Source organism: Arthrobacter sp. StoSoilB22 (assembly GCF_019977315.1).
GTDB lineage: Bacteria > Actinomycetota > Actinomycetes > Actinomycetales > Micrococcaceae > Arthrobacter.
Genome location: NZ_AP024652.1, coordinates 3,779,386 through 3,892,701, shown reverse-complemented (window position 1 = coordinate 3,892,701; position 113,316 = coordinate 3,779,386). Strand labels below are relative to the sequence as shown.

The 113,316-nt window shown below is 62.3% G+C and carries 109 protein-coding genes, 1 pseudogene and 1 riboswitch (2 of these 111 cut by a window edge); of the genes and pseudogenes, 54 read left to right on the top strand and 56 right to left on the bottom strand.

Going from position 1 to position 113,316, the window contains the following annotated elements; translation table 11 throughout:
* The 3 genes from LDN70_RS18040 to LDN70_RS18030 form a co-directional block, all read left to right on the top strand.
* Window positions 1-599: the 3' portion of a LacI family DNA-binding transcriptional regulator gene (locus LDN70_RS18040; RefSeq protein ID WP_223941005.1), read on the top strand. Its footprint begins 553 nt before the window's first position; only the last 599 of its 1,152 coding nucleotides appear in the window; the start codon falls outside the window, past its left edge; its stop codon occupies window positions 597-599.
* Window positions 599-2,482 carry a DUF2264 domain-containing protein gene (locus LDN70_RS18035; protein ID WP_223941004.1) on the top strand — a complete coding sequence of 628 codons (1,884 nt, stop codon included), beginning with the start codon at window positions 599-601 and terminating at the stop codon, window positions 2,480-2,482. The genes LDN70_RS18040 and LDN70_RS18035 overlap by 1 nt, the downstream gene beginning before the upstream one ends.
* Before the next feature lie 82 nt (window positions 2,483-2,564).
* On the top strand, window positions 2,565-3,365 hold the full coding sequence (locus tag LDN70_RS18030) for a GNAT family N-acetyltransferase (protein WP_223941003.1): 801 nt from the start codon (window positions 2,565-2,567) through the stop codon (window positions 3,363-3,365).
* 4 nt (window positions 3,366-3,369) lie between these two features.
* On the opposite strand, the gene LDN70_RS18025 is transcribed toward LDN70_RS18030, so the two are convergent.
* Complete coding sequence (locus tag LDN70_RS18025) at window positions 3,370-4,404, bottom strand: Fic family protein (protein ID WP_223941002.1); 1,035 nt, start codon at window positions 4,402-4,404, stop codon at window positions 3,370-3,372.
* Between the two features lie 318 nt (window positions 4,405-4,722).
* A complete protein-coding gene (locus LDN70_RS18020) occupies window positions 4,723-8,241 on the bottom strand; it encodes an Ig-like domain-containing protein (RefSeq protein ID WP_223941001.1) in 3,519 nt (1,172 codons plus the stop codon).
* Between the two features lie 216 nt (window positions 8,242-8,457).
* Here LDN70_RS18020 and LDN70_RS18015 point away from each other — a divergent pair, with 216 nt between their 5' ends.
* The gene (locus LDN70_RS18015) at window positions 8,458-9,123 is read left to right on the top strand and encodes a GntR family transcriptional regulator (RefSeq protein WP_166842256.1); all 666 of its coding nucleotides are present in this window, start codon (window positions 8,458-8,460) and stop codon (window positions 9,121-9,123) included.
* Window positions 9,124-9,133: 10 nt separating this feature from the next.
* Window positions 9,134-10,306: an MFS transporter gene (locus tag LDN70_RS18010; RefSeq protein WP_223941000.1), complete on the top strand. Its 1,173-nt coding sequence runs from the start codon at window positions 9,134-9,136 to the stop codon at window positions 10,304-10,306.
* A gap of 73 nt (window positions 10,307-10,379) precedes the next feature.
* On the opposite strand, the gene LDN70_RS18005 is transcribed toward LDN70_RS18010, so the two are convergent.
* Window positions 10,380-13,835 carry a DEAD/DEAH box helicase gene (locus tag LDN70_RS18005; protein ID WP_223940999.1) on the bottom strand — a complete coding sequence of 1,152 codons (3,456 nt, stop codon included), beginning with the start codon at window positions 13,833-13,835 and terminating at the stop codon, window positions 10,380-10,382.
* Between the two features lie 165 nt (window positions 13,836-14,000).
* Here LDN70_RS18005 and LDN70_RS18000 point away from each other — a divergent pair, with 165 nt between their 5' ends.
* Window positions 14,001-14,849, top strand: a complete 849-nt coding sequence (locus LDN70_RS18000) for a DMP19 family protein (RefSeq protein ID WP_223940998.1) — start codon at window positions 14,001-14,003, stop codon at window positions 14,847-14,849.
* 87 nt (window positions 14,850-14,936) lie between these two features.
* On the opposite strand, the gene LDN70_RS17995 is transcribed toward LDN70_RS18000, so the two are convergent.
* Window positions 14,937-15,140 carry a hypothetical protein gene (locus LDN70_RS17995; RefSeq protein ID WP_142937856.1) on the bottom strand — a complete coding sequence of 68 codons (204 nt, stop codon included), beginning with the start codon at window positions 15,138-15,140 and terminating at the stop codon, window positions 14,937-14,939.
* Window positions 15,141-15,335: 195 nt separating this feature from the next.
* Here LDN70_RS17995 and LDN70_RS17990 point away from each other — a divergent pair, with 195 nt between their 5' ends.
* The 3 genes from LDN70_RS17990 to LDN70_RS17980 all read left to right on the top strand — a co-directional run bounded on the left by LDN70_RS17990 (window position 15,336) and on the right by LDN70_RS17980 (window position 17,658).
* Window positions 15,336-16,286, top strand: coding sequence for a hypothetical protein (locus LDN70_RS17990; RefSeq protein ID WP_223940997.1), 951 nt, complete (start codon window positions 15,336-15,338; stop codon window positions 16,284-16,286).
* A gap of 203 nt (window positions 16,287-16,489) precedes the next feature.
* Window positions 16,490-16,987, top strand: coding sequence for a sigma-70 family RNA polymerase sigma factor (locus LDN70_RS17985; protein ID WP_142937857.1), 498 nt, complete (start codon window positions 16,490-16,492; stop codon window positions 16,985-16,987).
* Window positions 16,984-17,658, top strand: a complete 675-nt coding sequence (locus LDN70_RS17980) for an anti-sigma factor family protein (protein ID WP_166842260.1) — start codon at window positions 16,984-16,986, stop codon at window positions 17,656-17,658. Before LDN70_RS17985 ends, LDN70_RS17980 begins: the two co-directional genes overlap by 4 nt.
* 3 nt (window positions 17,659-17,661) lie before the next feature.
* Here the strand turns inward: LDN70_RS17980 and LDN70_RS17975 are convergent, their stop codons facing one another.
* From LDN70_RS17975 to trmB, 3 genes are read right to left on the bottom strand one after another with little or no spacing between them, the layout of a single operon-like run.
* On the bottom strand, window positions 17,662-18,156 hold the full coding sequence (locus LDN70_RS17975; protein WP_166842261.1) for a type II toxin-antitoxin system RatA family toxin: 495 nt from the start codon (window positions 18,154-18,156) through the stop codon (window positions 17,662-17,664).
* Entirely contained in the window at window positions 18,157-18,549 is a 393-nt protein-coding gene (locus tag LDN70_RS17970; protein ID WP_142937860.1) for a hypothetical protein, read from the bottom strand.
* Between the two features lie 21 nt (window positions 18,550-18,570).
* Window positions 18,571-19,476 (bottom strand): tRNA (guanosine(46)-N7)-methyltransferase TrmB, encoded by a 906-nt coding sequence (gene trmB / locus LDN70_RS17965; protein WP_166842262.1) that lies wholly within the window; start codon window positions 19,474-19,476, stop codon window positions 18,571-18,573.
* A gap of 116 nt (window positions 19,477-19,592) precedes the next feature.
* On the opposite strand from trmB, the gene LDN70_RS17960 reads away from it, so the two are divergent.
* From LDN70_RS17960 to LDN70_RS17950, 3 genes are all read left to right on the top strand, one after another.
* Window positions 19,593-19,832, top strand: a complete 240-nt coding sequence (locus tag LDN70_RS17960; protein ID WP_142937862.1) for a DUF1272 domain-containing protein — start codon at window positions 19,593-19,595, stop codon at window positions 19,830-19,832.
* On the top strand, window positions 19,829-20,389 hold the full coding sequence (locus LDN70_RS17955) for a pyridoxamine 5'-phosphate oxidase family protein (protein WP_223940996.1): 561 nt from the start codon (window positions 19,829-19,831) through the stop codon (window positions 20,387-20,389). The genes LDN70_RS17960 and LDN70_RS17955 overlap by 4 nt, the downstream gene beginning before the upstream one ends.
* Window positions 20,390-20,460: 71 nt before the next feature.
* Window positions 20,461-21,738, top strand: a complete 1,278-nt coding sequence (locus LDN70_RS17950) for a CynX/NimT family MFS transporter (protein ID WP_223940995.1) — start codon at window positions 20,461-20,463, stop codon at window positions 21,736-21,738.
* Window positions 21,739-21,814: 76 nt separating this feature from the next.
* Here the strand turns inward: LDN70_RS17950 and LDN70_RS17945 are convergent, their stop codons facing one another.
* The gene (locus tag LDN70_RS17945) at window positions 21,815-23,107 is read right to left on the bottom strand and encodes an MFS transporter (RefSeq protein WP_223940994.1); all 1,293 of its coding nucleotides are present in this window, start codon (window positions 23,105-23,107) and stop codon (window positions 21,815-21,817) included.
* A gap of 30 nt (window positions 23,108-23,137) precedes the next feature.
* Window positions 23,138-24,355: a M20 metallopeptidase family protein gene (locus tag LDN70_RS17940; RefSeq protein WP_223940993.1), complete on the bottom strand. Its 1,218-nt coding sequence runs from the start codon at window positions 24,353-24,355 to the stop codon at window positions 23,138-23,140.
* Between the two features lie 140 nt (window positions 24,356-24,495).
* Here LDN70_RS17940 and LDN70_RS17935 point away from each other — a divergent pair, with 140 nt between their 5' ends.
* Window positions 24,496-25,527: an Lrp/AsnC family transcriptional regulator gene (locus LDN70_RS17935; RefSeq protein ID WP_223940992.1), complete on the top strand. Its 1,032-nt coding sequence runs from the start codon at window positions 24,496-24,498 to the stop codon at window positions 25,525-25,527.
* 12 nt (window positions 25,528-25,539) lie between these two features.
* Here the strand turns inward: LDN70_RS17935 and LDN70_RS17930 are convergent, their stop codons facing one another.
* Both LDN70_RS17930 and soxR read right to left on the bottom strand, forming a co-directional pair.
* On the bottom strand, window positions 25,540-26,274 hold the full coding sequence (locus LDN70_RS17930) for an SAM-dependent methyltransferase (protein ID WP_502773749.1): 735 nt from the start codon (window positions 26,272-26,274) through the stop codon (window positions 25,540-25,542).
* A 45-nt stretch (window positions 26,275-26,319) separates the two neighbouring features.
* Complete coding sequence (gene soxR / locus LDN70_RS17925; protein WP_142937869.1) at window positions 26,320-26,775, bottom strand: redox-sensitive transcriptional activator SoxR; 456 nt, start codon at window positions 26,773-26,775, stop codon at window positions 26,320-26,322.
* Window positions 26,776-26,841: 66 nt separating this feature from the next.
* Here soxR and LDN70_RS17920 point away from each other — a divergent pair, with 66 nt between their 5' ends.
* Together LDN70_RS17920 and LDN70_RS17915 are read left to right on the top strand one after the other, a co-directional pair.
* Entirely contained in the window at window positions 26,842-28,233 is a 1,392-nt protein-coding gene (locus tag LDN70_RS17920; RefSeq protein WP_223940990.1) for an MFS transporter, read from the top strand.
* 570 nt (window positions 28,234-28,803) lie between these two features.
* Window positions 28,804-30,525: a DEAD/DEAH box helicase gene (locus LDN70_RS17915; RefSeq protein ID WP_223940989.1), complete on the top strand. Its 1,722-nt coding sequence runs from the start codon at window positions 28,804-28,806 to the stop codon at window positions 30,523-30,525.
* Between the two features lie 142 nt (window positions 30,526-30,667).
* Here the strand turns inward: LDN70_RS17915 and LDN70_RS17910 are convergent, their stop codons facing one another.
* The 5 genes from LDN70_RS17910 to LDN70_RS17890 form a co-directional block, all read right to left on the bottom strand.
* Window positions 30,668-31,318 (bottom strand): MBL fold metallo-hydrolase, encoded by a 651-nt coding sequence (locus LDN70_RS17910; RefSeq protein ID WP_223940988.1) that lies wholly within the window; start codon window positions 31,316-31,318, stop codon window positions 30,668-30,670.
* Between the two features lie 4 nt (window positions 31,319-31,322).
* Window positions 31,323-32,327 (bottom strand): aldo/keto reductase, encoded by a 1,005-nt coding sequence (locus LDN70_RS17905; RefSeq protein ID WP_166842272.1) that lies wholly within the window; start codon window positions 32,325-32,327, stop codon window positions 31,323-31,325.
* Between the two features lie 259 nt (window positions 32,328-32,586).
* The gene (locus LDN70_RS17900) at window positions 32,587-32,970 is read right to left on the bottom strand and encodes a DMT family transporter (protein ID WP_223940987.1); all 384 of its coding nucleotides are present in this window, start codon (window positions 32,968-32,970) and stop codon (window positions 32,587-32,589) included.
* Window positions 32,971-32,972: 2 nt separating this feature from the next.
* Complete coding sequence (locus LDN70_RS17895; protein ID WP_024818198.1) at window positions 32,973-33,287, bottom strand: DMT family transporter; 315 nt, start codon at window positions 33,285-33,287, stop codon at window positions 32,973-32,975.
* A gap of 10 nt (window positions 33,288-33,297) precedes the next feature.
* Window positions 33,298-33,363, bottom strand: a riboswitch (guanidine-III (ykkC-III) riboswitch).
* 57 nt (window positions 33,364-33,420) lie between these two features.
* Window positions 33,421-34,068, bottom strand: a complete 648-nt coding sequence (locus LDN70_RS17890) for a HutD/Ves family protein (RefSeq protein ID WP_223940986.1) — start codon at window positions 34,066-34,068, stop codon at window positions 33,421-33,423.
* 97 nt (window positions 34,069-34,165) lie between these two features.
* On the opposite strand from LDN70_RS17890, the gene LDN70_RS17885 reads away from it, so the two are divergent.
* The 3 genes from LDN70_RS17885 (at window position 34,166) to LDN70_RS17875 (ending at window position 35,996) form a co-directional block, all read left to right on the top strand.
* On the top strand, window positions 34,166-34,762 hold the full coding sequence (locus LDN70_RS17885; protein WP_223942682.1) for a phosphoribosylanthranilate isomerase: 597 nt from the start codon (window positions 34,166-34,168) through the stop codon (window positions 34,760-34,762).
* 260 nt (window positions 34,763-35,022) lie between these two features.
* Window positions 35,023-35,475 carry an SRPBCC family protein gene (locus LDN70_RS17880; protein WP_223940985.1) on the top strand — a complete coding sequence of 151 codons (453 nt, stop codon included), beginning with the start codon at window positions 35,023-35,025 and terminating at the stop codon, window positions 35,473-35,475.
* A gap of 119 nt (window positions 35,476-35,594) precedes the next feature.
* Window positions 35,595-35,996: a YccF domain-containing protein gene (locus LDN70_RS17875; protein WP_062068115.1), complete on the top strand. Its 402-nt coding sequence runs from the start codon at window positions 35,595-35,597 to the stop codon at window positions 35,994-35,996.
* A gap of 13 nt (window positions 35,997-36,009) precedes the next feature.
* On the opposite strand, the gene LDN70_RS17870 is transcribed toward LDN70_RS17875, so the two are convergent.
* Complete coding sequence (locus LDN70_RS17870) at window positions 36,010-37,671, bottom strand: sialidase family protein (protein WP_223940984.1); 1,662 nt, start codon at window positions 37,669-37,671, stop codon at window positions 36,010-36,012.
* Between the two features lie 60 nt (window positions 37,672-37,731).
* On the opposite strand from LDN70_RS17870, the gene LDN70_RS17865 reads away from it, so the two are divergent.
* Window positions 37,732-38,238, top strand: a complete 507-nt coding sequence (locus tag LDN70_RS17865; protein WP_142937879.1) for a hypothetical protein — start codon at window positions 37,732-37,734, stop codon at window positions 38,236-38,238.
* A 35-nt stretch (window positions 38,239-38,273) separates the two neighbouring features.
* On the opposite strand, the gene LDN70_RS17860 is transcribed toward LDN70_RS17865, so the two are convergent.
* On the bottom strand, window positions 38,274-39,143 hold the full coding sequence (locus LDN70_RS17860) for a DUF4031 domain-containing protein (protein WP_223940983.1): 870 nt from the start codon (window positions 39,141-39,143) through the stop codon (window positions 38,274-38,276).
* A 132-nt stretch (window positions 39,144-39,275) separates the two neighbouring features.
* A complete protein-coding gene (locus tag LDN70_RS17855) occupies window positions 39,276-40,610 on the bottom strand; it encodes an FAD-binding oxidoreductase (protein WP_223940982.1) in 1,335 nt (444 codons plus the stop codon).
* 285 nt (window positions 40,611-40,895) lie between these two features.
* Here LDN70_RS17855 and LDN70_RS17850 point away from each other — a divergent pair, with 285 nt between their 5' ends.
* From LDN70_RS17850 to LDN70_RS17835, 4 genes are read left to right on the top strand one after another with little or no spacing between them, the layout of a single operon-like run.
* The gene (locus tag LDN70_RS17850) at window positions 40,896-41,306 is read left to right on the top strand and encodes a TOBE domain-containing protein (RefSeq protein ID WP_142937882.1); all 411 of its coding nucleotides are present in this window, start codon (window positions 40,896-40,898) and stop codon (window positions 41,304-41,306) included.
* Complete coding sequence (gene modA, locus LDN70_RS17845; RefSeq protein WP_223940981.1) at window positions 41,303-42,103, top strand: molybdate ABC transporter substrate-binding protein; 801 nt, start codon at window positions 41,303-41,305, stop codon at window positions 42,101-42,103. The genes LDN70_RS17850 and modA overlap by 4 nt, the downstream gene beginning before the upstream one ends.
* 15 nt (window positions 42,104-42,118) lie before the next feature.
* Window positions 42,119-42,931, top strand: coding sequence for an ABC transporter permease (locus LDN70_RS17840; RefSeq protein WP_223940980.1), 813 nt, complete (start codon window positions 42,119-42,121; stop codon window positions 42,929-42,931).
* Entirely contained in the window at window positions 42,928-44,001 is a 1,074-nt protein-coding gene (locus tag LDN70_RS17835; protein WP_223940979.1) for a sulfate/molybdate ABC transporter ATP-binding protein, read from the top strand. Before LDN70_RS17840 ends, LDN70_RS17835 begins: the two co-directional genes overlap by 4 nt.
* 9 nt (window positions 44,002-44,010) lie before the next feature.
* Here LDN70_RS17835 and LDN70_RS17830 read toward each other — a convergent pair whose 3' ends face one another.
* Window positions 44,011-44,628, bottom strand: coding sequence for a pyridoxamine 5'-phosphate oxidase family protein (locus LDN70_RS17830; protein WP_223940978.1), 618 nt, complete (start codon window positions 44,626-44,628; stop codon window positions 44,011-44,013).
* 147 nt (window positions 44,629-44,775) lie between these two features.
* Here LDN70_RS17830 and clpB point away from each other — a divergent pair, with 147 nt between their 5' ends.
* A complete protein-coding gene (gene clpB / locus LDN70_RS17825) occupies window positions 44,776-47,439 on the top strand; it encodes an ATP-dependent chaperone ClpB (RefSeq protein WP_166842299.1) in 2,664 nt (887 codons plus the stop codon).
* Between the two features lie 4 nt (window positions 47,440-47,443).
* Here the strand turns inward: clpB and LDN70_RS17820 are convergent, their stop codons facing one another.
* Window positions 47,444-48,373, bottom strand: coding sequence for a septum formation family protein (locus LDN70_RS17820; protein ID WP_223940977.1), 930 nt, complete (start codon window positions 48,371-48,373; stop codon window positions 47,444-47,446).
* Window positions 48,374-48,616: 243 nt separating this feature from the next.
* Between LDN70_RS17820 and LDN70_RS17815 the strand changes: the two genes are divergently transcribed.
* From LDN70_RS17815 to LDN70_RS17805, 3 genes are all read left to right on the top strand, one after another.
* Window positions 48,617-48,841 carry a DUF3073 domain-containing protein gene (locus tag LDN70_RS17815; RefSeq protein WP_011776148.1) on the top strand — a complete coding sequence of 75 codons (225 nt, stop codon included), beginning with the start codon at window positions 48,617-48,619 and terminating at the stop codon, window positions 48,839-48,841.
* 184 nt (window positions 48,842-49,025) lie between these two features.
* Window positions 49,026-49,808, top strand: coding sequence for a VOC family protein (locus LDN70_RS17810; protein WP_223940976.1), 783 nt, complete (start codon window positions 49,026-49,028; stop codon window positions 49,806-49,808).
* Window positions 49,805-50,575, top strand: coding sequence for a VOC family protein (locus LDN70_RS17805; protein WP_223940975.1), 771 nt, complete (start codon window positions 49,805-49,807; stop codon window positions 50,573-50,575). The genes LDN70_RS17810 and LDN70_RS17805 overlap by 4 nt, the downstream gene beginning before the upstream one ends.
* A gap of 60 nt (window positions 50,576-50,635) precedes the next feature.
* Here the strand turns inward: LDN70_RS17805 and purM are convergent, their stop codons facing one another.
* The 6 genes from purM to LDN70_RS17775 form a co-directional block, all read right to left on the bottom strand.
* Window positions 50,636-51,784: a phosphoribosylformylglycinamidine cyclo-ligase gene (gene purM, locus LDN70_RS17800; protein WP_223940974.1), complete on the bottom strand. Its 1,149-nt coding sequence runs from the start codon at window positions 51,782-51,784 to the stop codon at window positions 50,636-50,638.
* Window positions 51,781-53,412 (bottom strand): amidophosphoribosyltransferase, encoded by a 1,632-nt coding sequence (gene purF / locus LDN70_RS17795; protein ID WP_223940973.1) that lies wholly within the window; start codon window positions 53,410-53,412, stop codon window positions 51,781-51,783. Before purF ends, purM begins: the two co-directional genes overlap by 4 nt.
* A gap of 136 nt (window positions 53,413-53,548) precedes the next feature.
* On the bottom strand, window positions 53,549-53,881 hold the full coding sequence (locus LDN70_RS17790; RefSeq protein ID WP_142937893.1) for a hypothetical protein: 333 nt from the start codon (window positions 53,879-53,881) through the stop codon (window positions 53,549-53,551).
* An 89-nt stretch (window positions 53,882-53,970) separates the two neighbouring features.
* Window positions 53,971-54,312 carry a hydroxyisourate hydrolase gene (gene uraH, locus LDN70_RS17785; protein ID WP_017199951.1) on the bottom strand — a complete coding sequence of 114 codons (342 nt, stop codon included), beginning with the start codon at window positions 54,310-54,312 and terminating at the stop codon, window positions 53,971-53,973.
* Window positions 54,309-54,818 (bottom strand): 2-oxo-4-hydroxy-4-carboxy-5-ureidoimidazoline decarboxylase, encoded by a 510-nt coding sequence (gene uraD / locus LDN70_RS17780; RefSeq protein WP_223940972.1) that lies wholly within the window; start codon window positions 54,816-54,818, stop codon window positions 54,309-54,311. Before uraD ends, uraH begins: the two co-directional genes overlap by 4 nt.
* 155 nt (window positions 54,819-54,973) lie before the next feature.
* Window positions 54,974-55,816, bottom strand: a complete 843-nt coding sequence (locus LDN70_RS17775) for a phosphatase PAP2 family protein (protein ID WP_223940971.1) — start codon at window positions 55,814-55,816, stop codon at window positions 54,974-54,976.
* A gap of 193 nt (window positions 55,817-56,009) precedes the next feature.
* Between LDN70_RS17775 and LDN70_RS17770 the strand changes: the two genes are divergently transcribed.
* On the top strand, window positions 56,010-57,104 hold the full coding sequence (locus LDN70_RS17770; protein WP_223940970.1) for a pyridoxal-phosphate-dependent aminotransferase family protein: 1,095 nt from the start codon (window positions 56,010-56,012) through the stop codon (window positions 57,102-57,104).
* Between the two features lie 140 nt (window positions 57,105-57,244).
* Window positions 57,245-58,461, top strand: a protein-coding gene (locus LDN70_RS17765) for an IS3 family transposase (RefSeq protein ID WP_142937384.1) whose coding sequence is annotated in 2 segments (ribosomal slippage) — window positions 57,245-57,509 and window positions 57,509-58,461 — 1,218 coding nt in all. Because the reading frame shifts where the segments join, the coding sequence is not laid out codon by codon here.
* A gap of 81 nt (window positions 58,462-58,542) precedes the next feature.
* On the opposite strand, the gene LDN70_RS17760 is transcribed toward LDN70_RS17765, so the two are convergent.
* The 14 genes and pseudogenes from LDN70_RS17760 to LDN70_RS17695 all read right to left on the bottom strand — a co-directional run bounded on the left by LDN70_RS17760 (window position 58,543) and on the right by LDN70_RS17695 (window position 72,321).
* Window positions 58,543-58,815 carry a hypothetical protein gene (locus LDN70_RS17760; protein ID WP_223940969.1) on the bottom strand — a complete coding sequence of 91 codons (273 nt, stop codon included), beginning with the start codon at window positions 58,813-58,815 and terminating at the stop codon, window positions 58,543-58,545.
* 8 nt (window positions 58,816-58,823) lie between these two features.
* Window positions 58,824-59,909, bottom strand: a complete 1,086-nt coding sequence (locus tag LDN70_RS17755; RefSeq protein ID WP_223940968.1) for a C2 family cysteine protease — start codon at window positions 59,907-59,909, stop codon at window positions 58,824-58,826.
* A complete protein-coding gene (locus LDN70_RS17750; RefSeq protein WP_223940967.1) occupies window positions 59,910-60,521 on the bottom strand; it encodes a hypothetical protein in 612 nt (203 codons plus the stop codon).
* A gap of 160 nt (window positions 60,522-60,681) precedes the next feature.
* Window positions 60,682-61,101 (bottom strand): ATP-binding protein, encoded by a 420-nt coding sequence (locus LDN70_RS17745; RefSeq protein ID WP_142937900.1) that lies wholly within the window; start codon window positions 61,099-61,101, stop codon window positions 60,682-60,684.
* A complete protein-coding gene (locus LDN70_RS17740) occupies window positions 61,094-61,426 on the bottom strand; it encodes an STAS domain-containing protein (RefSeq protein ID WP_142938005.1) in 333 nt (110 codons plus the stop codon). The genes LDN70_RS17745 and LDN70_RS17740 overlap by 8 nt, the downstream gene beginning before the upstream one ends.
* Window positions 61,416-63,392, bottom strand: coding sequence for a glycosyltransferase family 2 protein (locus LDN70_RS17735; RefSeq protein ID WP_223940966.1), 1,977 nt, complete (start codon window positions 63,390-63,392; stop codon window positions 61,416-61,418). Before LDN70_RS17735 ends, LDN70_RS17740 begins: the two co-directional genes overlap by 11 nt.
* 19 nt (window positions 63,393-63,411) lie before the next feature.
* The gene (locus LDN70_RS17730) at window positions 63,412-64,530 is read right to left on the bottom strand and encodes a PP2C family protein-serine/threonine phosphatase (RefSeq protein WP_223940965.1); all 1,119 of its coding nucleotides are present in this window, start codon (window positions 64,528-64,530) and stop codon (window positions 63,412-63,414) included.
* Window positions 64,531-64,676: 146 nt separating this feature from the next.
* The gene (gene bcp / locus LDN70_RS17725) at window positions 64,677-65,144 is read right to left on the bottom strand and encodes a thioredoxin-dependent thiol peroxidase (protein WP_223940964.1); all 468 of its coding nucleotides are present in this window, start codon (window positions 65,142-65,144) and stop codon (window positions 64,677-64,679) included.
* 81 nt (window positions 65,145-65,225) lie between these two features.
* The gene (locus LDN70_RS17720) at window positions 65,226-66,080 is read right to left on the bottom strand and encodes a winged helix-turn-helix domain-containing protein (RefSeq protein WP_223940963.1); all 855 of its coding nucleotides are present in this window, start codon (window positions 66,078-66,080) and stop codon (window positions 65,226-65,228) included.
* Between the two features lie 10 nt (window positions 66,081-66,090).
* Window positions 66,091-67,440 carry an allantoinase AllB gene (gene allB, locus LDN70_RS17715; protein ID WP_223940962.1) on the bottom strand — a complete coding sequence of 450 codons (1,350 nt, stop codon included), beginning with the start codon at window positions 67,438-67,440 and terminating at the stop codon, window positions 66,091-66,093.
* Complete coding sequence (locus LDN70_RS17710; RefSeq protein WP_223940961.1) at window positions 67,433-68,599, bottom strand: glycerate kinase; 1,167 nt, start codon at window positions 68,597-68,599, stop codon at window positions 67,433-67,435. The genes allB and LDN70_RS17710 overlap by 8 nt, the downstream gene beginning before the upstream one ends.
* 37 nt (window positions 68,600-68,636) lie before the next feature.
* Window positions 68,637-70,424, bottom strand: a complete 1,788-nt coding sequence (gcl, locus tag LDN70_RS17705) for a glyoxylate carboligase (RefSeq protein ID WP_223940960.1) — start codon at window positions 70,422-70,424, stop codon at window positions 68,637-68,639.
* A 130-nt stretch (window positions 70,425-70,554) separates the two neighbouring features.
* Window positions 70,555-71,439, bottom strand: a pseudogene (locus tag LDN70_RS17700) (2-hydroxy-3-oxopropionate reductase); the annotation flags it as partial.
* Between the two features lie 78 nt (window positions 71,440-71,517).
* Window positions 71,518-72,321 (bottom strand): hydroxypyruvate isomerase family protein, encoded by an 804-nt coding sequence (locus LDN70_RS17695; protein WP_089596273.1) that lies wholly within the window; start codon window positions 72,319-72,321, stop codon window positions 71,518-71,520.
* A gap of 671 nt (window positions 72,322-72,992) precedes the next feature.
* Here LDN70_RS17695 and LDN70_RS17690 point away from each other — a divergent pair.
* The 10 genes from LDN70_RS17690 to LDN70_RS21270 all read left to right on the top strand — a co-directional run bounded on the left by LDN70_RS17690 (window position 72,993) and on the right by LDN70_RS21270 (window position 84,037).
* Window positions 72,993-75,017 carry an ATP-dependent nuclease gene (locus LDN70_RS17690; RefSeq protein WP_223940959.1) on the top strand — a complete coding sequence of 675 codons (2,025 nt, stop codon included), beginning with the start codon at window positions 72,993-72,995 and terminating at the stop codon, window positions 75,015-75,017.
* Window positions 75,017-76,672, top strand: coding sequence for a UvrD-helicase domain-containing protein (locus LDN70_RS17685; RefSeq protein ID WP_223942681.1), 1,656 nt, complete (start codon window positions 75,017-75,019; stop codon window positions 76,670-76,672). The genes LDN70_RS17690 and LDN70_RS17685 overlap by 1 nt, the downstream gene beginning before the upstream one ends.
* A 217-nt stretch (window positions 76,673-76,889) precedes the next feature.
* On the top strand, window positions 76,890-77,885 hold the full coding sequence (locus LDN70_RS17680) for a LacI family DNA-binding transcriptional regulator (RefSeq protein ID WP_223940958.1): 996 nt from the start codon (window positions 76,890-76,892) through the stop codon (window positions 77,883-77,885).
* 200 nt (window positions 77,886-78,085) lie between these two features.
* Window positions 78,086-79,399, top strand: a complete 1,314-nt coding sequence (locus tag LDN70_RS17675) for an ABC transporter substrate-binding protein (RefSeq protein ID WP_223940957.1) — start codon at window positions 78,086-78,088, stop codon at window positions 79,397-79,399.
* A 2-nt stretch (window positions 79,400-79,401) separates the two neighbouring features.
* Complete coding sequence (locus LDN70_RS17670) at window positions 79,402-80,343, top strand: carbohydrate ABC transporter permease (RefSeq protein ID WP_011776119.1); 942 nt, start codon at window positions 79,402-79,404, stop codon at window positions 80,341-80,343.
* Window positions 80,340-81,239 carry a carbohydrate ABC transporter permease gene (locus LDN70_RS17665; protein WP_011776118.1) on the top strand — a complete coding sequence of 300 codons (900 nt, stop codon included), beginning with the start codon at window positions 80,340-80,342 and terminating at the stop codon, window positions 81,237-81,239. The genes LDN70_RS17670 and LDN70_RS17665 overlap by 4 nt, the downstream gene beginning before the upstream one ends.
* Before the next feature lie 37 nt (window positions 81,240-81,276).
* Window positions 81,277-82,380 (top strand): Gfo/Idh/MocA family protein, encoded by a 1,104-nt coding sequence (locus LDN70_RS17660; RefSeq protein WP_223940956.1) that lies wholly within the window; start codon window positions 81,277-81,279, stop codon window positions 82,378-82,380.
* A gap of 1 nt (window position 82,381) precedes the next feature.
* A complete protein-coding gene (locus LDN70_RS17655; RefSeq protein ID WP_223940955.1) occupies window positions 82,382-83,131 on the top strand; it encodes a ThuA domain-containing protein in 750 nt (249 codons plus the stop codon).
* A gap of 96 nt (window positions 83,132-83,227) precedes the next feature.
* The gene (locus tag LDN70_RS17650) at window positions 83,228-83,638 is read left to right on the top strand and encodes a hypothetical protein (protein WP_223940954.1); all 411 of its coding nucleotides are present in this window, start codon (window positions 83,228-83,230) and stop codon (window positions 83,636-83,638) included.
* Window positions 83,639-83,806: 168 nt separating this feature from the next.
* Entirely contained in the window at window positions 83,807-84,037 is a 231-nt protein-coding gene (locus tag LDN70_RS21270; protein ID WP_353618940.1) for a PadR family transcriptional regulator, read from the top strand.
* 145 nt (window positions 84,038-84,182) lie between these two features.
* On the opposite strand, the gene LDN70_RS17640 is transcribed toward LDN70_RS21270, so the two are convergent.
* Window positions 84,183-84,893 (bottom strand): EamA family transporter, encoded by a 711-nt coding sequence (locus LDN70_RS17640; protein ID WP_223940952.1) that lies wholly within the window; start codon window positions 84,891-84,893, stop codon window positions 84,183-84,185.
* A gap of 518 nt (window positions 84,894-85,411) precedes the next feature.
* Entirely contained in the window at window positions 85,412-86,497 is a 1,086-nt protein-coding gene (locus LDN70_RS17635) for a hypothetical protein (RefSeq protein ID WP_223940951.1), read from the bottom strand.
* Window positions 86,498-86,766: 269 nt separating this feature from the next.
* On the opposite strand from LDN70_RS17635, the gene mpaB reads away from it, so the two are divergent.
* From mpaB to LDN70_RS17575, 13 genes are all read left to right on the top strand, one after another.
* A complete protein-coding gene (mpaB, locus tag LDN70_RS17630; protein ID WP_223940950.1) occupies window positions 86,767-87,792 on the top strand; it encodes a daptide biosynthesis RiPP recognition protein in 1,026 nt (341 codons plus the stop codon).
* Window positions 87,789-89,078 (top strand): daptide-type RiPP biosynthesis aminotransferase, encoded by a 1,290-nt coding sequence (gene mpaD / locus LDN70_RS17625; RefSeq protein ID WP_223940949.1) that lies wholly within the window; start codon window positions 87,789-87,791, stop codon window positions 89,076-89,078. The genes mpaB and mpaD overlap by 4 nt, the downstream gene beginning before the upstream one ends.
* Window positions 89,075-90,259, top strand: a complete 1,185-nt coding sequence (gene mpaC, locus LDN70_RS17620) for a daptide-type RiPP biosynthesis dehydogenase (RefSeq protein ID WP_223940948.1) — start codon at window positions 89,075-89,077, stop codon at window positions 90,257-90,259. Before mpaD ends, mpaC begins: the two co-directional genes overlap by 4 nt.
* 32 nt (window positions 90,260-90,291) lie before the next feature.
* Window positions 90,292-90,432, top strand: coding sequence for a daptide-type RiPP (locus tag LDN70_RS17615; RefSeq protein ID WP_160147628.1), 141 nt, complete (start codon window positions 90,292-90,294; stop codon window positions 90,430-90,432).
* 45 nt (window positions 90,433-90,477) lie between these two features.
* Window positions 90,478-90,603 carry a daptide-type RiPP gene (locus LDN70_RS21175; RefSeq protein WP_274595832.1) on the top strand — a complete coding sequence of 42 codons (126 nt, stop codon included), beginning with the start codon at window positions 90,478-90,480 and terminating at the stop codon, window positions 90,601-90,603.
* Between the two features lie 59 nt (window positions 90,604-90,662).
* On the top strand, window positions 90,663-90,800 hold the full coding sequence (locus LDN70_RS17610; protein ID WP_160147629.1) for a daptide-type RiPP: 138 nt from the start codon (window positions 90,663-90,665) through the stop codon (window positions 90,798-90,800).
* 83 nt (window positions 90,801-90,883) lie between these two features.
* The gene (gene mpaM, locus LDN70_RS17605) at window positions 90,884-91,702 is read left to right on the top strand and encodes a daptide-type RiPP biosynthesis methyltransferase (protein ID WP_223940947.1); all 819 of its coding nucleotides are present in this window, start codon (window positions 90,884-90,886) and stop codon (window positions 91,700-91,702) included.
* Window positions 91,699-92,946: a YcaO-like family protein gene (locus LDN70_RS17600; protein WP_223940946.1), complete on the top strand. Its 1,248-nt coding sequence runs from the start codon at window positions 91,699-91,701 to the stop codon at window positions 92,944-92,946. The genes mpaM and LDN70_RS17600 overlap by 4 nt, the downstream gene beginning before the upstream one ends.
* Window positions 92,943-94,616 carry a daptide biosynthesis intramembrane metalloprotease gene (gene mpaP, locus LDN70_RS17595; RefSeq protein ID WP_223940945.1) on the top strand — a complete coding sequence of 558 codons (1,674 nt, stop codon included), beginning with the start codon at window positions 92,943-92,945 and terminating at the stop codon, window positions 94,614-94,616. The genes LDN70_RS17600 and mpaP overlap by 4 nt, the downstream gene beginning before the upstream one ends.
* Window positions 94,613-95,323 carry an ABC transporter ATP-binding protein gene (locus LDN70_RS17590; protein ID WP_142937927.1) on the top strand — a complete coding sequence of 237 codons (711 nt, stop codon included), beginning with the start codon at window positions 94,613-94,615 and terminating at the stop codon, window positions 95,321-95,323. Before mpaP ends, LDN70_RS17590 begins: the two co-directional genes overlap by 4 nt.
* A 20-nt stretch (window positions 95,324-95,343) precedes the next feature.
* Complete coding sequence (locus LDN70_RS17585; protein WP_223940944.1) at window positions 95,344-96,069, top strand: hypothetical protein; 726 nt, start codon at window positions 95,344-95,346, stop codon at window positions 96,067-96,069.
* On the top strand, window positions 96,070-96,762 hold the full coding sequence (locus LDN70_RS17580; protein ID WP_223940943.1) for a hypothetical protein: 693 nt from the start codon (window positions 96,070-96,072) through the stop codon (window positions 96,760-96,762).
* A 31-nt stretch (window positions 96,763-96,793) separates the two neighbouring features.
* Entirely contained in the window at window positions 96,794-96,979 is a 186-nt protein-coding gene (locus tag LDN70_RS17575) for a SoxR reducing system RseC family protein (RefSeq protein WP_142937930.1), read from the top strand.
* Window positions 96,980-97,000: 21 nt separating this feature from the next.
* On the opposite strand, the gene ggt is transcribed toward LDN70_RS17575, so the two are convergent.
* From ggt to LDN70_RS17530, 9 genes are all read right to left on the bottom strand, one after another.
* Window positions 97,001-98,842, bottom strand: coding sequence for a gamma-glutamyltransferase (gene ggt / locus LDN70_RS17570; protein WP_223940942.1), 1,842 nt, complete (start codon window positions 98,840-98,842; stop codon window positions 97,001-97,003).
* A gap of 225 nt (window positions 98,843-99,067) precedes the next feature.
* Window positions 99,068-99,823, bottom strand: coding sequence for a hypothetical protein (locus LDN70_RS17565; protein ID WP_223940941.1), 756 nt, complete (start codon window positions 99,821-99,823; stop codon window positions 99,068-99,070).
* Window positions 99,824-100,140: 317 nt separating this feature from the next.
* Complete coding sequence (locus LDN70_RS17560) at window positions 100,141-101,229, bottom strand: type I restriction endonuclease (RefSeq protein ID WP_223940940.1); 1,089 nt, start codon at window positions 101,227-101,229, stop codon at window positions 100,141-100,143.
* 95 nt (window positions 101,230-101,324) lie between these two features.
* Entirely contained in the window at window positions 101,325-102,470 is a 1,146-nt protein-coding gene (locus LDN70_RS17555) for a glycerate kinase (protein ID WP_223940939.1), read from the bottom strand.
* A 1-nt stretch (window position 102,471) separates the two neighbouring features.
* The gene (gene dctA / locus LDN70_RS17550) at window positions 102,472-103,986 is read right to left on the bottom strand and encodes a C4-dicarboxylate transporter DctA (protein ID WP_223940938.1); all 1,515 of its coding nucleotides are present in this window, start codon (window positions 103,984-103,986) and stop codon (window positions 102,472-102,474) included.
* 95 nt (window positions 103,987-104,081) lie between these two features.
* On the bottom strand, window positions 104,082-105,179 hold the full coding sequence (locus tag LDN70_RS17545) for a tartrate dehydrogenase (RefSeq protein ID WP_142937937.1): 1,098 nt from the start codon (window positions 105,177-105,179) through the stop codon (window positions 104,082-104,084).
* A gap of 126 nt (window positions 105,180-105,305) precedes the next feature.
* Window positions 105,306-106,220 (bottom strand): LysR family transcriptional regulator, encoded by a 915-nt coding sequence (locus tag LDN70_RS17540; protein WP_223940937.1) that lies wholly within the window; start codon window positions 106,218-106,220, stop codon window positions 105,306-105,308.
* Window positions 106,221-106,289: 69 nt separating this feature from the next.
* On the bottom strand, window positions 106,290-107,192 hold the full coding sequence (locus LDN70_RS17535) for a diacylglycerol kinase catalytic domain-containing protein (protein ID WP_223940936.1): 903 nt from the start codon (window positions 107,190-107,192) through the stop codon (window positions 106,290-106,292).
* A 9-nt stretch (window positions 107,193-107,201) separates the two neighbouring features.
* On the bottom strand, window positions 107,202-108,221 hold the full coding sequence (locus LDN70_RS17530) for an SPFH domain-containing protein (protein WP_223940935.1): 1,020 nt from the start codon (window positions 108,219-108,221) through the stop codon (window positions 107,202-107,204).
* 104 nt (window positions 108,222-108,325) lie between these two features.
* Here LDN70_RS17530 and LDN70_RS17525 point away from each other — a divergent pair, with 104 nt between their 5' ends.
* Window positions 108,326-109,060, top strand: coding sequence for an NUDIX hydrolase (locus LDN70_RS17525; RefSeq protein ID WP_223940934.1), 735 nt, complete (start codon window positions 108,326-108,328; stop codon window positions 109,058-109,060).
* A gap of 58 nt (window positions 109,061-109,118) precedes the next feature.
* On the opposite strand, the gene LDN70_RS17520 is transcribed toward LDN70_RS17525, so the two are convergent.
* From LDN70_RS17520 to LDN70_RS17505, 4 genes are all read right to left on the bottom strand, one after another.
* A complete protein-coding gene (locus LDN70_RS17520; protein ID WP_142937942.1) occupies window positions 109,119-109,574 on the bottom strand; it encodes a hypothetical protein in 456 nt (151 codons plus the stop codon).
* Between the two features lie 164 nt (window positions 109,575-109,738).
* Window positions 109,739-110,332 carry an AAA family ATPase gene (locus LDN70_RS17515; protein ID WP_223940933.1) on the bottom strand — a complete coding sequence of 198 codons (594 nt, stop codon included), beginning with the start codon at window positions 110,330-110,332 and terminating at the stop codon, window positions 109,739-109,741.
* 96 nt (window positions 110,333-110,428) lie between these two features.
* Complete coding sequence (locus LDN70_RS17510) at window positions 110,429-111,229, bottom strand: enoyl-CoA hydratase/isomerase family protein (protein WP_223940932.1); 801 nt, start codon at window positions 111,227-111,229, stop codon at window positions 110,429-110,431.
* On the bottom strand, window positions 111,226-112,443 hold the full coding sequence (locus LDN70_RS17505; RefSeq protein ID WP_223940931.1) for a CaiB/BaiF CoA transferase family protein: 1,218 nt from the start codon (window positions 112,441-112,443) through the stop codon (window positions 111,226-111,228). The genes LDN70_RS17510 and LDN70_RS17505 overlap by 4 nt, the downstream gene beginning before the upstream one ends.
* A 128-nt stretch (window positions 112,444-112,571) precedes the next feature.
* On the opposite strand from LDN70_RS17505, the gene LDN70_RS17500 reads away from it, so the two are divergent.
* Window positions 112,572-113,316 carry the 5' portion of an IclR family transcriptional regulator gene (locus tag LDN70_RS17500; protein ID WP_223940930.1) on the top strand. 20 nt of this gene lie beyond the right edge of the window, so only the first 745 of its 765 coding nucleotides appear in the window; the start codon lies at window positions 112,572-112,574; its stop codon lies off the right edge, out of view.

Below are 113,316 nucleotides of genomic sequence, written 5' to 3'. Positions count from 1 at the left end.
CCTCACACCGCCTCGAGTGGGTCGCGACGGATCACTCCTTCGGTGCGGGCATGGCCGTGCGGCACTTGTGGCAGGAGGGCCACCGGATGATCGGCTGCCTCACTGATTCCACGAGCCCCACCAGTCCCCACGTGGTCCGCGGGTGGAAGCAGGCCTTGGCTGCCCTAAAGATTCCGCTGGAAAAGTCCATCCATGAGGACTCGGCCAAGCTGGACAACGGTGACCGGGCCAAGCACTTTGATCGGGTCTTGGAGCTCTGCCGATCCACGGGAACAACGGCCATGCTGGTGCACTCGGATACCCAGGCCGTGGCGTTCGTGCAGCACTGCGTGGACCGCGGCGTGGATGTGCCCGGCAGCATGGCGATCGTGGGATACGACGACGAAGTTGCCTACCTTGCCGAGCCCGCGATCTCCGCGGTTCGGCCACCCAAGAGCTTTGTCGGCAAGGTGGCAGTGCAGCTCATGGCTGCCCGGCTGGCCGAAGGAAGGATGCGCCCTGTGCATCGTATTGATTTGAATCCCGAGCTGATTGTGCGCGATTCGTCGTTGGGGGCGCCACGAGGGCTCGCAGGAGTTGCGCTGGAGGACTCGCTCTGATGCTGTTGCCGCCCTTGGACCACAAGCTTTCTCCTTTCACCGGCCTGACCCGTGAGCACTGGTGCGCGTACGCGGATCACCTCCTGCGCTCCGCCCATCATTTTGGGACGGAGGACCACGCCAACATCCACCTGCCCGGGGCCAACAGCCGATACGGCCCGCGGAGTGATTCGCTGGAAGCCTTCGCTCGGACGTTCCTGCTGGCCTCGTTCCGGATTGCCGGGGACCCGGGCAACACGGGCTGGATCGCCGAGTGGTATGCCGCCGGCCTCGACGCCGGGACCAACCCAGCGAACCCTGACCGCTGGCCGACGCCAAGTGAGCTGGGGCAGGCGAAGGTTGAAGCGGCGTCGTTGGCTGTTGGCTTGGCGCTGACCCGCGACGTCCTGTGGGACAAATTGCCGGAGCGCGTACAGGAACAGCTCATTGCCTGGTTCGAGACCGTGATCGGTGAGGAGTATCCGCCTATCAATTGGGTGTGGTTCCAGATTGTGGTGGAGACCTTCCTGGCTTCGGTTGGTGGCCGGTATTCGGACGAGGACATCGACGCCGGACTCGCCATCCACGATTCGCTGTACCGGGGCGGTGGCTGGTTCGCGGACGGGCCAGAGCGCGCCTACGACCATTACGTCGGCTGGGCCTTTCAGGTGTATCCGCAGCTCTGGGCGTTGATGGCGCCTTCTGATCCCCGGGTTACCGCGCGGAAAACGCTCGACGGCGACCGGCTGGCTGACTTCCTGGACGACGCCGCCTACCTTGTTGGCGCCAACGGAGCACCGCTCATCCAGGGCCGGAGCTTGATCTACCGGTTCGCTGCCGCGGCGCCTTTCTGGGTAGGGGAGTTGTCGGGGCACACGCGTTTGGCTCCGGGTGTTTCCCGGCGAGCTGCTTCAGGAATGCTCGACTACTTTGCCCGGCATGGATCGATCACCGAGGACGGGCTTCTGTCCATTGGTTGGCACGGGGAATTCGCTGGGATGAAGCAGGCCTACTCCGGATTTGGCTCGCCGTATTGGGCGGCGAAGGGGATGCTCGGATTGGCAATGCCCGCCGATCACCGGGTGTGGACTTTCGTTGAAGAGCCCTTGCCCGTTGAAGTTGCTGACACTCAGCGGCTGATCGCGGCTCCGGGCTGGCAGGTTGATGGAACTCGTGCCGACGGTGTGGTCCGGATCCGGAACCATGCCACGGATCACGCTGTTGTTGGGGCCGTGGTGGCTGATTCGCCCCTCTACGCACGGCTTGGCTATTCGACGCACACGTTCCCTGACTTGGTACCGGAGTCCGTGGACAATGCGGTGGCGTTTGTTGATTCCTCTGGCCGGCTGACGCATCGGACGGGTTTTGAGCACCTCGGCTCGTTCTCCGAGGACGGCTTCCAGGTGGGGGCGTCCCGGTTCACGGCTCATTGGATTGAACCCGATCCCGACGCCGGCCCGGATCACGGCAGCGGCGTCGCCGGCACTGCGACTCCTGGGCCGTCGGTGACGGTGGTTTCGGTGACGCGCGGGGCCGTTGAGCTTCGCCTGGTACGTGTTTCCGGTGCTGGGGATTCGGGTGGCTCCCTCCGGATAGGCGGCTGGCCGGTGGATGCTGCTTCGTCCGTGGTCAGCTCGGTGCTTCCCGCGCCGGGCTTCGGCATGGCGTTGGATTCGTCCGGGACGTTTGCCCGCTCCGGCGCCCACCCCATGGGTTCGGAACTCACCATTCCATGGGTGGGCACGTCGGGAACCGCGCACGACGGCGACTACGCCGCCGTCGTGATCGTCGCCGGCGAACGAGGTGCTTCGCCGGATGCAAGTGTCACGTATGCCGATGGACACTTCGAATTCCCGGACGGCACGCGCCTCACTGGTGATCTGCTTGCCCGATTCGATGCCTAGCTGCCGAACGTGCCGTGCGCACGGCACAGTGCGCAGCAAGCCATCGAATTGGGTTCCTCCCCGGCTGCAGTAGGCTCGCGGGATGACGGATTCCGACACCAAAGCACGGCTTCTCGCTGCCTACGATCAGCAACTGCGCACCGACGCCGAGACTCCAAGCGCTGTGGCGGTCAAAGAACTTGGCCCGCTCCGCTTGGTGAAGTTCTTGGGCGGCCGTGGTTTCATCACCTACCAGGACCTGGCCGGCGCGGATGAGCAGGGTATCCGCGGCCTTGTGGAAGCGGCGGTTTCCCACTTCGAGGGCCAGCCGGACATCACCAAGGTGGAGTGGAAGACCCGCGGGCATGACCACGCACCCGGCCTCCACGAAGCCCTCATCGCCAACGGCTTCACGGAGGATGAGCCGGAATCCATCATGATCGGCGAGGCCCGGGCTTTGAGCACAGCTGTGGCACTTCCCCACGGTGTGGCCCTCCGGGAGGTGACGGATGAAGCCGACGTTCGGGCCATGAGCGCCATGCAGGACGAGGTCTTCGGCGAGCCGGTCTCAGACGAGATGGCGGATGCCCTGCTGCGCCGGCTCTCGCAGGATGACGGGATGCAGTTGTGGGTGGCGGAGGCTGACGATCAGATCGTCAGCGCAGGCCGCTTGGAGCCAGTGCCCGGCACAGCCTTCGCCGGGATCTGGGGTGGTGCCACAAGAGCAGAGTGGCGCGGCAAGGGGATCTACCGGGCATTGACGGCCCGCCGCGCTCAGGCCGCACTGGAGATGGAAAAGACCCTCATCCACAGCGACTCCACGGAATTCTCTCGACCAATCCTCGAGCGTTCGGGACTGCTCAAGGTCTCGACGACGACGCCGTACCGCTGCGCGCGGAGCTGAAAGCTTAGACGGCTTTGGCGGCCAACCGCCTGTTCAGTCGATCTACCTCATCCAAGACTTCCATCGCTGCCCAAGCGCGATTCCGCTGCGATTGCGAGACGAGGGACAGTACACCGGCTTCGGTCATTCGGTTCAGGGTTTTGTATATGGACGTTTCCTCAACACCAGCGATGTATGCTGCCCGGTGCGCTTCGAAAACGGGCTGTTCCAGCAGCCAAGGGATGAGCTTTGCTTCCGCAGAGTTTTTCCTGGGGCGGAGCAAGTCGGTCCACAATGCCGGGAGCTCATCGAGAGCCGCGACCGATTCACTGGCGGCTTGGGAAGCACGCATCGCTGACTTTGCCAGATAGAGGACGAATGGATCCACGTCACCGTTGCGGTAATTGTTGAGTAAGGAAAAGTAGGTCTCCACGTCCGCTACCATCGCAGAGGCTATGGGAGTGACCGTGTTCTTGGTCAGTCTTCTACGACGTGAAATTGAACCGATCAGAGCACGTCCTATGCGGCCATTACCGTCGGTAAAAGGGTGGATGGACTCGAAGTGGGCATGGGCAATGGCCGCCTGCGCCACGATGGGGATGTCCTTCCGGGCACAGAATGCCATGAGGTCGTCCATGAGTTCGGGTACCAGCGCCGGGGGAGGGGGAACGTGGATGGCTCCTCGAGGTGAATAGTCACTTCCGCCGATCCAATTTTGCACATCCCGGAATGAACCAGCGTTGTGCCCGTCCATTGGGTCATCTTTCATCAGGGCCTTGTGGGCCTTAAGCAGAGCCTCCACACGGACCTCGCCAGTGTCCCCCGCATCGCTGATCATGCTCTGCACGGCCTCCGCTGCTGCGACCATGGATCTCGCTTGATCGGTGGCCTTCAGCCCGATCATGGCACGGGCGTAGTCGTTTCGATTGGCGTCGACGTGTTCGATCTTTGAAGAGGAGACCGCTTCGCTTCGCAGCAGAAAGCCGCTGATGGCAGCCATGCGAGAACCCGCCGACACGTCCAACGATGCGACGGCAACAGCGGCCTCTTCGAGTGCCACGATCGTTTCCCGGCTGGGTTCGAACCAAAGCCCCGCAATTTTGGGGGGAAGTGAAACTTCGACTTCGGTGAACAAGCGGTCCTCCCGTGGGGGACGACCTGACGATTTCCAGGGCATGACCTTGTTTCCATGCGCCGGCCAAGCTGCCAAGAGGTGCTCCAAAGCCTAGTAGGGTGTCCTTTACTATTATTTTAGCCTTTAAATAACAGTAAAGGACACGTAGCTGTTCATTTGCCCGTCTGCATCCCACTTGTGTGAAGGCACAGTGAGGCCCCTCAGGATCAGAATCCCAAGGGGCCTCACTAGCTCAGAATTTTCTTATTTCCCTGCCGCGAAGCTGCTCACGCACTGCCCCTGATTGGCGAACACGGGCTGAGGGCTCGTCTTCCAGCCGTCGCTCTTGCACGCGTCCTTCCCCGTGGAGACCGTCACGCGGTAGACCTTCGTGGTGCCGTCCGGCGCCGTCACGGTGACTACCGCCGTCGGGTTCTCAGCGGTGGGCTGCTGGACCGTCACCTTGGCGTTCGTGTCCAGCGGGTAGCCGACGACGGCGGGAGTCGCCGACGTCGTCAGCGCCCGGTAGTCGGTGGTCGCCGGGGCGAACCCCACAACTGAGGACTGGTTCACGAGGAGTCGGCCAAGATCGGCAAGCCCGGCGTGGGCCAAGCGGGTACCGGCGATAGCTACTTCAGCGATCTTCGTATAAGACGCCGTGGTCACGAACGAAACCCTGATCCCGCGTGTGGTGACGGGATCGAAACGGACGGTAGTCGGTGAAGAGATGGAGAGTCCTGTGATGGTTCCCGCGGAGGTGTCCTTCCAAGCTCCAGAGGCGTCCTGGTACTGGACCTTGAGGCTCTGTGCTGCCTTTTCCGCGGACGTCACGGTCACTGAGGAAACGGTGTAGTCGCGGCTGAAGGAGTAGCTCAGGCTGTCACCGGCACGGCCACCGCTCACCCAGTTGGACCACCGCGTGGAGCCGTTGGCATCGCAGGTGTTCTTGGCGATGTAGGAGCCTTCGGTGTAGCTTGCGGTGGCCGTGGTGGTGGGGTCGTCCTTGCAGATGTTGGCTACTGGAACACGGTCCACCACAATGATGGTCAGCATGGCCGGGAGGCCGTTGGCGGTTCCGGGTACCGTAACGGTTCCCGGATTTTGCAATGAGGAATCGGAGACTGAGGACCAGTCCCAGGTCACCGCGAGCGGGTTCCGGGCGGGACCATCGGCGATCTGTCCGGGAACGCTGGCCGGAGCCAAGGCCTGTATGGAAGCCACCGATGATCCGGTTCCCACGGTCACGGAAACAGGGTCCGTGGCGATGTAGGAGCCCACCGTGACCGTGAGAACGGCTTCGAAGGTTTGACCGTACGGGTCAACCCCTGAACCGTAGACCGTTACTTTGCCGGCTTTCTGCCATGAGGAAGGATCCACCGGTGCCCAGGTGACGGCCAACTGCTTGCCGGGGCCTGCCTCGTAAACGGGCGTGACCGTGGCTGGCAGGACCGGCGCAATCCCTACAGGTGTGCTCAGCTCAACAGGGGAGACACCCAGGAGCTTGAGATCTGCGATGTCCGTGAAAGCCCACGACTGATGAGGGCTGGCCAGGGCTGTTGCAGTGCTGCCGGTGGAGGATGCCAAGGCCACGGACGTACCCGCCGCTGTCTGGTTGCCCGAAACCTGCAGGGAAATCGCGGCACCAGCGTTGACCAGGGACCACTGCTTGCCGTTCTCTGTGGTCACTATCCACTGTGCGGAAGGAGTGGCCTTGGCCTGGTCCACCGTCAGTGAAGCCAGCGAAGCCGTTCCGCTTTGGCTCCCGTTCAGCACACCGCCGTTGCCCGTCAGGACGCGCCCGTCCTTGTTGGTCAGAACCCAGCGGCGATCGTTCGCGAACTCGTCGTCAGGGTTCACGGCGTTGAACGTCCACATCTGCGGTGCCACGCCGGCAGCGTCCATACCCAGCTCGTCGATCGTGGCAGTTCCGTTGGCACGTCCTGTCAGGTACTTGCCACTCGCTTCACCGCTGAGGTGATAGCGGTGGCCGTCCTGCACAGGCGCGGCATCCTCTGAAACTCCACTGACGCCGTCGACGACGAACGTCACCACTGATGCGGCAGGAACCTCGAGCGTGGCGGACTTAGCCGCGGTGTCCACGGCCACCGGCGTACCCTTCACCAGGGCGTTCTTCTCGATGTCATCCAGCGGCGACTTGGTGGTCACCACGGGAGTGACCTTTGCACCGGGTGCGATTGCACCGAAGCGGCTGAGGTCTATGGTGACCTTTTCCGGCATCGGGGTGTCATTGAAGTGGACCAGTGTGGCGCCGTTGCCGTCGGCGCGGAGGGCGCTGGCGGTCTTGGCGTTGTCATTCTGGATGAGGAAGTCGCCGGGCCGGATGTAGTGCGTGAAGTTCCGGGTGGTGTTGTACTTCTGGTTGGTCAATACCTTGCATTTGGCGTTGTCCAGGGTGGCGCCATCGTTGATGCGGCGGTTGGAGAATCCTTCGCGGCCCTCGTAGTTGCAGTCGAAGTCCACGTAGATAGAGCCCCAGCCTTTGTCGGCCTTCTCTTGCTTGTACGTGTCCTCCACGGGCTGCCAGAACACCCAGGCGTCGGGCTCGAGTTCGCGGAGGTCGTTGACCATGCGGCCTGCGATGCCCAATCCGTTGGTGATGTTGGAGCGGTCCCAGCCGCTGGTGGAATCGCCCAGCGCCGGGTTTCCCGTCCAGAAGCCACCCACCTCACTCATCCACAGTGGCTTGTCCGTGGAGCTGGCGAGGTCCCGGACCCGGCGGCGATCATTGGTGCCGTAGGTGTGGACGTTGAGCTGCGCAACGGCGTCCTTGGCCTCCTGGCTGTAACCGTTCCAGTTGGTCATGAACTTGCTGGGATCCGTCTCGTCCATCGCGGAGATCACGGCGTCCGTGGTGCCTTTTTCGAGCTCGGCTGCCAGCAGTTTGGTCACGCGGTCCTGGGCAGCAGGGTAGATCAGCGCCCCCTCTTGCTTTTGCGTGTAGGTGGTGGGCGGCTTGCCGGTGGCGGCGTTGATGTCCGTGCCCCAGTAGCCGGAGTTTGGCTCATTGAATGGATCGATGGTGTCCACGGTGATGCCGCTGCCTTTTTCGAGGAGCTCGACGGCGTTCCTCATGTAGGCGGCGAACTTGGCCTCCGCTTCGGGCAGCAGATTCTCGCCCTTGGCGGTGTTCACCTGGCCGGACACGTAGCCGCTCTTGGTCATGAACCAGGGCGGGGAGTTGCTGAAGGCTTCCCAGTGGGTGATTTGCTGGTCTGCGGCGAGGCGCTCCACCCACCAGCGCTGGTTTTGATCGGCGTCGGGGTTGTAGGAAGCGGGATCGTCCGGGTTCCAGGCATTGAGGAAGGCGAGCTTGTTGGCTTGCGTTGCGTCCACGCTGCCGTCAGGTTTGTAGAGGTTCGACGCCGGCTGGCCGGGTTGCGCTTGGGTCACCGGCTTCCACCATCCCTCCACAGCGCTGCCGTCGTTGAGGTAATCCTTGACGTCCGATGCGTTGCCGCCGCCCACGTTATAGCGGGCAATGTTGAGGTTCAGGCCGTCCTCGCCGAAGACCTTTTGGTACAACTCCTCACGCAACTCCGGGGAGTATCCCGCCGTCGCGTTCGCGAACCACACCAGGCTGGTGCCCCAACCTTCGAAGGCCTCGCTACGGCTTGCCGGGTTGGGAGTGATGGTGACGGCGGTTGCGTCGGCTGCGTGTGCTTGCGGTGCAGTTGCCGGGCTGAGCGCAAGGCCGGCCGCTGCAGTAACGGCTGCCGCCAGCACTGCCACAGGCCTTCGGATTCTTCGAGCGGTAAACGCCATGGGTGGACCTCATCTTTGGGGTTTCAACGGGTGCTGCCCGGCTTGCGGGAAGCCCGGGCAAGCCGAGACTATGAGGCTCTTGGGGCCACAACAAGGCATTCGAACAGGCTCGTTCGTGGTCAGTCAGAAGTGGTCGCAGGTGTAACCCTTTGCGTGGTCCTCCAAGCTGGGTGTATAGATGTATACAAGTACACTTCCGAGCCGAGGCAGCGATATATGGCGGATCCACAACCACGAAACACAGGGGCACACGTCGTCTACGGCGAGCTGAAACGCCAGATCCTCAGTTTGGAACTCAAACCTGGTGCGCGAATCTACGAGCCCGCCATGGCCGCGGCCCTCCAAGTCAGCCGAACGCCACTGCGGGAAGCCATCCGGCGGCTTATTTCTGAGAGCCTGCTCGAGCAGCAGGCCACCGGGGGAGTTGTTGTTCCGACGCTGGAAAGGAGGGCGATTTCCGAGCTGTACGACGTCCGTGCCGCCCTGGAGTCGCTGATGGCTCGGGAAGCGTGCGCCAACGCCAGTGCCGCGGACCTTGAAGAGCTTCGGGGAATCGTGGCCCGCAATGCCGCGATGGTGGAGTTCGCCGATGAAGCCATGAAGTACGGGGTGGCCCTCCACGCAGCCATCGCCAGGATCGCCGGAAACTCCTGGGCCCAGCGCTTCCATGGGCAGATCAGCAGTCAGGTTGAACGCTACAGATACTTCACCAACAACGCTCCCGAACGCCGCGATGAAGCTCTCGCCAATCACCGGCTCCTGGTCGAGGCCATTGCATCCAAGGATCCGGAAAAGGCCGCAAAGATTGCCTTCGATCACGTGATCGGCGCACGTGATGAGACTTTGCGCGTCATCTCAAGCACCGGCCTGGTGGTCGAATGATCGGCGTCGAATGATCGGCGAACTTGGACGGCGTTCCTCCACGGCACTCCTCTTCCACTCCGCGCTCATCCAGGCCGTGACGTTCCTGGTCCGGCCCGCCACCACGTACCGCGCGCTTGAGTTGGACGTTCCAGGGTTCGCTTTGGGTCTTCTTGCTGCGAGCTACGCGGTGTTTCCCCTGCTGCTTGCCTTGCCCATCGGCGGACTGGTGGACCGCCTCGGTGAGCGCAGGCTCATGGCCATCGGGGCCGCCGTCGTGCTGGGCTGTTCTGCGTTTCTGTTGTTCTGGGGGTCCTCGGTTCCGGCGCTCGTGGCCGGGACAGCGCTTCTGGGTGCGGGGCAACTGGCCTGCGTGGTGGGGCAGCAAGCGGTGGTGGCGAACAACGCTGCGTCCTCGCGCCTGGACTCTGCCTTCGGATATCTGACCTTCGCCGCATCGCTGGGCCAGGCATTGGGGCCGTTGGCCATTTCCGTGGTGGGCGGCGCGTCCGTTCGGCCGAATACGCAGGCCATCTTCGTGCTCGCCACGGCCATGAGCTCGGTGCTGTTCCTGACTACGTTCGTGATTTCGTCAAACGTCAGCAAAGGGAGGCGCACCGCCAAGGGCGGACCAAAGGGCAGTGCGGTCGCACTTCTCAGGACTCCCGGCGTCGTCCGTGCTCTGGCAACCAGCGCCACTGTCCTGGCAGTAGTGGATCTGACCGTTGTCTATCTGCCGGCACTCGGTGCTGAACGGGGCCTGACCGCAGCAACCGTGGGCCTCATGCTGACTGTTCGCGCCCTGTTTTCCATGGTTTCCCGGCTGGGTCTGGGCAGCATGTCCCGCAAACTGGGCCGGATGAAGCTGCTGGTCCTGAGCCTGGCCATCTCCACCGTTGCCCTGGGTGTCGCAGCCATTCCGATGCCGGAGTGGTTGCTGTTCATCGTCATGGCATTCCTCGGCTTAGGGCTCGGAATCGGGCAGCCACTGACCATGTCCTGGCTCTCGGCCCAAGCGCCCGAAGGCCAACGCGGGCGGGCGCTAGCCCTGCGGTTGGCTGGAAACAGGATTGGACAAGTGGTGCTGCCCAGCGCAATCGGCGTGGTGGCGGTAGGCCTCGGTGCGGCGGGCGTGTTCCTGGCATCCGCCGTTGCCGTGGGCGGAACCATGCTCCTGCTGCGGGGTGTGAGGCTGGACGACTGAACCCCTGCTGAGTTTTTGTACAGATAACGCGCTTATGGGGTGGCCTTAGGGGCATCAACTGTACAAAAACCAACTACTCCGCGAACAGCGCCGCGAGGTCGTCCGCCGTCAACGAGCCACCGGCCAAGGCATCGCCTTCCATCACGTCCGCGAACAGTTGTGATTTCTTGGCCTTCAGCGCCATGACCTTCTCCTCGATGGTGTCCTTCGCCACCAGCCGGTAGACCATTACGTTCCTGGCCTGCCCAATGCGGTGGGTGCGGTCCACGGCTTGGGCTTCGGACGCCGGGTTCCACCAGGGGTCCAGCAGGAACACGTAGTCTGCCTCGGTCAGGTTGAGCCCGAATCCACCGGCCTTCAGCGATATCAGGAACACCGGAGCGGCACCGTTCTTGAACTCGCTGACAACATCACCACGGTTGCGGGTGGAGCCGTCGAGGTAGCAGTACTCCACGCCTTCGGCATCCAAGCGCTCCCGGACCTTGCCCAGGAACCCGGTGAACTGGCTGAAAATCAGGGCGCGGTGACCCTCGGAAATGAGGTCTTCCAGCTGCTCGAACAGCACGTCCAGCTTGGAAGAGCGCACTCCGGATAGCGAGGAATCCACCAATGAGGCATCCAAGCTCAGCTGCCGTAGCAACGTCAGCGACTGGAAGATGGTGAACCGGTTCTTGTTCACATCATCGATCAAGCCCAGGATCTTCTGCCGTTCGCGCTGCAGGTGCGTCTGGTAAACCTTTTGGTGCCGCGGGTTCAGCACCACTTCAAGGATCTGCTCCTGCTTGGGCGGCAGGTCCTTGATGACTTGCTCTTTGGTGCGGCGCATCATGAGCGGACGCACACGACGCCGGAGCTTGCCCAGCTGGGCGGAGTCGCCGTTCTTTTCCACCGGCTTTTGGTAGTTCTCCGCGAACCGTTTGGGGCTCGGGAACAGTCCCGGCGCCACAATGGAGGTCAGCGCCCAGAACTCCATGAGGTTGTTCTCCAGGGGCGTGCCCGTTATCGCCAGCTTGAACCGCGCCGGCAGCTTGCGAGCGCACTGGTAGGCCTTGGACTGATGGTTCTTCACGAACTGCGCTTCGTCCAGCATCAGCCCGGCCCACTGGAAGGACGCGTAGGCATCGTAATCAATGCGGAACAGTGCGTACGAGGTAATGACGACGTCGGCACCTGCCAACGCTTCGGCCGGCGACAACCCGCTCTTGGCGAAGGTTTCACCGACGGTCCGCACTACCAATCCCGGGGCAAAACGTTGTGCTTCAGCCGCCCAGTTACTCACCACACTGGTTGGCGCGACCACCAGGAACGGGGCCCGGGGAGTCACCTCAACAGAGTCACCCTGAGCGACGGCAGCAGTTTCCGCGGCCAAGTCCTTCGCCGCGCAGATCAGAGCAATGGCCTGCACGGTCTTACCCAGGCCCATGTCGTCAGCCAGCACGCCGCCCAGGCTGTGCTTGTACAGGAAGCTGAGCCAGTTGAATCCTTCAAGCTGATACGGACGAAGATCGGCGTTAAGGCCAGCCGGGAGCGGAAGCCCGGTCACGCCGTCGTCGAGCAATCCACCAACGGCCTCACGCCAGGCTGCGGCCTGCTCATCCACAATGCCGAGCTGCGCCAGCTCGTCCCAGAGGCCTGCCTGGAAGCGGCTGATCTGCAGAGTGCCGTCCTTGTTGTCCGGGTTGTCCTGCAGGGACCGGGCTTCGTCAATCAGCGCCCGGAGTTGGTGCAACTCGGGAAGGTCCAGGGAGAAGTAGGCGCCGCTGGGCAGCAGCATGCGGCTCATTCCGGCGGCGAGCGCGGAGAACACGGCGGCGAAGGAGACGGGTTCGCCTTCTAGGGTGATCACGATTCCGAGGTCGAACCAGTCGCCGCTTGCCGTTTCCTTGGTGGAAATGGACACCACGGGCGCTTCGGCGGCCTCACGGTAGTCGGCGATGTCGCCGGAGGTTTCCACCACGACGTCCGGCAGGTCCTTGAGCGCTGGCAGCACCTCTTCGGTGAACGCCAGTGTGTCCAGGCCACTGAGCTCAGCCGAGGCAGCTATTCGGGGCGCACCCCAGCCGCCTGTTGCCGATTCTGCGAGCGCGGGCACCACGTCCCACGGCCTCCCCAGCGACTCCAGAATCCGGGCTTCTTCAAGGTCATCACGGTAGCCGCGATCGTCCGGGTGCCGCCACAACGGCTGGGCGGTGACGAGGGTGCCCGATTTGTAGTGCCATTCCCAGTGCAGCCGGACCTTGTGGTCCGTGCCGTAGTTGGCCAGCAGGGACAGGGTGGGCACAGCCAGCGTGGGCAGCTCCACCGATTCATCCGCAGCCTGCACGGGCGTGGACTGCCGCAGCTTCGGGTAGAACGAGGTCAGGAACCGGCTTTCGTCCTCCGCCGGGATCTGAAGTGTGTCGCCGTCCATGACGAATTCCAGCAACTCATCACTGATGCCACCCTCGATGGGCGCAAGGGTGATGAGGTTCTTCTGCTGGGGCACGCCCGGCAGGGTTTCCCCGGCGTGCGTGAAGAAGATTCCGTTGGCCGGCTTGCCGAGGAAACCCACGGATCCGGGATCCACGGCTTCCCCACCCAGGGTGACTGACGGCGCAAGCTGCAGGCCGCCGTCGGGCGCGTCGTGCTGTGCGGTGTCCGAATCGGTGGCCAGGCGGGCCAAACTGAGGCCGACGACGGCGGGTTGCGTCTCCACGCGGACAGGCTCGCTACCAGCGGAGTGGATGAGAGGGATGCCGGCCTTGTTGGCATCGGCCAGGAGGGTCCACAGGTTCTTGGCAGCGAAATCGTTCAGGCTCAACCACATGGCACCGGATGGTTGCTGCCGGCCGTTGCTGGAACCGTGCGCAGCCAGGAAAGTCTGAAGCCATTCGACGTGGACCTCGTTGAACTCACGCCGGAAACTGACGTAGCTCAGGTTGTTCCAGGAGACGTCGCCGCGGATCCATTTGCCCTTGGCGCCCATCATCACCGGGCGGGCCTTGAGCTGGCGGACACTGCGCATGGGATCGCGTCGGCCCGTGTAGGAGAAGTGGGCCGCCGGCTCCTCAATCTCGAACTGAAGTGCCAACTGGATACCCGCCGCGCTGGGCGCTGTGCCGGGCTTGGTGATCAGCCTGTTGAGGGCTTGTTCCCAAGCAGGACGTGCCGACCCGCCCTGCTGGCCCGAGCCAACCCGTGAGGTTTGAATGCCGGGGGCCTGGGAGAGAAGCTGGGCGCGGATGGTGGGGTGGTCCTCCGCCGTGAAGAGCAATGCGGCCACATGCTTGCAGTCCTTACGGACCGGGCAGCTGCAAATACCCACAGTGCAGCTCCAGCCGCTGGGCTTGCGAACCAGTTTTGCCGACGTCGAATACGGCTGCGGACCGGTACCGCGAACCTTGCCCATCAGGAGGCCTGTGGCCGCGTCGAAAGAAATCCCGTTCACGCGGCTGCCCATGGCATAGGCCAGTCCGGCCGCGAGCGAGCGGTCCGTGATGGCAGGAGTCTGAATGGCCAGTTCCCAGTTTTCGTCTGTGTGGGACGGCATGCGCAGGGCTACTTTCGGCAGGAGGATATCTGTTCAATCTTAGTCAGCAGAAAACGGCTCCCAAACTTCGCCCTCCGTTAACCTCATCCTCGATTGCCGCGCCGCTCCCGCGAGTACGTTGAAAGTGTCCGGAGCACCATCAGCTTTCAGCAGTGAGGATTTCCCTTGACTACCAACGAGTACCCCGTTGTCCTGAACAAGACCAGCTTCGAAGCCGGCAACGCGGATGTGGTGGATTCCAATGTCAACGTGGTGAACCACATGTACCAAGAGCTCCTCAACAGCGACGAAATCGCCGCCGCAGCGCTCAACAGCTACTTCGTGGATTTCTACCTCACCCAAGCTTTGTCGGGCGGCTTCGCTCAGTACGTCTTCACCGCGCCGGAGCGTGAAGAAGTTGATTCTTTTGTGCGGGCAGGGCTTGTGGGAATGGGCGCCGTCCGCCACCTTGATCTGTTCAACCGCACCGCGTCGGCGTTTGACGCTTTGAGCGACGACGAAGCCGAGGCCTACCTCGACGGCGAACTGGACGAGTCCGAGACCCCGCCGGCTTCCGTGGTTGCCTTGGACGAGCTCGACGGCGAGTTTGAAGCGCTGTTGGAAGAAGAGGACATCATCGAACTCAGTGCCGCATACCTGCGCGATCAATCCGCCCTGCTGGTGCTCTCCGACGAAGAAATCGAAGAGCACATCGCCCAGCGCGTGGCCCTGATCCCGGACCTCGCAGAGCGCCAAGCCGAAGCAGACGAAGAGGCCCTCGCCAACGCCCCCGAGTTCGAGGTCATCATCCGCGAACTGTGTGACGTTGCCGGCTACGCCCTGGAAAAGATCACCATGGGCGACCCCAACTACGAGCACGACGGCGTCAAGACCCTCGCCTGGCACTTCGCCACCGACCACGGCGACTACCTCATGATCGAGGACGACGACGAGGCCTTCATGATCCACCCGGAGACCAAGGAAATCATCGCGGCCGTAGAGTTCGAAGAGTCCGAGGAATTCGCCGACGCCTAAGCCATTGCCGCCTCGAGACCGCCGGAACGCTGCGAGAACTCCGTAGCGTTCCGGTGGTCTCGACGCGTTTCCGGCGAATTCGGCGCTCTAGCGTGGTCTGGCTTGGCGGAACTTAAGGAAGCCCCACACAATGGATGCCTGCCAGCAGACCAACAGGCCCACCCAGATCCAGTCCAGGCCACGCTCAGTGGCATTGATGATCATGGCCACGAGCCCCAAAGTCCACGCGAGTTCCTGCACCCCCAGGAACGTCAAGGTTGGCGTCTTTTTGCTGCTGATGTCCTGTGTCATGTCCTCTCCCCACTGAGTAGCCTGCAGTCTAGCGGACCCATTTGTGGGCATGGACCTCAGAGTTCGCGGGAAGCTCGCGTCTTCGTGCGGAGGCCTCCAGCGAATTCACCGCATTCCCGGAGTTTCGGCGCGGCGCTTTCCACATAGCCGGAAATGCCCGTTCCGGCCACGGTCCGCGGTGGCCAAGCTGAACCGATGAACACACCTTCAACGCGCAAAGGCGACACCCCGGCGGCCTCGGCACTACCTTCGCGGGGCCACATGTGGAGAACAGACGAGTTACTCCGTTTCGGTCTCAACAGTCGAAATATCAAGGCCTTGGTGGACTCCGGCGAACTGCTTCGCTTGAGATATGGCTGCTACATCCTGAGTGACACATGGAAAGCCTTGGGCCCCAGACGGCAGGCTTTGGAGCGCATCCTGGCACATGCTCATGGAACGCTGACAACCTCGACAGGTGGTTTCGTCTATAGCCATTTGTCGGCGGCACGACTCCACGGCCTGTTCGTCTGGGGTGTTGATGACAGGGTTCATTTCATCCACCCGTCCAGGCCTTCCTCTGACCGTTGGGGCAAGGATGTCTGCGGACATACGGAGAACTTCACTGAGGACGATGTTGTGGTGGTTCAGGGTTTGCGGGTGACTACGCTTGAGCGCACGATGTCTGACTGCGCCAGGATGCTGAGTTATCCGAAAGCGCTGGTGATCATGGACCATGGATTGCGTGTGGGCGCAGACCGCAGGGTACTTTCCCAGCTGGCGGCAGTTTCGGCCGGAAAACGCGGTGTCCGCACGCTGCGCAAGGCCTTGGACAACGCGGATCCGCGCGCCGAGTCTGCAGGAGAAACGCTGACCCGTGAGTTGATGCAGAGGCTGCGCATCAGGCCTCCACAGCCGCAGTTTGAGGTGCAGTCCCGCCTGGGTCGTCATCGCATGGATTTCGCTTGGGAAGAGGAGAAACTAGCTCTGGAGTTTGACGGGCGGACAAAGTACTTCGACTTCGCACCCACCAACGAGGTCATCTTCCAAGAGCGGCGTCGGGAAAAGGCGCTCGTCGAGGAGGGGTGGCGGTTTATCCGGGTCGAGTGGAAGGACTTGTTTCAAGAGCGTGCTTTCAAAGATCGCATCCTTCGTGCACTCGGGTGATGGGCCGTACCACCAGTTCGCGGGAATCCTGCGTGTTCACACGGAACCTTCCGGTGACGTGGCAGGCTTCCCGCGACCTCGCGTCCCACGGTAGCCCTGGCCGGTTACGACGCCGGTGGGGGAAGAATGGTTCATGAAGCTGAACCTTTTCCTTGCATGCATCGTCGTATAAGCGAAGGGGCAGCGGAGAGAAGGAGGTGGCTATGCCGTTGGACGAGGATGTGGTGGCTGCGATCTACCGCGAGCACGGCACCGCCCTCAAACGCTTCGTACTGAGTTGCACCTCGGACACCCACCAGGCCGATGACGTCGTGCAGGAAACCATCCTCAAGGTGTGGCAGCATGCCCCGCAGATCACGGGGAGTTTGCGCAGCTACCTGTTCCGGACGGCGCGCAACGTGATCATCGACAACTACAGGAAGGCGCAGCGCCGGCCCTCCGAGGCAGGCGAACAAGACCTCCCGGACCATCCTGCGACGGAACGCGTTGATGAACTCCTGAACAGGGTCCTCATGGAGGAGGCGCTGATCCGGCTCAGCCACGAACACCGCCAGGTTTTGGTGGCCCTGCACTACCAGCGGTTCACCGTCACCGAGGCAGCATTGCAGCTGAACATCCCGGCTGGAACCGTGAAATCCCGGGCTTTCTACGCCGTGAAAGCTCTCCGAACAATCCTTGATGAGATGGGGGTGGAACGATGAACGGCAACTCCGTCCACCACTTGCTGGGTGCCTACCTGCTGGGTGGCCTCGAGCCACAGGAGGCGCGCTTGTTTGAAGACCACCTCGCCGCATGCGCTCAATGCCGCCAGGAGTTGGAGCAACTGGAGAGCGTGCCCGCATTGCTTGACGCCGTTCCCGCAGCCGACGCTGTGGCCCTGACTGTCGCCGGTGGCGCGAACGCACTCTCGCCATTGGAACCGAAACCCGAGGTGCTTCCAGAGAAGGTCCTGGTTGACTTGTCGGTCCGCAGACGCAAATCACGACGCCGGTGGGCGGCTCTGGTGGGCGCCGTTGCCGCTGCCTGCCTTGCGGTTGGTTTTCTCGCCGGGCCGCTGCTGAATCAGCCGCCGAAACCGGACGCCAGCTATTCGGTTCAGTCAGACGACGGGCTGCAGTTGACCGTGGGCATGGTGAAGAAGAACTGGGGGACCGAGCTCGAGGTGGAGGGCCGGTCCATGCCGCTGGAGGGCACTCTCTACCTGTGGGTGAAGGGCCGGGACGGTGCCGAGGAACGTACCTGCGGATGGACGGCCACAGCCAGCGGCCGGATCAAGATCACAGGTGCCACACCGGTGCAGTTGGCTGGCATCGCCGGTGTTGAGCTTCGCGACGAAGCCCAGAAAACGGTGGCCTCGATTTCGGTGCCGTGAGCCTTACCGGTCCGTAACCTCGTTGGCCTGGGTGCGGAGCTCGGCCACCAAAGTTTGGTCTTCGCAGGCCCGGGCGAATGCCTCGATCCGACGCTCAATTTCCCGGCCGAGCACCCAGCTGCCGATCCTCTCGGCTACGGGCTTCAGGAATGCGGGGCGGCAGGAAAAGGTGTACTTCCAGACTGCCCGTGTGCCGTCGCCGTCCGGGGTGAACCGCCAACCGCCTCCGAAGTTCTCAAAGAACCAAGGCCCGGAAACCATGGTCATACCAACATTCCGTGGAGGTGTGTAAGAGACGTATTCGCTGACCATTTTCAGGCCCATGCGCGAGACGGTCCGCGTCCGGACGCCTTTACCGGCTGCCGTGGCTCCGTCCAGAAAAGCCTGGGCTGAGATGAACGGATCCCATTTGAGCCTGAACTCACCGGTGGTCTGGGACAGTGCGAAGGCCATTTCCGGATCCAACCGAATGAACCGCTCGGCGCGTACCTGCGGCATTTAGAACCCCTGACCTGAGCCGAGCACCAGGAACACCATGAGGACAATGCCAAAGATGTTGACCGCCATGATGGCCAATCCGATGATGCCCGTGATGCGTCCTGCGTTCATGCGGCCGGCACGAAAGACGGCGATCAGCCCGGTCACCACAGCAACCAGGGCCAGTAGGACCGCGACACCCGCCAGGATGAGCGCACCAAACCACCAAGCGTCGTTGCCTTGGTTGTATCGGCTAATTGATGAAGCAATGGCTGCAATGCCCAACGGAATGCTGACTACTGCCGCGATCGGCGAGAGCACGGCTGCGACGATGCTCGTGATCCCGGCGCCCAGCCCCCGGTTCCCGGAACGTTGCGGTTGCTGGTAGTACTCGATCGGTGGCTGATAGCTCATGATTCCCCCAAAGTCCTGCGGTTAGATTTTGCGGTAGGTGAGGTCAAAGATCATGCGCCCGGCCTCGTGGGCTTTGTTCTCGAAGCTTGTCCGGATCCGGCCATCGAACCGGGGAGCCCAGCCGCCTTCAACATCCACGCCCTCGTTCGGTCCGGTGTGCTCGGTGCTAACGGGCGCGCGACCTTCCCTGACCGGTGCACCGCCCACCACAGATTCGACGCCGGATTGCCACACCTGCGTCAACGGGCTCTCTTCGCCGCTGCGCTCGCCTTCGTGCATATTCTCGAACTCTGTGGACCCTGCCAGCACTTCGCGAACGTGGACTGCGTAGTTGGACCAGTCGGTAGCGATGCGCCAGTAGCCGCCCGTGACCAGTGCCTTGGCAGCTACGGAAGCGAAAGCAGGCTGGATGAGCCGGCGCTTGTGGTGCCGGGCCTTGTGCCACGGATCCGGGAAGAACACCCAAAGCTCGCTGACCGACCCCTCCGGGAGCATCGACTCCAGGACCTCGGGAGCGTTGGCTTCCACCACGCGCACGTTGGTCAGCCCGCGGCTGTTGATCTTGATGATGGTGTTGGCCAGCCCCGGCGTGTAGACCTCTACGGCAAGGAAGTCCTTGTCCGGGTTCTGCTCCGCGGCGTGAACCACGGCGTCACCCAGGCCGGACCCGATCTCCACGATCAGGGGTGCCTTGCGTCCAAAGACTGCCTCGGCGTCGAAGGTGTAATCAGGGTGGACGGACGTATTGGCTACGTGGCGCGGCACCTGAATGGCCCAGCGCTCGGCGTGCTCTTCCCACGCGGCCTGCCTGCGGCCCTGCAAACGGGTGCCACGGCGCACGAAGCTGACCGGGCGGCCACCGTAGGTTCCGAAGGAGGCCTGGGTGCCGGGCGTGACGGGTCGCGGGGAATCTGGGGTTTCACTCATCACTTCCAGAATACTTGGGTTCGGATGCGAGGATCCTCTGCGTTCCGGATCAGACGATCAGCGCCGGTCCACGGCCGTGGCAGGGAGAGTTGTGACCCTGTGGGTAGAGTTGCCTGATGCTTGAGATCCGCCCGAACTGTGAATGCTGCAACCGTGACATCCCGCCCTCTGGAGAGGCCTACATTTGTACGTTTGAGTGCACGTGGTGCCCGGACTGTGTTGACCGGTTCCCTCATCGGTCTTGCCCGAACTGCGGTGGAAACCTTCAGCTACGCCCTGTCCGGCCCGCTGCCGCCTTGGTCAACAATCCTGCCAGCACCACGCGGGTTGTTTCTCCCGGCTGTCTCGGGCAATGAATACAAGCGAGGAGACGCTGGAGCGGGTTCTGGGATCTCTGGTGGCGGCCACCAAAGGGCGCACCCCTTTTACGCTCGGTTTCCTGGGCACCACGGGAACGGACGGAGGAGCGCGGGTCCGTGCGGTCATCATCCGGGAGGTGGACCGCGCCGCTTACCGGGTCAAGGTGGCCACCAACTCCTTGTCCCGTAAGGTCTCGGAGATTGGCCACCAGCCACGGGTGGCACTGACCTTGTACGACGACGAGCGCGGGGTTCAGCTGCGAATCAGAGGTGACGCTGCGGTGGTCGACGATGAGAAGGAACGACGCCGGGCATGGGAGCGGTTCAGCCCGAACAGCCGGCACCTTTATGCGTCCCGGCTGGTTCCGGGGACTCCCTGCCCGGATGAGCGTGTTGATGGCCCGGGTGATGTTGAGACGGCCATGGAGCGTTTTGCCTGGATCAGAATCGACATGACGGATCTGGACTGGTTGGACCTGTCGGGCGATGCCCACATCCGCTGGCAGTTCACTCGCGAAGACGACGGCTGGCACGGACAGGAAATTGTTGCCTGAGATCCGGTCACATCCCGGGCAATGACTGCCAGCTGGGGGCTTAGGAATCACTGGCTGACAGAATAGGGCGGGTGACCTCCTCCAAGACCCCCGGCTACCCAGAGAAGTCTGTCCTCCCTGAGATCGCGGTGGACGCGGAGATCGACGAAGAGCCGGCACCCGATCCCACCCAGCTCCGAGGCAAGAGGGGCCTGATTTACCTCGGTATCTGCCTGGTCCTTATCGGCCTGAACCTTCGGACCGTCTTCTCGAGCTTCTCTGCGGTCCTGCCGGAAATAACCTCCGACGCCGGTCTGCCGGGCTGGTCGCTGGTGGTCCTCACCACCGTGCCGGTGACGTTGCTGGGCGTCTTCGCCCCGCTCGCCCCCATTCTGGCCCGCAGGTTCGGCGCAGAACGGGTGCTCCTCGGGGCCATGGCTGTGCTTACCGCGGGGCTGGTGATCAGGCCCCTGGAGATCCCCGGCGCCGGACACCTCCCCGCACTCCTCGCCGGAACCGCCGCCTGCGGTGCTGCAATCGCCTTGTGCAATGTCCTTCTTCCCGGCGTCGTCAAAAGGGATTTCCCACACCGGCTTGGCCTGATGGGCGGCCTCTACACCACTGCGATCTGTGCGTCGGCTGCCCTTGGCGCGGGCTTCACGTATCCGGTCTTTACGGCAACCGGCCACTGGACTTCGGCGCTGTGGTTCTGGGCGGTGCCTGCCGCCGTCGTGCTTTTGCTCTTTCTGCCGCCGGCAATCCGGCAACCTTCCGTGAAGCACCAGGCAGTCCACGGCGGCGTGAACGTGTGGCGGTCAGCCGTGGCGTGGCAGGTGACGCTGTTCATGGTGCTGCAGGCCATGATGTCCTTCAGCGTGTTCGCGTGGATGGCGCCGATCCTGCGCGACCGGGGGATCGACGGGGGAACGGCGGGGCTGATCGTGTCGGTGTCGATTGTGCTTCAGATGCTGGGCTCACTGTTTGCCCCTGCGCTGGCTACGCGTTTCAAGGACCAGCGGATCATCAACATGGTGGTGGCTCTGATGACGGGTGGCGGTTTTGCGCTCACGATCTTTGGCCCCACGGAACTCATCTGGGTGTGGACCGGACTCAATGGGCTGGGCCAGGGGTCGTTGACCGCGGTGGCCCTCACTATGATCATGGTCCGCACCCGCGACGCCCACACTGCCGCGCACCTGTCCGGAATGATGCAGGGCGTCGGCTACGGAGTGGGTTCCCTTGGCACGTTGATGGTGGGCCAGCTGCACCAAGCCACAGGAGGGTTCGCGGCCGCCGGAATCCTGTTCCTGGTGGTCGGTTCCCTGGCGGCCTTCTTCGGATACCGGGCCGGCCGCGACCGCTTCGTTTAACGTTGTGAGGCCCACTCTGCATCCCAAAAGCCCAGGGAAGAGCGCAGAGCGGGCCTCGCAACGAAAGCCGGAGTAGCTAGACGGTGAGGTCCTTGCCCTTGGTCTCCAGGATGGAGAAGGCAAACGCGATGCCCACCAGAAGCAGGATCACTGCGTACACGTTGAACAGTTGAGCTTGCCCGATGGTGCCGAGCCACGTCTGCAGGTACGGAGCCGTGCCACCGAACACGGCGACGCAGATGGAGTACGGGACGCCGACGCCGATGGTGCGGATGTGAGTGGGGAAGAGCTCTGCGTAGACGGCCGGGACGATCGCAGCGCTGCCGGCGATGAAGAACAGCATCACGGACATGGACACTGCCAGCTGCCAGGGTGAGTCTTTGAGGAGCCACGTCATGGGGAAGTGCATGAGCGCGGCACCTGCGGAGGAAGCGATGATCACCGGTTTACGGCCGATGCGATCGGACAGTTTGCCCCAGAACGGCAGGGCGGCAATGAACACCACGTTGGCGATCACACCTGCCCAGAGCGCCTCTCCGCGGTCCATCTTCAGGGAGGTTGCAGCGTAGCTCGGTGCCACCACGCCCCAGATGTAGTACACAACGGTCAGGCCAACAGTGAGGCCGATGACCTGCATCGCCTGCTTGCGGTACTTCACGATCTGCGGCCAGATGGGCAAGCGCTTCTCGTTGGGAGTCTCAGCCTCAAAAGCCTCGGTTTCCTTCATCTTGGCCCGCATGAACAGGGCATAGATGCCCAGTGCGCCACCGATCAGGAACGGGATACGCCAACCCCAGGCGCTCATATCGTCCTTGCTGAGGGTCGCGGTGAGGATAGCGCCCAGCAGCGTTCCGGCGAGGATGCCGGCAGTGCCGGAGGTGTAGATGAGGGTGGCCCAGAAGCCGCGGTGTTCCTTGGGCGCCATCTCGGACAAATACGTTTGCGACGACGGCAACTCGCCGCCGTGCGCCAGGCCCTGGATGAGCCGGGCCACCAGAAGCGTCACCGAAGCGAAGGCTCCAACAGCAGCGAACGTTGGGGCGATGCCGATGAGGAGGCTGCCCGCCGCGCCCAATGCCACAGCCACAGTCATGGATGTCTTGCGGCCAATCCTGTCGCCGATCCAGCCGAACACGAACCCACCGAACGGACGGGCAACGAACCCGACGGCGAAGATCGCCAAGGTGGACAGCACGGCTGAGGTGGGGTCGGCTTGGCTGAAGAGAGCACTCGCGATGAACGGCGAGAACGTGGCGTAGATTGCCCAGTCGTACCATTCAACGGCGTTGCCGATGCCGGTGCCAACCAGCGTGCGCATGTGGGATTTGTGGACCTTGACGTCGGGGGACGTTCCTACGGTGGTGCTCATGTGGTTCTCCAAGATCAGGCGGGCAGGGAGTTAGTTGCCGGCGAGGGCAGCGATGCGGGATACGGCAAGTTCGGCATACAGCGCCGCGCCGTCGGTGAGGACGCCGTCGTCGAACAGTGCGTACGGCGAGTGGTTGAACGGCGACGTCGTGTGGTCGGCGCCGGGGGCAACGGCGCTGAGCCCCACAAAGGTGCCCGGGACTTCGGCGAGGACGCGGGAGAAGTCCTCGGAACCGCTCAGGGGAGTTGCCATGCGGGTGTGGCGGGATTCGCCGAACATTCCGGCGATGACCTTCTCCGCGGTGGTGGTTTGGTCCTCGTCGTTGATGGTGAGGGGGTATTCCTCTTGGTAGTGCACGTCTGCCTCCAAACCGTGGGCTGCCGCGATGCCATGCAGAAGCCTGGGTACTGCTTCCATCATCTTGCGGCGGGACTCTTCGGAGAAGGTCCTGATGGTGGCTTCGATGCGGGCGGTCTCGGGGATGACGTTGCGCTTGGTTCCTGCATGCAGGACGCCGACGGTCAGGACTACGGGATCGAACATGTTGAACTGGCGCGTGACCATGACCTGGAGTGCGGTGACCATCTCGGCAGCGGCGGTGACGGGGTCCTTGGCGGAGTGGGGGGCGGAGCCGTGGCCGCCCGCGCCAAGCACGGTGACAACGAGTCCGTCGGAGGAGCTGAGCATGACGCCGGGCTTGGTGACGAACTGGCCATGCGGTTCGAGCGCGGAGAACACGTGCATTCCGTAGGCGGTGTCGGCGCGACGACCGGCAGCATCCAAAACGCCTTCCTTGATCATGTAGCTCGCACCGTCAAAGCCTTCTTCGCCGGGCTGGAACATGAGGATGACGTCGCCGGCCAGCTGATCGCGACCCTCCGCGAGCAGGGTGGCCGCGCCGGCAAGCATTGAGGTGTGAAGATCATGGCCGCAAGCGTGCATCGCGTTGTCCACACGGGAGGTGTAGTCCACGCCGGTCCTCTCCTGCACAGGGAGTCCATCCATGTCTGCGCGCAACAGCACCACCGGCTTCTCGGCTGAAGCGTGAGCTGCACCGCCGCGCAGAACCGCAGTGACCGACGTCGTCTCCTTGCCGAGGGTGATCTCATACGGAAGTCCGTCCAGCGCCTTGAGTACCTTCTCCTGCGTGCGGGGGAGCTGCAGCCCAATCTCCGGTTCGCGGTGGAGGTCGTGGCGGAGGCGGACGATGTCGTCCCGCAGTTCCTTGGCTTCGGAAGCAATGGTCATGAGTTCTCCTGTGGTGCTCGGGGATAGGTTCCTTATGCCATTCTGGGGTGATGTGATTCACATGCTGTGAAACATCTGGAAATATGCATATTCTCTACCCAAGCCGCAGGATTCATGCAGACATCTGGGACAATTAGCTCATGGAGCTCAGTGAAGAAGATCTTCGACTCATCAACGCCCTACAGATCTCACCCAGGATCAGCTGGTCCGACGCCGGCCAGGTCCTGGGCGTCCACGCCACCACGCTGGCGTCCCGATGGGAGCGCCTCCGCGCTGCCGGGGCGGCGTGGACCACCGCACACCTCATGGGAGACCCCAAGGACATGTGCCTGGCCATGGTGGACATCGACTGCGAAATGCACCTCAGGCCGGACGTTACCTCGGCCGTCGCTCAGCTTCCCGAGGTGATCACCGTGGAAGAAGCTGCCAGCAACCGTGACCTCATGCTGACGGTGATCACCCAGGACCTGGGGCAATTCAGCACTCAGGTAGTGCCCAGGCTCAAGGAAATTCGAGGACTCACCAAGTACCACACAGCTCTCTGTACGCGGATTCATACCAGCGGCTACGCGTGGCGGCTCAACGTCCTCAGCAAAGCGGAACAACAAGCGCTCAAGGCGCTCGCCGGACCCGAATCAGCAAACCCGTACGACGCCACGGTGGCCCCACTCCCGGACACCCACTTGGCTCTCATCCCGTTCCTGGCTCGCGACGGACGGGCCACGGCAGCAGAAATCGCCCGTGCCCTGAACAGAAACCCCGCCACCGTCCAGCGGCAACTGGGCAGGGTCCTGAGCAGCCGGATGCTGTCCTTCCGCTGCGAAATTGCTCAGCAGTTCTCCGGCTTCCCCATCACGGTCCAGTGGTTCGCGAACGTGCCCGCAGGCGAGCACGAGGCCGCCGCCACGGAACTCAGGGCCATCCGGAACATCCGCTTCTCCGCGTCCACCACGGGCCGCACCAACTTCACCATGATCATGTGGCTGCGATCCCTGGCTGACGTCATGGAAATGGAGCTCACCATCCAGCAACGGATCCCGGGGATCGAACTGGTGGAGAGTGTGGTCATGCTGAACACGGCCAAGCGCGTCGGCTGGATGCTGAACCCGGACTCCACCGCCACCGGAACAGTGGTGCCGCCCTACGGTGAGTTGCTGCCGTCCGGTATTTAGACGCGCCGGTGTTTAGGCGTGCTTCCTCGCTCTCAGGACCGTGTCCAACGTGGTGCCGGACTCACCGTTAGGTCCTTCAATAGTCCGCGCCCTGTCCGTGAGGACCTCAACAAACCACGGCTCGCGATCCAGTCTCAGGGCACCTGCCAATTGCTCCGGTGTGAAGAACATGCCGGACTCGTGGTGGTGGCTCCACGGGGGGAGTCCGTGGGGGTGGTGCCCCACGATCAACAAGGTGCCACCGGGTGCGACGGCGGCCGCCGCTTTTGACGCCGAGTCCCGCCACGGCAACAGCGGGGAGTGGAGGAACTGTGCCGAGACCAAATCAAACACCGGCTCCGGCTCCCACTCGGTGAGGTCCTGCTGCTGCCACGTGATCCGGTCCGCGTGATCGGTCTCCGCTGCATGGGCTGCTGCCCGTTCAAGCGCGACGGCGGACACGTCCAACGCGGTGACAGTCCAGCCCTGCTGTGCCAACCAGATAGCGTCGCCGCCTTCCCCGGAGCCCAGATCCAGCGCCTTCCCCGGCTTCAGTCCAGTGACCTCGGCAACCAGCTGCGGGTTGGGGTTCCCGCTCCAAATCTTGGCGCGCTCCCGGTACATGCCGTCCCACATGTCCACGGCATTGTCAGCGTCCTCGTGGAGGTTCAGGCCGCTCTGCTGAGAGCCATCATGGGTGTGCTGCGCCCCTTCATGGGTGTGCTGACCGTGGTGGTGAGTGCCGGCGTCGTGCGTTTGTTCAGTCATAACCCAAGCGTGCCGCGACGCTGCGCTCAAAGGCAATGCCTGTTGCTATTCCGGCAAAGTCCAACGCTGCGCGCCCGCACCGGAGGCTCCGAGCTCGTCCGACGGATTCTGCAGCGTGCACGACTTCAGGCTCAAGCAGCCGCAGCCGATGCACCCGTCCAGGTCATTGCGAAGGTGCTGGAGGGCTGCGATGCGCTGGTCCAGTTCCTCGCGCCACCGCTGGGAGAGCCTGGCCCAGTCGCGTTTGGTGGGTGTCCGGCCGTCAGGCAGGGAATCCAGCGCCTCGCGGATGTCCTTCAGGGGCAGGCCCACCCGTTGGGAGGTCTTGATGAACGCGACCCGCCGCAGCGTTTCGCGGCGGTAGCGCCGTTGGTTGCCGGCCGTCCGGTCTGCTTCGATGAGCCCGTTCCGCTCGTAAAAATGAAGGGCCGACGCCGACACTCCACTTCGCTCGGACAACTCACCGATAGTGAGGGGCCGGTGCGTTGTGGCTTGTTGCATGGTTTCGCTTTCTTGGCGGGGCGGTGGATTGACCTCAACATTAGTTGAGGTTCTAGGCTGGCGTCCATGACCTCTGACACCTCAACGGCCGGGATACTGCGCCGCCCATACCTGCTGGCCACCGTGGGGGCGTGCGCACTCGTGTTCCTGAGCGCGTTCGAGTCCCTCGCGGTGACCACCATCATGCCGCTCGTCAGCCGCGACCTGGACGGAGCCAGCCTGTACGCGCTGGCCTTCGCAGGCCCGCTTGCTACGGGCGTGATGGGCATGGTGGCCGCGGGTAACTGGTCGGATCGTCGTGGTCCGGCGGCGCCGCTGTACACCTCCGTAGCATTGTTCGTGGCTGGCCTGTTGATCGCCGGAATGGCCGGAACCATGGAAATGCTGGTGCTCGGACGCTTGGTCCAGGGGCTTGGTGGCGGCGCAATGACCGTGGCCCTCTACGTCCTGGTGGCCCGCGTATACCCGCCTGTACTGCACCCTAAAATCTTTGCCGCCTTCGCCGCCTCCTGGGTGGTACCGTCCCTGATTGGTCCCTTTGCCGCGGGTGTGGTGGCCCAGCTCAGCAGTTGGCACTGGGTGTTCCTCGGGGTTGTGGGGCTGGTTGTCCCGGCATTGCTGATGGTGGTGCCGGCCGTGCGCGGGATGGATACGCGGCCTCCCGAGGAGCCTGTCCCCTGGGCCTTCGGCCGGATGGGGTGGGCGGCGCTCGCAGCCGCCGCCGTCCTCGGACTGAACCTGTCCGCAGAGGTTCCGGGCGTGGGTGGGGCGATTGCCGTCGTCGCTCTTGTCCTTGCTCTGGTGGCTGTCCGCCCGTTGGTTCCGCGGGGGACCCTCACTGCCCGGCGCGGCCTGCCCAGTGTGATCCTGGTGCGCGGTTTGGCATCGGCGGCGTTCTTCGGGGCCGAGGTGTATTTGCCGTATTTGCTGACTGAGCGCTACGCGTTCACCCCCACCTTCGCCGGGCTGACGCTGACTGGTGCCGCGTTGGTATGGGCCGGGGCGTCGGCCATTCAGGGGCGGCTCGGTGCCCGGCTGGCGGATGCCCTCGCCGCCAAGATCGGAGCTCTCTTGGTACTGATAGCCATCATTTCGACACTGGTGACTGCGGCGTTTGCCCTGCCCGCGGCTGTGGCCATTGCCGGGTGGATCCTGGCCGGTGGCGGCATGGGGCTGATGTACCCGCGGCTCTCGGTGATGACGTTGGCACTGTCCACAGAGGAAAACCAGGGCTTCAACAGCGCAGCCATGTCCATCTCCGATTCGCTCGGTGGCGCACTGTCACTGGCTGCAACCGGGCTCGTGTTCGCAGCCCTTACTGCCAGCCCGTTCGCTGCTGTTTTCGCGCTGACGGCCGTGATCGCCGTCGTCGGGGTAGTCATCGCACCCAGGGTTGCCGCCCGCTCCGCAGCACCCGTGCCTCGTGACGCCGAACCGGAGCTCACTCGCCACTCCTGACCCGTTGTGAGGCCCGCTCTGCGTGCATTGGCGGCCTGGAGGGGCGTAAAGCGGGCCCCGCAACGGGAGGGCGTGTGTTGTGAGGCCTGCTCTGCATGGTTTGGGGGCCGTGAGCCATGCAAAGCGGGCCTCGCAACGCGGGGGGCGTGTGTTGTGAGGCCTGCTCTGCGCACTATGCGAGCCGTGAAGGGTGCAAAGCGGGCCTCGCAACGGGAGGGTATGTGTTGTGAGGCCTACTCTGCGCACTATGCGAGCCCGGAAGGGTGCAAAGCGGGCCCCGCAACGCGAGCCTGAACAGCCCCGATGCGGGCCCGCCGTGGAATCACTGCTAAGCTAGGAACACTTGATGTGCGGTGACGCCCTGAAGCAGGTGGCCTGAAAGGCTGCGCGGCGGGGCATTTTTCATGTGAGAGGCACATCCTGCGTCGATGAACGCGTTCTATTTGGTCCCGGCCACCGCTGTTGAAGCGAATCGGTAGACCACCTGACTTTTCCTCGGCGAACCCCTGGCCCAACCGGCGTCGGGGGCCGATGTCCGCACCTGGACACCGCCCGAAAGACATGAAGTTTATGACTACTTTTGCTGCCCTTGGCACGCCCAAGCCCATTGCTGAATCCCTCGCCGCAGATGGCATCGAAGAGGCATTCCCCATCCAGGTCAAGACCCTCCCGGATACGCTCGCAGGCCGCGACGTCCTGGGCCGTGGCCGCACCGGTTCCGGTAAGACCATTGCCTTCGCCATCCCGCTCGTGGCCCGCTTGGCCGAGCGCGAAGCAAAGCACTTCCGCAAGCCCGGCCGCCCCATGGGCCTCGTCCTTGCACCGACCCGCGAACTGGCAACCCAGATCAACGCCACCATTGAGCCGCTGGCCAAGGCCATGGGCCTGAACACCACGGTCATCTACGGCGGCATCTCCCAGGCACGCCAGGAAAAGGCGCTGCGCGCCGGCGTCGACATCGTCATCGCCTGCCCGGGCCGCCTCGAAGACCTGATCCGCCAGCGCATCCTGACCCTCGAAGCTGTTGAGGTCACCGTGCTGGACGAGGCAGACCACATGGCTGACCTCGGCTTCCTCCCGGTAGTCAAGAAGCTCATGGACATGACCCCCACCCAGGGTCAGCGCCTGCTCTTCTCCGCGACGTTGGACAACGGTGTTGACAAGCTGGTCAACCGTTACCTCTCCAACCCGCTGACGCACTCCGTGGACGATCCCCAGGCCGCTGTCACCACCATGGAACACCACGTCCTGGTGGTCAACGATCAGACCGTCAAGAAGCAGCTCATTGTTGAACTGGCCTCCGGCGCCGGCCGCCGCGTCCTCTTCATGCGGACCAAGCACCACGCCCGCAAGCTCGCAAAGACCCTCACGGATGCCGGCATCCCCGCCGTCGACCTTCACGGCAACCTGTCGCAGAACGCCCGCGACCGTAACCTTGCCGAGTTCTCCAACGGTGACGTCCGCGTCCTGGTGGCCACCGACGTCGCAGCCCGCGGCGTGCACGTTGACGACGTCGAACTCGTCATCCACGTGGACCCGCCCACAGAGCACAAGGCTTACCTGCACCGCTCCGGCCGTACGGCCCGCGCCGGTTCCGATGGCACTGTGGTCACTCTGACGCTCCCCGAGCAGCAGAGCGACGTCAAGAAGCTCATGAAGGCTGCCGGCGTTGACGTTAGCTTCGAGCGCGTCACGGCGAACTCACCGCTGGTTTCCAAGCTCGTGGGCGACATCGCTGACAAGGTTGATCCCCGCACCCGTGCGGCCCTCCTTGCTGCGAAAACCCAGCAGGGTGGGGGCACCTCCACCGGCGCCAACGCCCAGCGCAAGCGCGCACGCCGCTCCACGCAGGCGGCTCCCACCGCTGGTGGCCGCGGCGGTCGCAACGGTCGCGGCAAGGTTGGGGCTGAGCCGGTTCGTACGGACACCAACCGTGCAGATCGTCGCGCAGCAATGAACGACGACGTCGCACGCAGCCCCCGCGGTCGCGGCAAGGCCGGCGCTACTCACCGCAATGACGTTCCCGGCTCGCAGGGCCAGAACGGCCGCAGCGGACGTCCGGCTACCGGACAGCGCTCAGCTTCGGCTCCGCGCACGGCATCCACCACGAGCACCCGTACCGGCGGAAACAAGGCCGTTTGGTCTTCCGCAACGGGCGCTACGTCCGGCGGATCCTACGGTTCAGGTGCTTCCGGCAACTCCGGTCGCGGTGGCTCGGGCGCAGGTCGTCCGGCACGCAGCGGCCCGCGTCGTGCATCGGCTCCCGCGTCCAACGAGCGTCGCGGCCGCTAAGTCTCGCGTTGTGAGGCCCGCTCTGCGCTCTATTCCTTGGGTTTAGGACGCAGAGCAGGCCCCACAAGTTAAGGCCGCCGCGTTGTGAGGCCCGCTCTGCGCGCTATTCCTTGGGTTTAGGACGCAGAGCAGGCCCCACAAGTTACCAGCCTCGGGCGCGCCACTCCTCAAGGTGTGGCCGCTCGGCACCCAGTGTCGTGGGCAATCCATGGCCCGGATGAACCAGGGTTTCGTCCGGATAAGCGTCGAACAGTCGCTCCTGCACGTCGTTCAACAGAGAAGTGAAGCGTGCGGAATCGTTCTGTGTGTTGCCGACGCCACCCGGAAACAACGAGTCGCCACTGAAAATGTGGGCCGGCCCGTCCGGATCCTGGTACACGAAAGCGATCGAGCCCGGGGTGTGTCCACGCAGGTGGACCGCCGTGAGCTCAACATCGTCAAACCGCTCAACGTCGCCGTGACCAAGGCGGACATCCACCGGAACCGGCAACGCATCGGCGTCGTCTGCTCCAGCTGAGGTGCTTGCGCTGGTGACGGCGACCAACTCAGGCAGCGCACGGACGTGGTCCCAGTGCTGGTGGGTGGTGGCAATCCTGGCCAGTTTGGGCTGCGCGGCCGTGTCAGCGGCACTGTCCATCAGAAGCTGCTGAATGGCAGGGAGGTCGTCGGCGGCATCGATCAGCACCTGCGTACCCGTGGACTTGGAAGTCAACAGATACACGTTGTTGTTCATCTCGCTGACAGAAATGCGGCGGATAGTGACGTCACGCAGTGAGTGAATAAGTGAATCCATTCGTTCAGCCTACGTTCTTGGCTTCGCGGCCCTGTGACACCCAGTTGGGGTCGGCGGATCGTGAACCCACGACGGCGGCCGCTGCTTGGTCGAGTACCTCAAGATGTGCTGTCCCCAGTTGCAGGGACAGTGCCCCCAGGTTCTCGTCGATCCGGTGCGTCTTGCGCGTGCCGGGGATGGGAACCACCGAAATCCCGAGGCGCTGACCTTGGGTGAACAGCCAAGCCAGGGCTACCTGGGCCGGAGTTGCATCCAGCCCGCTGGCTACCTCGCGAACCGCGGCCACGACGGCCTGGTTCGCATCAAGTGCCTCATCACCAAAACGGGGGATCTTATGGCGGAAGTCATTCTCCCCAAGGTCGCTCGCGCTAACGGTTCCCGTAAGGAAACCGCGGCCAAGCGGCGAATAAGGCACGAACCCAACGCCAAGTTCCTTGGCTGCAGGAACAACGTTGAGCTCAACATCCCTGCTCCAGATTGACCATTCACTCTGGACCGCGGCAATGGGATGGACGGCGTTGGCCTGCCTGAGCTCCTCGGCTGTCACTTCAGACAAACCGAGGTGCCGGACCTTGCCCTCACGGACCAGCTCCGCCATGGCCTCCACGGTTTCCACTATCGGAACGCGGAGGTCACGGCGGTGCATGTAGTAGAGGTCAATCACGTCAGTGCCCAGACGGCGGAGGCTCGCTTCCGCCGCCTGCCTGATGTAAGGCGCATCCCCGCGGACTCCCGTGTACCCGTCCGCGGGGTTGCCCTCAATTCCAAACTTTGTGGCCACCTGGATCTCGTCGCGGCGCTCCTTCAAGAGCCTGCCTACGAGTTCCTCGTTGCTGCCCGCGCCGTAAACATCTGCGGTGTCGATGAACGTAATGCCGGCGTCCACCGCGTGCCGCAGCGTTTTGAGCCCTTCATCAGGCTCGATTCCGCCGTACACCGGGGTCAGGGCCATTCCGCCGAAGCCGAGTTGGCTTGCAGTGAGGCCATCGCCGAGTTGAACTGCCGTCATGAACTTCTCCAATACGCGTAGGTGTTCCAGAGTGCCCTTTGATGGCGTGAACCCGGCTACGGGCGCGGGTATTCCTGCTGGGGTCCGACCCTGCGCACCTCCTTGCCGGCCATTTCGGGGGTTCCCTGCTAGAAGTGCCGGGCGCACGGCACATTTCGCAGGGAACCATCGAAATGGAGGGCCCGGGCTAGAGAGGGCATGCGGCAGAAGGCATGCGGCAGCGGGGGCATGCGGGGGAAGGAACGCGGGGGAGTGCTTGCTACTCGGCCTTGGCTACAGGCTTCTCCGCGGGCAAGGCCTTCAGCCCGGCAGCACAGCCCACGATTCCCGCGATGAACAGGAGCTTCAACGGACTCGCGGTTTCCACACCTGTGATCATGGCCCAACCGACGGTCAAGGCAGCTCCGATACCAACCCACACCGCGTAGGCAGTGCCGAGGGGGATTCGTTTCACGGCGATACCCAGGCCGAGCATGCTCAGCACGGCGGTGATGGTAAAAACCACAGTGGGCATGAGCTGCGTAAATCCGTTGGACAAGCCCAGAGCCGTTGCCCATACGGCTTCCAGCAGCGCTGAAGCCAGGAGGATGATCCAGTAGAGGCCGTTGCCGGTGCTCTTGATGTTTCCAGTGTTCTTAGTCATGGCTATGCCACCACCTTCAGGCCAATGACACATGCGCCGATGCCCGCAAGCAAAAGCAGCCGGGCCGTCGTCGCACGTTCAACTTTGGTAACCATGGCGTACGTGGCTGTCAGTACCACGCCGACACCAACCCACACTGCGTAGGCCGTGCCGGTGGGAATGGATTGCATCGCAATAGCGAGTCCGGCCATGCTGGCCACGACAGATACGAGGAAGACAACTGTGGGGACGGGTTTACGGAAGCCCTTGGAGCGATGGAGAGCTGCTGCCCAGACGGCTTCGAGTGCCCCGGAAAGAATGAGAATTAACCACGACATGACATTTTCCTTTGGCCAGTCTTGTCGCATGCCGGGTACTGAACCGTCGTCCGGAGGTTCCAGAGGGGAACCTTCATTTCAGGCTAGCAATTCCCCTGCGGGGTGGCCACCTCTGGTGGTTAACGTCACCAGCTCAGGCGTGCGACGGGTCCTCATGATCGATCGAGATGACTGCCACGAAACCCCGGCCTGAGATTTCAGGGCTGCGGGTATCCGAGCCAACCACGGCGTCGTATCGGGAGAGCTCGACTGGTTCACTGACGCTGGGTGCCCCGCCGTCGTCGTCGGACTTTCCCTCCACAGCGATGTGTTCCTCCACAGCCGCGCCGGGCGCCACCGTGGCCTTACCTTCAAGCAGGACGGCCAGCTGGCCCTCGAAGACCGGGTGCGCGCGTTTCTTGGAGATCTCCACAATGGAGGTGTAGCCCTTGAAAGCACCTTCGCGTGCGATGACGTTCAAATCCCGGATGTCGCCGGTCGGAAGGGTGGCCGAGGATGCAGCCTCGCCCGAGAAACGGTACGGACGGTACTTCTCCAACGGATGCTCCGAGCCGTCCACCGTGAGGAGCAGTAGTTCGCCGTCGATGATGGTGATGACCCGCTCCATGCCCGGAAACACAGAAAATTCCCCAGCCTTGGAAACGTCCGCGATGCTGACGCGCCAATCCCAGGTGCCATCCTGTGCGGAGGCGGCCTTCGGATGGCTGGCGAGTTCGCGCGTCACCCCGCCCCCGTTGCGCCAAGGTTCGGGACGGACGTCGGCAAAGCGGATAATCTCCATTCGACCAGCCTAGTGGTGGACGCCGCTTCTGCGTTGGCAATGCGGCTTGATAACGTCATATGTGGAAAACGTTCTGATGACGGCTGGAGGCACGGGAATGTTCGTCAAAGTGTGCGGTTTGAGCACGCCCGAATCCGTGCGTGAAGCGGTGGACTCCGGTGCGGACGCGGTTGGTTTCGTTCTCACGGGCAGCCCCCGCGAAGTCAGCTCGGATCAGGTGCGCATTTTGCTGCCGCTGGTGCCGGAAGGTGTTCATGCTGTGGGTGTTTTCCGGCACGAGGACGCCGCTGATGCGGTGGCGACGGCACGCGCCGCCGGCCTCGACTGGGTGCAACTGCACGGTCACCGGACAGCCGACGACGTTACAACGGTGCACGACGCCGGGATGCGCCTCATCCGGGCCGTCACCATGAGTGCCTCGCAGGATGAGTTCGCTGATCTGGGCGAGGACATTTTCTTGATCGATGCCGCTGTTCCCGGCTCAGGGGAGTCGTGGGACTACGCCTCCGTGCGCGCAAAAGAGCTCGATGGGCGCGAGTGGCTCCTTGCCGGCGGTCTCGAATCCGGAAACGTAGCTTTCGCCGCCGCAGCAGCCGGCGCATGGGGAGTGGACGTGTCTTCCGGCGTCGAGGAATCCCGCGGTGTGAAGGACCTGGCCAAGATCCGCGCTTTCGTCGAAGCAGCCAAGGCCTGACGCTCTCTCACTTCTCGTTGGCTTTTCGCGGACGTTCTCGCACTTCCCGTTGGCTTTTCGCTGACGCTCTCGCAGTTCCCGTTCTTCCTGGTGGTGATGTGAGAAGGATCGGTGGAAACCCGCGATTTAGTGAGAGAGGATCGGTGGAAACCCGCGATTTAGTGAGAGAGGGTCTGCCTGTCGCGGGCACCCCCTAGACTCACTTCCAAGAGCACGATTAACCTCGAAACTTCGAACCCACGGAAGCCAGGAGTCACGCAATGAGCACCGAACACCACACCTTGACCATGAGCCGCGAATTCGATGCTCCGCGCGAGAAGGTTTTTGAAGCCTGGATGGAGCCGGACAAACTCACCCAGTGGTTCGGGCCCGTGGAAGTGGAGGCTCCCCGCGATCAGATCATCGTTGAGCCCCGGGTTGGCGGCGTTTGGCAGGTAGTCATGGTGTGGTCGGATGAGGACGGCGAGCAATCGGCGCCCATCGAGGCCACCATCACCGAGCTCAACAGTCCGGCTCTCTTGGTGGCGCAGGCCAAAGCTGCTCCCGACGCTGATCACGAGTACGAGGAAATGCACCTCGAATTCGAGGACCTCAACGGACGCACCCGGATGAATCTCACTCAGGGGCCGTTTGCGTCCGAGGAGTGGGTAGAGATGACCCGCGACGGCTGGGGTACCTCGTTCGACAAGTTGGACGGCGTCCTGGCCGGCTGAGTCGATGCCCTGTGGCGTGACACAGGAGTACGCGCACCACTGGGCGCCGCTGGAAGTCAGGGAAGATTCAGGGCAGACCCCTAGGCTTTTTGTCGGGCCTGCAGGGGAGAATGAAGACTATGAAAACGCTCCTTAACATCATCTGGCTTGTCTTCGGTGGGTTCTGGCTGGCCTTGGGTTACTTCGCGGCAGGCATCATTTGCTGCGTGCTCATCGTCACTATCCCGTGGGGCATCGCTTCGTTCCGGATCGGTGCTTACTGCCTGTGGCCCTTCGGCCAAATGGTGGTTGAGAAGCCGGGCGGTTCCGGGGTGTTTGCGCTCTTGGGCAACGTGATTTGGCTTCTGGTTGCAGGTATCTGGATTGCGATCGGTCACGTGGTCACGGCAGTTGCCATGGCCATCACCATCATCGGAATCCCGCTAGCCATCGCCAACCTGAAACTGATCCCGGTATCGCTGATGCCCCTCGGTAAGCAGATTGTGCCCACCAGCCAGCCGTTCGTCAGCACTTACCGCTAAGCAGCACTTACCGCTAAGACGCAACCACTGCGCCGGTGAGTAGGTCGAACCGGAAGGTGCGCTCCGAACGCACCCTTCCGGCGTCGGTCTCTGCCGTGAAAGTGAGGTCCAGCGTTTTCCGGGCCAGATCGGTCTCCGTGATGGTGTACGTCGGGGTGAAGTACAGCGCGTGTTCGCCGGGTTGCAGGTCCGTTGGCGGGAAATTGTCGGGGTTGTTGTGCGGTCCGAGAAGCACGACGCCGGCAGCCGGCTCGGTGCCGCGGTTGCTGATGCGTCCGGTGAAAGCCAAGATGTCCCCGGCCTTGTAGCCAGCGATGATGGGGCCGTAGTTGAGGTCTTGGGCTTCGCGGGTGCCAAGGACCTGGTTACCGGCGTAGCCTTGGCCGATTTCCTTCCAGGTCTGCACATCCCATTCGCCGTCGCTGTTGGCCGGAATCACGTGGTAGTCACCCGCGTTTTGCCATTCCGCGGGCCTGCCCGGAGTGATGGACCGCAGCTCCATGTCGAAGACGAGCCCCGCAGTGTCCGAAGAGTCCTGAACCGCTGCAGCTCGGTGAAGCTGCCCCGTCAGTTGCCGGGCAGGGATCGACGCGAACACGATCTCGCGGTAGCCGTGCCGCTCGTACAGCACCCCGATGTTTCCATTTGGCAGCCGCGTAACCGTCGAGTAAGCGGAACTGTCCTCGCACAGCAACAGCTTGGCCGGCCAGGTGGCGCCGTTGTCGGGGGAGAGGCTCAGGACCGTGTTCCGACGAAGATGAGGGTCCTGATTGTTGCTGGCGATCAGCCACTTGGAGGTCGCAGGTGTCGCGTAGGGATCAACGCTGGGAAGGCCGTCGAAGCGCGCCACGGAGCCGTTGTCACTGGGGTCGGGTAGTTCCGGGATGGCCTGCAGCGGGCTCCATGTTTGACCGCCGTCCTCGGACACAGCAGACAACCTGCACGGCGTTGCCCGCGAATGCAGGAGCAGCCGGCCATCGTCCAAGCACACAACCTTGTTTTCGTTGGGCCCAATGCCGCCGGGACCGGTTCCGATCATGTCTCCGAGGGACCAGGTCCCGCCGTGGTCGTCGCTGTATGCGGACGCAGCCATGATGGCTCCGTCTGCCAACAGCACATACTGTTGCACCAGCCGGCCTGCAAAAGGGCCGGTGTGTATCTGGATTCCCTGACCAGCCGCGGCGAACAGTCCAGTGACGGCACCGTGCTTGAGCTGTCCGGTGAGCCGGCGGTGTTGCCAGGTGTCGCCGTCGTCGTCTGAGAAGCTGACGTCCGCATGCTGCACCTCGTCCTCGGGCTCCAAGCCGGTGACGGCTTCGAAGAAGCCCGCATGCGTGCCTGCGGCGTGGAACATGAAAATCCGCCCGGTTTCCGTGTCAACCAGCAAGCTTGGATCGCCGAAGCCGTGGAGCCCCGAGCCCGTGCGCACAAGCTGCTGAGGCTCCCAGGTAACTCCGTTGTCGTAGCTGCGACGCAGGAGAAGATCTATGGGATTGGGGAGGTCGTCCAAGTTGGGTCGGCCGTCGTAGGCAGCCAGCACAGTTCCCCGAGTACTGATGGCGAGGGCCGGGATGCGGTACTGGCGGTAGCCGCCCACGCCGCGGACGGCCAGGACGTGCTCGACGTCGGGTACAGCCAGCGGGAGTTTGGGGGAATCCAGGAGGTAGGAGGTCACACCTCCATGGTAGCCCCGGCTGCAAAGACCACCAGAAACGTTGACGAGTAATCTTGGCGGGTGACCACCAAAGCCCAGCCCAGCGCCCAGCACCGAGCCGAAGCACTCAAGGAGCGGGTCTATGTGACCTTCACCGGGCTGGCGGTTGTCCTCGCCCTGCAGTCGCACGCGGAGACACTCACTCCAGGGGAAGCCGCTTCGACGCTGGCCATCACAGTGGTGGGAACATTGCTGGCGGTGTTCGTGGCCGACTTCGTCTCGCACCTGGCCGTGCATGCGAAGACCCCCAGCCGTTCTGAGCTGGCGCATATGGCGCGGACCAGCTTCGGCGCCTTCGGGGCGATTGTTCTCCCATTGATCTTTATCGCGGTGGCCGCCATGGGCCGGTGGAGCGTCGAAACCTCATTGCGCGCATCAACGGTCGCCCTGATTACTGCCCTGGTCCTCATCGGCTATCTGGCGGTTCGCCGGGTGAAGATGTCTTGGTGGAAGAAGGTGATTGTGCTCGGTGCGGAGTTCCTCCTGGGCTTGGCGGTGGTAGGACTGGAACTCCTCGCGCACGGCTGAAGCGCGGAACTCGCGCGGGGCGTCGAGCGAACCGCTCACCCGAGTTCGCCGGTGAGGTTCCGTCGCGCGGCCGTCAACCAGAGTGCCTTGGCGCGTTCGCTGTGGAACAGGGGATCCAGCCTCAGGAGGTCACGTACGACGGCGGCGCGCCCCTTCGCGAAGTCATCGTCGCTGACGTGGGCGTAGTCTTCGCGGACGGCGGCAAGGTAGCGGGCATAGGACTGCTGGTCGCTGCCGAGCACCGAGAGGTCTGCGTCGCACAACATTGCACCCGCGTAGTCGCCTGTCTTTGGACTGTGTGTGGCGGTGAGTCGGACCAAGCGTGCCACCTCGGCCACCTCGTGCGGAGCCAAACCAGTGGACGTTAGCCGGTCCTCTGCCAAGCGTGCGGACTCTTCTTCGTCCTGCCCTGCGACCCCTTCATAGACGGCATCGTGGAACCACGCTGCCAGCAAGACGGTCCGGGCAGGCTGGTCCGGTTGGGCCAGTACATCCAAGGCCTCAAGGACTGCCAGGAGATGTGTCCGGCTGTGGTAATTCCTGCGGTCCTCTCCCCAGCGTTCCAGCAACTCAAGGCCCAGCTCCTCGTGGCCGGGATAGGTGCTGTTCCATCGTTCCATTAAAGGTATTGTCAAGGCCTTGCTCCGTTCACGAGCGGGGATGCGGAGTCCGCTGGCTATGAGTTTGCGGACCAGGATGCGGGCCTCCACAGGGATGGCGCCCGCGGATACGAGGTCGTCGTATCGTCGTTCGGGGACGTCGTAGTGGTCTCCGTCGAAGGCTCGTTCGGGAACGCCGGCGGAGGCTGCGAACGAGTGCAGCTCTTCCAGCGACGTGTCCGAAACCAGGTGTGAAAAAACGGTTCCATGCGCTGGCCACAAGGGCGGATCCACGTAGATGGCCATGGCCAAAGTGTAGTCCCGGACGATCCTTCCCAGTTGCCGGCCATCGGGACGTCTACCGCCGTGCTACCGTCCCGGAAGTACAGGCTTCACTGCCCGCGCTGATCACGGCAACTGGGAAGGAGTGCAGGAAACTCAGCGCTCGGCCGGCAGGATGTTCTGGTTGCCGCGGAACACGTTGTCGGGGTCGAACTCGCCCTTCACCAAGGACAGCCGGCGGTAGTTCTGTTCGCCGTAGGCCGCCATGATCCGGTCTTGACCCTCGTCACCAATGAAGTTCAGCCATACGCCGCCCGTGGTGTGGGGAGCGATGTCCTGCCGGAACTGTTTGACCCAAGCCTTGGCTTCCTGCCCGCCCTCACGGGTCTCGGACAGGCCGAACGGGTGGCTGACCCACGAGGCTCCGCGGTGTTGCAATGGTGTGTTCGCGGCAGCCGGTCCGCCCACGGCTCCGCCCCAACGAGCCACCAGCTGCTGCGAGTGCGGGCCTGGAAGGCGCTGTGCCGAGTCCACCAGGAGGTCCAGGGCAGCATCGGACAGTTCGTCGTGGTAGTCGGCGCTCCAGTAGTTGTAGAGGTCCGGAGGGTCATCGATCATGCATTGGAAGTCCGCGTATCCCATGGGTGAAACCAGGTCCACCGAGGGGCCGAGGTCCTTGAACGGCTTTGCATGCTCCTCGCCGGCCTCAAGATCGCCCGCGTAGATGTATGCCATCCCGACGGCGAGCTTGCCCACCATCTCTTCGGGGACGAACTCTTCCGGCGGGGCGGTGAGGTACACCAGTGCTGTCCCCACGGCGTCGGGTGCCTCCAAAGCAATCTGCCTGTAGGCGCGCGACAGATCCGGTGCGTCGTCCCCGGGGAACAGCATGAGGCCGGCCACCACCGAAGGTCCGAGGTCGTGGAGTTGGAACGTCAAGGACGTAGCTACGCCAAAGTTTCCGCCGCCTCCGTGGAGGGCCCAGAACAGCTCCGGATTCTCGTCCCTGCTGGCGGTCACGCGATCGCCGGAGGCTGTGACGAGGTCTACCGAGAGCAGGTTGTCGCACGCGAATCCGTATGAGCGCTCCAGCCATCCGGAACCACCGCCAAGTGTGAAGCCCGAGACTCCCGTGGTAGAGGCGCGTCCGCCCGTCACGGCCAGCCCGTATTGCTGGGTTGCGCGGTCGAACTCGCCCCATGTGAGTCCGGCGCCGGCCGTGGCGGTCTTGGAATCGGGGTCCACGCTGATGGACTTCATGGGGCGGACGTCGATGACCAATCCGTTGTCGTTGGTAGACATGCCGGCCACCGAGTGCCCGCCCGAGCGCACGGCAACATCCAGATTGTGGTTGTGCGCATAGCGCAGCGCCTCGGCAACCTCGCCGGGATCTGAGCATTTGGCGATGACAGCCGGCCTGCGGTCGATCATCGCGTTGAAGAGTTTTCGGGCGTCGTCGTAGTCCGGGCTGTCCGGCCGAATCCATTCCATGGGACGTTCCTTTGAATATGAAACTCTCCCCTAGAACAGGGTACGGCGGCCGGTCCCCGTGGACCATGGGTAACGCAAAGAAGTACGACGACGGCGCGCACCACTTTCCGCCATGCGCACCAGAGGTTACGGGAGCGTCGGGCGGCATCGGGCGCGCCAAGAATGCAAAAGGGTGCGGGCGACGGAAAAGGGTGCAGCCAACGGGCGGCCCGCTGTCCGCGGTCATCTTTTGTTTGCGGATCAACAGGTGCCTCAGATCCGCAAATACGGCACTATGATGCATTTATGCCGCACATACGAATTTCCGAAGCCGCGCGTTTCCTAGGTGTCAGCGACGACACCGTGAGGCGCTGGACGGAAAATGGAACTCTCACTGCGCTCAAGGACTCAGCCGGGCGGCTCGCGGTGGATGGACTGGAACTGGCCACCCTTGCCCGCGGGCAGTCCCATCTCCCTGATGATCCCTCCCGCGCGGCAAGCTCAGCACGAAACCGCTTCGTGGGCCTGGTCACCGGCATCACCGCGGACAAGGTGATGGCCCAGGTTGAGCTTCAATGTGGCCCGTTCCGCGTGGTGTCGCTGATGAGCAGCGAAGCCGTCCGCGAGCTCGGCCTTGAACTTGGCTCGGTGGCCACGGCCGTGGTGAAGGCCACCACAGTCATCATCGAAACACCGCAGGGAAAGAGCGTCATATGAGCATCCTCCGCAAGCCTCTTGCCGCACTAATGGTTGCAGGTGCGGTCGCGGCAAGCTTGGCGGCCTGCGCCTCGGGCACCACACGTCCGTCCACAGGCTCGGACAACCCGGGGTCGTCCATGTCCGGGGAGATTACGGTGTTTGCTGCGGCATCCCTGAAAACCACCTTCACCCAGTTGGCCAAGGACTTCGAAGTTCAGCACCCGGGCACCAAAGTGACTCTCAGCTTTGCGGGCTCCTCAGATCTGGTCACGCAGATTACCCAAGGCGCTCCCGCGGATATTTTCGCTTCGGCCGATACCAGGAACATGAACAAGCTCGCCGACCAGGACCTCGTGGACGGCACCGCAACCAACTTCGCCACCAACGTCCTGGAGATCGCCGTCCCGGCCGTCAATCCGGCGTCGATCTCTTCTTTTGCGGACCTTGCCAAGCCTGGCGTCAAAGTGGTGACCTGCGCCAGCCAGGTTCCCTGCGGCGCTGCAACGGAGGCCGTTGAAAAGGCCGCGGGAACTGCGCTGCAGCCGGTGAGCGAGGAATCGTCAGTGACCGATGTCCTTGGCAAAGTCACCTCGGGCGAGGCTGACGCAGGCTTGGTGTATGTCACAGACGTCAGGAGCGCCGGCGACAAGGTCAAGGGCATAGCATTCCCGGAATCGGACAAGGCCGTCAACACTTACCCGATTGCCACGGTTGGCACTAGTAAGAACAAGGAACTCGCAGCCGCCTTCATCGCAAACATCACCAGTGAAGCAGGCAAGAAGGTCCTCAGGGATGCCGGCTTCGGAACGCCGTAGCGGAGGCCACGGGGAATGATCAGGCATAGCGGCTACCACGGCGTCCCGCGCTGGATTTATGTGGTCGCGGCCGGGGGCGGACTTTTGATGGTGCTTCCCTTGGCGGCGATGGTGTTGCGGGTGAACTGGCCACAGTTCATCCCGCTCATTACCTCCGAGTCCTCGCTGGCCGCGCTTGGCCTGAGCCTGCGGACCTCGGCAGCCAGCACCGTTCTGTGCATCGTGCTGGGTGTACCTTTGGCGTTGGTCCTGGCGCGTGGCGATTTTCCGGGCCAGCGGTTACTGAGGGCGTTCGTCCTCTTGCCGCTGGTACTGCCACCGGTGGTGGGGGGCATTGCGCTCCTGTACACCTTCGGCCGGCAGGGTCTCCTCGGCAAATCCCTGGAGCTGGTGGGAATCCAGATCGCGTTCACTACTACCGCAGTTGTTCTGGCTCAGACGTTCGTGGCCTTGCCGTTCCTTGTGGTGAGCCTGGAAGGCGCGCTCCGTTCAGCTGGAAGTAAGTACGAGGCCGTCGCGGCTACCTTGGGCGCACGGCCCACCACCGTTCTTCGTCGGGTTACGCTGCCGCTGGTTTTGCCCGGGCTTGCGTCCGGAGCAGTGTTGTCATTCGCTCGCAGTTTGGGCGAGTTCGGCGCTACCTTGACCTTCGCCGGCAGCCTCGAAGGGATTACCCGCACCTTGCCGTTGGAAATCTACTTGCAGCGCGAGACCGACGCCGATGCCGCCGTCGCACTTTCCTTGGTGCTGGTGGCGGTGGCAGTGGCGGTGGTTGGGCTGAGCTACGGTCGCCGCCGCAGCGCCCAGCCCGCGGAGGTTCGGCCATGAGCTTCGAGCTGCAGGCCAGCATGCCTGGCAGGAACTTCCACATGTCCTTCAGCCTCCGCGAGGGCGAGACGGTGGCCGTCCTGGGACCCAACGGCGCGGGCAAGTCGACGCTGCTGGGGGTCATTGCCGGATTGCTGCGGCCGGACACCGGTTCGGCACGCATCGGGGATAGGGAGCTCTTCAGGCTCGACGGCGGAACCCGCCTGTGGAGCCCGCCGCACCTTCGCGGGACTGCGCTTTTGGCCCAGGAAGCGTTGCTGTTTCCGCATTTGACCGCCCTGGACAACGTGGCTTTTGGGCCGCGCAGCTCCGGCATTTCGAAGGCAGCGGCCAGGGAAACTGCGCGCCACTGGCTTGCTGAGGTGGACGCCCTCCCGTTGGCTGACCGCAAGCCTGCCCAGCTGTCTGGTGGGCAGGCTCAGCGGGTGGCGGTTGCCCGGGCCTTGGCCGCCGATCCCGAACTCCTGCTGCTTGACGAACCGATGGCCGCGCTGGACATCCATGCTGCCCCGTTGCTGCGCCGTGTGCTCAAGCGGGTCCTCAGGGATCGCAAGGCCATTGTTGTCACGCACGATGTCCTGGACGCCTACATGCTGGCCGACCGCGTGGTGGTGGTGGAGGGTGGCTGCATCACCGAAGAAGGGCCCACGCGCCAAGTGCTTGAACGGCCACGAAGCCACTTCGCCGCCGGACTCGCAGGGCTGAACCTCGTCACCGGGATCATCACCGAGGAAGGAATCACGACGCCGGATGGCCGGGTTTTCGCTGGCCAGCACGATCCTGACTGGTTACCTCTGCCCGGCCAGGCAGGCGTGGCCGCGTTCCCGCCGTCGAGTGTTTCCGTCTTTTTGGGTGAGGTGCACGGAAGCCCGCGCAACTCTTTTCCCGTGGTCATCTCTGACCTTGAACCGCATGGTGATCAGATCCGGGTTCGCGCGAGGACCGGAGATCCCGTCCCGGCTTTGTCCGCCGACATCACTCCGGCAGCGTCCGCTGACCTGGGCCTTGCGCCGGGCATGGAGGTGCGGTTCGTGGTGAAGTCCGCGCTGGTGTCCGTCTACCCGGCCTAAGCCCAAGGATTATTCCCGGTACATCCTCTCGGCGTAGGACGGCCCGTAGTAGGTCTCGAGCTCTTCCAAGGGAGTTTCGGGCTGGGTGTAAGTCTTTGCGAGCGCCGCGATGCTCGGCAGGCCGTCGGCATCCCAGGTTTCGGGCTGCCACAGGCCACTGCGCATGAACGCCTTGCCGCAGTGCGTGAACACTTCCTCCACCGAAACTACGACGGCGGCGCGCGGCCGGTGCCCTTTGACCACCATGAGATCGAAGAAGTCGGCATCGCGGACAATCTGTGCGGTCCCGTTGATCCGGAGGGTGTCGGTGCGGCCCGGGACGACGGAAAGGATGCCGACGTTCGGGTTCTCAAGGATGTTGTGGAAGCCGAACACCAGCTTGTTGCCGGGCCGCTCCGGGATGGCGATGGTGTGCTCGTCCAGGACCTGAATGAAGCCCGCGGGATCGCCCTTGGGTGAGGCGTCCACGCGACCCTGCGCGTCCGTCGTCGAGATCACGCAGAAGGGGCTGGCTGCCAGCCATTGGCGGTCGAAATCGCTGAGGACTGTGCGCACCTTTTGGCGCACGCGATCGAGAGGCAATCCGATGAGTTCTTCAAGTTCGGCCGCGGTTGAAATGGTCTCCATGGCCCCAGCCTACCCACACGATTCCCGCGGACTCTGGACACTGGTTTCGCCGTGGGCAAACATGGAACACAGTGGGCCAAAATTAAAGTTGAGCGTAGTAGACTCAACTTTGAAAGTATTGGTTCAACTCCAGAAAGGGAGCACTCTTTGGACGTCAAATTCACCACCAAAAGCCAGGAGGCCCTTTCTGCGGCCGCCATGAACGCCTCGACTGCGGGCAACCCGCAGCTCGAGCCCGCCCACCTGCTGAAGGCCCTCATGGACCAGCGCGAGGGCGTCGCTGTGGCACTGCTGCGTGCTACCGGTGCAGACCCTGATGCAGTGAGCGTACAGGCCAGCTCGGCCATCAAAGCGCTTCCCTCCTCCTCGGGTAGTTCGGTCCAGCAGGCGCAGTTGTCCCGCCAGTCCATGCAGGCCATCCAGGCGGCCCAAGCCGAGGCCGACAAACTCGGTGACTCCTTCGTGTCCACCGAGCACTTACTGCTGGGGCTCTCGGCCGGAAGCGACGCCGTCGGGAAGTTAATGCGCGACGCCGGTGCCTCCCATGAGGCGCTGCTCGCCGCCCTGCCGGGTGTCCGGGGCGACAGGAATGTGAACTCGCCCGATCCGGAGAACACCTTCCAGGCCTTGGAGAAGTTCGGCACGGACCTCACTGCTGTGGCCCGTTCCGGCAAGCTGGATCCCGTCATCGGGCGTGACAGCGAGATCCGACGCGTCGTCCAGGTCTTGAGCCGCCGCACCAAGAACAACCCCGTGCTGATTGGTGAGCCGGGCGTTGGCAAGACGGCCGTCGTCGAAGGACTAGCCCAGCGCATGGTGGCCGGAGACGTGCCGGAAAGCCTGCGTGGCAAGACCCTCATCGCCTTGGACCTCGCCTCCATGGTGGCCGGCGCCAAATACCGTGGCGAGTTCGAGGAACGACTCAAGGCTGTCCTTGAGGAAATCAAGAACTCCAACGGTCAGATCGTCACGTTCATTGATGAGATCCACACGGTGGTGGGGGCTGGCGCCACAGGTGAGAGCGCCATGGATGCCGGCAACATGCTCAAGCCCATGCTGGCCCGCGGTGAGCTGCGCCTCATCGGTGCCACTACTTTGGACGAGTACCGCGAGAACATCGAGAAGGACCCTGCGCTGGAGCGCCGCTTCCAGCAGGTCTATGTTGGCGAGCCCAGTGTTGAGGACACCATCGGTATCCTCCGCGGCCTGAAGGAACGCTACGAGGCACACCACAAGGTAGCTATTGCTGACTCCGCCCTTGTGGCCGCGGCGACTCTGTCCAACCGGTACATCTCCGGCCGCCAGCTTCCGGACAAAGCAATTGACCTCGTTGATGAGGCCGCGTCCAGGCTCCGCATGGAGATTGACTCCGCGCCGGAAGAAATCGACCAACTCCGCCGTGCCGTGGACCGTTTGACCATGGAAGAGCTGGCCCTCCAAGGTGAGACGGACCCTGCCTCGGTGGAACGGTTGGCAGCGCTCCGTGCGGACAAGGCCGATAAGAACGAAGAACTGAGTGCCTTGAACGCGCGCTGGGAAGCCGAGAAAGCCGGGCTCAACCGGGTTGGCGATCTCAAAGCGAAGATCGACGAACTGCGTTCTGTCGCAGATAAGGCCCAACGCGAGGGCGACCTCGAGTCGGCGTCGCGGATCCTTTATGGCGAGCTGCCCGCCTTGGAGCGGGAGCTGAGCGCCGCTGCTGAGGAGGAGTCGGCACGGAGCGATTCAAAACCGGAACTGATGGTTGCCGAGGACGTGACGGCGGACGACATCGCTGAAGTCATTTCGGCGTGGACCGGGATCCCGGCCGGTCGCATGCTCCAAGGTGAGTCGCAGAAACTGCTGCACATGGAAGAGGAACTCGGCAAGCGGCTCATCGGACAGACCAAAGCCGTCCAAGCTGTGTCCGACGCCGTGCGCCGTGCCCGTGCCGGCATCAGCGACCCCAACCGTCCCACAGGTTCTTTCCTGTTCCTTGGGCCCACCGGTGTGGGTAAGACCGAGCTGGCCAAGGCACTCGCGGACTTCCTCTTTGACGACGAACGCGCCATGATCCGGATCGACATGTCCGAGTACAGCGAGAAGCACTCGGTGGCCCGCCTGGTGGGTGCCCCTCCGGGATATGTCGGCTACGAGGAGGGTGGCCAGCTGACCGAGGCTGTCCGCCGCAGGCCGTACTCCGTAGTGCTGCTGGACGAGGTGGAAAAGGCCCACCCGGAGGTCTTCGACATCCTCCTGCAGGTTCTCGACGACGGACGCCTCACCGACGGCCAAGGCCGCACCGTGGACTTCCGCAACACCATCCTGGTGCTGACGTCCAACTCCGGCAGCCAGTTCCTCGTGGACCCGACCATGGATGCCAAAGCAAAGCGTGAGGCTGTCATGGCGGTAGTGCAGGCATCGTTCAAGCCCGAGTTCCTGAACCGCCTGGACGAGATCGTGCTGTTTGATCCGCTGTCCGTGGAGGAACTGGCCCGGATTGTGGAACTGCATGTGGCCGAGTTGGGCAACCGGCTCCGTGAGCGCCGCCTCAGCCTTGAAGTCTCCGACGGCGCACGGGCGTGGCTGGCCATGTCCGGCTTCGATCCCGCCTACGGTGCACGCCCACTGCGCAGGCTGGTTCAACGGGAGATCGGCGACCGCCTCGCCAAGGAGATCCTTGCAGGCGAAATCAGCGACGGCGACACCGTGCTGGTGGACACAGCCGCTGACCTGAACGAACTCACCGTTGAAGGCTTTGAAGCGCTGACAGGTCCCGACGGCGGCACTCCCGCCGGTACGGGCCTCACGGTCCGCAGGAAGCAGGGATAGCGGGCTACTTCTTGAGGAGATCTTCCTTGATGGTGTTGCCTGAATCCACCACGATGAAGCAATCAACGCGGCGGTCGCCCCGATCCCAACTAGTGGTGCTCGGGTAGACGTTCTGCTGGAGCAGTACGTAGTTGTCGGCCGCCTCGTTGAGCTTCACGTCTTTGCAAACCTCGCGTCCCTTGTCCCTCAGGGCGTTGGTTCCCGGGAAGGACTCATCAGCCGCATAGCTAAAGACGGCACCCAGTTGGGCGGAGTGCTCCGTGTCGCAGGCAACGGTTCTGGCCTTTGAAGAGTTGGCATCAAAGTCTGAGAAGCAGTCGCCCACTTGGAAGTCCTTGGCCTCCGCGTCGCGGGGGAGCGGCCCGGCTGTGGGGGCCGCGCTGGGCGTAGACACGGCCGCTTCAGGGCGCGTCCCCAGCAGGTTCAGCAAAACCCAGATGACAACACCAATAAGTATGAGAACGCCCACGACGATCCCGCCGATCACCAAACGTTGACGCTTGATGGGGTCTCCGTGAGGTTCCGGCTGACCATCCGGGGCCGGCCATTGTTGTCCTGGATAAGGTTGCTCGCTGGTGTACGGCTGTTGGCCTGAATAGGACGGCTGTGCGTACGGCTGCTGGCCCTGGTAAGGCTGTGAGCCCGGCTGCTGGCCCTGGTAAGGCTGTGAGCCCGCGTAAATGGGTGCGGCGCCGTCTTTGCCTGAGTCTGCATCCGCGGGTGGCAGCGCGGGGTCGGGCTGCTCTGCCGGGTTGGGCACAAAATCCGGGTCAAGCTCAGGGGCGGGATCCGGTTGAAGGCCTGACGGCGGCGCCCAAGGAGCTGCTGGCGGTTGTTGGCCTGGTGACGGCGGCGTTTGGGGCGCGGAAGGTACTCCATCCTCGCCTTGATCGCGTGGTGAACCATCGCGGGGTGAAGTGTTGTCCTGGCTCATATTCCGGGGTGTGCCTTCCTGCTGTGGAGCCGCATTGAGGCCGACTCTACCCAATTTTCGCCTCTCTTGGAGGTGCATCGGCGTGGTTTCGACTGTAGTCGGCCCGGGCGCGGGCTCCCGGTGGCGCGCAGGCACCCTCGAAAGCATGTAATCTAGACATACGACAAATTGACCAAACATTCCGGGGCCTCACCGATAGCCAAGGTGACCACCTCCGGTCCAAGTACAAAAGGGGGTCACGCCATGGGGCGCGGCCGTCAAAAGGCAAAAGCTACCAAGCAGGCTCGGGATATTAAGTACTACTCCCCGAACACTGACTATTCGGCACTTGAGCGGGAGCTCACGGGTCCGTCCAGTCGTGTAAAGAGCCACTTCCCCGACGATCCCCCGGAGCCGGACTATTCGGCCTACGAGGATAAGTACGCGGAAGATGACGACGACGAGGTAGACACCCGTCGGATCGGATAGCTGTCGCAACCAACAGGTGCCTTTGGCGCTGAGTTGCGGACCGCCGTCGTACATTACGGTCATCGCGCATTTTTGAATGCCGTATTTCTTTTAAAAAAGGCCCTCAGGCCGCGCCGATCATTGGCGTATCCTGGGGGTCCTTTTTTGCGTAGGCTGGAGTCCGGGCGCGTTGAAAGGGTAATCCATGCCGGAGGTCCAGAGTTATCAGCAGGGAACACCGTGTTGGGTGGACCTGTCCTCCACCGACATTGATGTTTCCAAGAAGTTTTACAGCGACCTCTTCGGATGGGAGCTGGACGCCATGGATGCTGGAAATGGCATGACTTATTACATGGCCAAACTCCACGGCCGCTACGTGGCCGGGATGATGCAGCACCAGCCTGATGCACCCGAGGGAATGCCCTCCTATTGGGCAAATTACCTTGCTGTTGATTCCGCGGACGAGGCAGCCCGGAGAGTAGAGGCAGCTGGCGGCACCCTTCTTTCTCCTCCGGATTCGGTTCCTAACGGCAGCGGCCGTATGTTCTTCGCCACAGATCCCACCGGTGCCCAGATCGGTTTCTGGGAGGCGGGCAGCCATCCCGGGTCGGGTCTGGTCAATGAGCCGGGAGCCATGATTTGGAATGAACTGCAGACAAATGATGTCCCCAAAGCCGTAGCCTTCTATGAAGCTGTGACCGGGTGCAGCAGCGAAACCGGGCCAGCCGGTGAGCTGCAGGAGTACACCAGCCTGCTGGTGAGTGGGAGACGTATTGCCGGTGCGCTCAAGCTGCCCATTGAGGGGCTGTCACCGTTCTGGATGACGTACTTCAACGTGGTGGATATTGACTCCTCGGTGGAGCAGGCCGTTGAGTTGGGGAGCCACGTGATCGCCCCGGCCTTTGACGTAGCGGGAGTTGGACGAATGGCAGTTCTCATGGACCCTGCGGGCGCAGCGTTCAGCATCATGACAGGTTTGACGGCATGAGCTCCCGCAAGCATTACGCCAGTGGTGAGCCGTGCTGGGCCGACCTTCAGACGAGGGACGTCGCGGCAGCCAAGACCTTCTACGGGCAGGTGTTTGGCTGGACCTTCAAGGACCTGCCCACCCCGGACGGCCGCAGCTATGCGCAGGCGTTCGTCAAGGATCAGCTGGTGGCCGTCATTGCGCCGCAAAATCCGAGGCAGGAGGCCGCTGGCACGCATGGCCAGTGGAACATCTATTTATCGGCCACTGACACCGACGAGATTGCCGGGGACGCGGTCCACGCTGGTGGCAAGCTTCAGTTCGGTCCCGAGCCCGTTGCGGACACGGGAGTCCTGGCGTTCATTGAACCTCCGGGCGGTGGGACCACCGGGATCTGGCAAGCCGGAACCCACACAGGTAGTCATTTGTTCAACGAGCCAGGGGCGTTGGCGTGGGCTGAACTATTGACGCCTGAGCCGCAGGCCGCCGTCGCGTTTTTCCAGCAGCTTTTCAGGCACGAAGTCACTGAATATCCCCAGGACGACGGCGGCAGCTACAGCACGTTGATGGTCAACGGTGACGAAGTGGCCGGCGTTGTTCCTGCCGATGAGGGTGATGACGCCGGCTGGCAAATTTACTTTGGCGTAGCGGATGTGCGCACAGCAGCTGAGGCGGCCGTGGAAGCCGGGGGAGAGCTTCTGGTGGAGCCGGAAGACAAGCCTGAGACGGGCTCCCTCGCTACCATCCGGGATCCGCAAGGCGGGGTACTGAGCCTGATTCAGGTCTAGGAAGAGCAAAAGAGCGGCCGGGCACTGCCCGGCCGCTCTCTTTACAAGGCCATAACGCGCTTAGGCGTAGGCGTTCACCAAACGGACAGCGCCGCCGTCGACGCCCTTGGCACCCTGGACGTAGTCCGGACCGGTCTTGTCGCTCGAGTCAGAGTCCGCGGAAACGGTGCCCATCACCCAGGACGGCAGGCCGCGGTCGTTGAGGCGGGCCACTGCGGCGTCTGCTGCTTCGGCCGAAACAATGGCAACCATGCCCACGCCAAGGTTCAGCGTGCGCTCCAGGTCGGCCAGCGGAACGTTGCCCAGCTCGGAAACCAGTTTGAAGATGGCGGGCAGTTCCCAGGTGTTGCGGTCAACCGTGGCCACCAGGCCCTGCGGGAGGACGCGTGCGAGGTTGGCTGCCAGGCCGCCGCCGGTGACGTGGCTGAAGCCGTGAACCGCGTTGGCCGAGTGCACCGGGAAGGTGCGGGCCAGGTCCAGGCAGTCGGCTGCGTAAACGCGGGTGGGCTCCAGAAGTTCCTCGCCCAAGGTGCGTCCGAGTTCGGACACCTGGCGGTCCAGGGCCCAACCGGCGTGGTTGATGACGCGGCGGACCAGGGAGTAACCGTTGGAGTGCAGGCCGGAGGAGGCCATGCCGATCACGACGTCGCCGGCGCGGACGCGGTCCGGGCCCAGCAGGGCGTCGGCCTCGACGATGCCGGTGGCGGCACCTGCCACATCGTATTCGTGCTCGCCCAGAAGGCCGGGGTGCTCGGCGGTTTCGCCGCCAACCAGTGCGGTGCCGGCAACGGAGCAAGCCGCTGCGATACCGCGCACAATGTCAGCGATGCGCTCCGGGACAACCTTGCCGCAGGCGATGTAGTCGGTCATGTAGAGCGGCTCAGCACCCACCACAACGATGTCGTCCACCACCATGCCCACCAGGTCGAAACCGATGGTGTCGTGGATGTCCATGGCCTGGGCAATGGCCACCTTGGTGCCAACACCGTCCGTGGAGGTTGCCAGCAGCGGCTTCTTGTAGGTCAGCAGCTTTGAGACGTCGTACAGGCCAGCGAAACCGCCGACGCCGCCAATCACCGAGGTGTTGTGGGTCGCCTTGATGGCGCCCTTCATGAGTTCGACGGCGCGGTCTCCCGCTTCGACGTCGACACCCGCGGAGGCGTAGGTGATACCGGAATTGTTCTCAGCGGCGGGTGTTGCGGAGCTCATACAGACTCTTTCTTGTCGGCGTCGGTCAAACGATCAGCGTCGGTAAGCAGGTTTTCGAATTCAGCGTCAGGTCCGGGATCGCAACCCGTGGCACCCGGCTTGTCGGCAGGGTCCTCGGTATCGTCCACGGACTCGGTCTGGGCGGCCGGTTCCAGGCCACCAAGATCGGTGCGCTCCAGCAGGTTCTTGCCCAACTTGTCCGCGTGCGGCAGCTCGATGGGGTATTTGCCGGTGAAACAGGCCGTGCAGAGGCGCTCGCGCGGCTGCTGGGTAGCGCCGATCATGCCGTCCTCGGAGATGTAGGCCAGCGAGTCAGCGCCGATAGCCTGGGAGATCTCCTCGATGGTGGCGCCGTTGGCGATGAGTTCCGCGCGGGACGCGAAGTCGATGCCGTAGAAGCAAGGCCACTGAACCGGGGGTGAGGAAATCTTGACGTGCACTGCTGCGGCACCGGCTTCGCGGAGCATCCGAACAATGGCACGCTGCGTGTTGCCGCGGACGATCGAGTCATCAACTACAACAATGCGCTTGCCACGGATCACGGATTCCAAGGCGTTGAGCTTGAGCCGGATACCCAGCTGGCGCAGCGTCTGCGAGGGCTGGATGAAGGTGCGGCCCACGTACGCGTTCTTGACGAAGCCGTGCGCGAACGGGATGCCGGACTGCTCAGCGTAACCAACAGCCGCGGGGGTACCGGACTCGGGAACCGGAATGACGAGGTCTGCCTCATGCGTGTTTTCGCGGGCCAACTGGCGGCCCATCTCAACACGGGCCTCGTACACGGAGCGGCCGGCAATGGCAGCATCCGGGCGGGCGAGGTAAACGTACTCGAAGACACAGCCGGCGGGAGTTGCCTCGGCGAAGCGCTGCGAACGGACGCCGTCCTCGTCGATGGCAATGAATTCGCCGGGCTCGATCTCACGGATGAAGCTGGCGCCAACAGTAGCCAAGCCGGCTTGCTCAGAGGCGACAACCCAGCCGCGCTCCAGGCGGCCCAGACACAGCGGGCGGATGCCGTACGTATCGCGGGCTGCGTAGAGGGTTCCTTCATCCATGAAGACGAAGCAGAAGCCACCCTTGATCTTGGGCAGCAGCTCCAGTGCGGTCTGCTCCAGGGTCTTTCGCTCTTCGCCCTCAAGGAGAGCGGTCACCAGTGCGGTGTCCGAGGTGTTGCCCTGCTTCATTTCACCAGTCAGCTGGCCGTCGTTGCGCTCCAGGATCATTTCCCGGAGTTCAGCGGTGTTGGTCAGGTTGCCGTTGTGGGCCAGGGCAACAGTGCCTGTTGCGGTAGCGCCCAGGGTGGGCTGCGCATTGGCCCAGTGGCTTGCACCGGTGGTGGAGTACCGGCAGTGGCCAACGGCCAGGTGCCCGGTAAGGGTGTTCAGGGTTGTCTCATCGAAGACCTGGGACACAAGGCCCATGTCCTTATAGACATTGATGCGCTTGCCGTCACTGGTAGCAATACCAGCCGATTCTTGTCCGCGGTGCTGCAGCGCATACAGCCCGTAATAGGTGAGTTTTGCTACTTCTTCACCGGGAGCCCAAACCCCAAAGACGCCACAAGCGTCCTGAGGGCCTTTTTCGCCGGGGAGAAGATCATGAGAAAGTTTTCCGTCGCCACGTGCCACTGGTCGATTGTCTCATGATGTAGGCGTGGTACGTTCCCCCGCGGGCTATGTGACCCCGCGAACTGGCGTGTTCCCAAGAAAATGCGGTGTGTCTCACATCCGACGAGCCTCCGAAGAGGCGGGTCAAGCGCCTGACTCAGCGGCCGTCGTCGTGCTCTGGCCCTTCATCCGGAACCGAGTCCGGAACGGGCTCAACCACGGCGCGCTGGGTGCGCTTGACGCTGATGCGGTCCAGGATCAAGGCGAGAATCGAGAACAGGATGACGCCGCCGCCCGCGCAGACGATCAGGAAGAAGCCGAACACTGTGCCGGCGTCGAAAGCGGGATCGGCCTGGCGGCCATAGGCGATAATTGCGGCCACGATCGCACCAACCACGGCCCCCAAAATCATGAAGGGTACAAACTTGGGTGCCCGGCGAACCGTGATCTCGCGTCGGGCGGAGTTGGGGGTGGTGTCCTCTGAAGCCATGCCTTCAAGCGTACCGTTCCGCGTTTGTGTACAGATAATGCCCCTAAGGAGACTCCTTAGGGGCATTATCTGTACACAAACTCCTGGAGTTAGCTGCCGCGGTACGTCGAGAACGCGAACGGGCTCAGCAGCAGGGGTACGTGGTAGTGCTCGCCGGCGTCGGAGACTGTGAAGTTCAAGTCCACTTCCGGGAAGAATGTTTCGGTGCCCAGGCCTTCGTAGTAAGCACCCGTGGCGAAGTTCAGGCGGTAGGCACCGCCCGGAATCCGTTCCGGTCCGAGCGTTTTGATGCGGCCGTCGGCGTCGGTTTCGCCCTTCGCCACCAGGGTCCAGTCGTCACCTTCGCGGACGTAGAGTACGACGGCGACACCCGCCGCCGGGCGTCCGGAACCGGTGTCGAGAATATGGGTTGTTACTTGTGAAACGCTCATGCGTTGGCTCCTTCGCTGATCAGTCCGGAGAGGCGCAGCAGTGCGATCTCCCGCAACTGGCCAGCCACGATCGTGTCTTCTTCTTCAGGGGTGTGGGTGATGCGCTCCTGCAGGGTGCTGAGGATTTCCTCGGCGCTGCGACCGGCAGCACGAATCAGGAAGACCCTGCCGAACTTCTCCTCGTACGCCCGGTTGCCCTCGGCGAGTGCGGCTGTTGTGTGATTGTCGCCGGGATCAACTCCTGCCTGCTCCGAACGCGACATGGCCGCCTCGGTGGTCTGGGCTTTGGGGCGTTCGCCGATTCGGGGGTGGTGCGCCATAGCGGACTCCACCTCGGCCGCTGTGAATGGCTTGGCGGCACGCTGGGCCTGCCCCAGCAGTTCGTCGACGCTGGCGTAGGGGCGCGCGTCCACGATGGTCTCCACCCAGCGGCTGATATCCAGGCAGGGGGTGAGGGTCCTGATGGCCTGGTCCCGGTCAACACTGTTGAATACTGCAAGCTCCATGCTTGTGTCATCCTCATGCAAAATGCTGGCATCCATGGTGTGGGCTATGCGGAACCCCTGCTGGTGCAGGAGGAAGCCCGTGCTTCAAGCTTCCGCATCATGGAACTGTTATTTCAGCATACGTAATTCAGTTAAGCCGAGTTGGCGGGTCGGTGTCAAGAGGCTACCGCGCTGTGACGGCGCGTTCGCGCCGTGAGGTAGAGGCGATGCGCCGTGATGACCAACGCCAGCCAAGCGATGCCAATAGCCCACGCCGCCAAGACATCCGTCAGCCAGTGGTGGCCAAGGTAAACCCGACTCAGGCCCATGGTGAAGGCGAACACCGACGCGACCAGCACGGTGATAACCCTCGCTTTGGTGGTCTTGAGCCTCAGGATGATCAAGTAAGCCACGATTCCGGCAATCACAATCGAGTTGAGCGAATGGCCGCTGGGGAATGATGCCGAGTGTTCGTAGGGTGGAATTGCGTCGGCGATGTCCGGGCGGCTGCGGCCGAAGATGGGCTTGCCCAGGAGGGTGATGACCAGAGAACCCAGCCCCGCTGCGAGCATCAGGATCACAGGAGTCCAAGACCTCCGTTTGGTGGCGAGGAATATCATGATGCCCACGGCGATGAGGGGCATGCCTACCGTTCCGCCAATGTTCGTATATGCCGTGGCAGCCACGTCCAAGGCGGGGGAGCGCACGCTCTTGGCTGCTGCCAGCACGGGATCATCCAGCCCGGCGACGCCGTCCGCCTCCGTCACGGACTCATAGACCTCACCAAACACCAATGCCAGGGACAAGGCAACGGCAAGCCCAGCAACAAGGGTGATGATCAGTGCTGCGTAGGGGCCCAGCAGGGAGGTGACCTTCTCAGCGCCTCCGGCCAATATCCGTCCAGCAGGGGATTTCCAGCGCGTCAGGTCCTGGCCGGCGACGAACCGGTCCTGGCTGACTTCGCCCGTGACGCCTTGCTCGGGCGCCCCGTTGCCTTCGGTTTTTCCTTCAGTCGTCACTCTCGTCCCCTATCCGTGGCGGCCTCAGTATTGGTGAGTAACCTTAGCAGTTAGGCCTTGGAGGATCCTGGGTGATCGGCCCGGAACGTTGCGAGGCCCACTCTGCGCGCTATGGGGGCGTTTTAGCGTGCAGAGCGGGCCCCGCAACGTTGGGTGGGGCAGAATGACCTCAAGCAACTGAAGGAGTTCGCACATGCCCGAGATTCTGACGTCCAGGTTCCTGTTTGGTCCCGGCCCGAGCAATTGCTACCCCGAAGCCATGGCCGCCCTGGCCTACCCCGTGCTGGGCCACCTCGATCCCGTGTTCATCGAGCGGCTGGACCGCACCTGCGAGGGCCTCCGCACCGTCTGGGGTACGGCCAACGCGCGGACGCTTCCGTTGAGCGCCACCGGTTCCGGCGGCATGGAAGCGGCCTTCGTGAACACAGTGTCCGACGGCGACGTGGCAGTGATCGCTGTCAACGGACTTTTTGGGGTGCGGATGTGCGAAGTTGCGCGACGCTGTGGAGCCACAGTGGTCCGGGTTGATCACGAATGGGGCCAGCCCGTGGATGCCGAGCGGGTACTCGCAGCGCACCCTAATCCAAAGGTGATCGCTGCCGTCCATGCCGAGACGTCGGTGGGGGTGCTCTCTGACATCGCCGCATTGGGTGCTGGCAAGGGGGATGCCCTGCTGATCACCGATGCCGTCACCTCCATAGGCGGACTTGAGCTCCGGGCAGACGACTGGGGGATCGACGTCGGATATGCCGGCACCCAGAAGTGTTTGGGTGTGCCGCCGGGCTTGTCTCCCTTTACGGTGTCTGACCTTGCTCTCGACCGTCGCATCAAGGACCCGCGCTCCTGGTACTTGGACATTGGGCTGCTCGGCGGGTACGTCGGCGCGGCCAGCGGCGCACGGACCTACCACCACACCGCTCCGGTCACCATGATCGCCGGGCTCGAAGCCGCGCTGGACCGCATCCTCGCCGAGGGGCTGGATGTTGTTCAGGCCCGGCACCGGGCGGCTGGTACTGCTTTGCAGGATGGGCTGCAGGACATGGGGCTGGAACTGTTCGCCGCCGAGGGTTCCCGGTTGCCGAGCCTCACCACCGTCAAAGTGCCCGACGGCGTCAACTCGGCTGCCGTCCGTGCCTACCTTCTGGAGAACTTCAGTATGGAAATCGGCTCGGGCGTCGGAGAGTTCGCGGACACGGTGTGGCGCATCGGCATGATGGGCCCGAACGCCAACCCCGCTTCCGTAACCCTGGTGCTCGGCGCGCTGAAAGAGGCCCTCGCCAAAGCCTGATCCTCTCTCACATCCCGGGCGTTTAACCGGATCGCTCTCTCACCTTCCGGGCGTTTAATCGGATCGCTCTCTCACATCCCGGGCGTTTAACTGCGGCCGTATGGTTTTCTGAGACAGGTTGATGGGAGATCGACTTCAGAATGACTGGTCCTAGAAGAAAATATGATGCGGCTTTCCGTGAGGAAGCTGTGCAGCTGGTGTTGTCCTCGGATCGTTCAGTGAAGCAAGTCGCTGACGAGCTCGGGGTGAAGGAGAGCACGTTGGGGAACTGGCTTCATCGGCACCGGGGAAAACATCAGGACGGTCCTGCTCTAGAGCCTGTGGACCCGGGCCCGGTGTCCTGGGATGAACACCGGAAGGCCTTGGCTGAGAACGAGAGATTGAAGGCCGAGGTCGAGTTCTTGGGAAAAGTCAGCGCCTTCTTTGCCGCGAAGCAAAAGTAGAGGACTTCTACGAGTTCATCGAAGCGGAGAAGGCCAACCATTCCGTGGCCTGGCTATGCCGGGCGTTGAAGGTTTCCAGGGCCTCGTTCTACCGATGGCGCAACCCGGCCGGGCCATCCCCGCGGGCAGTACGGCATCAGGATCTCGCCGCCGCGGTTACCGAGCTGTATAAGGAGGAGAAGGGCCGTGCCGGCCGGGACCAACTGACCCTGCTTTTGAACGAGAAGGGAGTGCGGGTCTCGGCCCCCACTGTCGGGGCGATCATGCGTGAGCACGGGCTGCGGGCCGTCCGCACCCAGGCCTGGAAGGCAACTACCGTCCAGGATCCGCAGGCCAAAACAGCCCACATCGAGAACCACATGCTCGATGCAGAGGGCAAGCGGGACTTCACCTCAACAGTGCCCGGAACCCGCCTGGTCGGTGACATCACCTACCTGCGCACGGGTGAGGGCTGGCTCTACCTGGCTACGGTGATCGATCTTTTCTCCGGCATGGTCATCGGCTGGTCCATGGCCGGGCACATGCGCGCGAGCCTGTGCACCGCGGCGCTGCAAATGGCCCGCAACCACGGCCACCTGACCGGGGCCTCGGTGGTGTTCCATTCGGACCGGGGCACCCAATACACCTCGGATGAATTCCAGAAATGGTGCGGCGATAACTCGGTGACGCAGTCCATGGGGAAAGTCGGGGTCTGCTGGGACAACGCCGTCGCGGAGAACTTCTTCTCCCACCTCAAAACCGAGTTCTACCACCACCAACGCTACGGCTCCCGACTCGCCGCCCGAACCGGTGTCATGGAATACATCGAGGGCTGGTACAACCGCCGCCGGCCCAACCGCCGAGCCGGCGGCATACCACCAGCCAAAGCCCACACCAACTACCAAACCCGCGCCCAGCAACCCCTGGCCGCCTAACCAAAAACAACAACGAGACCTGTCTCAAAAACTTGACGACCGCAAACCGGGTCGCTCTCTCACCCCGTCCGGCGCCGACGCTCAATCGGTGACGTTACCGGCGTCGTACGTTAAGGTCGCCGATGCGGCGGTGCTGCCTTCCGCGGGTTGGATCGACGTGACCGTCAGGAGGCCAGCGCCCGGGAGGGTGATCGACTGGCCCTCCCGGAAGGCCTGCTTGCGCTGCTGTTCGGCGGTCCGGATCCAAAACTGGATAGCAGGAGCACCGTCAGCTACCCCGATCTTGACTACTCCCACTTTGACGCCGTCGAAGGTGGGCTGCATGCCTTGCTTGACTGTTACCAGCTGTTCCACGGCCATCCTTACTTCACGTCCACGGAGTACACGGAGTCAAAGTTTTCCTTGTACTCATCCTCGGTCAGTTCCAGGGTGCCGGACTTGAGGTCGTCGTCGCCTTCCATGTAACCGCCGGAGGGTCCCCACGGGTTGGCCAAGACGATCACTTTTTCGCCGTCGTCGTTGGTTTTCACATCAACCACAACGTACGCATGGTTGGGCACGACGTCGGTTCGGTTGACTTCGTCGGACTCCCAGACCCAGTCGAAGTCGTCGTCCTTGACGTCCTCGGTGCCAACTGAGATGGCCTGGCCGTCCGCGAGTTTGTCCTCAATGTCATCGAAGTTCAGCTCACCGTCCTTGTCGGCGGACTGTCCGGTCATCAACTCCATGGCTTCGTTGCTGAAGCCGCCGTCGATGTCGTCATAGGACCCGCCGCGGTGCTCGGCTGCCGCGCGTTCGTAGATGGAGAGCCAGTTGGGTTCGCCGTCGGCGCCGCGGACTCCGCCGTCAACCGACTTGGCCTCCACAGTGACCTCCACGGGTTCGCCGTCCTCGTAGAGGGTGACCACCCAGTGTGTGGGCGGGTCGCCCACTGGACGCATGTGTTCTTCGAGGAATTCGTCGAGTTTGCCTTCGCGCTCCAGCACCTGGGCCACCGAACCGATTCCTGCCAACAGCCAGCAGTCGCCAATCTGTCCTTGATTGATATCGCTGGGATCGCCGGCATCAGGGTCATTGCGCACATCGCCGGGCACATCGACGTCGGGTTTGTCCGGGTCCAGCGGGCCGGGGTCGCCGGGAGGGTTCGAATCTCCCCGCCCGGAGTGATCCGCACCTGAGGACCCCGAGCTGGATTTGTCCTGCTCGTCGGCGTTGCGCGTCAGTTCAGTGGCTTGATTCTGCAACTCGCTGGAGATTTTCCTCAGCATGGGACGGTGCTCGGAGTCCCAAGCGGTGCGGAACATCACGGCGTCGCGACCATCCCACGGCGCGTTGCTGATGAGGTTGCCCAGTTCCATGGACAGCGAGGTCATCCGTTCGGACTGCCTCGACATCGTTTTGGCGAGTGCCCGCAATTGGGCAATATCAGCACCGTAGAATCCCGCCATTTATCTGTCCCCCTGAGGAATTTCGTTGGAATCGCAGTTCTCGGACTGAACCGGAACCGATATTCGCAGGTACGCCGGGCTCTTGGATTCGATGGTCACCGTGGCCCCGGAGCCATTCGTGCTGCGCGTGACCACCCAGCCGCCGGGTACTGGATCTGTGCCGTCAAAGGCAGGGAATCCGTGCTTTTCCAGGACGGGATCGGCTGCGGCGAAGACGTCCTCAAAGTTCTTGGAGGGCTCCACGATGTCTGCGCTGCTTTTCATGCTTCGCGGCGAGAGCATGCACCTGCTGTCTTGGGTGCGGCTCATCCTTGCCGGATCATCCACGGTCCAGGTGATGGCCGGCATTTTCGCTTCCAGGGCGGCAATAAGGTCAGCGGTCAGTGCGTTGTATTTGGCGGCGCTTTCGGCCACGGGCTCGGGCTCCACAGTTACGGCCGGAGCCCTGCTGGGTTCCCGTTTTGGGTCGTTAGGGGTGTTGCTGCAGCCAGCAGTAACGGTCACCACCGCCAGGGCAGCAACCAGCGCCCAAGGTTTGCAGTGAATGCGGCGGTTCATTTCTTCCCCGGTTTCAATAAGTGCTCGACGGCGGATCTCACCGAATGCTGTCACGCTGCGTTGCGCTTGGCTATGGGTAGAACAACCCGTTGCCCTTCAGGGTTCGGCTCAAGCGGGTGGGATGTGAGAGAGCGTGCGGTTATGGCCGGTGGGATGTGAGAGAGCGTGCGGTTATGACCGGTGGGATGTGAGAGAGCGTGCGGTTAAGAGAGGGTTAGGTGTTGCGGGTGAGGATCCAGGTGTTGGTGCCATCCTGGCGTTCGAAGGTCACCGTGGTCACCAAGGCCTCGATGAGCGCCAACCCACGCCCGGACTCCGCCTCCGCATCCGGCATGGACGCCTGCATGTCATCCGCGAAGGGCTCCCGGGCGTTGTGGGCGCTGACCCGGGCAATCAGCCGGGAGGGCTGGACGCTGATGTCGACGTCGATCTCTACGGGCTTCTCCGCCACAGGCTCCGCATGCTGCACGATGTTTGCGGCGGCCTCGATCACGGCCGTAGCGAACGTCATCCGGTCCATGTCCGGCACGAAGGAGGCGTCGTCCCAGAGGGCATCAAGCTCGTTGTGGATGGCTTCGATTGCTTCCTCATTGGACGGCCCGTGGAATCCCCGGCGGGCAATGACCTCAGTCATCGCCGAACGCCTCCTCGGCTGAAGGGTAGGCCGTGAGTACCCTGTCCATGTTGGTCAGTTCCAGGACCATCTTGACCTGTGGCTGAACGCCGGCGATCCGGAGGTCCCCGCCGGCTTGTCGGGCGGCTTTAAGGCAGCCGATCAGGGCGCCGAGCCCGGAGGAATCCATGAAGTCGGTTTCTGCCAGGTTCACCACAACACGGCTGGACCCACCGGCCACCACCTCGTTCACTACCTCGCGCAGCTTGGGGGCAGCAACCATGTTCAGCCGGCCCACGCTCTTCACCTCCGCGTAGGAGTCTTTGACCTCGTAGCTAAACTGCATCTGCATTCCTCTCCTCGGGGCGCTCCGGCCCAACATCTTCAGGCTCAAAACCCTTGTACAAAACTGCCTTGACCAGAACGCTCAGGACCACAAGGTCGAACGCAACCCATGCCACGTTTACCAGTGTGCCCAAGGGCTCGGACATTCCGGCAAGAAGCCGGATAAGGCCAACAACCAGCGCTATGGCAAGCAGCACCGCCACAATGATCTGGGGACGGATGAGGCTCCAACTGGGTCCACCGCTCTGGCGGGCCTTGGGGGTGACCGCGAACCCGAGGGGACGCCCGAACCAAACGTTCCGTGCCGCCGTCGTGCAGGCCTTGATCCATGTGGGGAACAGCGCGAGGCTGTACTGCTGCCCGCGCCAAGTGGGAATCCCGTGCCCGGCCACAAGGAACAAGAGTTGGTTCACCACCATGAACGGGATGAAGCGGATGAAGAAGTCGTAGCTGAGGCTGCTCACCGGGAGGATGCCGAGCGTCAGGTAGATGATAGGCGCGGCGAAGTAGACGACGGCCGCGAATCCGCTCAGGTAGCTCCACATGGTGGAGAAGTACATCAGCCTCTGGCCCCACGTGAGCCGGCGTTGCACCAGCGGATTCTCGCGGAGCAGCACCTGCATGGTGCCTTGGGCCCAGCGGAGGCGCTGGGTGAGCATGGTTTTGAGGTCCTCGGGCGCCAGGCCGTTGGCCAGGATTTCGTGGTGGTACACGCTCTTCCACCCCAGGCCGTGCAGGCGCATGGCAGTGGCCATGTCCTCCGTGACGGAGATGGTGGCCAGCGGCATGATCGGCTGGGCTTCGTCGGTGCGTTCTACTGAGATGGCGTCAAGGACGGCGTGTACGGATTCGAGCGCACCCAAGGGGGACCAGTCGCGTCCGGACATGCGGTCGACGGCGTCACTCGCCACGGTGGTCACGCCCGACTCTCCGACGTGGGCGAGTTCCATGGCGGCGATCTCTTCGAGGTCGGATTGGAGTGCGGAGAAGTCGGCGGCCACGAGGGTGCGCACAGCGTCATCCACTTGGCGGCGGACCCGGTAGGTGATTTCGCTGAGGGATGCCCCGGCTTCGAGTTCCTTCTGGGCGGACTCGGTAGCAGCCTCAACCTCGTTGAGCATCTGCTCCACCAGCGGATTCTCCGCCTCGGGTGACCGCCGGGCCTTCTTGATGGCGGTCCGGGATGCCGCGAGGGCACGCCGGATACTCTTTTCGGTGGCTTTGACGTAGCCCACCAGGCCCAGTTGCATGAGGGCTTCCCGGCGGAGGATCGCGTTGGAGCCGCAGAAGAACGCGGCGTTCCACCCGTCCTTGCCCTGCTGGATGGGTCCGTAGAACAGGGGTGCCTGGCTGCCCAGGGGATCGTCGGCGGGGACGTTGATGAAGTATTGCGGGGTCTGGACCAGTGCCACTTTGTCGTCGTTGAAGTAGCCCAGCGTCTTGTCCAGGATGTCCGGCTCGGGGATCTGGTCGGCGTCGAGGATCAACAGGTACTCGCCTGAGGTGAGCATCAGCGCGTTGTTCAGGTTGCCCGCCTTGGCGTGACGCGGCATGTCCGGCGTCCAATCGGCGGTTCGCGTCACGTAACCGATCCCGTTCGACTCGGCGAGTTCGCGCATCTCCGGGCGGTTGCCGTCGTCCAGGATCCAGGTGCTGTGGGGCCAGCGAATGTCCTTGGCGGCCAGGGCGGTGGTCATCACCAGGTCCAATGGCTCGTTGTAGGTGGTGATGAAAACGTCCACAGTGGCGTCGGCCGGGGCAGGGGGCGGTGGCTTGCGGAACTTGATGTTCCACACCGTCAGGCCGAACAGCATCACGTCAATCAGGCTGTATGTCTCGGCAAGCACCAGCGGGACCGCGATCCACCACGCGTCCCAGTTCAGCGAGGCCATCCAGCGCCACGCAACATAGTTGACGCCCAAAATGACTGTGAGAAGAACGATCAGCCGGGTCCAGAAACGTGTCACAAATCCCCCCTTTTGTTATCTACAGTTCTGCGTGTGGTTTTCGGCGTACGACGACGGCGGTTACGTCATCTTCAGCGGTTGACGCCGGTGCCAACTCCAGCAGGGCGGCGCACACGTCGTCCGACGTAGGCCCGGTGCGCGCCACTTTCTCCACGTTCCGTTGGAACTCCTCCAGGGAATCGTGCGCGTCCAACACGCCGTCGCTGACGATCACCAAGGAATCGCCCGGCTCCAGTTGCAGCTCCGAAGCCGGCCACAGTTGGTCGTCCAGGATCCCCACCGGCGGACCCGCAGAAACCAAGCGGCGAGCCGCCCCCTCAGCAGGAACGTGCAGCGCGAGCCCGTGACCGGCGTCGATGTAGCTGAGTTTTCCGCTGGCGCTGTCCAGCCGCGCGTGGAACATGGTGACGAAGGACCCCGAATGGTCCAAGTCAGAGGTGATGGTGGCGCTGGCTGAGCCAAACGCGGCGTCAATGGCCGGGGTGTCAGTTACCGAGCGCATCACTGCACGGACCGTTGCTGCGATGAGGGCGGCTCCCATTCCTTTGCCCATGGCATCGGCGAACGTCAGATGCATGCCGTCCCGGGTCTGGTACCAGTCGTAGAAGTCCCCACCCACGCTGCGCGAAGGACGGAAGGCTCCAGCGACGTCGTAACCGTTGAGGCGGACCGTTTCGCGCGGCAGGAGGCTCTGCTGCACTACTGCTGCGCGGGCGAGTTCGTCGCTCTGGCCGGTGTCCTCGGTGGGAGCGGAAGGCGTGCGCGCCCTGCGGAACAGCGCGCGGATGCGGGCCTGGAGTTCCTTGGGGCTGAACGGCTTGTTGATGTAGTCGTCCGCACCGGTGTCCAGGCCGTTGAGCCGGTCAATCTCATCGGCTCGGGCCGTGAGCATCAGGATGTATGCGTCCGAGAATTCGCGGAGTCGGCGGCAGACTTCCATGCCATCGATGTCCGGAAGGTTGATGTCCAGCGTCACCAATTCGGCGTTGGTTCTGCGGACAGCCTCGACGCCGGAGAGACCGTCAGGTGCCTCTGTCACCACGAAGTCGAGCTGCTCCAGGACGAGAACAAGAAGTCCGCGAATGTCAGCGTCGTCTTCGACAACGACAGCGTGGCGCACGGGCGTGGGAGAGACCATGGCTCCATTAACTAATGCTGCTGGGTATTTGTCACGTTTAGTCACGACACATGAAACGCCCGCTCACAAAAGTGGGCGGGCGTTACACGTTTTGTGCGGTTATATGAGAGAGCGATTCGCTCAAGCACGCGGGATGTGAGAGAGGGTTAGACGCCCAGCTCTTCCTTGAGCGCCTGGACGTGGCCCTGGGCTGCGACCTGGTACTGGGTGAGCTTCACAGTGCCTTCGCTGTCCACCACGACGGTGGAGCGGACCAGGCCTTCGTGGATTTCGCCGTCAACCAGCTTCTCGCCCCAGGCGCCATATGCCAGGGCAACCTTGTGGTCTTCGTCGGAGAGCAGCGGGAAGGTCAGCGCAAAGTCACCCGTGAACTTGGACAGTGCTTCCGGGGCGTCCGGGGAGATCCCGATAACCTCGTAGCCCTTGCCCTGCAGGCTGGCCAGGTTGTCGCGGAAGTCGCATGCCTCGGTGGTGCAGCCGGGGGTGGCGGCCTTCGGGTAGAAGTACACAATGACGTTGCGTCCGCGGTAGTCGGACAGCGAGACCTTGGTGCCGTCGGCGTCGAGAAGCGCGAAATCAGGTGCTTGCGTTCCGACGAGGAGTTTCTGGGTCATGGCGATCCTTTACGTTTCACCGGCAAACAGCCGGCATTGGTCATTCATAAAACGGTTTGTCTAGTAGACAGAACAGCGAACTTAGATGCTGTATTCCGCAGGTCCGCGCACTGTGGCATAGGGCCCTGGCACGAACTGGTAGCCGCCGCCACGGACGGTGGCGACGGTGTGTCGGGCGGAGCCTAGCTTCCGCCGCACCCTTCCAACATAAACGTCGATCGAGCGAAATGCCGCGCCGGGGAGGTCAAATGACTCCAGGAAGCGTTGCAATTCTTCACGTGAAATGGCGCGCGAGCAGTTCACCACCAGGTACCGGAGCAGCTTGTATTCCATGCCAGTAAAGGCAACCGGCTCGCCGTCCAGCAGCACTACTTCAGCGGCGAGGTCCACCGCAAGTTGGCTGCGGCGGCTCGCCAACGTTACGGGCTCGACGGCGGTGCTGCCGCCCGTTTCGGTGCGTCCCCCTCTACCGGTTTCGGTGCGTCCCCCTCCGCCGGACAAATCACCCTCGCGTGCGCTGGTGAATTGTCCGTTGGAGGGTGAATTTCCGGCAGCGCGGGCGTCCGAACGGGCGTCCGCGAGGGCATCGGCGAGTGACAGCGAATCGTTGGTACCGGCGTCGGCGGCTTCCTGCGGAGTGCCGCCCCAGGAAGTGTCGCCGACGCCGGAGTGCTCTGCCCCGGTGGCGGGCCAGATGCGGACTTCCGCCTCCGGGGCAAGTTTCATGGCACGGGCCAGCACAAGGCGTGCTGCCCGCTCCCAGACTTCAGGATCGATTTCGTCGCCCTCGGCGGGGTTGACCCAGAGGGCCAGCCCGTGCGCTGTCAGGCCGTTCCGATCGTTGAGGTTCCGAGGATTCAGGCCGGAGCGCCGCGCGGAGACGCCGCGTGCGGCGGGTCCTCGCGACGGCGGGGGCCCGTAGGCATTGACTGCCATGACGGTTGACCTAAACGTTGCCGCGGCGGAGCAGCTTGCCGCCGGGGTTCTGGCCGTCGATCACGGAGCCGCGCAGGTAGGTCTTGCGGACGACGCCGGCCAGGGGACGGCCGTCGTACGGGGTGATCGGGTTCTTGTGCTTGAGCTTGCTGACGTCCACAACGAAGGCTTCGTCCGGGGCGAAGACGGAGAAGTCGGCGTCGTAGCCCAGGGCGAGCTGGCCCTTGTTGTGCAGGCGGGCCAACGCGGCGGGCTTCTCAGCCATCCAGGAGACAACTTGTTCCAGCGGGATGCCGCGGTGGCGGGCTTCTGTCCAGATGAGGGACAGGCCCAGCTGCAGCGAGGAAACGCCGCCCCATGCCACGGCGAAGTCGCCATTTTCCAGGTCCTTCAGGTCCAGTGTTGAGGGGGAGTGGTCCGAGACGATGCAGTCGATGGTGCCGTCCTGCAGGCCCTTCCAGAGGAGCTCGCGGTTGGAGGCCTCACGGATGGGCGGGCAGCACTTGTACGCCGTGGCGCCGTCGGGGATTTCTTCGGCCATGAGGGTCAGGTAGTGCGGGCACGTCTCAACGGTGAGGTTGACGCCGTCGCGCTTTGCCGAAGCGATCATCGGCAGCGCGTCGGAGGAGGAGAGGTGCAGGATGTGGGCGCGGGCGCCGGTCCAGCGTGCGCGTTCGATGACCTCGGCGATGGCCTTGTTCTCGGCGCCGCGGGGGCGGGAAGCCAGGAAGGTTTCGTAGTGGTCGCCGCCGGGGTGCGGGGCGCGGTCAATAGCGTGGGAGTCCTCGGCGTGCACGATCATGAGGGAGTCGAAGGACTTGAGCTCAGCCATGTCCTCTTCCATCTCATCTGCGTCCAGGTGCGGGAACTCGTCCACGCCGGAGTGCAGGAGGAAGCACTTGAAGCCGAAAACGCCTTCGTCGTGCAGCGGGCGGAGGTCGGCCTTGTTGCCCGGGATGGCACCGCCCCAGAATCCGACGTCCACGAAAGCCTGGTCCTTGGCGACCACGCGCTTTTGCTCCAGGCCGTCCACGGTGGTGGTGGGCGGGATGCTGTTCAGCGGCATGTCGATGATGGTGGTCACGCCACCGGCAGCTGCGGCACGGGTGGCGGAGGCGAAGCCTTCCCACTCGGTGCGGCCGGGCTCGTTGACGTGGACGTGGGTGTCCACCAGGCCTGGGATGAGGGTTTCGTCGTCTGCGAGTTCGATGACCTCGTTGCCCGTCAGGCCGTTGCCCAAGGGTTCGATGGCGACGATGATGCCATCGCGGATGCCGACTTCGCGGGCTGCGATACCGGCGGTGGTCAAGATGCGCTGGCCCCGGATAACGAGGTCATAGGCGCCGATTGCTTCAGACATTGAGGTACTCCTTGTTTTCGGTCCGTTCCGCCAGGTACACGCCTATGTGCTTACCTAATTGTTCAAGCAACGGACCTGCTTCAGCGATACATTTTTGGACATCTTTTTCCAGATCGGTCAGTGCATGGACCGTGTGGAAGCCGGCATCCGTGAGTTGTTCCCGGCTCAGGGTACTCCGCCCGCACACTGCGATCACGGGAACCCCGTTCCTCTGTGCCGCGCGGGAGACACCCATGGGGGTCTTGCCGAGCAGGCTTTGCTCGTCCAGGCTGCCTTCTCCGGTGATCACCAGATCGGCGCCCTTGAGCCGCTGCTCGAGTTCAGTGAATTCAAGCACGACGTCGATGCCCGGCCGCCGCTCTGCCTTCAGCGCCGCGATGGCAATGTAGCCAACGCCGCCTGCTGCTCCAGCGCCTTCTGCCTTGGCAGCAAATTTGGCATGCTGGCCGGTTGTGGCGGAGAGGACGTCCACGAAGTGGCTCAGCGCCGCATCGAGCGAGGTGACGTCGTCCGGCGTCGCGCCCTTCTGCGGACCGAAGATGGCTGGGGCTCCGCTGGCCCCCAAAAGGGGATTGTCGACGTCGGACGCCAACACGAACTCCGTTGCCTCAACGCGGACGTCGAAGTTGGAGAAGTCGATGCTGTTCAGCTGTGCCAAGGCGGCACCACCGCCGGGGAGCTCGTTGCCGTTCTCGTCCAGGAAGACGGCGCCGAGGCCCTGCAGGACTCCTGCGCCGGCATCGGTGTTGGCGCTTCCGCCGACACCCAGGATGATCTTGCGGCAGCCGAGGTCCAGCGCGGCGCGGATGAGTTCGCCCGTGCCGATGCTGGTTGCGGTCTTTGCGGTTTCGCTCGTGGGGCCGTCCGGGAGGAGGGCGAGACGGGAAGCCGCCGCCATTTCGATGACAGCTTCCTGGTCCCGCACCGCGAAGTCGGCCTTCACTGGCTCGCCGAGCGGGCCGGTGACGGTGGTGGTCCGGCGGGTGAAGCCGGAGCCGATGGCGGCGTCGATGGTTCCTTCGCCGCCGTCGGCCACCGGAATGCGTGTTGCTTCTATGCCGTGGCCGAACCCCGCCAGCAGCCCTGTTGCCAGGTGCTTGGCGACGTCGGGCGCGGACAGCGAGCCCTTGAATTTGTCCGGGGCGATGACAACACGCATTCCGGTGCCTCCTTACTGTTGTTGTGCCGGCAGACGCTTACGCTCTGGTCAGGATCGCGGTGGGTGCGTCCGCCGCGGTCTCTGCCAACTCTTCGAACTCGTTCACGCCGTTGATCTCAACGCCCATGGAGATGTTGGTGATCTTTTCCAGGATCACTTCAACAACCACGGGAACCTTGAACTCGCCCATCAGTGCCTTGGCCTTGTCGAAAGCGGCAGGCAGGTCGTTGGGGTCCTCAACGCGGATGGCCTTGACGCCCAAGCCCTCGGCAACCTTGATGTGGTCCACGCCGTAGCCCGCTGCGTTCGCAGAGAGCCCAGTCGAGTTGATGTTCTCGAAGGCCAGGGAAACGTTCTGTTCCATGTTGAAGCCGCGCTGGCTCTGACGGATCAGGCCCAGGTAGCTGTTGTTCACCACAACGTGGATGTACGGCAGGTTGAACTGTGCGCCCACGGCCAGTTCCTCGATCATGAACTGGAAGTCGTAGTCACCGGACAGGGCAACAACGGTGGCGTCCGGGGTTCCACGAACAACGCCCAGAGCAGCGGGAGCGGTCCAGCCCAGCGGGCCGGCCTGGCCGGCGTTGATCCACTTGCGGGCACCGAACACGTGCAGCATCTGTGCGCCAGCGATCTGTGACAGGCCAATGGTGGACACGTAGGTGGTGTCGCGGCCGAAGGCCTTGTTCATCTCCTGGTACACGCGCTGCGGCTTGATGGGCACGTTGTCGAAGTTGGTCTTGCGGTGCAGGGAGCCCTTGCGCTCCTGGCACTCGGCAACCCAACCCGAGTAGTCCGGCAGGGTCTTTGCAGCCTGGCGTTCGCGAGCCAGCTCCAACAGACCGTCCAGCGCCGCACCGGCGTCGGACGCAATGCCCAAGTCCGGGGAGAACACGCGACCGATCTGCGTCGGCTCAATGTCGATGTGCACGAACTTACGGCCGGCCGTGTAGGTGTCCAGGCCGCCGGTGTGGCGGTTGGCCCAACGGTTGCCGATGCCGATCACGAAGTCGCTCTGCAGGAACGTCTCGTTGCCGTAGCGGTGCGAGGTCTGCAGGCCAACCATGCCGGCCATCAGCTGGTGGTCGTCCGGGATGGCGCCCCAGCCCATCAGGGTGGGGATCACGGGAACGTTCAGGATCTCGGCCAGCTCAACCAGCTGTGCCGAAGCGCCGGCGTTGATGATGCCGCCACCGGCAACGATCAGCGGGTGCTTTGCCGCGGTCAGCAGGTCCAAAGCCTTTTCGAGCTGCTTGCGGGAAGCCTTAGGCTTCTCGATGGGCAGGGGCTCGTAGGCATCGATGTCGAACTCGATCTCGGCCATCTGAACGTCGATGGGCAGGTCCAGCAGGACCGGGCCCGGACGACCCGAACGCATCAGCTGGAACGCCTTCTGGAACGCACCGGGAACCTGACCCGGCTCCAGGATGGTCATGGCGAACTTGGTCAACGGCTTGGCGATGGACTCGATGTCCACAGCCTGGAAGTCTTCCTTGTGCAGCTTGGCAACGGGTGCCTGGCCGGTGATGCAGAGCATGGGGATGGAATCAGCCTGGGCTGCGTACAGCCCGGTGATCATGTCCGTGCCAGCGGGGCCCGACGTGCCGATGCAGATGCCGATGTTGCCATCAGCTGCGCGGCTGTAGCCGTCGGCCATGTGGCTGGCGCCTTCAACGTGGCGGGCCAGCGTGTGGCGGATGCCGCCGTGGGCACGCATTGCTGAGTAGAAAGGGTTGATCGCTGCGCCGGGCAGACCGAAAGCTTCGGTTGCGCCTTCCTTTTCCAGGATGGCTACGGCCGCATCAACGGTGCGCATCTTTGCCATGGTGTACTCCTTGTTTTTTGCCCTTACGGGCGAAGTCTGTGGTGTTTTTGGGTGTGGTGAGGGAGCCGCCGTCGTTTAAGTACGACGGCGGGTTCCCTGCTTTTGTTGCTAGGTGCCTTTGGGCGGGTGCTTACTTCCGGCCGCTGAGCTGGAGGACCTGCTTGAAGAGGCCCGAGTGGTCGAGGCCGCCGTCGCCCTGGTTGACGGTTGCGGCGACGAGCTGGGCGACGACTGCGCCGAGCGGGACAGCGACGTTGGCTTCGCGGGCTGCGGAGGTGACGATGCCGAGGTCCTTGTGGTGGAGGGCCAGGCGGAAGCCGGGGTCGAAGTTGCGGTCGAGCATCTTCTGACCCTTCTGGTCGAGGACCTTGGAACCGGCCAAGCCGCCGCCGAGGACCTTCAGTGCTGCGTCGGTGTCTACGCCGTAGGCCTCAAGGAAGGCGATGGCCTCGCCGAGGACCTGGATGTTGACGGCCACGATCAGCTGGTTGGCTGCCTTGACGGTCTGGCCTGAGCCGGACGGGCCGACGTGGACGATGGTCTTGCCCACTGCGTTGAGGACATCCTGTGCTGCCTCGAAGTCTGCCGCTTCGCCGCCGACCATGATGGACAGGACGGCGTCGATTGCGCCCTGTTCGCCGCCGGATACGGGAGCGTCGAGCGGGCGGATGCCGGCTGCTACTGCATCTTCGGAGAGGCGCTTGGCGACATCGGGGCGGATGCTGGATGCGTCGATCCAGAGGGTGCCCTTCTTCGCGTTGGCGAAGACGCCGTCCTTGCCGCTGACAACACCCTCAACATCGGGGGAGTCCGGGACCATGGTGATGACGACGTCGGCGTCCTTGACTGCGTCCGCGATGCTGGTGGCACCCTGGCCGCCTTCGGAGACGAGCTTGTCGATCTTGTCCTGGCTGCGGTTGAATCCGGTGACCGTGTGGCCTGCCTTGACGAGGTTGATGGCCATGGGGAGGCCCATGATTCCGAGTCCGATGACTGCAACGTTGCTCATTGTGGTTCTCTTTCTGAAAGTCTTTTTTAGCTCAGGTGTGCTGTTTGGTGAGTCAGCCGCTGTGGCGGGTGCCGCCGTCGTGCGTTAGTTGGCGTTGGCGCGCTGGCGGATGGCCCAGCTGAAGGCTGATTCCTGCGGTTCCTTGTACTCGAGGCCGATGTAGCCGTCGTAGCCGAGTTCGCGGCTGCGGGCGATCCATTCGCCGAGGGGGAGGGTGCCGGTTCCGGGGGCGCCGCGGCCGGGGTTGTCGGCGATCTGGATGTGGCCGAAGTCCTTGGCGTGGTTCTCGATGACGGATTCGACGTCGTCGCCGTTGACTGCCAAGTGGTAGAAGTCGGCGAGGAGCTTGATGTTCTGTGCGCCGGATTCTGCCTTGACGCGGGCGATGACTTTGAGTGCGTCTTCAGCCGTGAGGAGCGGGTACTTGGGTGCGCCGCTCACGGGTTCGAGGAGGACGGTGCCGCCGATGCGGGCGACGCCTTCCGCTGCTGCGGCGAGGTTCTTTGCTGCGAGTTCGTCCTGCTCTTCAGGGGTGAACTCGTCCTGGCGGTTGCCGTAGAGGGCGTTGAAGGCCTTGCAGCCAAGGCGCTCACCGATGCCGGCTACGACGTCGATGTTGTCCTTGAACTCGGAGCAACGTCCCTTCCAGGACACCAGGCCGCGGTCGCCGCCGGGCATGTTGCCAGCGTTGAAGTTCAAACCCGTGAGCTGAACGCCGGCGTCCTTGATGGCTGTTTCAAACTCGGTTACTTGTGCGTCGGTGGGGACGGAGGTTTCGAAGGGCCACCAGAACTCGACGGCGTCAAAACCGGCTGCCTTCGCGGCGGCGGGGCGCTCGAGCAAGGGCAGCTCCGTCAGGAGGATGGAGCAGTTCACTGTGTACGTCATCGTAGGTCCTTCCGAGGAGGGGCTTGGATCTATCTTCCGGGTTGCTTGGCTGCTGCCTTGGTATTTGGCTTCAGTTTCCGCTTTGTGGAATTTAGATTCTGCTTTATGAAAAGTTTAGGGAAGGTGGGGGTGTGAGTCAAGGGGGCGGGTGGGGAGGTGGGGGTTTGGGAAACCGACGTGCGCTCAGGTTCCTTGTTGACCCCGACCTGGCGACGAGGAGCGGGAGGTCGAGCGCTGCTGCTAGGGCTAGAAGGGCGGAAGCAAATAATCGTCGGCAAAAGCCTGCCACTTCGGCCGACGATGCGCTTGGGATGGGGATGCCTCCATACGTCGGCGTATCCGTTTCGTGGACATACCTACGTACACCCGCAGCCTTAGGCGGGCTACCCCAGCAAAATTCGGCCCATTGGTCGGCCCATGGATAGCTTTTTCTCCCCTTTTGCCCGAGTGCCGCCGCCCAGTCAAGGGAGAGCAACGGGAACTATCTTCCTTCAAGGTGGCCGTCGGAGCGAATGTGGAGCGCAGCGCAAACGAGTAGCTCGTCTATTATGGCTAGGAGTTGGTGGATTGAACGAGGCCAAGTTACGTTGCTAAGTCCTCTTCCAAGCGTTGGTTATGCGACGGTCCGCCGAAATGATGTATGGCAGACGCGCTGCACGGATGCCCCTGAGTTGGCCGAAAAACTCCCTCTGGTTCGTTACTATGAAATTCCGTTGATTTTTACACGATATAGCCACGACCAAAAGGGCAAGGGTAATGCAATGAAGCTCGTCAGTTTGCAGCTGTGCAACTTTCAGTCATTTGGCGCGTCAGCTGAAGTGCTAGAATTTGCGAATCTTACATATTTACTGGGACCAAATGGGTCCGGAAAGACTGCGCTCCTTCAGGCCCTCGCTCGAATGTTCGGTGTCGAATCGTCCCTGCGGCGTGTGCGTGCCGACGACTTCCACGTCACGGTGTCCGAGCAGGGCTTGCGGTCCCGTGCTACTTCCCTCTGGATTGAGGCTGAGTTCGCTTTTCCTCAGCTCGGCGGGGAAGGTACCTACGATGGTGCTGTACCTCCAAACTTTCGCCATATCCTCTTGGATGAACCTGAGGGAACTGCTTATATGCGTATCCGTCTCAGTGCCACCATTGCCGATGATGGTGAGGTAGAGCAGGAATTGGCCTACGTAGCCGCGTACGATAGTTCCGGCATGCCTACAAGTACATACCGAATGCACCGAGACGACCGGGCATTGATCCAAGTTCACTATTTGCCTGCACGCCGTGACCCGGCCGACCACATAGCTTTTGGTACAGGTGCGCTAATGGGGAAGCTTTTGAAGTCAGCGGACTGGGATAGTCAACGCGCTGAGATCTCGACTCTGACGGACCAGCTTAATGCTTCACTTTCAGGAAGCGGACCAATTGCCGATGTCACGAAATATCTAACGAAATATTGGAGTGCTCTCCACCAGAGCGACTTCCATAAGGAAGTTCAGGTCTCCTTTGCTGGAAACAGTCTTGAAGACCTATTTCGTTACTTAACCATCGGATTCGGTCCAGGTCATTCAACCGAACCGCTGGACTACTCCTTGCTGAGTGACGGTCAAAAATCCTTGCTATACCTTTCCCTTGTGCTAACTTTGCACGGCATCGGTCAGTCAATCACCGCAGATGAAGAACCGCACTTTGATCTAAGTAAGCTGCGTCCGCCCATATTCACATTCTTGGCAGTGGAGGAACCGGAGAATAGCTTGTCGCCTCACTATCTGGGTCGCGTGATTCAAGTGTTGCGAGAGTTTTCAAGTCAAGAAGACGGCCAATGCGCAATTGCAACTCACTCAGCCTCGATGCTCCGACGGACCCCGCCGGAAGACATCCGCTACCTTCGCCTGAGTGAGAAGAGAGCAACAAAAATATCGCATATTGTGATGCCGAAAAACACCGATGAAGGCTATAAGTTTGTTCGCGAAGCCGTCCAAGCATTTCCCGAGCTGTACTTCTCGCGTCTAGTCGTGCTGGGGGAGGGGGATAGCGAGGAGATAGTTCTTCCCCGACTACTGCAGGCTCATGGGGTCGCCGTCGATGATGCATCCGTTTCAGTAGTTCCCCTAGGCGGTAAGCACGTCAATCACTTCTGGCGGCTGCTGGATGGACTCGGCATCCCTTACCTAACCCTGCTCGACTTGGACTTGGGCCGTAACGGAGGCGGGTGGGGCCGTCTAAAAACCGCACTGGCATACTTGGAGCTTTATCCCGGTCAAAATGCCGGTCAAGGTATTCCAACTCTAGATCCATTTCCTTCATGGAACAGCGCGGACAATCTTCGCAAAAGCGATAAGGGGCAGGCTCTGCTCGCCTCGCTTGAAGGGGCAGGGGTCTTCTTCTCTGAACCCCTTGACCTCGATTTCTCTATGCTTATGGCGTTCCCAAACGAATATGGTGCTCTGTCAGCAGGTCAAGCGCGGGCGACGACCAATGTCGTAAGCAGCGTCTTGGGCGGCTCTCATGGTGATGATCAGCAGTATTCTGCGGAGGAGCAGAAGGCCTTTCACCGCTATCACGGGTTGTTCAAACTTGGCAGCAAGCCGGCCGCTCATCTCGAAGCTTTGTCGGCATTGGAGGACAGCGCCATATTGACATCCGCACCCCAGAGCTATCTGCGCCTGGTTGCTGGTGTAATGGACAAGCTAAGGGGACTACCGGAGTGATGAAGGTGGAACAGTGGGCTCCTGTAGCTGGGTTGGTTCTGGAACCGAATGCACTGGAAGCAGTACGTGAGTCAGGTCGGAACGTCCTGCTGTCTGCTGGTCCAGGAGCTGGTAAGACCGAAGTATTGGCACAGCGAGCAGATTTTCTGCTTAGAACTGGGACTTGTCGGCATCCGCGGAGAATCCTAGCCATCTCGTTTAAGGTTGATGCAGCAAAAAATCTGCGACAACGGGTCAATGCGCGGTCTGGGAAGCAGCTCGGATCGCGGCTTGAGAGCGTGACATTTCATGCCTTTGCGAAGCGCATAATTGACCAATTCAGGCCGCTACTGACTGGTTCCGATGCTCTCGGTCCTGATTACTCGATCAGTGATCAACGAGTCGAAGGATCTTCAATAACCTTTGCCGACATAATCCCCTTGGCTATCCAGATTGTCAATTCGAGTCAAGTTGTTCAAAATGCTCTGCGCCAAACATATAGTCACGTATTTCTCGATGAGTTTCAAGATTGCACTCGCGATCAATATGCCCTTATAAGTGTCATATTTCGTAATACTGAATCAATAATCACCGCAGTCGGTGATAAGAAGCAGACTATAATGTATTTTGCCGGGGCATTGCGAGGTGTGTTTGATCAATATTTGGACGATTTTCATGCCCGAGACCTTCCTTTGTACCAGAACTACCGGTCGTTAACTCGCCTTCGTCGAATGCAGAATGACATTGTCAAGGTCATTGATCCTCCAGCGGCATTGGCGGATAGCGAAGTCGTCGGCGATGAAGGTATAGTCGAGGCCTTCAGCTTCGATGATCCTCAGGCTGAGGCATCTTGGATTGCCAATGAGGTAGATGCTGCAATCTCAATAATTGGCCTGGAACCTCATGATATTGCCGTTCTCGTGGCAAAGCAAAGCAATCTCTATGCCATTGAACTCAAGAAGGAACTTACACACCGGCAGATTCCTTTCCGGGATGAGGCTGAACTGCAGGACCTCGCGGCCGAGCCCGTAGTAAGGCTGATAATTGACTTCTTGACGGTTGTGCTAGGTAAACGCGAACCTGCTGCGTTCCACGCTCTTATGGATGCATTGATCCAAGATCAAGAGCATAAGGATAGCTTCATGGATCGAAGGGAGTGGTTGGTATTCATCGAGGCATCAAGGGTTCGGTTAGCTGAATCAGCTCCCAGCGCTCGCTATGATGATTTGAGAGATGTTGTCTTTGAGCTTCTTGATAGGGCGGGCTTGGAATTTCTTAGGAGCTTATCACCGTCATATGAGAATGGTCCGTACGTCACTCAGAAGGTCAAGGAAACGCTTGATCAGTTATCGAAGATGATTGACGGAGGAATGGACGCTGAGTCAGCAATCAGACGTTTTTCTGATGATTCCGCTGTGCGAATACTTACGATTCATAAGTGCAAGGGTCTCGAGTTTGATACTGTTTTCATGCTCGCTATTGAAGATCAGATGTTCTGGGGCGATCTTGAAGATGAGAGGCAAACATTCTTCGTAGGAATATCTCGAGCGAAACGTCGGCTGACGTTGACTATTGCTCATCATCGACCAAGGCCTGCGGGATTTCGCGGTCGCTGGTCAGAGGGGCGTACGCAGCAAGATGAGTTCATCGGGTATGCCCTTGCATCGCGAGCCTAGCCCGTATGAACCAAATAAGTTTCTCCCATCGGCCGCAGGTAAGTGCCACCCGGAAAGTCGAGGCGTTGGAGGTACTATCTAGCGCCTCACGCCATTTCGTCCACAGGCTGTGAGAGGCTGGCGATGGTCGTACCTCTCTCTGGTGCTGCGCTTAGCTGGGACACGGGAGAGGCATTACGCCACGGACCAACGTCACTGCTCGCGGAAGGACAAACGAATGGCTCGGCCGACAGTTCAGGACGTCGCCAGGACGGCGGGTGTGTCCGTGGGGACGGTGTCGCGTGTTCTGAACGGGAGTTCGGCTGTCAGCGCGTCGGCCAAGGAGAAGGTCAACGCCGCCATCAAGGAGCTCAGCTATCGTCCTCTTGCTTCGGCGAGGGATCTCCGAAGAGACCGCACCATGCGCGTCCTCGCCCTCGCCAAGAACTTGGACTCCCTTGTCATCAGTGAAGTCTTTCGCGGCGTAGGAGACGCTGCGGCGGACTCTGGCTACGTCAGCCTCATTGCTGCCACGGACGGTGACCTTGATCGCGAGCAGCAGCTCGTGGACATGCTGAGGAACGGCTCCGTGGACGGACTGGTGATCTTCTCGCCAACGATGCCGGACGATGACGTCAACACGGTCGCGGAGCAAATGAGCGTTGTCCAGGTCTGTGAAATCGTCGACGCTGAGGCAGCATTCGGGGTGTCCATCGATGACCGCCAAGCCGCCTACGACATCACCAAACATCTGATCGACACGGGAGCCAAGAAGCTGGCTATGCTCGCGCATAGGGGTGCCCGCTCGGGCCGGCTCCGGGAAGAGGGCTTCCGCCAAGCGCTCAGGGTGCAAGGCCTGGAGCCGGACCAGATCCTGTTCGGCGAAGGCAACTTCGGCTTCTACGCCGGCCGTACGCTCGCCAAGAAGCTTCTCAAATCAAAAGACCTCCCGGACGCCGTCTTCTGCGGGACCGACGTCGTCGCTGCCGGGTGCGTTCGGGAACTCACGGATGCCGGACTCAGAGTTCCACAAGACATCGCCGTCGCAGGCTTCGATGACTCGGCTCAGGCGGAAATGTGCGTTCCGGAGCTGACCACAGTCCGCCAACCCGCCTACGAAATGGGCCGTGTAGCCTTCGCTGAACTCCTGGAACGGATGACCGTCGAGGGTTCGCATCGCAAGGGAAGAACCTTCCTCCCGCACGAACTCGTCATCCGAGACTCCACGAAATAAAGAGGGTTGACAGCCGTCAGTGGTCCCTGTCACACTACTTTGGAATCGATTCCACGGCCGCAAGGTCGATTCTTTTGAACATATTTGGAATCGATTCCACGAACCACATGCACCACCGGCAAAGAAGCCACCCTCAGCACGCGGGACAGCCCAAACGCGCACTGAACGCCACTCACCCACAGCCACCAAAGGAGCCACTTGTGGACTTGAACCGACCTGCTCTCCCGCTCCAGAACAAAGCAACGCCCCGAAACGGCAAGGCCCTAGCCGCAACCGCAATAGCAGCCACCCTCCTCCTCAGCGCGTGCGGCGGGGGAACCGCACCCCAAGGTGCCGAGCAAGCGGCAGCTGCCGATCCGGCGTCGGGCGCTAATGCCAGCGGTGCCGTGAACATCTGCGGCGTCAAGGACGCGAGCGGCATCTACAAGGGCACAGCGGAGGCGTTCACGAAGGCGAACGGCAAGGTCACGGCCAAGTACACCGAGATCGGCGCCACCACGGATGAAGCCCGCACGCAGATCGTGCAGCGGCTCGAAGGCAAGTCCACGGAGTGCGACCTCTTTGTCACGGACGTCATCTGGACCTCCGAGTTCGCCTCGCAGGGCTGGCTGCTGGACCAGACAAAGTTGGTGGAAGCCAACAAGGGCCGGCTCATTCCCTCCACTGTGGAAACCACCAAGTACCAGGACAAGTACTGGGGCTCGCCGTTCTTCACCAACGCCGGGTTGATCTACTACCAGAAGGACAAGGTGGCCAAGCCCGAGTCCTGGCAGCAGCTCTACGCAGAAGCCGCCAAGGCTCCCGGCAACGGCTACGTCTACCAGGGCAAGCAGTACGAGGGCCTCACGGTGAACTTCCTCGAAATGCTCTACAGCGCAGGCGGTGAAGTCCTCAACGACCAAGGCGACGTCAAAATCGACTCCAAGGAAACCCGCGACGTCCTCAACTTCATGAGCGACGGCCTCAAGAACGGCTCAGCCGACCGCGCCGTCCTCACCTACAACGAAGACCCGGCCCGCCTCGCCTACGAGTCCGGCGACTTCGGATACCAGCGCAACTGGCCGCACGTCTACCGCCTGCTCAATGCAACACCGCTCGCGTCCAGCTTCGCGGTTGCGCCGCTGCCGGCATGGGAAGGCGGCAAGGCCTCCGGCGTGCTCGGCGGCTGGAACCTCGCGATCTCGGCCCACTCCACCAACGAGGCCGGGGCTGTCGCGTTCATCGACTTCGCCACCACCCCGGACTGGCAGAAGCACGTGGCCATGGACTACTCCCAGGCACCCGTAAACGAAGCTGCCTACTCGGACCCGGCCGTTCTGCAGAAGATGCCGTTCGCCACCGAACTCCTCGCCTCGGTGAAGGGTGCCAAGCCGCGACCGATCTCCCCGGTCTACCCGCAGATCTCGCAGGCGATCTACAAGAACGTCTACGCCGTCCTCTCCGGCACCGCCACCACTGAGGAAGCCGTGCAGAAGATGGCCGAGGAAATCACCACCGCCAAGGCGAGCTTCTAGTCATGGCCATCAAAACAATCCCGGCAAGCCGCGGCCCAGCGAAGACAAGCGGCCGCGACCGCGCCGAACGAAAGCTCGCCTTCCGCATGACCGCGCCGTCGCTGGTCATCATGGCGCTGGTCGCGGCAGTCCCCATCGGCTACGCGATCTGGCTCTCGCTGAACCAGTACAGCGTCCGCACCGCCGGCCTGTCTCGTTTCGTCGGCCTGGAAAACTACATCAACGCCCTGGCAAGCCAAGAGTGGTGGGCGGCGTTCGGCCAGACGTTCCTCTTCGCAGGTTTGTCGGTCAGCTTGGAACTCGTCCTCGGCACGGCCATGGCGCTCCTGCTCAACCTCGCGTTCAAGGGCCGGGCCGTCCTGCGCACCGTGGTTCTGCTGCCGTACGCGATCATCACCGTGGTCAGCGCCATCACCTGGCAGACGATGTTCCAGCCCAACATGGGCCTGGTCACCAACGTCCTCTCCGCACTGGGGCTGCCGGGCGGCGACGTCGTCTGGCTCGGTGAGCACGGCTATGCGATGGCCGTGATCGTCATGGCCGACGTCTGGAAGACCACGCCCTTCGCGGCGCTCATCATCCTGGCCGGACTGCAGGTCATCTCCGCCGAAACGTACGAGGCCGCGGAACTCGACGGCGCCAGCAAATGGCAGACCTTCGTCAACATCACCCTGCCGCTGTTGCGTCCGGCGATCGTCCTCGCCGCGATCTTCCGCACCATGGATGCCCTCCGCGTCTTCGACCTGCCGTTCGTGCTCACCCGCGGCGCCAACGGCACCGAATCCATGTCCATGCTCGCCTACACCCAACTGCGCGAAAACCGGCTGGTGGGCGAAGGCTCGGCGCTGTCCATCCTGACCTTCCTTACCGTCATGGTGGTCTCGGTCATCTACGTCCGCTTCGCCGGCGGCAACATCCGCGACGTCGCGAAGGAGGAACAATGAGCACGCTGATTGCAGAACGCCCGACGGCGGAACTCACCACCGGGCGCAAGGCGCCGAAGCGTCGCTTGCGTGGGGAATCGAAACTGCATCCCCTGGTGTGGGTGTTCGTGGTGGCCGTCATGGCTTTCTCGCTCATCCCGTTCTACTGGCTCGTCAACACCTCCCTTAAGAAGGGTGCGAGCCTGTCCCAAGGCGAGCTCTTCCCGAGCCAGCCGACCCTCGAGAACTATCTGGTGGTCTTCCAGAACCCCGAGTTCCTCCTGGCCTTGCGCAACTCGGTGATTATCGCCGTCGTGACTACAACGGTGGCGCTGGTGTTCGCGTCCTTCGCCGCCTATGCGCTGGCGAGGCTGAAGATGCGCCGCAAGGCGATGATCCTGACGCTGATCCTCTCGGTCACCACGTTCCCGGCCATCGCCATCGCGGCCCCGATGTTCTCCATCTGGCGCGAGATCGGGCTGTACGACACTCTGCTCGGCCTCATCATCCCGAAGCTGACGTTCGCGTTGCCGCTGGCGATCTACACGCTGACGTCCTTCTTCAAGGAGATCCCGCGTGAGCTGGAGGAATCCGCGTACATGGATGGCGCCACACCGTTCGTCGCCTTCCGCAAGGTGATCCTGCCGCTGGCGGTCCCCGGCTTGGCGACCACGGCGATCCTGGTGTTCATCTCGGTTTGGAATGAATTCCTCCTGGCCGTCACGCTGACCACATCGCCGGAAGCCCGTCCCGTCCCGGTGGCGATTGCCTTCTTCAGCGGCACCAGCGAGTTCGACCAACCCCTCGGCACCATCAGCGCAGCGTCGGTGATCATCACTGTCCCACTCGTGATCCTGGTGCTCGTGTGCCAGAAGCGGATCGTTTCCGGCATGACGGCCGGCGCGGTCAAGGGCTAACCCCAAACCTAGTAACCACAGAAAGAACAGGAACAACGTGAGCATTCAGCAGCAGGCCCCGTCCGCAACCCTCAAGGTGGGAGTTGTGGGCATCGGTTGGGCCGGCCAGCAGCACCTCAAGGCGTACAGCAATATCGACGGCGTCGAAATTGTCGCCGTCGCCGGCATGGAAGCTGATCTTCTTGCCCAGCTGAAGGAGGAATACAGCATCCCCCACGCGTTCGCCCGCTGGGAAGACATGATCGAGCTCGAAGGCCTCGACGCCGTCAGCGTCGCCGTGCCGACGTTCCTGCACGCGCCCATCGCCATTGCCTCGCTCGGGCGCGGACTGCATGTGCTGAGCGAAAAGCCTTTGGCGCGTAACGCCGTCGAGGGTCAGCAGATGGTGGACGCCGCCCGTAAGGCAGGCCGCGTGCTGGACGTCGCGTTCAACCACCGCCGCCGCGGCGACATCCAGGCGCTCAAGGAAGTGATCGATGCCGGCACGCTCGGTCGCCCGTACTACGCCAAGGCATCGTGGCTCCGGCGCCAAGGCATTCCGATGCTGGGCAGCTGGTTCACCAACCCGAAACTCGCCGGCGGCGGTCCGCTGGCTGACATCGGCGTGCACGTCCTGGACTACTCGCTGCACCTCCTGGGCGAGCCCAAGGTTCTGGCCGTCTCGGCGTCCACCCATTCCGAACTCGGCCCGCGCGGCCTCGGCGGCAACGCCCGGTACACGGCGTCGAACTCCAGCCACAAGTTTGAAGTGGAAGACTTCGCCTCCGCGTTCCTCCGGCTGGAAGGCGGCGGGACCCTGATACTGGAAGCGGGCTGGGCCACGTACCGCGACGAGCGGGACCTGATGGACTTCACCGTTTACGGGACCGACGGCGGAGCGGACTTGCGCTCTGTGGGCGCCTCCGAGAACCCGGTGGCGGACGTTCACGTCTTCACGGAGAAGGACGGCGAGAACGCCGACTTTGAGGTGGTGGCCGAACCCGGGCGAGCCCACCAGGCCGTCGTCGACGATTTCATTGCTGCCGTGCGCGGCGGCGAAACTGTATGGGGAAGCCATGATGGTTCACTGGCCCTCAGCCGGGCCCTGGTGCTCGATGCCTGCTACAAATCCGCCCTCGAACAACGTGAAGTGGTGCTCTGAAATGTCTGATGCGAAATTGAAGATTGTCGTCTGGAACGAAGCCGTCCACGAGGCCCGCAACGAGCCCGCCACGATCGGCGAGATGTACCCCGAAGGGATCCACGGCGCCATCGCCGCCGGGCTGCGCGGCTTCTACCCGGACTCCGAAATCACGACGGCGACACTCGCCGATCCCGAACACGGGCTCTCCGAGGAGGTGCTGGAGCAGACCGACGTGCTGCTGTGGTGGGGACACATTGCCCATGGGGAAGTCGCTGATGAGGTGGTGGAGCGCGTGCAGCGCCACGTGCTCGGCGGCATGGGCCTGGTGGTCCTGCACTCCGGGCACTTCGCGAAGATCTTCACTCGGTTGTTGGGGACCACGTGCTCGCTGAAGTGGCGCAACGAGGGCGAACGCGAACTCGTGTGGACGGTCAAGCCGTCGCATCCGATCGCGGCCGGCATTGAGAGCCCCATTGTGATTCCGCAGCAGGAAATGTACGGCGAACTGTTCGACATTCCAGAACCCGACGACCTGATCTTCATCAGCTCGTTCACCGGGGGAGAGGTGTTCCGCTCCGGCGTGACGTTCTCGCGCGGCAAGGGCCGGATCTTCTACTTCAGCCCCGGCGACCAGGAATACCCGGTGTACCACCAGCCGCAGATCCAGAAGGTCATCGCCAACGGGGTTGGCTGGGTGGCGCAGCCCGGCGTTTTCCGGGAAGCGCCCGAGGTCTCCAACCCGGCGCGGGGCTGGTTCGAGGAAGCCTAGCGCAGAGGGCTTCCACTCGTGAATCCTCTGTTCCACACTGGATCTATCTGCTTGTACTGAGCGGTGGATCGGGGCGGGCCGAATCGAGGGAAGGCTATGCAGAAAGCGCGTGTGGCGGCCGTGCTGACCTGGATTTATGCGGCGGCGTTCGGGATTCCTGCGATTCCAGTCAGCATCTACCTCCTCCAAAACGGGTATCTACCAATGTTCATGGACCTGTTCCCGATGTACGCGGGACCGTGGGACGGCCTGGACGGCTGGGTCTTCGTGACGCTGCTGATGGCATTCCTGGTTGTGGTGTTGGTGGCGTCGTGGGCTGCTTGGCTCGCATGGAAGGGACGCCGGTCCGGGCTTATTCTCGGGCTGGCACTCCTACCTGTCGAAGCAGTGTTCTGGCTAGGCTTTGATCTGCCGTTCCCGTGGTTGTTCGGTGTGGCCCGGGGGCTGCTGTACGCGCTCGCTGCGATGTCTTTGCGTCAACGTCCGGAGGGGCGGCTGGTGGCGTAAGTGCGTTCACTCATGCTCTCCCGCGATTAGCCGTTGCCTTCGGCGCAACCCAATAAATCGATCTACTGCGACAGCAATGGCCATCACGACGAGTCCTATTCCGAAGGCGGTCATCGGGCCATATATTGGCCAGAATATAGCGAATGTGAAAGTGATTTATACGCACTCATGAATCGATTGAGGCACCAAGGATTAGCCACCTATAGGTGGGAAATATCACCTACCGGTCCGCTGCGAAAATGTTATCAACTGACAAATGCGGGGTTTGAAGAATTGGAGCATCGGCACGCAACGTGGAAAGAACTCCGAAAATCCTTGCAGCAACTTTTGGATACAGCGTCGTCAAATATTTCGGGGCCAAATTCTCGTGGGGTAGTACCCAGAAAGAGAACGGAATGATGTTCAGATGGAGTCTAAAGGGAGGCTGAGGTGTCATCCATGCCCGCCCACGTCCAACCCCGCACCCACAGCAGCCACAAACGCATCCCTCTCAGTCCCGGCACGTGTGGAGGAACGAGTCAGACAAGGTGGGTGCCACAGCAATTCATTGGTTTTCAACTTTTGCTCCTCGTTGAGTAGATTTCAGTTGTCTGCTTGTTTGGGCGCGAGCATCCGTCCAGACGCTAAGTACGGCACACCCGGTGAGAACGATCAGCCCCGTGATCTGTCGGTCGTCCAAGTACTGGTTAAGGCCTAGTACGCCGACGATCGCAGCCAACGCGGGGTCCAAAGCCGACACCATTGCGAAGGGAAGCGCGCGAAGACGCTTCATGGCGAAAAGTTCCAGAGAAAATGGAATAGCTATGGTCAGCAGTGCCACGACAAGCGCCTGGCCCACCCACCGGTCTGCTGTCTGCAAGTCAGGAACTGGGGTTAGGATCTGCCCTGCTAGAACAACTAGGAACGCGACCCACAAAGCCTTGGATAACACTGCCAGCGGATGGGACGCAGTCGGCATAGTCGTCCCCACCTTGATATAAACGCTCAACAGAATCCCGGTAGCCACGGCCCACAGGATTCCCGCGGGATCCGGTCGGCTGGCGTAGTCCACAATGAGGAAAAGTCCTGCCACGGCGCCCAAAACCGCAAGCCGGACCGCCCGAGGGCGCGTACACAGACAGCCGAGTACCAAGGGGACAATGAATTCAATGGAAACCGCTAGAGACAGCGAAATATGGGAAATTGCTTGATAGAAGCAAAGCTGCATCAATCCCAAAACGACACCGTAGCCGACGATGCGGCGCAGGGATACCACAGCGGAGTATCTTACAAACCAGAGGGCAGGAAGGAGTGCCAAAGCTCCGATTCCTACTCTCAGGCACGTCGCAATTCCTGCGCCAGCAGCTCCAATGAGCCCAACGGCCATACCGTTACCGAGCTGAAGCGCGGCCAGGCTTACGGCCACGGCAGCCACACCCGCCGAGGAAGCCCTTGGCTTCCTCATGTAAACCGCGCGAACGACAAAACCACGGCTGCTGTCCCCCATGCCGCCATAGGCCTATATCCCCCAATACGTCGTACCATCTGCCTGCGTACAAGGGAGCCGCTGCTGTATCAGCACAGAAGTGCTGCGCCGACGGTCCGCCTGTAAACCGAACCCAAGATGCCTGAATGCGCTTACAGGGGCGCGTCGATGCTCCCACTATCGAGTGCGTGCAGCTTGCAGTTCGTGACGCAGCTATCCATGCAAACATGCGAGGACACCGAAGCGTACAAGCTTCTAGGCCGTTTAGGTTTCATCTGACGGGACAACCGCTGGCGTCGGCCGCGCAGTTATGTAGTAGAGGGCAGCCCCGCCGCAAACGCCTCAATCCGATCGAACACATGGGTTTGAGCTAGCTGGGAGGCCCGCCAGTCTTCCGGGATTTGCAGGGAATGATCGGCCCCGGGCACCTCAAAGAACGTCCCGGCACTCTCAGACTTACGTCCGCCGTCCCACAGCTTGTCCAATGAACCGCCGATAAAGAGATCGTCCTTTGAAGACATGCTGATAGTACTTCTGACCCTCTCGTCTGTAAGCAGCGGCGTCAGCCAAATACCCGGGATGCGCTCTTCCTCGGCCCAAGGGATACACAGGGTGCTGAAGGACTTGGCGACAATCAATCGTTGATCGGCGTCTGGTGCGGCCGCGAAAGCCGTCTTAGCGGCAGCCGCCGCGAACTCTTGAGGGCCAGCACCGGGCGAATCGTCAGGAGTCCACCGGACAGCCTGAACATGCCAGCCCAGTGCTCCCAGCATTTCACCAACCCAGAACAGGACTGGGCCCTCAACCGGGTACCCGGAACCGGGAAGCAGGACGGCTACCTTGGTTCGTGCCGAGTGATCAGTGGAGGGTTTTGACCAGGTGAAGGATTCCATAAGGCATGCTAACCGGCGACCGATGACGCGAGCCTGACGGCTGGAGATCAGCCTGCGTGCTCCCTTTCCTGATTGAGCGAAGGCTCGGGGGCACTCCGATGGAAGTGACCAGAACGGCGTAGGCAAAGGTATGTGCCGACGAAGGTGGCAAAGCCCAGAAGTGGCCCGGCCCAGGCGACGATTGGTGAGCCGCGCAGGAACATCGCCACCATGGCAAATGCCGTGGCTGTGATGACCTGAGCCGCGCAGGAACATCGCCACCATGGCAAATGCCGTGGCTGTGATGACGATCGCCGGTTTTTCCGGGGCGAGGTGGTACTGGACCTTCCGGCCGATCTGGCCGTAAAAGAACCCCACGATCAAGGGGAAGACGATGAAAACGCCGCCCACAATCAAAAGCCACGGCATCGCTGCCATGGTGGCGGCGCCGATGGTCAGCCCGTAACAGCCAGCCAGCGTCAGCCAATAGCTGTTGGCACTTTTACCGTGTTTCTTCTTCATGTTCAGACGTCCCCAAATCGGCGAGGGCCCCAGCATAGCCGCTCCCAAGCCGAGCCCGATGTCATGCAATCAGACGCTGGCTCCGCACACCTAGGCCACCCCAAAACGCCACCTAGTTGCTCCAAATTGACCCCTAATTTCGGCCAAATCACCACCTAGTTTCGCCTTTCCGCCCTGTGGGCCATGAACCCGCCCATAGTGTCCTTCTCAGAACGCAGCCCCGGATTAAATGCGGAGCTGCCGGTGAAGACAACTATGGGGTTGGGGAAATGAAGCTGAGTCAGCAACAGAGCATTGCCGCCGCTGTGGATCAGTGGATCACAGGGGTACCCGGACGGATACCGGGTCACGTTATTTTTGTTGAGAATCCCGAGCACGCCGATTACGCGAAGACTCTCGCCGGCGAAGGCTCTACGGTTCTGGTTCTGAACGGCGACAAAGCCGACGGCGGCATCGTCACGGCATCGGGGTCATTCGACGCCGCGGGGGAAGAGCTCCTGGTGGACGGCACCCTCAGCTTGGAGATTCAGGACTATGTGGCTATCCCCTTCGTCAATCTGGTGGGTGTGACGGTAGTCAGGATCACCACCAAGGAGGACTGGCAAGCATTTTTCGACGATGCAGAAGAAGCTGTCCGCTCCGGCCATTTTGTCCAGCAACTCACTGAGGTCAACGCCGTCCTGGCGGAGCGCGGGTTGTTGAGCGGGGCCGCGAAGGACACCCTGTTGCTGACGCGGCTTCACATCACCTGGGATGGTTCCGTCAGGTCCGGTCCCTATGGAACCAAAATCGGCAAGGTAGGTGACTCGCTTCCGGACATCAGAGTCCGGGCCGTTTCTCTGAGGCCGGAGTCCGCCGTTGCCGCTGTCTACTACCCCTGGGACATTCAGGACTCCCTTGAGGCCAAGACCTGGATCCCGCGCTACTTGGCCGCCTTGGATGCTTGGAAGTTCATTCCCCGTGAAGACCGGCCCACCACAAGCCTGGTCGGATTCGGCACCAGTCTCTACGGCGCCACTCTCAATGACGGCCTCCCGTCAGCGGACGCTCCTTTTATCCTCAAGCGGGCTGCCGAATACACTCTGCTGGACCCTAAGACGGGCCGGCTCTTCAAGATCGGCACGGACGCCGCCGCCATTATTGAGGCCGTCTCCACCATGCGAGACATCAAGGTTGCCGCCAGGGTGGTGGCACCCGCACTCAAGGTTTCAGCTGATGTGGCTGAGAGTGCCGCCAGAGCGGTGGTCACGCATTTTGAACAGCTGGGCATCGACATCATGGGTGCGGGCCGATGACTGTTGAGCCGGTCCTGCCAACCCCGCGGACACAACTTCCCCTCTGGGTTCCGCTAACCACCCAGCATGACTTCCACGAGGCCGGCTACACGGCGGTCAGCGCCAACGGCGTGCACGTCACCTTCGAGGACGGCCGGCAACGGATCTGCGCAAAGAGCGGCCTGTGGAACACCAATCTCGGTTACGGAAACCAACAAATAGCTGAAGCCGTGGCTACAGAACTTCACGCCGCCTCCTACCTTCCGCTGTTCCGCACGTCCCACCGGAAAGCGGTCGAGGCTTCAAGGGCCCTCCTGAGTCTGCCTGCACATGACTTCCAACGAGTGGTGTTTTCCACCTCTGGCGGTGCGGCCAATGACGCAGCGATGAAGCTCGCCCGCCAGTACTTTGTTTTGAACGGCCAGCCCGAGAGGAAGCTCATTGTTGGCCTGAGTGGCAGCTACCACGGGCTGACCTATGGAAGCCAAGCCCTCAGCGGTGATGAACTCGGACAGGCAGTTTACGGCGTGGACCGGCGCAATATCCGCCACATCAGATTCGACGACGACGCCGCGGAACTCACCCGGCTGATGCAAAGGGAAGGCCACAGGATCGCGGCCGTCATCATGGAACCGGTCCTGGGTTCAGGCGCGGAATCAGTGCCGGACGGCTTCATTGAGGAGGTCATCAAACACCGGGACCACCACGGCTACCTGGTGGTCGCCGACGAGGTTGCCACCGGCTTCGGCAGGGTGAACGGTTGGTTCGCCTCGGATGCATGGCCTCGACAGCCGGACATTATTATCACGTCAAAGGGCCTGACCAATGGCACCAGCGCTTGCGCCGCCCTCTTGATAGCCCACCGCGTAACCCAACTCTTTGACGCATCAGAGTCCATCTTTGTTCACGGGGAAACCCAAGCTGGAACCCCGGCAACATGTGCCGCGATCCTCAGCACCATCGCTGAGATGAAGCGCTTGGACCACTACACCCTGAACAAGCAGGTGGCTGAGGGTCTCAACCAACTCATTGAAGACCTTCAACACACCCCGGGTGTAGGCAACTCAACGGGTCGCGGCTGTATGCGCGGCCTCAAGCTTCACGCAAAAAACGGCATGCCGCTTTCTTCCGACGGCGTCCTGGCTGTAGTGAGGAACATTCATCAAGCCGGTGCCATAGTCCAGCCGGGGCCTGGGCGGATCCAACTGCTGCCTGCCCTGACTTACACGGAGGACAACTTTGCAGAGCTCCGGGCCGCGGTAAAGGCAGGCCTGTTCAGTGCCGAACGCGACGGAGTTTTCGAGTGATTGCCGATCACGGGTTGAGGACCCGTTGCGTCATTGCCGACGACGGGACGGCACCAAAGTACGTGGGCGGCCTCACTCGCGGCAGAACGGGCTTGGTAGTCGATCGGGACCTCAAAGTGCACCGAGACAAACTTCTTGAAGGTGAACTCAAAGGTTCAGCTGTCCTGGAATTGACTGCGGAGCCCGTCACCGTGGAAACGCTGAGGACCGTGGGCCGCTTCATCCGCGAAAACGGACTTCAGACGGTGGTGGGACTCGGCGGCGGTTCAGTCCTTGACGCGGTAAAGCTCGCCGCAATCTTTACCGCTGACCCCGCTTTGACCATATTCGCTGAGCGCCACGCCAAGCGCTCCGGACTGTTGGTGTTGCCACCGATCACTAACCCCAACGATCGTCCCAAGACGATTCTCATGCCGTCCACGGTGGGTACCGGCGCTGAAGTCAGCGCTGTAGCGTGCCTGGACACCGCCGTCGGACGCCGCTTGATTGCCTCGCGCAATTTGGCAGGTGACGTGGCGATGCTCGACGCCGGGCACCTCGCCACCCTGCCCAAGTATCTGGTTTTCGAAGGCCTGCTTGAAGCCCTGCTGAGAGTGGCGGGGACCATGGTTGGCAGCCAGCACAGCATCTTTGACGACGACGGCCATGTCCTCATCCAACGGATGGTCCGGTTGGGAGAGCGGCTGACTCTTTACGATACGGCGGAACTCCGCCTAACTGCGGCCCGCCTCAGCATGGAGACGCACACCGGATGGGCACTCATGGGCCGCAACCCCTACGGGGCAAGGCACTGGTACCTCGCAAACGAGCTCGCGTACGTGACAGGGGCGAGAAAAATGACGGCGACAGCGTCTGTGATTGGGCCAATCTGGGCCGAAATCACCAACGGTGCAGCAGCCTGGGGCGACCGCCGGAGGCTCCAACAACTGTGGTCCGCGGTCACCGAGGCGGTCCCTGAGCTGGACCCGGATCCGGCTCCTGGTATCAACCACCTGATCCGGCGGTGGGGTATCGCCGGACTCGAGAACATCGGCGGCGAAACGCTTCACCGAACCACGGAAGCTGTTATCCGAAACTGGGGCGGATCACTGCCCATGCTTCGCGGCATCGACGCCGCGCAGATTCAGTACATCCTCCATAGCGCGGCGAGGACCCACAGTCTTGTCCGCCCAACCGGGTGATCTACGAGCGACAAGAGGAAGGAGGTGAGTACATGAACAGCACAGCACTCAAAGCCCTGGACCTCAACATCCAAGAGCTGGAGGCCATGGACGTTCCGGACGACTGGGACGAACGCATCAAGGGCATCACGGCAGGCCTGGCATTGGTGGGCATCGCGGTGGCCATCACCTGATCGCGCAGCCAACTCAAAACGCGCACTGAAGGGAGGTGAAAACGAATGCAAAATCAGCTCAACATCTCCGTCCAGGAGATCGAGTCGATGGATACCCCGGACTTCAACAACTGGTTCATCGGTGTTTCCCAAGGAGTTGCCATCGGCCTGATCGCCGTCAGCATCACCTAATCAGGGGTCCGCTACACAAGCTCCGCTCCGTATCCAGAGACCTAAGAAAGGAGAAGTCAATGATCGCAGCCTCGAACCTTCAGCTGACCATCGAAGAGCTGGAAAACCTCGACACCCCGGACGATACACCGTGGTACATCCGCGTTGGTGACGTCATCATCATTGCCGGCGTCGTCGTCGGCCTCGCCGCTACCTAAGCAAGTCCACGCGGGTGGTGCCATCTTGGCCACCACCCGCGTGAACCCACACCACCACACCGACTCCCGGAGAGCACGAGCTGATGAACACCGCACCAGATGAGACCGCCGACGCCATTTTGCGGATCCTTGGACACGTCGATCCTCCTGAGGATCTGTATAGCGTTTCGGGATCGAGACTCTACGACCAGATCACCGCCAACGACCTCACCGAGCTTCCCGAGATCCTGGCCGCTGCGCGGAAAACCTCCGGGCCTATCTTGGAACTTGCGGCAGGATCCGGACGAATCACGCGACCCCTCCTTGCCTTGGGGCGTCCACTCACCGCAGTCGATTCGTCACCGGAAATGTTGGCCATGCTGAAGGAGAAAGCAGGCACCAAAGCCTTCAACCCCCGCGATGTGAAGGTTGAACTGGTGGAAGCGGACATGTCCCGCTTTGAGATCGACGGCGGTTTCGGTTGTGTGGTTCTCGGTGCCAGTTCCATCACGCTCCTTGATCCGGCGGGGCGCTGGGAGTTGTTCCGTAGAGTGCGCGAATGTTTAACGCCGGACGGTCAATTCCTACTGACGGTCCTGAACGCGGACAACCACCAAGCCCCAATAGACAGTGGAGGCCGCTGCACGGTTTCAGCTCTGGGGGACGATTCGTTCCTGATCACTGCGGAAGGCCGGGACGCTGCCAACGGAGCGCGTCACGTGACCATGATCCATGTCAGTTTTGGCTTGGACGGGACATATAGATCCTCCGCCTACGCAAGCGACGTCGCTTTCCTGAGCAACAGCCTCCTCGAGGAAGAGATCGGTGCAGAAGGACTCAAGATTATTGAGCGCCGCCCGGTACGGATAGCGTCGCCAAGCCCGGGTTTGAATGATGTGGAGCTATGGGTTTGCGGCAAATGAGCGTAGATCCCGTACGGACGCTCCACCCTTCCCTGGGGCTGGTGTCTGAAGCCTCCATCTATGTACCCAATGATGTGGGGCTGTGGCGAACCGTGGGGCGATTAGCCAACAGCACACCGGGTGCTCGGATCGCCTCTGCAGTAGGGGCCTTTGATGTCACAAAGCGGGCGTCTCTGACGAGAGGTGCCGGCGAAGCGGTTGAACGATTCGCCCTGGTTCCCGTGCCGGAAGATTCCGAGTATCTGCTGGCCGGGAACGGCAGCCCCGGCACCAAGATTGACTTTGTCGGCGCCGGCCTGGGATGCGCCTCCGCCTTGCACTGGGACTTCCCTTGGTACCGTGCCATCGACTTGCTGACTGGCGAGCCCACGCTAGTTCCCGCCCCTGTTGTGGATTACTCCCCTGGATGCGGACAGACGAAACCGTGGGACAGGTACTTCGATCCCTCGCCCAACGGCGCGGCGTCCGGACCCTCGGAATCCTTCGCCCAGCGCTCCGGGATCGCAGAAGTCATGGAACGCGACGCCTTCCTCACAGCGTGGCGTCAGAGGATCCCACTGGAAAAGTTCGACGCAGAGAGCATGCCCGTGATGGTGCGCCAGTCATCTGAAGCCAGAGGACTTAGCCTGCTCCTTGTGGCTGCCCGGGCAGCCGGTGTTGAGCCCATCCTCGCCTTCATTCCGAGCAACGATGCTCCGCTGTTGACCGCCGTGTGCATCATTACTGAGGAAAACGGTTTAGCCGGATTCGGCGCTGTGGGACTCAAATCTGCCTCGGACCCAGTGGTGGCGTTGAGGGGAGCGCTTCAAGAAGGGCTCCAAATCCGGGAGCTGTTCCAAACACGCATGCCTTCTGCCGGGCGGGTCCCAACCGCTTCGGATTCCGGCCGCGCGCTCACCGCAGTGACGGACGCACCCGTGACCGACGACGATTCCCGCGCTGACTTCTGGACGACTGCACCGGCGGTAACCGAATTGCGGCAGTGGGTTGGGTCCTTCATACCATCTAGCTTTCCTGGATGCCGGCCCACGCCCGACGTGGATGGTCTGGTGCAGTACCTGGCCGGACGAAACATTCGCACCCACTGGGTCAACCTCACGCATAGGCTTCCTCGAGCTATCCAAGAGCTGGGTTGGACGGCCGGCAAGACCATCTGCCCGGGGGCTGTTCCCTTGACCATGGACGAGACCAAGGAGCTGTTCGTGATGCCGGGCTGCCCTGCAACGCCGCATCCGTTGATATGAGCAGGTCCGGGAAGGCTGTACATGGCGGGCTCGAGTGGCCGGTGCAGCTCGCGTCGGCAGCTTCCATCGACCGGCCGTTGCAGGAAGGCGGGCCTTGGATCGTCGCCATCAATGGCGTGCCGAAAGCGAGGGTCTCCTCCGACGTCGCCGATGTCTTGAAAGCGGTGGACGGCTCCATGCAACCGGCCCAGATCGCCCAGCTGCTGGGACCACTTTGGACGCCCGCGGACGTGGAAGGGATTGTGCGCCAGCTGGCGCACACGGGAATTTTCGACGACGGTGCGGGGCCGGCTGAGACTCGACTGGTCCAGTTCAGACCGCCCTTCACAGTGCAGTTCACCCTTTTCAATCCGGCACAGCTGTTGGAGAGTTTCCGCCCGGCATTCACAGCCATGATCAGACCTGCAGGCGCCGTCACAGCGTTGCTTCTCCTGCTCAGCGGGTTGATCGGTGCGTCTTTTGCGGGGCCCAGCATGTGGCGTGTCCTGTCTACCCCTCTTCCTTTGGAGGCCTATCTGTACGTGGTGGCAGCGATGTTCGCGTCGACGTTGCTGCACGAACTGGGCCATGGCATGGCGCTTACCTACTTTGGGGGCACACCGCGGCGGATCGGGATCATGCTGTTCTACCTCTCACCTGCCTTCTTCTGCGACGTTACCGATGGGTGGCGGCTAAGTTCGCGCAGGCAGCGGGTGTTCGTCGCCCTTGCCGGTCCTTTGGTGCACGTTGCCTTGGGGAGCATTGTGATGGCGGTGCAAGTGTTCCTCCCGGAGTCGTCAGTGAAGGACGCAGCTGTTCTCTACGGATTGATTTGCTACGCCGTGGCGGTGTTGAACCTCTTTCCCTTCATCAAATTGGACGGTTATGTGGCTTTGATGTCCGCCGTGGACCTTCCCCATCTCCGGAAGAAATCGATCGATGCGCTGGCCGACGTGGTCAGCTCCCGTGTTCTTGGATCCCGGCGCTGTATTCCGAACCAAGGTCTCTTGCCCTGGTTCGGTCTAGCAAGCTTCCTGTCAGGGATTGCCTTTATGGTGATCGGCTACCAAAGGCTTGTGCCCATCTTCCTGCAACTTGGATATGCAGGGCACCTGGTTGTTTTCGGTGTTCTTTGCCTGCTGCTGGTGATGGCCGCCAAGGGTGTCGTCGGCTTTTTCCGTGCAGCAACCAAGAATGGAAGCCCAGCGTGGAGGCGGGTTCTGGTTGTCGGTTTGGGTGCTGTGGCCGCCGGAGCGCTCATGGCTTCCATTCCAGTAAGACCCGTGACCGTAACCGGCTACACCTACATAAACGGCGAACTGAATATCGTGGCACCGCTGCAAGGTTCCGGCGCCGCGTTCGAACCCGGCGATCACGTCACGCTCCAATCGCAGGGAATGATCATCCACGAGAACCTGGGCCGGGCCACCATTGGTGACCCGCCGCCGTCGAACGCCATGGCAGCGCTGGACACCATCGCCCCGGTTGCACTGGCCGGGAACAACCTGCCGGTACTTGCCTACCCAAGCGAGTTGGAATCAGGCATGAACCTGTCCTCGTCTGGCCGTGCTGAAGTGACAAGCCAGGGGGAGATGAGCTTGGGGGAGTGGCTGCTGGACACGGCCATGAATTCGCCGCTGTGGCCAGTGCAGTCCGGGCAAACCACCGAATCCAAGGGAGGGCACTCATGATTGTCCACGCCAGCTTCGAGGCGTTTAGTAAGAAGAGAGGCCCGCGGTTTGCTGTTGAAGACCTAACTTTCGATGTCCCGGCCGGGCGGGTGGTGGGCTTGATTGGTCCCAACGGGGCGGGGAAGAGCACAGCGCTCGCAGGGCTAACCGGCCTTGTGGAGGCCACGTCCGGATGTGCAACCGTCTTCGGGCGTGACTACCGGATACTGCCCCGGCCCGCCACCAAAGTTGGCGTGAACCTGGACGGAATGGACGTGGAGCCCGGGCTGACAGGACGCCGGCACCTGCAGATCTGCCGGCTGGCCGTGGGGGCTGAGCCGGAGACTGTGGATCGCGTCCTTGAGTTGGTGGATCTCGCAGCTCAAGGAAACAAGAAGGTACGGGACTACTCGCTGGGAATGCGGCAACGCCTGGGGATTGCTTCCGCCCTGGTGGGCAGTCCGGAGATGCTTGTTCTTGATGAGCCCGCTAACGGCCTGGACCCTGAGGGTGTCCAGTGGCTGCGGAGGTTCCTCCGGGAATTCGCCGCATCCGGCGGGAGCGCCCTCGTTTCCAGCCATCAACTCATGGAGTTGGAACAGGTTGCGGACGAGGTTGTGGTTCTCAGGCAAAGGACCCTGTTTCGAGGAACCCTCAAGGAGGCCAAAGCGCTCGGTGGGGGCAGCCTGGAATCCGCGTACTTCAAGATTCTGGAGGGCAACCGGTGAATGGAACGGCAGTAAGTTCCATGGGCAGTGGACTCCGTGCAGAGCTCCTGCGGTATGTCAGCGGTTATTCAGTGCTCGGCATTCTGGCTTTTACCGCATTGGTCCCTTGGTTCGTTGCAAACTTCCTGGGCTGGCCAGATAACTCGGAAGGGCTATCCGCCGCGGACAACGTCCGGACATTTTGGACTCTTTCAGCAAGCATTGCACCCGTGGCTACGTTCGCAGGAAGCTATGTGGTCACCCGGGAGTCCTATTACGGAAGCCTCCGGCGCAGTGTGGTGTTGTCAGGGCTGAAGCAGGTGCTGATATCCAAATACTTGGCCGCAGCGATTGTTGGCCTCGCCACGGTCACCACAGGAACAGTGCTTTGGGGCGTCAGTGCGGCGTTTTCGCTGCCCTCGGGTGTGCTGGGCAAACTGCTGGCTGCAGAGTCCTGGAACCAGATGCCGGGTGTGGTGCTCGCCGCGACCATGAGTTCATTGTGGGGATGCTCGCTGGGTTGGATCATCCGGCACTACTACGCGACCACCATACTCACCTTGCTGATTCCGCTGGCCGTCGAGGTGCCACTCATGGCAAGTGCACCGGAAGTAGCGCGCTGGCTTCCCTCCGGAGCTTTGGCGGGAATTGCGTCCCTGCCCTTCGACGGACTTCTGGCACCATTTCCTGCTCTCCTTGTATCCCTTGGCTGGCTCATGGCGGCAGGTCTATGTGCCGTGCGTCTTCTCCTAGGGAAGGAGTTCTAGATGGTGTCAGCCTTTCTCTCTGACGTCAGAAGGCCCAGGTTGTGGCTGGGATCAGCCCTCTGCGCCCTCTTGGTGGCAGGGCTCGTGGGCGTACTCATTTGCATGGCGCGACTCGAATCTCAAACATCACCGGGGTTCGACCTTGTTCTCCGCCAAGCCGGCATGTCGCTCATGCTCACAGTGGCTGCGGTGATGGGGTCGTTCTCCTTTACCTCGGACTATAGGGCGGGCTGTTTCACGCGCAGGGTCTTGCTGTTTCAGCGCGCACCGGCGTTCACTGCCAGGTTAGTCAGCACCGTCCTGGCGGCGCTCCTTGCGGGAGCAACCGTAGGAGTGCTGTTCGGAGTTTCCGGAGAACTCATGGACAGCGCTTGGGGAATTACACCTCATGCAGTTCTGGCTTTCACGGGCACGGCCGCTATGGGATCGCTGTGGGGCTTTGCGCTGGGATCCCTCATCCGGAGCCACATGGTGAGCCTCTTCGCGGTGCCGTTGAGCTTGGTACTTCCTGACCTCCTATCAGCCACCTCAAGGAACACCGAACAATTCCTCTTCCCAGTCTTGGCCGCTGACTGGGCTGACCACGTAGCAATCCACATACCAGCCACAGGTTCTTTTCTAGGGGCCATGATCTGGCTTGTAGTGGTTACAGCGGTTGCGTTCGGGATGTTCCTGAAGCGGGATCTGGCATGACATTTCATCTACTTCAACAAAGGAATTCGCAATGAACCGCAGTCCGTTGGTATGGCTCTTTCTGGCATTGGTCCTGGGCGCCTATGCCGTGACCGTTTTCGTCTCCGATTCAGAGCAAACGTGGTGGTCCATCCTTTCCGGGATCTTCATAGCGGCCGCGTCCTTGGTGACACTGTGGAGGTTCAACCGGGAGGTCAGGAAAAACCGCCAACCGTGAAAGGACCTATTGCGCCTAGGTTTACTTTCCAGGCTTTGCCGGTTTCACCACCATCGCCGAACCTCCGCCACGGCGTTGGGGCTCGGCTGCCGCGGTCAAAGATCCGTCCGGATTGAACTCGACGGCGGTTGCCGCCCCGATTTCAGCCGCGGACGTGAAAGCGTCCCCGGCCGGAACCAGATCGTGCCCCAACGACTCCAGCGCAGGGCCGTACGCGTCAATGAAGGCTGGCTCCGAACTGATGGTTGCACCATTCCGGGGTGCAGCCCGCGGGGCAGCCAAGGCCTCCGAAACCGTCATGCCCAAGTCCACGCGGTTCAGGATGGTCTGCAGCACAGTGGTGATAATGGTCGATCCGCCGGGGGAGCCCAGTGCCAGGAACGGCTTCTGGTCCTTCAAAATGATGGTGGGCGACATCGAGGACCGCGGCCGCTTGTTCGGTTCGATCCGGTTGGGGTCCTTGGGGTCATAGACGGTGCTGAAATCAGTCAGCTCGTTGTTCAGCAGGAAGCCCCGGCCCGGAACAACGATTCCCGAACCGCCCGTCTGCTCGATCGTCAGCGTGTATTCCACCACGTTGCCCCACTTGTCGGCGACCGTCAGGTTGGTGGTGGAAATGTTCTCTGTATCCGTCTCATTGGCGAGCGGTGCAGCAGCAGCCGGGCACGCGCCGTCGTACGTTTCTACGTTGCCGGGGGCTACTGGCTTGGGGGCTGCCGCCGCCGGATCTATTTCGCAGGAGCGTTCCTTGGCGAAGACGTCGTCCAGCAGCGTGCTGGTGGGGACCTTCACGAAAGCAGGATCACCAACGTAAGCGCCGCGGTCCGCGAAGGCCAACGAGCTGGCCTCGAAGTAGTGGTGCAGGGCATCCACTGGCGTCATGCCCTTGAGGTCGTAGTTTTCCAGGATGTTCAGGGACTCACCCACCGTGGTGCCGCCGCTGCTGGAAGGAGCCATGCCGTAGACGTCGTACCCCCGGTACTCAACCTTTGTGGGATCTTGGTCCACCACCTTGTAGTTGGCCAGGTCCTGGGTGGTCATGGAACCAACGGGGACAGGCAGCTCTGTTGTTGCCGTCTTGGGTGGAGCTTGCACGGTTTTGACGATTTCCTCGGCGAGAGGGCCGCCGTAGAAGGCGTCAGTGCCCTCCTTGGCCAGTTGCCTGTACGTCGCCGCAAGATCGTGGTTCTTGAAGACACTTCCGACGGCGGGAGCGTCACCACCGGGCAGGAACAGGTCCCGTGTGGAGGTGAAAGCGTCGAAGCGGAGTTTGTTGTCCAACGTTTGCTGGCGGAAGGTCTGGTCCACAACAAAACCGCGGTTTGCCACCTTGATGGCTGGTTTCAGCGCGTCTCCCAAGTCCATGCTTCCCCAGCGTTCCAGCGCGCGCTCCCACGTGGCGGGCGTGCCGGGGACGCCCACGGAGACTCCGCTGGTGACCAGGTCCGGTGTGAATTTGTAGGGCTTGCCGTCGGGGTCCGCGGGGTTGATGAAGGCGTCCGGCTTGATACCCGCCGGAGCTGTCTCGCGCCCGTCAATAGTTCCCACCTGCTTGGTCTTCGCGTCATAGAAGACGAAGTAGCCACCGCCTCCAATGCCGGCGCTGTAGGGCTCGGTAACACCCAGGGTTGCTGCTGCGGCCACGGCGGCGTCGGCAGCATTGCCGCCCTTTCGTAGTACTTCGATTGCGGCTGCGGAAGCCTCTGGATCTACCGTGCTGACGGCACCGCCGTAACCTGTGGCCGTGGCTGTCTTGTCGGTTTCGCGGGGGTCGGCGAAGGCCGGACTGGCCATCGCGCCGCTCGTCGCGGTCAGTGCCAATGCTGCCGTGACCGCAGCCAATTGACGTCTCACATGAGTCATGGTGTCTCCCAGAGTTGTTCCAGACGGTGATGTGGTGGACGGTCCGGTCACCCTATCGCGGGGTTTGCCTGGGGACAACGGTTGATATTCGAGGGCTATTGGGGGTAGGTGCGGTCAGCGCACCATCGACTTCCGCGCGCAGGCACGGCTTATGACTGCCTGTACCGTTGAGCCATGGCAATCAACTTTTGACGTGCGTTGTCGAATGGTTCGCACTCATAAGAATTAGTGAGCTGTGCCGGAGCTCCTGCGCGATATGACCTCGTGTACACCGACGCCTACTAGCCCGATAGCCAGAGCCAGCAAGATCGTGGGCAAGGCCCCTCCGTCCGGGCCAAGGGCTGCCGACAGAACTTGCCTGCCCATCAGCAGCATCTCCGGAATATCTCCGGCCAGCACTCGGGTTCCGAGGACGGCTTGGACGGCGGTGAACAGTGCCGGAAGCAGCCATAGGAGTACGAGGTTAAGCACCCAAGCAACCGCTCGACGGGCGGGTCGGAGGCCACACCACGCCAGCGCGGAACCCACCAGGACGGCGGGGACCCATCGCGCGATGGTCGGCACGGCAGTGGGTACATTGAGGAACCCCACCACGCTCACTACCCACACCACTGCCCACGAAGTGAAGGGAACAGCCATGAGCCCGAATCCGATGGTGGCTTTGACCTGGGAGGGTGAAGCGATGAGCAGCATGGCAACAAATGCCGCGATCACGGAACCGACGACGCCCGCGAGGAGGCCACCGAAGTAAAGGCTGGCCAAGGTGCCTGTGGCGAGGCCCTGGTGCATTACAGAAAATGATTGGACGGTGGCTGTGAAGTGCACCGCGAAAACACCGGCAGCCGCGCACCCCATGACGAGTCGACGGCGGGCGGGTGACCAGATGCGAACAGCAAGCCCGGCCAATGCTCCGCCAACCGTCAGCAGCGCGACAATGGTCGTCGCCTCGTACTGGCTCAGGGGTAGGAGAGCGGGAGGCATCTGAGCTGGCATCACTTGTGTGGCCCACAAGTTCTGAAGTGGCAGTGTGCCGCCCGTGATCCACCATGGCACCAGACCGACAATGCCGGCGAGAAGACCGATCAACCACCCCCACAAGGCGACCCGGCCGGGCGTTCTAGGAGGGTTCGGGGCTGGGGCGGAAGTCTGGGCAGTGTTCTCAGGGTGGCTCACGAGGCTCCTGGTATGAGTCTGAACGGAGTGCCGCCTAATTTAGGCGGGCAAGCCACCCATACTACACCGAATGGACTAATGGGCGTTGGGGGGCGAGAGGTGAATATTCGCCTCCCGCCCCAGGGTCAGAGGTAGCTCTTTACGCTGGCCCGGAGAACTTCTGAGTGTTCGTAGATCTCCTCCAGTGAACTGATCGGAACTCTGGTCTCTTCTTTGTTTGCGTCAAACACGCCAATGTATTTCTGGGATCGGTTGAAGTGAAGGCGGGCTATTGGCTTCCTATTGTTGTCGTCCAAAAGCACCGCAAAATACGATTTAGCATCGCGTTGTACAACCCTGGTCGGCTTCACTTCACTGCAAACGATGGCCCTAACGATTTGGTATCCCTCGATTTCTTCAAGTGTTGTCTCGACGGCGTCGACTTCTGCAAGGTCCGCCTCTGCCGCGGGCTGACTCGACACTGCCGCAGATGCGATTTCGTCAGTGGGCGCATAGGCTTGAGCGCCAAGGGCTTTCTTCAATCGTTCGTTGACTTGGTCATTCAGAAACTGCTTTGTGGCTTTGCTGACCAATGCCGTGAACTGCTCGCGCACTCGCTGGGTATACGCGCCCGTATAAACGCGGGAGGTCAAAAACTTGATCCATTCGTCTTCGGGCTCGCGGAACTGCGCTGCGAGAGTTCTCTTCAGTTCACCGATGTATTTGAGCTCGTTTGCCGCACTGATAATGGAATCCAGATCAAAGACATCTTTGGAAAGTTTCTGAAGTTCAGGCAGGAGACTCTCGTCTATGTCGTTCAAATCCAGGATGAGGAAAGGCTTAGCATCCATGCGGTTTGGGGCATCGAGATCAGTAAAGAACTGATAAATCTCACCATTGGTCAGGATGGCGATCCGCGCATTGGTCACGGCAAAATATCGAAACAGCTGTGACGCATGCTCAATTTTAACAGGCTCAATCGACTTCTTGCACTCAATGAGTATCTGTACTTCGCCGTCTTTCACGATGGCATAGTCAACTTTTTCACCCTTCTTGACACCAACATCGGCGGTGAACTCAGGGACAACTTCCAGTGGATTGAAGACGTCGTAGCCGAGAATCGAGGAGATAAAGGGCATCACGAATGCATTTTTTGTTGCCTCTTCAGTCTCGATCACGCCTCGTTGCTGTCGCACTTTCGCGGCCAAAGCTGACAGTCGCTCTGCAAATTCCATTTGACCCCCATGGTCTAGATTTCGACACGTGAGCCAAACCTTAGCGGAGGGCTCGGAAAAAACCATGTAGGACGGGATTTCCACTGGTCGAGCCTTCAGGCCCGTGCCATCCCCAACACATCCTCGCTGATCTCCCGCCCAATCACCCTCAGCAACTCTGCCGACAACCCGGGGTCCTTCGAGGAGTCCTTGTCCGTGTAGTCGGTCAGTGCGTAGACGGACGTCAGGGACATTTCGGTCCATTGTTCACGTGCCAGCAGTGAGCGTCCCGCGACGGCGACGATGGGCCGCCCAAGGGAACGGCGGGCGACGGCGGCGGGCAGCTTTCCGGCCAGCGTCTGCTCATCGATGCTTCCTTCACCGGTGATGACCAGATCGCAGGCGTCTTTGCGGGTGTCGAAGTCCAGGAGGTCCAGGAAGTAGTCTGCGCCGGAGACCTGCTTTGCGCCGAGGAGCAGGCAGGCGAAGCCGATGCCGCCGGCGCTTCCGGCACCGGGGTGGTGGGGAAGTCCGGGATCAGCGAGTCCGGCGTCGGTGAGGACCGAAGCGAAGTGGACCAGTCCGGCGTCGAGTGTTGAGACCTCGGCGGGAGTGGCGCCCTTCTGGGGGCCGAAAACGGCCGCCGCGCCGGTGGGCCCGTGCAGGGGGTTGTGGACGTCTGTGGCGAGGATGAGTTCGACGCCGTCCAGCTCCGGGATGAGGGAGCCGGTCACCGAGTGGAGGCGGGGCAGCGAGCGGCCGGTGCCCTCCAGCAAGGAACCGGAGTTGTCCAGGAACTGCAGGCCCAGGGCGGTGAGCATTCCCATGCCGCCGTCGGTGCTGGAACTGCCGCCCAAAGCCAGCACAACCCGGGATGGACCCAGCGTCAACGCGAACCGGACGGCTTGGCCGAACCCACGGCTTGAAGCATCCAGTGGGGCAAGGGCGGAGCCCGGCAAGACGGCCAGGCCACAGGTGTTGGCGACCTCCACCACTGCCGTAACGCCGTCGAACGCTACGGTGGCGTGAACCGACTGCCCGGTGGGGCCGGTGACGGTGACGGAGTGGCGGCAGAAGCCGGAGGCGACGGCGGCGTCCACGCTGCCGTCACCTCCGTCTGCGAGGGGAAGGAGCTCACAGTGGACCGTTCCGGAACCATCCGACCCTGCCGAGCGGAGCCCTGCTGCCAGTGCAGCGGCTACTTCGGCGGCGGTGAGGCTGCCTTTGAATTTGTCGGGAGCAATGAGAACGGTGCGGGTCATCTCAGACGGTCTCCGAGTAGGCGGGGCGGCGGTCGGCTGAGGCGGCTGGCCTGGATGGTCCATGGTCCGAGGCAGGTCCCGCACCAGATGAGGGGTCCTTTGGCCCGTGGTGCCCGTATTCGATCAGGTCGTCGTCGATGTCGGTGACCTGGTCAGCGTGGACGGGGTCCTCGGCGGGCAACGGTTCTACCGGTTCGCCGCGGAAGACCCGCCGGGCGCGGTCGGCATCGAGGGTGCGGTCCCACCAGGCGATGAAGAGCGTGGCGACGGCGTTGCCGGTGAAGTTCACCAGGGCGCGGCATTCGGACATGAACTTGTCGATGCCGAAGATGAGCATGATGCCGGCCGCGGGGATGGTGCCAAGGGTGGTCAGTGTTGCGGTGAGGGCGATGAACCCGCCGCCCGCAACGCCTGCCGCGCCCTTGGAGGTCAGGAGCATGACGGCGAGGAGGCCCAGTTGCTGGCCGATGGTGAGGTCCGTGTTGGTGGCCTGGGCGATGTAGAGGGCGGCGAGGGAGAGGTAAATCGCGGCGCCGTCCAGGTTGAAGCTGTAGCCGGTGGGGACTACCAAGCCAACGGTCTCCTTCTTCACGCCGGCGTGCTCCAGCTTGCGCATCAGGCCGGGGAGGGCAGGCTCGGCGGTGGAGGTGCCCAGGATGAGCATGTATTCCTCTTTGAGGTGGCGGATCATGGTGAAGATGTTCAGCTTCAGGAACGCCATGACGGAGCCGAGGACGATCACGACGAACAGGATCGAGGTGACGTAGAACAGGGCGATCAGTCCGCCCATGCTGGTCAGTGAGGAAACCCCGTATTTGCCCACGGCGTAGGCCATGGCCCCGAAGGCACCCAGCGGGGCGGCCTTCATGATGAAGCCCAGAATTTTGAACATCACGCTGGTGAGGCGTTGGACGCCGTCCAGCACGGGGGCACCGACCTTGCCCATGGCGTTCAGGGCGATGCCGAAGATCACTGCGATGAAGATGATCTGCAGGATGTTGCCTTCAACGAAGGGCGAGACCATGCTTTCGGGGATGATGTGCGTGAGGAACTGCCACCATTCCTGGTGCTGGCCGGCGTCGATCAGCTTGGCTGCGGAGTCGGAGGTTTCGATAGTGCTCGCATCTGCGTTGACGCCGTCACCGAGCCGGAAGATGTTGATGGCCACGAGGCCGAAAAGCATGGCGCAGATGGTCCCGATCTGGAAATAGGTCAGGGCTTTCAAGCCCGTCATTCCCACCTTCTTCAGGTCGGCCACGCTGGCGATTCCACCCACGATGGTCAGGAAGACGATGGGTCCGATGAGCATCTTCATCGCATCCACGAACGTGGTGCCGATCGGTTCCATGGCGATGCCGGCCGCGGGGGCAAGCCATCCGACCAGGATGCCGACAACGATTGCGGTCAATACCCAGAAGTACAACTGCCTGTACCAGCGGGTCTTTGGTGGCGCCTTGGTGCCTGAAGTGGCTGATGTGCCGGAAGCGGCTGCGCCGTGGGTGCTGCTGTGGTCCATGATTCCTACCTCGTTGTGGAATGTCTCTGGAGTGAAACTGAAGGGAACGTTCGACGGCGGCGGGCCGGCCGCCGTCGAACGTTTGAGTCCGCGCTTTAGACGGTTGCGAGAGTGGTGACCAGTGCCTTGATGATGGCCTCGGTGACATCCTCGGTAGTGGCGTCGCCGCCGACGTCGCGGGTCAAGTGGCCTGAACCGGTGGCGGCTTCGATGGCGGCCTCCACACGGCGGGCTTCCTCATGCAGGCCGAAGTGGTCCAGCATGAGCGCGGCGCTGGCGATCGCACCGATCGGGTTGCTGATGCCCTGGCCGGCGATGTCCGGTGCGGAGCCGTGGACCGGTTCGAACATGGACGGGAAGCGGCGCTCCGGGTTCAGGTTGGCGCTGGCGGCCAGGCCAAGGCTACCGGCCAGTGCCGAGCCGAGGTCCGAGAGGATATCGGCATTGAGGTTGGACGCCACCACCACCGACAGGTCCTCGGGCTTGAGGATGAATTTGGCGCTCATCGCATCGACCAGCACGCTCTCGGTCTGCACATCCGGGTAGTCCAGGGCCACGCGGTTGAAGACTTCGTCCCAGAGCACCATGCCGTACTGCTGCGCGTTGGACTTGGTGACCGAGGAAACCTTCTTCACGGTGCGGGTCCGGGCGAGGTCGAACGCGAAACGCATGATGCGCTCGCAGCCCTTTTCGGTAAAGAGCGCAGTCTGAAGGGCGACTTCGTTGCCGGGGCCTCGGCCGCTCAGGTTGCGACCACCAAGGCCGGCATATTCGCCTTCGCTGTTCTCGCGGACAACCACCCAGTCGAGTTCGGTGTTGTCAGCCTTGCGGAGTGGGGACTGGACGCCGGGGAGGAATTTGACCGGGCGGATGTTGGCCCACTGGTCAAAGTTCTGCGTGATGTTCAGCCGCAGGCCCCAGAGGCTGATGTGGTCCGGTACGTTCTCCCAGCCAACGGCTCCAAAGTAGATGGCGTCAAAGTCCTTCAGGGCTTCCAGGCCCTTGGGATCCATCATGAGCCCGGTCTTTGCGTAGTACTCCGATCCCCACGGGAATTCGGTCCAGTCGAACGCGAACTTGCCGTTGGAGTTCTCAGCCAGAGCGTCCAATACGCGGCGGCCGGCGGAAACAACTTCCTTGCCTACGCCGTCGGCGGGGATAGATGCGATGCTGAATTTCTGGGTGGCGCTCATGCCTACCTCCTCGTTGAGTTTGTTAGCAGTGAGCCTGTTAGCCGGGTCACACTGTTCTTCCTCTTCAAGTAGACGGCGGAGGGGTAGTCGGCGTCCAAGACCAGGTTTCGATACGGCTGATAGGTACTACCTACAGTCCCTGGTCCCAGCAGTGCTGGCGGTGTGGGAGGCAGCAACCTGTAGGAAGGCCTTGGCCGCAGGGGTGAGGTTTTCCTTCCGGCTGAGCACCGCGACATCCAGGTAGTTCACCGGTTCCACCAGCAAGGTCCGGAGCCCGGCCTTATGGGCAGTAGGCGCCCACGACGACGGCATCACGGCATGCCCCACACCGGCCAGGACCAGCGGCAATATGGAGGTCCGGTGGGCAACTTCCACCACGATCTCCACCTCCACGCCATGGGCCAACGCATCATCCACGAGCCAGCGCATGAGTGATCCCCGCTGGCTGGCGATCAGCCGGTGGCCGCCGAGTTCCTCGCGCTGGATCGCTGTGTGGGTGGAGGGGAACGTGTCCGCCCGTGGATTGACGATCAGGATGAGCGGTTGCCGCTCCAGTTCAAGGACCTCGACGCCGGGTACCTTCACCGGCGTCGAAGAACCGGCCAGCCCTACCTCGTGGCTGCCGCTGCGCACCGACTCGATCACTTCCTCCGGAGTGAAAGCCGCACCAACATTGAGCCGAACGGACGGATGGCGTTGCGTGAACGCCGAGATCATGGAGGTCAGGGGCTCGATTCCCGGGGAGGGCATGGTGATGATGTCCAGCTTCCCGCTGCGGATCCCCCGCAGGGACTGGACGGCTGCCTGTGCTGCATCCAGGTCCCGCATCACCAGCCTGGCTGGTCCCACCAACTCCTTGCCCGCCTCGCTCAGCACGGCCCGCCTGCCGATGCGGTGGAAGAGCGGAACGCCGAGTTCCTTCTCCAGGCCGGCTATGGTCTGGGACAGCGACGGTTGCGCAATGAGGAGATGCTCGGCTGCCCGGTTGAACCCGTCATGATCGACGACGGCGAGGAAGTACTTGAGCTTTCGCGTGTCCATGGGTTTCCTTCGGATCCTGGGTGGGGGCTCCGATAGTTTATGCCTATCAATCGGCTGGGTCAGTGGACGTCATGCCACCAGCCGTAGCGGCTTCTGCCCCAACTGCACCGTGATCTCCTGCCCCCACGATGCCGTGAGCCGGTCGTCTTCCATGCCATCGCCGAAGACCACCAGTTGATCGGAAGCCACGGTAATCCGCAGAACCTCGCCGCTTTCCAGGACGCCCTCGGTCAGGGCAGCGCCAGTGACGGGGGAGGGCCATGCTTCGCGGACGAACCACGCGAGCCGCGGATCGGTGGGTGCCGGGAGGGCCCGCCCTCCGCGTTCCAAGGCGATCGAGGCGCACCAGCCCGTGGCGCCGGTGCCCGTGGAAACGATAAGGCCCGACGACGACTGCCGCTCGTTCTGCCCGCCCGGAACCGTGAAGCTCGGGACCGTGATGGAGTACTTGGCTGATTGGTGTGAGGCGTGCCCGACGAAAACTTCGTTGAGCGCCGAAAGCTGCTGACCGTCGTCGAGGGTTGCCGTCACGGTGGTGAGATTTTGGCAGCGAAGGCGGGCAGCGTCGCCACTAGCCATAAGTGCTGCGGCCGCTGCGGGGGTGTGCCGGACCAGTACGCCCGGGTTTGCGCCTGGCTCAGGATCGATGCCGATCACCGGCTGGCCATTCAGGTACTTGGCAACGTTCGCCACGAGTCCGTCCTGACCTACCACGGCGATAATGTCCTCGGCGGTGAGCAGGAACCGGCTGAGGTCTGCGCGTTCCACCTCGGCTTGCCGCCAATCAGATGGTACGGAAGCCCTGATGGTTGCCAGCGCGTCAGTCAGGCGGTCGTGCCGGTCTTGAACGTCCTGGATGCTGCGGCCGCGGGTGCGGAGGAAAAATTCGGCCTGGCCGCGGGTGGCGTGCCGGTCCAGGAGTTCCTGGAGTTCGGTCCGCCGGTGGACGATGACGATGCGCGGGGTTGCCATGACGTGTCCTTACTTGGTGGCTTCTACAGTAGCGGCGGGTTCCTTGAACAGTCCGGCAAGTGCTCCGCTGAGCAGGTCCGGGGTAATGGTGAGGTTACCGATGTTCGGCAGGCTGCCGGCCGCATCCTTGAGTGCCAACGCGAGGAGCGTGGCCTGTTCCATGCCGCGGTATACCTCCATGGTTGCTGCTTCGCGGGCCGCTGCTGCTTCGCCCACCAACCGGATCTGGTGTGCTTCAGCCTCGGCGCCAATACCTTTTCGTTCAGCTGAACCCTGTGCCTCAATCAGACCGGCGGCAGCTTTCTCTTCGGCGGCGCGGCGGGCGTTGGCACCCTCCTGGGCCACCAAGTTCTCCCGCCGGACGGCGAGTTCAATCTGGCTCGCCATCTCGTTTTCGGAAATAGTGCGTTCGCGTTCGACGGCGACTGCCCGCCTCTCGTACACAGCCCGGTCCGCTTCGGCTTGGAGTTGTTCGCGCACTGGAGTCTGCAGCGCACGTTCGACGTCGGCCTCGGGTCGGATGGCCAGTACCTGCACGCCGAGGATTTCGATGCCGGTGGACTGGAGCCTCGCGTCGGCACGGAGTGCGTCGGTCAGCACCAGACGGAGTTGGCTGACTCCGCGTGCCAATGCTTCGGCCAGTGTGGTGGTGGCGATCTGGTCGATCGCGTGGCTCTGGCAGAGCTGGCCGATGATGGTGGACACCTGCTCGCGTCCGGTTGCAGGTGCTTTGCCGGCGGTCTGGAGCCCGAAGTCGAGTCGGGTGGAGACGGCCACGGGATCAATGAAGCGGTAGGTTACGTTGGCCTGAACGCTCACGTCCTGGTGGTCGCGGGTGATGGCGTGGAAGAGGGTGGGCAGTTCCTGATCGTCCACGGGTACCTCGCTCAACACGGAGTTCGCGGGGCGGAAGAAGAATGCCTGACCAACTCCTTGGTGCCTGACTGTCCCTTTCTGGAGGTGTACGACGTAACCGGTGGGGCTGCCAAGGAAGTGGCTGATCCAGGGGTAGCGCTTGATGATTGCCATGATGTTCGCCTCTTTCGTTTGTTTCTCGTCAAGTTGACGATAACTAAACAATAGAGTCACCAAGCTTTATTGTCAACATGACGATAACTATCTAGAATTGATGCATGCCTGCATCCCATCCAGCGCCCGAACGCTTCCCGGTGACGGTCGACGTCGTCGCCCTGACTGTGCGCGACGGCGAGTTGAACGTCCTTCTCATCACCCGCCTCATCGAACCCTTCAAGGGCAAGCCTGCGCTCCCCGGCGGTTTCGTTCTCGCCGGCGAGGAACTGTTTGAGGCAGCCGGCCGGGAGCTCGCGGAGGAAACCGGCGTCGAGCATCTTCCGGGACACCTGGAACAGTTGGGCAGTTACGGCCCGAAGGGGCGCGACCCCCGCGGTGACGTCCTCACTGTGGCGCACCTGCTCCTGGCACCGGACTTTCCGGTGTTGTCGGCGGGCAGCGACGCTGAACATGCCGCTTGGTATCCGGTGCGGGACATCCTTGACGGGAAGCTTGAGCTGGCCTTCGATCACGCACGCATCCTTGACGACGCCTTGGAGCGGGCAAAGTCCAAACTCGAATACTCACCCTTGGGCGCCGCATTCTGCGGCGAAGAATTCACCATCGCCCAGCTCCGCGCAGTGTACGAGGCAGTGTGGGGGACGCGCCTTGACCCGCGGAACTTCCACAGAAAAGCCACCGGAACGCCGGGCTTCCTGGAGGACACAGGACGAATGACAACGGGCGACGCCGGTCGGCCGGCTGCCCTGTTCAGGCTCGCCCCCGAGGCGCGTCCGACGCCGGGCCAGCCCACCCGCGCGGTACTGAACCCGCCGCTGATGCGGCCGAGAGAATAACGTACCTGCGCACCCACCTGGGTAACAGCAAACGCTCTACTGAGGGCTCAATAGGCCGTCATCTGTCCCTCAGTTTGCCAGCATGGGTCAGGATGGACGCTGCTGTGGACTCGGGGTCCTGCGTGGAGATGAGCCACGTGCGGCTTGGGGTCTCCAGGACGATGGCCGGACCGCCGACCAGCAGCCCCCACGTTCGCTGGCCCAAGTACCGGACGCCGAAGCCTTCGATCATGGAACTGGATGGCGCAGGGGAGGCATCACCGATGTCCTGCAGCGGAATTGTCTTGGAGTAGAACGGCCGACATTTGACCGTCAGGTTCTGGCCTGTCGCTTCGATGGTCACGCTTATTCGGAGTACCGAAACTGTCAGGAGCGCAATCGCCGCAACCAGCGCTGCGCTCATCATCAGAACTCCGCTGGGAATGGCCGTTGCAATGATGAAGAAACAGAGCAGGCCCACCACGCTAGCGATGACCTTCTGAGAGCCGCGACTGATTCGGGCCTCTGAAATCATTGGTGACTTCCATGGGAGTGTTTGCCAAATGTGCGCATGGGGCGAGCCTACTTGTCGTGGAATGGGGAACCAGTCAAGTGGTCACGTGGCCAGAAGGTGACGGGCTGCCCAACTGGGTAGCAGCAGAGCGCGTTTTGAGCCGTCAAAACGCGCTCTGCCGCGACTCAGTTGGGAGAGCGGGCGGGGGGTTTGCTGGCCGAAGTGATGGCCCGATTCAGCTGGGCCAGGGCGTCGCCGGGTTTGCCGTTGGCGTCCACCACAACAAAGTTTTCATACTCGGGTAGCGAACGGTATGCCTCCCGGAACGCCCGCAGATCCGCCACTGTTTCCTTGTCCGTGCCACGGGCCATGACCCGCGCGTGGGCAACGGTGGGATCTGCGTCTAAGTGAACGTGAACGTCGGCTGCGGGCAGCTTCTCCAGCAGCCACGGAAGCACCCGCCCACGCCGCAAGCCGTATGCTTTCCGGAGTGCCAGCTGGCAGTGGAGATGGCGGTCCATCACCACCAAGCCATCAAACTGCCGGGCCCTCGCATGATTGACCAGCACGTTGAACAATCGAACGCCGGTTTCAATGACGTCCAATACGCGCGGTGGCAGCTGCCAACCGAAACGTTCAGACCACAGCGATAGTCGGCGCCGGGCAGCGTGATTACTGAGCAGCAGGGCGCTTCGTCCTTCAGCGCGAGCCGAATCGACCAAGGCGCGGGCCGCCGTCGTTTTTCCTGAGCCGTCAATTCCCGTCAGAACAATGAGCATGAGCCCTCCCTTCGTCTTCTGTACAACTCGTTCTCTGTACAACGCGGGGAGGGCGTCACTTGTGCCGGTTGAGGTGCAGATCACACCTCGGTCGGCTTAGCCCACAGGCCGCCACCTGAATTGCGGCTGCTCACGGTTCAGGAATGCGCTGATACCAATCCCCATATCCGGGCTGTCCGGCATGGCAGCCCAGGCGTCAGCCCATTCCTGATCAGCATCGGATGGGGCGGCGTCCATCAGTCTTTTCATGGCATGCATGGAGAACCGGGAGCGGCTCCGCAGCGTGCTGACAAGTGCTGCGCACTTGTCCTCAAAGGATTCGGAAGGCACGACGTCGGCCACCAGCCCGAGCGTCCGGGCTTCGGTTGCGCTGAACGTCAGTCCGCTGAGGAGGATGTACTTGGCGTTGGCATGTCCCACAAGCCGGACGAGCCGTTCAATGCCCGGGCGGGGGTAGATAATCCCGATCTTGGCCGGGGTCAGGCCGATCACGGCACGCTCGTTGGCGATAATGAAGTCGCAAGCCGAAGCGATCTGCCAGCCCCCGCCCATGCAGGCGCCATCCACCAAAGCGACGGAGGGCTTGGACAGGGAAGCGATGGCTGCATCGGCCCCACTGAGATGATCCAGGGTGGTGCCGTCCGGTTGGGGATCCACCAGCACCGAAGAAAGTTCACTGATGGAGGCCCCGGCGCAGAACGTGTCCCCGGTCCCTCTTAGCACCACCAGGGCAACATCCGGATCGGCGTCCAGGCGTGGCATGAGTTCCTGGATTTCCAAGCACATACCCCGGGTCAGGGCGTTCCGCTGTGCCAGGTTGCAGATCTCCACGGTGGCCACGCCATCAATGATCGAGACGGACATACGGCCTGCCCTGACGTCGGAAACCGTGGTCATCGCTGTGCTCCAATCTTTGCCGGCCCGCACATGATGCGGCCTTCGCGCTCAAGCCGGGTGACGTCGTCGTGCGTCATTCCAAACTCCATCAGTACATCCGCGGTGTGCTCGCCCAGAAGCGGTGGGGGCGAGAGGACCTCGCTGGCCTCGCCATTCAGGCTGAGGGGGCCACGGAGCAAGGGGAGCTCGGAGCCGTCCAGGCGCTCGCGGCGTTGCACCAGTCCCAAAGCGGCAACCTGCTCCGAGTCGAGGGCTTGCGTGTAGTCATAAATCGGTCCGCAGGGGATCCCGGCCTGGCTGATCAGCGGAACCCAATCGGTGGCGGATTTGGCCGCAAGGGCTGTTTCGATGAGTTCCGATAACTGATCCCTGTTGGCTGATCTGTCCGCCCCGGTAATGAACCGGGGGTCCTCTACAGCCCAGGGAACACCGATCAAGCCGCAGAACGCCCGCCATTGCTTGTCGCTTCCCACGGCAATATTGATGGACTCCGTGGCTGTGGCGAACATGCCGTAAGGGGCGATCACTGGGTGGTTGTTGCCCTGCGGTGTGGGTGCTTCGCCGAGGCTAAGTGCCTTCTGTCCTTGGAAAGCGGACAAATTCAGTGCGGTTTCCAGAAGGGACGTGGACACCCGGCTGGGACGCTCGCCGTTCCGTGCACCCATGAGCGAGGCCACGATTCCAAAAGCACAAATCATTCCCGAGGTGATGTCCACAATGGGCACACCTACGCGGTAGGCCGAGCCCGGTCCGGGGCCTGTCACTGACATCAGCCCGGACATTCCTTGGATGACCTGGTCCAGGCCGGCGTCGTCCTTGAGGGGACCGGTGTTGCCGAATCCGGTCACGGATCCCACTACGAGCCCCGGGTTCAACTCTTCCAGCCGGGAAGGAGTGAAACCCATTTTCTCCAGCGTTCCGGGCTTGAAGTTTTCCACCAGGACGTCCGCGTCGGCGATCAAGCCGGAGAGGATTTCGCGTCCCTCTTCAGAGTAGAAGTCGATGCACACGGAGACTTTGTTGCGGTTAACGGAGTCGAAGTACAAGCTATGGCCGTCCTGGAACGGGGGCCACTGGCGGGCCGTGTCACCGCCGTTGACGCTTTCCACTTTGATGATCCTGGCACCCATGTCGGCCAGGAGCGCGGTGCAGTAGGGGCCGGCGAGGGCACGGCTGAGGTCGATGACGGTGATTCCGCGAAGTGGTTTGAGCATGGTGTGCACCTTTCGTGCCTGCAAAACTTGCGCTTGCTTCATCGGTTCACTGGATGAACCGTTGGTTCATTTTGGGAAGTCGCCTGTAATGTAGGGCACTGAGGGAAGTCGGTCAAGCAGGAGTGTGGATGAGTACGCAGAGCGTGGTCACGGCGATTCGTGTATTGGAGGCTGTCTCGGACAACCAGCCGGCAGGTCTGTCTGAGCTGAGCCGTGAGGTGGATGTACCCAAGGCGACGGTGTTGCGCATGCTTAGGACACTGGGTGAATTGGGGTGGGTGACTCAGTCGGAATCCCAGGCCGGGAAATGGGTACTGACCAACCACGCCTTTGCTGTTGCGAGCCGTGGAAGCAGCGGCTCGGTCATTCGCGATGCCGCCATGGGCCCACTGAACGCGCTGCAGCTGGACACCACCGAGACCGTTCACCTGGCCGTGCCGGACCGCGGATACATGCTGATCATCGAGCGCCTGGACACCCCGCACGTTCTCCGGGCGTTCCTGCCGCTTGGTTCGAGGCTTCCCATGCACGCTTCCTCCACGGGGATGGCCTACCTTTCGGCAGCCGACGACGCATTTGTGGATGAATATCTGACCGGTCCGCTGGAAGCTTTGACGCCCCAGACCGTAGTAGACCCTGCCCGGCTTCGGGCGATGATCGCAGACACCAGGGCTCGGGGGTACTCCATCAACGAGCAAGGCCTCAGCACAGGAATCACATCAATCGGTGTTCCCTTGTTGGGCTCGGGCGGTGTTGCGGCGGGCTCGATCTCCATTTCCGGTCCATCAAGCAGAATTGTTCCGGCCAAGTACCAGGAGTACGGCGAGGCGGCGGCGGGGACTGCTTTGGAGATCAGCCGCGCCTTGGGGGCGT

Coding starts and splice junctions, on each gene's coding strand:
- LDN70_RS18035 (WP_223941004.1), top strand. CDS start 599: ATGCTGTTGCCGCCCTTGGACCACAAGCTTTCTCCTTTCACCGGCCTG.
- LDN70_RS18030 (WP_223941003.1), top strand. CDS start 2,565: ATGACGGATTCCGACACCAAAGCACGGCTTCTCGCTGCCTACGATCAG.
- LDN70_RS18020 (WP_223941001.1), bottom strand. CDS start 8,241: ATGGCGTTTACCGCTCGAAGAATCCGAAGGCCTGTGGCAGTGCTGGCG.
- LDN70_RS18015 (WP_166842256.1), top strand. CDS start 8,458: ATGGCGGATCCACAACCACGAAACACAGGGGCACACGTCGTCTACGGC.
- LDN70_RS18010 (WP_223941000.1), top strand. CDS start 9,134: ATGATCGGCGAACTTGGACGGCGTTCCTCCACGGCACTCCTCTTCCAC.
- LDN70_RS18005 (WP_223940999.1), bottom strand. CDS start 13,835: ATGCCGTCCCACACAGACGAAAACTGGGAACTGGCCATTCAGACTCCT.
- LDN70_RS17995 (WP_142937856.1), bottom strand. CDS start 15,140: ATGACACAGGACATCAGCAGCAAAAAGACGCCAACCTTGACGTTCCTG.
- LDN70_RS17990 (WP_223940997.1), top strand. CDS start 15,336: ATGAACACACCTTCAACGCGCAAAGGCGACACCCCGGCGGCCTCGGCA.
- LDN70_RS17985 (WP_142937857.1), top strand. CDS start 16,490: ATGCCGTTGGACGAGGATGTGGTGGCTGCGATCTACCGCGAGCACGGC.
- LDN70_RS17980 (WP_166842260.1), top strand. CDS start 16,984: ATGAACGGCAACTCCGTCCACCACTTGCTGGGTGCCTACCTGCTGGGT.
- LDN70_RS17975 (WP_166842261.1), bottom strand. CDS start 18,156: ATGCCGCAGGTACGCGCCGAGCGGTTCATTCGGTTGGATCCGGAAATG.
- LDN70_RS17970 (WP_142937860.1), bottom strand. CDS start 18,549: ATGAGCTATCAGCCACCGATCGAGTACTACCAGCAACCGCAACGTTCC.
- trmB (WP_166842262.1), bottom strand. CDS start 19,476: ATGAGTGAAACCCCAGATTCCCCGCGACCCGTCACGCCCGGCACCCAG.
- LDN70_RS17960 (WP_142937862.1), top strand. CDS start 19,593: ATGCTTGAGATCCGCCCGAACTGTGAATGCTGCAACCGTGACATCCCG.
- LDN70_RS17955 (WP_223940996.1), top strand. CDS start 19,829: ATGAATACAAGCGAGGAGACGCTGGAGCGGGTTCTGGGATCTCTGGTG.
- LDN70_RS17945 (WP_223940994.1), bottom strand. CDS start 23,107: ATGAGCACCACCGTAGGAACGTCCCCCGACGTCAAGGTCCACAAATCC.
- LDN70_RS17940 (WP_223940993.1), bottom strand. CDS start 24,355: ATGACCATTGCTTCCGAAGCCAAGGAACTGCGGGACGACATCGTCCGC.
- LDN70_RS17935 (WP_223940992.1), top strand. CDS start 24,496: ATGGAGCTCAGTGAAGAAGATCTTCGACTCATCAACGCCCTACAGATC.
- LDN70_RS17930 (WP_502773749.1), bottom strand. CDS start 26,274: ATGACTGAACAAACGCACGACGCCGGCACTCACCACCACGGTCAGCAC.
- soxR (WP_142937869.1), bottom strand. CDS start 26,775: ATGCAACAAGCCACAACGCACCGGCCCCTCACTATCGGTGAGTTGTCC.
- LDN70_RS17920 (WP_223940990.1), top strand. CDS start 26,842: ATGACCTCTGACACCTCAACGGCCGGGATACTGCGCCGCCCATACCTG.
- LDN70_RS17915 (WP_223940989.1), top strand. CDS start 28,804: ATGACTACTTTTGCTGCCCTTGGCACGCCCAAGCCCATTGCTGAATCC.
- LDN70_RS17910 (WP_223940988.1), bottom strand. CDS start 31,318: ATGGATTCACTTATTCACTCACTGCGTGACGTCACTATCCGCCGCATT.
- LDN70_RS17905 (WP_166842272.1), bottom strand. CDS start 32,327: ATGACGGCAGTTCAACTCGGCGATGGCCTCACTGCAAGCCAACTCGGC.
- LDN70_RS17900 (WP_223940987.1), bottom strand. CDS start 32,970: ATGACTAAGAACACTGGAAACATCAAGAGCACCGGCAACGGCCTCTAC.
- LDN70_RS17895 (WP_024818198.1), bottom strand. CDS start 33,287: ATGTCGTGGTTAATTCTCATTCTTTCCGGGGCACTCGAAGCCGTCTGG.
- LDN70_RS17890 (WP_223940986.1), bottom strand. CDS start 34,068: ATGGAGATTATCCGCTTTGCCGACGTCCGTCCCGAACCTTGGCGCAAC.
- LDN70_RS17885 (WP_223942682.1), top strand. CDS start 34,166: ATGTTCGTCAAAGTGTGCGGTTTGAGCACGCCCGAATCCGTGCGTGAA.
- LDN70_RS17880 (WP_223940985.1), top strand. CDS start 35,023: ATGAGCACCGAACACCACACCTTGACCATGAGCCGCGAATTCGATGCT.
- LDN70_RS17875 (WP_062068115.1), top strand. CDS start 35,595: ATGAAAACGCTCCTTAACATCATCTGGCTTGTCTTCGGTGGGTTCTGG.
- LDN70_RS17860 (WP_223940983.1), bottom strand. CDS start 39,143: ATGGCCATCTACGTGGATCCGCCCTTGTGGCCAGCGCATGGAACCGTT.
- LDN70_RS17855 (WP_223940982.1), bottom strand. CDS start 40,610: ATGGAATGGATTCGGCCGGACAGCCCGGACTACGACGACGCCCGAAAA.
- LDN70_RS17850 (WP_142937882.1), top strand. CDS start 40,896: ATGCCGCACATACGAATTTCCGAAGCCGCGCGTTTCCTAGGTGTCAGC.
- modA (WP_223940981.1), top strand. CDS start 41,303: ATGAGCATCCTCCGCAAGCCTCTTGCCGCACTAATGGTTGCAGGTGCG.
- LDN70_RS17840 (WP_223940980.1), top strand. CDS start 42,119: ATGATCAGGCATAGCGGCTACCACGGCGTCCCGCGCTGGATTTATGTG.
- LDN70_RS17835 (WP_223940979.1), top strand. CDS start 42,928: ATGAGCTTCGAGCTGCAGGCCAGCATGCCTGGCAGGAACTTCCACATG.
- LDN70_RS17830 (WP_223940978.1), bottom strand. CDS start 44,628: ATGGAGACCATTTCAACCGCGGCCGAACTTGAAGAACTCATCGGATTG.
- LDN70_RS17820 (WP_223940977.1), bottom strand. CDS start 48,373: ATGAGCCAGGACAACACTTCACCCCGCGATGGTTCACCACGCGATCAA.
- LDN70_RS17815 (WP_011776148.1), top strand. CDS start 48,617: ATGGGGCGCGGCCGTCAAAAGGCAAAAGCTACCAAGCAGGCTCGGGAT.
- LDN70_RS17810 (WP_223940976.1), top strand. CDS start 49,026: ATGCCGGAGGTCCAGAGTTATCAGCAGGGAACACCGTGTTGGGTGGAC.
- LDN70_RS17805 (WP_223940975.1), top strand. CDS start 49,805: ATGAGCTCCCGCAAGCATTACGCCAGTGGTGAGCCGTGCTGGGCCGAC.
- purM (WP_223940974.1), bottom strand. CDS start 51,784: ATGAGCTCCGCAACACCCGCCGCTGAGAACAATTCCGGTATCACCTAC.
- LDN70_RS17790 (WP_142937893.1), bottom strand. CDS start 53,881: ATGGCTTCAGAGGACACCACCCCCAACTCCGCCCGACGCGAGATCACG.
- uraH (WP_017199951.1), bottom strand. CDS start 54,312: ATGAGCGTTTCACAAGTAACAACCCATATTCTCGACACCGGTTCCGGA.
- uraD (WP_223940972.1), bottom strand. CDS start 54,818: ATGGAGCTTGCAGTATTCAACAGTGTTGACCGGGACCAGGCCATCAGG.
- LDN70_RS17770 (WP_223940970.1), top strand. CDS start 56,010: ATGCCCGAGATTCTGACGTCCAGGTTCCTGTTTGGTCCCGGCCCGAGC.
- LDN70_RS17755 (WP_223940968.1), bottom strand. CDS start 59,909: ATGGCGGGATTCTACGGTGCTGATATTGCCCAATTGCGGGCACTCGCC.
- LDN70_RS17745 (WP_142937900.1), bottom strand. CDS start 61,101: ATGACTGAGGTCATTGCCCGCCGGGGATTCCACGGGCCGTCCAATGAG.
- LDN70_RS17740 (WP_142938005.1), bottom strand. CDS start 61,426: ATGCAGTTTAGCTACGAGGTCAAAGACTCCTACGCGGAGGTGAAGAGC.
- LDN70_RS17730 (WP_223940965.1), bottom strand. CDS start 64,530: ATGGTCTCTCCCACGCCCGTGCGCCACGCTGTCGTTGTCGAAGACGAC.
- bcp (WP_223940964.1), bottom strand. CDS start 65,144: ATGACCCAGAAACTCCTCGTCGGAACGCAAGCACCTGATTTCGCGCTT.
- LDN70_RS17720 (WP_223940963.1), bottom strand. CDS start 66,080: ATGGCAGTCAATGCCTACGGGCCCCCGCCGTCGCGAGGACCCGCCGCA.
- allB (WP_223940962.1), bottom strand. CDS start 67,440: ATGTCTGAAGCAATCGGCGCCTATGACCTCGTTATCCGGGGCCAGCGC.
- LDN70_RS17710 (WP_223940961.1), bottom strand. CDS start 68,599: ATGCGTGTTGTCATCGCCCCGGACAAATTCAAGGGCTCGCTGTCCGCG.
- gcl (WP_223940960.1), bottom strand. CDS start 70,424: ATGGCAAAGATGCGCACCGTTGATGCGGCCGTAGCCATCCTGGAAAAG.
- LDN70_RS17695 (WP_089596273.1), bottom strand. CDS start 72,321: ATGACGTACACAGTGAACTGCTCCATCCTCCTGACGGAGCTGCCCTTG.
- LDN70_RS17685 (WP_223942681.1), top strand. CDS start 75,017: ATGAAGGTGGAACAGTGGGCTCCTGTAGCTGGGTTGGTTCTGGAACCG.
- LDN70_RS17680 (WP_223940958.1), top strand. CDS start 76,890: ATGGCTCGGCCGACAGTTCAGGACGTCGCCAGGACGGCGGGTGTGTCC.
- LDN70_RS17670 (WP_011776119.1), top strand. CDS start 79,402: ATGGCCATCAAAACAATCCCGGCAAGCCGCGGCCCAGCGAAGACAAGC.
- LDN70_RS17665 (WP_011776118.1), top strand. CDS start 80,340: ATGAGCACGCTGATTGCAGAACGCCCGACGGCGGAACTCACCACCGGG.
- LDN70_RS17655 (WP_223940955.1), top strand. CDS start 82,382: ATGTCTGATGCGAAATTGAAGATTGTCGTCTGGAACGAAGCCGTCCAC.
- LDN70_RS17650 (WP_223940954.1), top strand. CDS start 83,228: ATGCAGAAAGCGCGTGTGGCGGCCGTGCTGACCTGGATTTATGCGGCG.
- LDN70_RS21270 (WP_353618940.1), top strand. CDS start 83,807: ATGAATCGATTGAGGCACCAAGGATTAGCCACCTATAGGTGGGAAATA.
- LDN70_RS17635 (WP_223940951.1), bottom strand. CDS start 86,497: ATGAAGAAGAAACACGGTAAAAGTGCCAACAGCTATTGGCTGACGCTG.
- mpaB (WP_223940950.1), top strand. CDS start 86,767: ATGAAGCTGAGTCAGCAACAGAGCATTGCCGCCGCTGTGGATCAGTGG.
- mpaD (WP_223940949.1), top strand. CDS start 87,789: ATGACTGTTGAGCCGGTCCTGCCAACCCCGCGGACACAACTTCCCCTC.
- LDN70_RS17615 (WP_160147628.1), top strand. CDS start 90,292: ATGAACAGCACAGCACTCAAAGCCCTGGACCTCAACATCCAAGAGCTG.
- LDN70_RS21175 (WP_274595832.1), top strand. CDS start 90,478: ATGCAAAATCAGCTCAACATCTCCGTCCAGGAGATCGAGTCGATGGAT.
- LDN70_RS17610 (WP_160147629.1), top strand. CDS start 90,663: ATGATCGCAGCCTCGAACCTTCAGCTGACCATCGAAGAGCTGGAAAAC.
- mpaM (WP_223940947.1), top strand. CDS start 90,884: ATGAACACCGCACCAGATGAGACCGCCGACGCCATTTTGCGGATCCTT.
- LDN70_RS17600 (WP_223940946.1), top strand. CDS start 91,699: ATGAGCGTAGATCCCGTACGGACGCTCCACCCTTCCCTGGGGCTGGTG.
- mpaP (WP_223940945.1), top strand. CDS start 92,943: ATGAGCAGGTCCGGGAAGGCTGTACATGGCGGGCTCGAGTGGCCGGTG.
- LDN70_RS17590 (WP_142937927.1), top strand. CDS start 94,613: ATGATTGTCCACGCCAGCTTCGAGGCGTTTAGTAAGAAGAGAGGCCCG.
- LDN70_RS17585 (WP_223940944.1), top strand. CDS start 95,344: ATGGGCAGTGGACTCCGTGCAGAGCTCCTGCGGTATGTCAGCGGTTAT.
- LDN70_RS17580 (WP_223940943.1), top strand. CDS start 96,070: ATGGTGTCAGCCTTTCTCTCTGACGTCAGAAGGCCCAGGTTGTGGCTG.
- LDN70_RS17575 (WP_142937930.1), top strand. CDS start 96,794: ATGAACCGCAGTCCGTTGGTATGGCTCTTTCTGGCATTGGTCCTGGGC.
- ggt (WP_223940942.1), bottom strand. CDS start 98,842: ATGACTCATGTGAGACGTCAATTGGCTGCGGTCACGGCAGCATTGGCA.
- LDN70_RS17565 (WP_223940941.1), bottom strand. CDS start 99,823: ATGCCTCCCGCTCTCCTACCCCTGAGCCAGTACGAGGCGACGACCATT.
- LDN70_RS17560 (WP_223940940.1), bottom strand. CDS start 101,229: ATGGAATTTGCAGAGCGACTGTCAGCTTTGGCCGCGAAAGTGCGACAG.
- LDN70_RS17555 (WP_223940939.1), bottom strand. CDS start 102,470: ATGACCCGCACCGTTCTCATTGCTCCCGACAAATTCAAAGGCAGCCTC.
- dctA (WP_223940938.1), bottom strand. CDS start 103,986: ATGGACCACAGCAGCACCCACGGCGCAGCCGCTTCCGGCACATCAGCC.
- LDN70_RS17545 (WP_142937937.1), bottom strand. CDS start 105,179: ATGAGCGCCACCCAGAAATTCAGCATCGCATCTATCCCCGCCGACGGC.
- LDN70_RS17540 (WP_223940937.1), bottom strand. CDS start 106,220: ATGGACACGCGAAAGCTCAAGTACTTCCTCGCCGTCGTCGATCATGAC.
- LDN70_RS17535 (WP_223940936.1), bottom strand. CDS start 107,192: ATGGCAACCCCGCGCATCGTCATCGTCCACCGGCGGACCGAACTCCAG.
- LDN70_RS17530 (WP_223940935.1), bottom strand. CDS start 108,221: ATGGCAATCATCAAGCGCTACCCCTGGATCAGCCACTTCCTTGGCAGC.
- LDN70_RS17525 (WP_223940934.1), top strand. CDS start 108,326: ATGCCTGCATCCCATCCAGCGCCCGAACGCTTCCCGGTGACGGTCGAC.
- LDN70_RS17520 (WP_142937942.1), bottom strand. CDS start 109,574: ATGATTTCAGAGGCCCGAATCAGTCGCGGCTCTCAGAAGGTCATCGCT.
- LDN70_RS17515 (WP_223940933.1), bottom strand. CDS start 110,332: ATGCTCATTGTTCTGACGGGAATTGACGGCTCAGGAAAAACGACGGCG.
- LDN70_RS17510 (WP_223940932.1), bottom strand. CDS start 111,229: ATGACCACGGTTTCCGACGTCAGGGCAGGCCGTATGTCCGTCTCGATC.
- LDN70_RS17505 (WP_223940931.1), bottom strand. CDS start 112,443: ATGCTCAAACCACTTCGCGGAATCACCGTCATCGACCTCAGCCGTGCC.